The organism is Arthrobacter koreensis, from assembly GCF_009193255.1.
Taxonomy (GTDB): domain Bacteria; phylum Actinomycetota; class Actinomycetes; order Actinomycetales; family Micrococcaceae; genus Arthrobacter_B; species Arthrobacter_B koreensis.
The window spans coordinates 286,070-401,412 of sequence record NZ_WACG01000002.1 but is presented as its reverse complement, the minus strand read 5'-3'; the positions used below and the strand labels follow the sequence as shown (position 1 = coordinate 401,412).

Below are 115,343 nucleotides of genomic sequence, written 5' to 3'. Positions count from 1 at the left end.
TCTGCTAGCGGCGCGCGGTGGCGGTGTAGCGGCCTGCGTCGTCACGCTGGACGGCCAGCGGCAGGTCGAAGGCAGTGCTCAGGTGCTCCTCGGTGAACACCGTGTCGACCGGCCCGGAAGCAACAACGGTTCCGTCACGCATCAGCAGGGCGTGGGTAAAGCCCGGAGGCACTTCCTCCAGGTGATGGGTCACCAGCACGATCGCGGGGGCGTCTTCGTCTGCAGCCAGGTTGGCCAGGCGCTGGACCAGGTCCTCACGGCCGGCCAGGTCAAGACCTGCTGCCGGCTCGTCCAGGAGCAGCAGCTCGGGGTCAGTCATCAGGGCGCGGGCAATCTGGACGCGCTTGCGTTCACCCTCGCTCAGCGAGGCGAACTTGCGGTTGATGTACGTGGACATGCCCCAGTCGTGCAGGAGCCTGAAGGCACGGCGCTCATCGAGCTTGTCGTACTTCTCGCGCCAGCGGCCGGTCATGCCGTACGCGGCAGTCAGGACGACATTGAGGACAGTCTCATGTTCCGGAATCTGGTTGGCGAGGGCGGCCGAGGCCAGCCCGATGCGCGGACGCAGCTCAAAGACGTCAACGGCGCCGAGGATCTCTTCCAGGATTCCCGCCATACCGCGGGTCGGGTGCATCCTGCCCCCGGCAATCTGCAGCAGTGTGGTCTTTCCGGCACCGTTGGGTCCCATGATGACCCAGCGTTCACCTTCCCTCACCTGCCAGTTCACGCCGTCCAAGAGGGTTTTTCCGCCCCGGACGACGCTTACCCCGGCAAATTCAAGAACATCACTCATAGCAGTAGACACTAGGCTAAAGAAAGGCGCGTTGGCGAAACGCGACGCCGCCGCATATCCGCAGGCTGTGTCCAGACCGGCCGCCCACACCGCACGAAGATCGGAATCCACGCATGTCCCCTGAATCCTTCCCGGAATACAGCGTTGTCAGCTACGGACGCGAACTCGCTGACGCGTACCTCGGGAAGGTCCAGCAGGCCGTTGCCGGGACCGGTGCGCACATCGTCGAGCTGGAGAACGCCCGCGGGAACGGCTATGTGGTCTCGAAACTGTTCGTAACCTACGACGGCGGCCTTGACTCCCTGCGCTCTGCCGTCGCGGCAGCTGCCAGGGCGGCGCTGGACGGCGGTGCGGCACCGGCCCAGAGCGCCGTCGTGCCCGCGTCCCTGGTGGAGCCGGGGCGCAAGCTGCTCGTCATGGACGTGGATTCGACGCTGATCAAGCAGGAAGTCATTGAACTTCTCGCGGCGCACGCCGGCCGTGAGGCAGAGGTAGCTGCCGTGACGGAAGCGGCCATGCGCGGCGAACTTGATTTTGCGCAGAGCCTCCACGCCCGGGTGAAAACGCTGGCAGGACTCCCCGAGTCCGTCATCGCGGAGGTTGGAACCCGGATCGAACTTTCCGACGGTGCGGAGGAACTGGTGAAGGCGTTCCTCTCGGCAGGGCACGCAGTGGCGGTGGTGTCCGGCGGGTTCAACCAGGTTCTGGCTCCCCTGGCATCAGCGCTGGAACTGACGTTTGCCCGCGCCAATGAGCTGGGTGTGGAGGATGGCCTGCTCACCGGGACGGTGACGGGCGAGGTGGTGGACCGGGCGGTCAAGGCACGGTCGCTGCGCGAATGGGCAGGCGAACTGGATATCCGGCTGGACCAGACCATTGCGGTGGGCGACGGCGCGAATGACCTGGACATGCTGGCGGCGGCCGCACTGGGCGTGGCATTCAATGCCAAGCCGGCAGTGCAGGCCGCCGCGGATGCAGTGCTGAACCTGCCCAGCCTGGACGTGGTTCAGCACTTCGTGAAGCTTTAGGAATTACGCGCTGAGGTAGTCTGCTCCCCCGACGTACTCGGTGTGCCCGGTGGGCACGTCTGCGAGGGCCATGCGGGCCACCTCGGCGGCAAACTCCTCCACGGAGTAGAGCCGGCCGGCTTCTTCGCGCCGTGCCTCGATGGCGCCCGGGTTGGCCCGGTCCAGCAGGGTGGCGGTGACGGTCCCCTCAATCATGTCCCCGGAAACCACTACGAGGGTGATGCCCTTTTCCTCCAGCTCCGGGATGCGGGCACGCAGGGCGTCCTCGCCGGCGCGCTTGCTGCGGGCAACGGGCTCGTACTCCGGCATGGTGGGAACCGTATTGATGAAGTGGGCCTGGTGGCTGGTCACGAAGACCACCCGGGAGCCCGGCTTCATCCGGGCAGCTGCTGCGGTGAGCATGTTGACCTGGGCATCCCGGTTGAGCTTGAGCGCGTAATCCTCCTCCACACCGGTTTCCATTCCGCCGGATGCGTTCAGGACCAGCACGTCCAGGCTGCCGAAGGACTCCAGGGCAGCGTCAACGAGTGCTGCGGGGCCTTCGGGGGACGTGAGGTCTGCGCCTACGGCAACAGCCCGGCCCCCGTCCGCCTCGATGCCGGACACCACTTTGTTGGCGCGGGGCGCCTTCTGGCGGTAATTGACGACGACGCCGGCCCCCTCGGCGGCGAGCAGTTTTGCGACTTCTGCGCCGATGCCCCGGGATGATCCGGTGACGATTGCCGCTTTGTGCTCGAGCTGGCCCATAAGAACTCCTTTGTGGAACTTTGTGCGAAATGGCTAAAGAAATGCTCTCTGCATCCCATCCTGCCAGCCGGTATCGGCCGCAGCCTTGGTGGAAACCTCCAAGGATTACCCTTTAGCGGGCGGGTTAGTGTCCCATTCCGAGTCCGCCGTCCACGGGGATGACGGCACCGGAAATGTAGCCGGCTTCCGGACCGGCGATCCAGCGGACCACTGCCGCGACTTCTTCCGGCTCCGCGAAACGGCCGGCGGGAATCGAGGACAGGTAGTTCTTCTGGGTGTCTTCCGGCAGTGCCCGGGTCATGTCGGTGTCGATGAACCCCGGTGCAACAACGTTGGCCGTAATGTTCCGGGAGCCAAGCTCACGGGTCAGGGAGCGGGCAATGCCCACCAGGCCTGCCTTCGAGGCGGCGTAGTTGACCTGACCCGGCGAACCGTAGAGGCCCACAACCGAGGAGATCAGCACTACCCGGCCGCGGCGGAGCTTCAGCATGCCCTTGGAAGCGCGCTTGACCACCCGGAAGGCTCCGGTCAGGTTGGTGTCCACCACGTCCGTGAAGTCGTCTTCGCTCATGCGCAGCAGGAGGGTGTCCCGGGTGATTCCGGCATTGGCCACCAGCACCTCAACGGGGCCGTGCGCGGCTTCAACCTCGGTGAACGCGGCATCGACGGAGGCCATGTCCGTGACGTCGGCCTTGACGCCGAGCATCCCTTCGGGAACGTCTCCGCTGCGGTAGGTGATGGCAACCTTGTCCCCCGCTTCGAGGAACGCCTTGGCGATGGCCAGGCCAATGCCGCGGTTTCCGCCGGTGACGAGGACGCTGCGGCCGGCCTGGGACTGGGAATCGTTCTGCACAAGAAATCCTTACGTGTGGGTGCGGGGCATCAGCTCCGATCCTATCGGCGCCGAAGGCAACTACAAGTTCCCCGGCAGCAGTGAGACAATGGGGAAACCTGTTTGGAGAGTGATAACCAAGTGACGATTCTGCGATGAACCAGGGATGAGTAAGCTAACCCGCCGCGGTGCCCGCATCCCGCGGATTACGGACGCCCGTTCCGCGCATACCGATGAGATGCACGCGCGCATGGTCAAATACACGGTGTCCATGAGCATCCGCATGGTGTGTCTGTTCCTGCTGTTCTTTGTCCACGGCTGGATGCTGTGGGTGGTGGTGGTGGGAGCCGTCGTGCTGCCCTGGTTCGCCGTCGTGATTGCCAACGGCGGCAGCGACAGCAGCAACATTGGCGGAGACTCCCCTTACGAGGCCGCCGCCCCGCAGCAGCTCGAAGCCCATGTCTCTGACGCTCCGGACTCCCCGGACACCACGGTACTCAGCGGTGAAATTATTGACGACGACGGCCCATCCGGCCAAGGAACCCAGGCACCGAACGCATGAACCTGCTTGACCAGTTATCCGGCGGTGCCGGCGCAGAAGACCGTGCTCGGTGTTCCCGCAAGGGATGCCGTGTGGACGCCGAGTGGCAGCTGCTGTGGAACAACCCCAAAATCCACACACCTGAACGGCGGAAGATCTGGCTGGCCTGCGGCGACCACCGTGGCTGGCTCGAAGAGTATCTCCAGGTCCGCTCCCTGTGGAAGGAAACGCTGCCCCTTGCCGGCAGCGCCGGAACCGAAAGCGACACCCAGTAGATGTACAAGTTCCTCCTTTCCAGCCGGTGGCTGGGCTGGTTCGCCCTGGTATGTGCGCTGGCGGCTGTCTGCGCGTTCCTGGGCACGTGGCAGCTCGACCGCCGCAACGCTGTCCGGGAAGACATTGGCTGGGTTGAAACGAACTACTCGGCAGATCCCGTCCCCTTCGAGGAGGCAGCCGGCTACTTCGAGGAATTCGATCCGTCAGCGGAATGGCTGCCGGTCCAGCTGACGGGCACCTATGACACGGCCAACCAGCGGATTGTCCGCAACCGCCCGTTGAACGGACGCCCCGGCTACGAGGTGCTGGTGCCGCTGAAGCTGCAGGACGGCACCGCCGTCGTCATCAACCGCGGCTGGCTGGCTATCGGCAACAATGAGGCAGGCTGGCCGGATGAGGTGCCGGCAGCACCGGAGGGCGAGGTCAGCGTCGTCGCCCGGATCAAGCCGGCCGAGCCCACCCTGCTTCGCGGTGCACCGGAGGGCCAGCTGGCCTCAATCGACCTCGCCACCTACCAGGATCAGACCGGGTACCCGCTGGAGCAGGCTGCATACGGGCTGATGTCCTCGGAGGACCCTGCACCCGCCGACCGGCCCGAGGCATCTCCCAAACCCGCGCTGGATGAGGGGCCGCACCTCTCCTATGCCCTGCAGTGGTATGCCTTTGGCCTGCTCTTCTTTGTCGGGTTTGGGTACGCGGCACGGCAGGAAGCGTGGAACATCATCGAAGCCGGCGAGGAAGACGCGGACGACTTCGACGACGAGGATGAGGTCCACTCGGCGGCTCCGGCCCCGCGCCGCACCCGGCCCGTCCGCAGGCGCCGCGGAACCACGGGCGAGGAAGAGGAAGACGCCATCCTGGACGCCCAGGGTTACTAGGTTTCGGCATTGCCTGGAAAGCGGAAAGGCCGCCGTCCCCATGGAGGGCGGCGGCCTTTCCGCGTCCCGGTCCTGGCTAGGCCAGCGTGACGAGTTCCAGGTAACCCTCGTTCCAGTGGTCCTCGTCGCCGTCGGGCAGGAGGACAACGCGTTCCGGATTCAGGGCCGCCACGGCGCCTTCATCGTGGCTGACCATGACGACAGCACCGGAGTAGTTGCTCAGGGCACCCAGGATCTCCTCGCGGGAAGCCGGGTCAAGGTTGTTGGTGGGTTCATCCAGGAGCAGCACGTTCGCCGAGGACGCCACGATCGTGGCCAGTGCCAGGCGGGTCTTCTCACCGCCGGAGAGCACCCCGGCAGGCTTGTCCACGTCATCGCCGCTGAACATGAAGGAACCGAGCACGCTGCGCACCTCTGCGTCGTCCATGTCCGGTGCGGCAGAGCGCATGTTCTCCAGCACGGTGCGGTCGGTGTCCAGGGTTTCGTGTTCCTGGGCGTAATAGCCGATCTTCAGCCCGTGTCCCGGAATAATGCGTCCGGTGTCAGGGGTATCCACGCCGGCGAGCATGCGCAGCAGCGTTGTCTTGCCGGCACCGTTCAGGCCCAGGATAACCACCTTGGAACCGCGGTCAATGGCAAGGTCAACGTCAGTGAAGATTTCCAGCGAGCCGTAGCTCTTGCTCAGGCCTTCGGCCATCATGGGCGTTTTGCCGCAGGGTGCGGGATCCGGGAAGCGCAGCGCTGCCACACGGTCCGTGGCGCGCACCGAGTCCAGTCCGCTCATCAGCCGGTCAACACGCTTGAGCATGCTCTGGGCAGCCGAAGCGCCGGAGGCACGGGCCTTCATCTTGTTGGCCTGCGCCAGCAGTGCGCCGGCCTTCTTCTCTGTGTTGGCCCGTTCGCGCTTACGGGCGCGCTCGTCCGTCTCACGCTGGATCTTGTAGCGCTTCCAGTCCATGTTGTAGATGTCGATGGTGGCGCGGTTGGCGTCCAGGCTGAAGACCTTGTTGACGGTCGCCTCGAGCAGCCCGGTGTCGTGGCTGATCACGATCAGGCCGCCGGTGTGGTTTTTGAGGAACTCACGCAGCCAGGCGATTGAATCGGCGTCGAGGTGGTTGGTGGGCTCATCGAGCAGCATGGTCTCGGCATCCGAGTACAGGATCCTGGCCAGCTCTACACGGCGGCGCTGGCCACCGGAGAGGGTTTTCAGCGGCTGGTTCAGCAGGCGGTCCGGCAGGGCCAGGTTCGCACAGATGGTGGCAGCCTCGGACTCGGCGGCGTAACCGCCGGCGGACAGGAACTCCGCTTCGAGCCGGTCATAGCGCTTCATGGCCTTCTCGGAGACCTTCGAGTCGCCGCTGGCCATCTCATCCTGGCACTTCTTCAGTTCGGTGAGGACCTTGTCCAGGCCGCGGGCGGAGAGGATCCGGTCCCTTGCCAGCTGCTCCATGTCCGGAGTACGTGGATCCTGCGGCAGGTAGCCGATGTCTCCGGTGCGCTTGATATGTCCTGCTGCGGGAAGGGTCTCGCCGGCCAGGACCTTGGTCAGCGTGGTCTTGCCGGCGCCGTTGCGGCCCACCAGCCCGATCTTGTCTCCCTTGTCCACACGGAATGAGACCGCTTCCATGAGCAGGCGTGCGCCGGCACGCAGCTCGAGTTCAGATACGGCAATCACTAAGGAGGGACCTTTCGGAGGAAATGGATTGGGGGCGCGTTGTGCGCGTCTAGTTCGCGGAATCCGCGAAGGCAGCCTTTCAAGTCTACCGGCTCCAGCAGAATTGTAGGAATCCAACAAAGGAGATGGGGCCGGGGCCGGTCTAGTCTCGGAAATACCGGGGCAGTTCCCCGGAGTCTTAGGACGCACTCTGTAGGACCCCGACGAATCGAGCCTGAATGCCCACCGACCCCGATCCCGCTGCCACGTCTCTTTCCGGCACGTCCCTTTCCGGTACCTCGCCTTCCGGCCTGCCCGGCCACCGGGAGGCCGAACCCGGCGCAAACGATGGTGGCCGGCGGGGGTCTCCCCGTCCCCGCTGGGGCGCGGCCGACCTCTCCTACATAGCGGTCTTTGCGGCGCTCATCGCGGCGTTCTCGCTGATCCCCGGCATTCCCCTGGCCGCCGGGGTTCCCATCACGCTGCAGACACTGGCGGTCATCCTCACCGGGATGGTCCTCGGCCCGGCCCGCGGCGCAGCGGCCGCAGGACTCTACGTCGCAGCCGGCCTTGCCGGGTTGCCCGTCTTCAGCGGCTTCACCTCCGGAATCGGAGTCCTCGCCCGGCCCTCGGCCGGCTACCTGCTCTCCTTTCCGCTGGCTGCGCTGCTGGTTGGACTGCTGGTCCGTGTGCTGTTGAGCCGAATCCGGCGGGCGCGGTTTGCTGTGCTGTTCACTGCGGGGCTGGGCACCAGCTTCCTGGTGGTGCATCCGCTGGGAATCGCCGGGCTCATGCTCAACGCCAAGCTCTCCTTCCCCGCTGCGCTCACTGCTGACATTGCCTTCTGGCCCGGCGACGTGCTGAAGAACCTGGCCGCCGCGGCGGTGGCCGTCAGCGTCTTCGCCGCGTTCCCGAAGCTCGCGCCGGCGGCCAAGCCGCGGCCGAAGCAGGCACACGGCTCATGACCGTCCAGTTCCGCGCCGTCGAGGTGCGGGCCCCGGACGCAGATCCCGGAGACGCGCCCATTCTCCATCCGTTCTCCCTGGACCTGAGTGAGTCCCGGATAGCGGTCATCGGCGCCAACGGCTCTGGCAAATCCACCCTCCTGCGCCTGGTCAACGGCCTGCTGCTGCCCACAAGCGGTCGCGTCAGCGTGGACGGTGCGGACACGGCCCGCCGGGGCCCGCTGGTGCGGCGGAGGGTGGGGTTTGTGTTCACCGACCCGCTTTCCCAGCTGGTCATGGCCACGGGGCGCGATGACGTTGAACTCTCGCTGCGGCGCAGCATCCGCAGCGCCGATGAACGCAGGGCCGCGGCCGAACGTGCCCTGGAACGCTTCGGGCTGCTGGGCCTGGCCGACCGCAGCATCTATGACCTCTCCGGTGGTGAACGGCAGCTGATGGCGCTGGCCGCGGTGCTGGCAACGGACCCGGCCATCCTCGTCGCCGACGAACCAAGCACCCTGCTGGACCTGCGGAACACCGCGCGGCTGCGGACCATCCTGGCCGCTCTCCCCCAGCAGGTCATCTACACCACCCATGACCTTGAATTTGCAGCAGACGCGGACCGGGTGCTGGTGGTGGATGCCGGACGGATCGTGCAGGACGGACCGCCCGGAGAATGCATAGCGGCGTACCGGCAGCTTGCTGCCGGGAAACCAACCCGGCAGCGGGCGGAGTGAGACGGTGAGGAAGAGCATGCAGCTCGGCGCCTACCGGCCCGGAAGCAGCCTGGTCCACCGGGCGCCGCTGGGGCTGAAGTCGGCCGCCGTTGTCCTGGGCTCGGTGGCCATGCTGGCCGCCGCACATCCGCTGGCAACGGGCGCCGGCGCGCTGCTGACCGTGCTCGCCTACGCCGGAGCCGGGCTGCTGCGTGAGCTCCTGCTGCCGGTGCGGCTGATGTGGCCTGTCCTGCTGGTCCTGGGGGGATTCCAGCTCTGGCAGGCCGGGCCCTGGACGGCGGTCACGGTAATCGGCAACATTTTCGTTTGCGTGCTGGCTGCCCGGCTGCTGGTCCTGACTGTCCCGATGCCCCGGCTGCTCGACGGCGTGGTGGGGCTGGTGCGGCCGCTGCGTGTTCTTGGGGCGGATCCGGAACGGTTCGGGCTGGCGCTGGCCCTGATGCTGCGCAGCGTTCCCTACCTGCTGGGTTCGTCCGCGGATGTCCGGGATTCGGCGAAGGCGCGGGGGCTCGAACGCAATCCCCGCGCGCTGGCGGTTCCGGTGGTGATTCGTGCGGTGGCCTACGCCCAGCAGACCGGAGATGCGCTGGCGGCTCGCGGCATCGGCGAGCCGGACCGGGACTGAGCTGCCGTCTAAACCGATTAAACGCCGGAAGGGCGGACGCCACGCAAAGGTGGTGTCCGCCCTTCCGGCGTTTGCAGGCGGGTCCGGCTAGATGTTGAAGCCGAGGGCCCGCATCTGGTCGCGGCCGTCGTCGGTGATCTTTTCAGGTCCCCACGGCGGCATCCAGACCCAGTTCAGCCGGAAGTCGTCGACGATGCCGTCAAGAGCCTTGGCGGTCTGCTCTTCGAGGACATCGGTCAGCGGGCAGGCGGCCGTTGTCAGGGTCATATCGATGAGCAGGGCGCCGTCCTCGGCGTATTTCAGCCCGTAGAGCAGGCCCAAATCAACGATGTTCACCCCCAGCTCGGGGTCAATGACGTCCTTGAGTGCCTCTTCGACGTCCTCCAGGGACGTCTGGGCCAGATTGGCGTCGCTCATGTTCTGCTCCTCGTGTTCCGGCGTGCCTGGTGTGCTCAGGCGCTGACTGCGCCGGTCTTGGTGAACCGGTCGTAGCCTTCTTCTTCAAGGCGGTCGGCGAGCTCGGGGCCGCCCTGTTCGGCGATCCGGCCGTCAACGAACACGTGCACGAAGTCCGGCTTGATGTAGCGCAGGATCCGCGTGTAGTGCGTAATCAGCAGGGTACCCATGTTGCCGGCCTCGTGCTCGCGGTTGACGCCTTCGGAAACAACCTTCAGGGCGTCAACGTCCAGGCCGGAGTCGGTCTCGTCCAGGATGGCGAACTTCGGGTGGAAGAGCTCGAGCTGCAGGATCTCCACGCGCTTCTTCTCACCGCCGGAGAAGCCTTCGTTGACATTGCGCTGGGCAAAGTCCGCGTCGATGCGCAGCTGGGACATGGCGTTCTTGACGTCCTTGGTCCAGTGGCGCAGGGACGGTGCTTCGCCGTCGATCGCGGTCTTGGCGGTGCGCAGGAAGTTCGTCATGGTGACACCCGGAACCTCAACCGGGTACTGCATGGCCAGGAACAGGCCGGCACGGGCGCGTTCGTCAACGCTCATCTCCAGGACGTCTTCGCCGTCCAGGGTGATGGAACCGCTGTCAACGGTGTACCGCGGGTGGCCTGCGATGGTGGAGGCCAGGGTGGACTTGCCGGAGCCGTTGGGGCCCATGATGGCGTGGGTCTCGCCCGTGTTGATGGTCAGGCTGACACCCTTCAGGATCTGCTTCTTGACACCCTGTTCGGTCTCAATGCTGACGTGAAGGTCCTTGATTTCAAGAGTGGACATGCGTAGTTTCGCTTTCTCTTTGCACGCGTGCGGTGCGGTCTGCAGGTTGGGTGGAAGAAAGGGCCTAGGCCTCGACGACGGCGAGCTCACGCTCGACGGCGGCGGTCAGGCGCTCTTCCAGTTCCGGAACCTTGATCTGCTGGATGATTTCGTTCAGGAAGCCGCGCACCACAAGGCGGCGGGCAACGTCCTCGGGGATGCCCCGGGCCATCAGGTAGAACAGGTGCTCGTCGTCGAAACGGCCGGTGGCGCTGGCGTGGCCGGCACCTTCAATGAGGCCGGTTTCGATTTCGAGGTTCGGCACGGAGTCGGCACGGCCGCCGTCGGTCAGCAGCAGGTTCCGGTTCACCTCGTAGGTGTCGGTTCCTTCGGCTTCCTTGCGGATCAGCACGTCGCCAACCCATACGGTGTGCGCGTCCTTGCCCTGCAGCGCACCCTTGTACATCACGCGGGACTTGCAGTTGGCAACAGCGTGGTCAACGAACAGGCGCTGTTCCAGGTGCTGGCCGGCGTCGGCGTAGTACAGGCCGTACATCTCGACGTCGCCGCCGGGAGCAGTGAACTTCGAGGACGGGGTGACGCGCACCAGGTCTCCGCCGAGGCTGACGGCGACGTGCTTGAAGCGGGCGTCGCGGCCAATCCGGGCGTACTGGGCGGAGGCGTGCACGGCGTCGTCGTCCCAGTCCTGGACGGTGATGACGGTGAGTTCAGCGCCGTCGCCGACGAGGATCTCAACGTTCTGGGACAGCGTGGCGGAACCCTTGTGGTCCAGTACGACGACGGCCTTGGAGAAGGCGCCGGCCTCAATGACAATGTGCTGGGCTGCAGGCTCGGTCCCGGCACCGGTGATGGACAGCGTCACCGTGCCGTCGGCCTGGGTGTCCTTCGGGATGCTGACGAGTGTTGCTTCGGTGAAGGCTTCCCAGGCTGCCGCGGCAACCAGGTCCTCCGGGATGCCGGCGGTACCAATCCGTGCATCGTCACGGCCGATTCCCGCCACGGTGATGCCTTCGGGAGCTACGACGGCAACCTCGGGGGCCGTGCCGGTGAGGTCCTGGGTGTGCAGGCCGCGCAGGCGCTTCAGCGGCGTGAACCGCCAGTCCTCTTCACGGCCGGTGAGCTTGCCGAAGTCCGCCCGCCTGAAGGAGGTGGGGCGCCCGGCACGGGAGCTGTCCGGAATGCCCGCCCCGGCGCCGTGGCTGTGGGACTTGCTGCTGTCGCCGCCCAGGACGGGGGAAGCGTCGTTCAGCGGGGAAAGGTTTTCGCCTTCCTCGGTGAACCCGTCGATGCGGACACGGCGGTCTCCCGAGGGAGCCCCGATGCGCGCCTTGACGCCTTCCACTGCGTTGCTGACCTTTTCGGCTACGGTTTCAGCGACGTTCTCGGCTGCGTTTACTACGGTGTCGTTGAGCTTCGACATTAACCGACGGCTCCTTCCATCTGGAGTTCGATGAGGCGGTTGAGTTCAAGGGCGTATTCCATCGGCAGTTCACGTGCGATCGGCTCGATGAAGCCGCGCACGATCATCGCCATAGCCTCGTCCTCGGGAAGGCCGCGGGACATCAGGTAGAACAGCTGTTCCTCGCTGACCCGCGAGACCGTGGCTTCGTGGCCCATGGTCACGTCGTCCTCGCGGATATCCACATAGGGGTAGGTGTCCGAACGGGAAATGGTGTCCACGAGCAGCGCGTCACAGCGAACGGTGTTGGCGGAGTTCTTCGCGCCTTCACGGACCTGGACCAGGCCGCGGTAGGCAGCACGGCCGCCGCCGCGGGCTACGGACTTGGAGATGATGGAGCTCTTGGTGTTCGGAGCAATGTGGACCATCTTCGAGCCGGTGTCCTGGTGCTGGCCTTCGCCGGCGAAGGCGATGGACAGGGTCTCACCCTTGGCGTGCTCGCCAACCAGGTAGACAGCCGGGTACTTCATGGTGACCTTGGAACCGATGTTGCCGTCGATCCACTCCATGGTGGCGCCTTCATGCGCAATCGCGCGCTTGGTCACCAGGTTGTACACGTTGTTCGACCAGTTCTGGATCGTGGTGTACCGGACGCGGGCGTTCTTCTTGACGATGATTTCCACGACGGCGGAGTGCAGTGAGTCCGACGTGTAGATCGGCGCGGTGCAGCCTTCAATGTAGTGGACGTAGGAGTCCTCATCGGCGATGATCAGCGTGCGCTCGAACTGGCCCATGTTTTCCGTGTTGATACGGAAGTAGGCCTGGAGCGGAATCTCCACGTGGACGCCCTTGGGCACGTAGACGAAGGAGCCGCCGGACCAGACAGCGGTGTTCAGCGAGCCGAACTTGTTGTCGCCAACCGGGATGACGGTGCCGAAGTACTCCTGGAAGATCTCCGGGTGTTCCTTCAGAGCGGTGTCGGTGTCCAGGAAGATGACGCCCTGGGCTTCGAGGTCCTCGCGGATCTGGTGGTAGACCACCTCGGACTCGTACTGCGCGGCAACGCCGGCCACGAGGCGGTTGCGCTCAGCCTCGGGGATGCCCAGCTTCTCGTAGGTCTCCCGGATGTCCTCGGGAAGCTCCTCCCAGGAACCGGCCTGCTTCTCGGTGGAGCGCACAAAGTACTTGATGTTGTCGAAGTCGATGCCGGAGAGGTCTGCACCCCAGGTGGGCATGGGCTTGCGGTCGAAGTACTTGAGCCCCTTGAGGCGCAGGTCCAGCATCCATTCCGGCTCGTTCTTCTTCGCCGAAATATCGCGGACAACCTCTTCGGAGAGGCCGCGGCGGGCGTTTGACCCGGCAACATCCGAGTCGGCCCAGCCGTACTCGTAGGTGCCAATGCCCTCGAGTTCGGGGTTCTTTTCCAGGATGTCTGAAATCACGGAGTCGGGCACCTGGGGTGCCTCGGCGTTCCGGGTTACTTGATCCGTCATCACGGCCTTTCTTGCTGATGAGTGGATGTGGACTGGGTGGTTGCGGAGCCCACCGGCTGGTGAGGCGCAGACTGCGAACGGCCCACTGGGATGTGGGTCGTACAAACGTGCCCGCCGCGGGAGAGCGTGGACAGCCTGCGGACGTCCACCCCCAGCAGCCGGGAGAAAACTTCGGTCTCCTTGTCACAGAAGACGGGGTAGGCACTGGCAAGCGCCTGGATGGGGCAGTGCCCCTGGCACAGCTGGATGCTCAGCAGGGTGCTGGGTGTCCGGCTCGTGCCGATCATGGTGGTGGACGCTACGAAGCCGTCCTTGGTCAGTTCGGCCGAGAGTGCCTGGGCCCGGTCCTCCAGGGAGGGCCCCGCGGCGTCGAGCACCGGACGGTAGCGCTCCTCCATCTTCCTGAACCTTGCCGCCGCAAACGCCTCGATGGCTTCGGGTCCCGCTGCTGCGCCGAGTGCACGCAGTGCCTCGGTGGCGATGGTCAGGTAATCATTGCCGAGGTAGGACTGTCCCTGCTGGCTCACCACATAGCGGCGGGCCGGCCGTCCTGCTCCAGCACCGGGGCTGGAAACACGCTTGACCTCAATCAGATCCTGCCGCTCCAGTGCGTCCAGGTGCCTGCGTACGGCAGCCGGCGTGAAGCCCAGCCGCTCACCGAGTTCTGCGGCGCTTACCGGACCGTGCTCCAGCACAGCCCCCAGTACGCGGTCCCGGGTGCGCTCTTCCGATTCCCTGGCGGCAGCCGGCGGGGCGGGTTTCACCGTCCCTTGATCCACCGGAGGGTTCTCCGTCTCTGAACTCTTCACAGAATACACAACACAATCATGACCTAATGCATTCCTCGAGGCTACTAAGGCGATGCTTCCCCCGGCCCCGGGCGGGCGTTCGGTGCGGGCGGAAAGGACTACTACCTAACGTAGAATATGGGGGTGCCTAACGACGAACCCTGCCTGACTATCACCGGCCTGGTCCGGGACCTCGGTCCCGTGCCGGGACTGGACGGCAAAATGATCCGGGTGCTGGCCGGGGTTGACCTCACTGCCAGGCGGGGCCAGGTGACTGCCCTGCTGGGCGCAAACGGCGCCGGCAAGACCACCACGCTCGAGTGTGCCCAGGGACTGCAGCCCATCGACGGCGGCGACGTCCGTCTCCTTGGTGAGGCTCCTTATGGTGCCGGAGCAGAACTGCGCGCCCGGGTTGGCGTCATGCTCCAGGACGGCGGGCTGCCCCCCGCGGCCCGCCCGGTTGCCCTCCTGCGGCACATTGCCAGCATGTACCGGGAGCCCCGCGACGTCGATGAACTGGTCCACCGGCTGGGCATCAACAGTTTTGCCAGGACCGGGATCCGCCGGCTTTCCGGCGGCCAGCGCCAGCGTGTGGCCCTGGCTGCCGCGCTGGTCGGGAATCCTGAAGTGCTGTTTTTGGATGAGCCCAGCGCGGGACTCGACCCGCAGTCCCGCCAGATCGTCTTTGAACTGATCCAGGAACTGCGGGACGAAGGCCTGGGGATCATCCTCACCACCCACCTGCTCGACGACGCCCAGCGCCTGGCGGACTACGTGTACATCATTGATGACGGGCGCACGGTAGCCCGGGGCACCGTTCCGGAGCTCACGGCTCGGACGGAGGCGCACGCCGCAGGCCGCGAGCTTTCCTTCGAAGCACCACCCGGACTCAACCCGTCCGTGGCCGGCCTGGAGCACCTGTCCTTCACCGAGGACTCCCCCGGCAGGTATGTGCTCAGCGGCGAGTTCACCCCGGCTGACCTGGCCCGCCTGGCAGGGTGGTGGAATGAGGCAGGCATCCTGCCGGACAGTATCCATATGGCTTCACGCACGCTGGAGGACGTCTTCCTCGAACTCTCCGGAAAGGAGAACCGATGAGCGCTCCGGCTCCCCTGTCCGTTCGGGTCCTGAACCAGGGCCGGTACGAAGCTGAGACCATGCTGCGCAACGGCGAACAGCTGATCCTCGCCGTCGTGCTTCCCCTCCTGGGGCTTCTAGCCCTCAGCGTGACCCCGGTCCTTGATGCCTACGGCGAGTCCCGCATCGATACCGCGGCACCGGGCATCCTGGCGCTGTGCGCGCTCTCAACGGCATTCACCGGCCAGGGCATCGCCACCGGATTCGACCGGCGCTACGGCGTCCTCCGGTTCCTGTCCACCACTCCCCTGGGCCGCGCCGGGCTCATTGCCGGCAAAGTTATTGCGGTGCTGTCCGTCCTTGCCATCCAGGTGGTACTGGTCAGCTCCGTCGCCGTGTTCATTGGCTGGCGTCCTTCGCTTCCCGGCGTGCCGCTGGCGCTGGTGCTCCTGGTCCTGGGCGCGGTGGCTTTCACCGCACTGGGCCTCCTGGTTGCCGGAACCGTCCGGCCCGAGGCTACGCTGGCCATAACCAACCTGCTGTGGATCCTGCTGGCGGGTGTTGGCGGCATCATCCTTCCGGCTGCCAGCCTGCCGTCGGATATGGAGCCGTTCGTCCAGTTCCTTCCCTCGGCCGCCCTGGGCGATGTGATGAGATCAGCCCTGATCGATACGCAGTTCAACCTTTCCGCCACGCTCATCCTGCTGGCGTGGACAATCCTGGGCAGCCTCGCTGCTGTCCGCTGGTTCAAATGGAGTTAGTTCCCGTGTCCAACACCCCCGCCCCTGCACCTGCTGCCCGGACGGCTCCGCCTTCCAGCGGCCCCGCCACCGGCAAGCTGATCCGTTCACTGGCGGTGGCCACCCTGGTGGCGAACATCGCCATTGTGGTCACCGGCGGCGCCGTGCGGCTGACGGCTTCGGGCCTTGGCTGCCCGGAATGGCCGCTCTGCACAGCAGACTCACTGGTCACTACGCCGGAAATGGGCGTGCACGGCATCATCGAGTTCGGCAACCGGCTCCTGACCTTCGTGCTTGCCGCGATTGCGTTCGGCATGCTCGCCTCCGTCTGGAAGTCCCGCCGCAGCCGGCCTGACCTGCTCTGGCTGTCCGTCGCGGCGCTGGCCGGGATTCCGGCGCAGGCCTTCATTGGCGGCATCACCGTGTGGACCGGGCTCAATCCGTGGGTTGTGGGCCTGCACTTCATTGTGTCCATGATGATCATCAGCGTTGCAGTGGTGCTGGTCAACCGCGCGTGGCTGAGCACCGAAGGTGTGGCCGGGTCCCACGCTCCCCTTGCTGACCAGCCCCTGCGTCCGGTGATCTGGGCAATTGGCATCCTGTCGGCCATCACGGTGGTCCTGGGCGTGATGGTCACCGGCTCCGGCCCGCACGCCGGAGACCACGGCGCGGCCCGGAACGGCCTGAACCCGGACCTGGTGACCCGGCTCCACGTAGTGCCGGTCTACCTGCTGGTGTTCGCCACCGCTGTTGCGCTCTTCCTCGTTTACCGCCGCGCTGCCGACAGCCGCCTGCGCACGTCCCTGGTGGTCTTCACCGCCGTCGTGCTCGCCCAGGCCGTAATTGGCTACGTGCAGCACTTCATGCATCTTCCGATCGTGCTGGTGGCCATGCATATGCTTGGCGCTTCACTGCTCACTGCGGCGGCTGCGCACGTGGTCTACACCGCGCTCTCCCGGAAGGTTCCGGGTCAGGCCCTGGCAGGCGCGGGCTCACCCGCTTCGAAGTAGCTGGCCGCTTAGCGCTGCTGTTCGCCCCGCGGACGCGGCGAAAGACCCCACGGAACCTGGGTTCCCTGGGGTCTTTTGCGTTTCTGGGCGAATGCGGGGCGGGTTCTGGGGGCGTCGGCCGGGCCGGAACAGCCGTAGCGCATGGGGAGATAACGCTGTTTAGATGCCTTCTGCGCATCCTGTGGGGAGATAACGTCGCATGACCCGGTCCAAAGGGACCGTAAGTCACCGAAGGATTCGCGGCGGGCGGGCTAAACGACCGTAACTCACCGATGGATGCTGACCGACGCTCTGGGGGCACGGGAGCGGGTGCCGTTCTCTGTCATGACGGGCATCGACGTCGGGCCTTCACGCCAGCTGTCTTTCAACGCAGGAAAGGTTGACGGCCCAGGCGCCGTGGAAGTCGGAGAGCATGCGCCGCACGGAGTCCCGCGGCCATCCTGCGGGGAGATAACCACGCCAAGACAGGCGGGAACCGGACCTACCCGAAGACCGGACCGCCGACGAACGGGTCGATCGCGAGGGCGACGAAGAGGATGGTCAGGTAGCTGATCGATCCGTGGAAAACCTTCATGGCGGACTTGTCGGACACGTCTTCGCGCTGGGCCCGGGAGTGGAGGCGGTGCGTCTCGGCGAGGAACCAGACCCCGCTGAGCACAGCGCCTGCGGTGTAGACCCAGCCTGCTCCGCCAACCGGGATGAGCAGGAGCGAGCACACGACGGTCGCGTAGGCGTAGAGGACAACCTGCACGGAGACGAGTTTCGCGCCGGCAACTGCGCCGAGCATGGGCACGGACGCGTTGCGGTAGTCCTCGCCGTACTTCATGGACAGCGGCCAGTAGTGCGGCGGCGTCCATAGGAAGATCACGGTGAAGAGGATGACGGCGGGCCATTCAACCGTGTTGGTGACGGCCGCCCAGGCAATCAGTACCGGCATGCAGCCGGCGATTCCGCCCCAGACAATGTTCTGGGTGGTACGGCGCTTCAGGATCAGCGTGTAGAACACCACGTAGAGCAGGATCGCGCCAAGGCCCAGCAGGCCCGTGAGCGGGTTGGCGCCGAACCACAGGAGCGCAATCGAGACGATGCCGAGAGCCCAGCCGAAGACGAGTGCTTCGCGCGGGCTGACTTCGCCGGTGACCAGGGGGCGCTTTTCGGTCCGGCGCATCAGCCGGTCCATGTCCCGGTCGATGTAGCAGTTGAAGACCCCGGCGCTGGCCGCAGCGAGGCCGCCGCCGACCATCGTGGCGACCATCAGCCAGACAGAGGGTATGCCGCCCTGCGCGAAGAACATGGTGGGCAGGGTGGTGACCAGCAGGAGTTCAATGACGCGCGGCTTCGTGAGGGCCACGTAGGCCCGGAGCTTACGTCCCACGCTCATTTTTCCGGCGTATACCGGAACCTCGGCGGGGGCATGCTGCGTACTCACGAAACGATCACTCAGTCCTGTCTGGAATCCTGTCTGGGCCGTAAAAGTCCACGCTCATCATAACCTCTATCCCCTGTAGAAAACGAAGCACGGATCGCTGGTCCGGGGTATTCGGGCCAGGTACGGGGAACCTGCGCCGCCCGGGGCGCAGAATGCGTCCCCCGATACGCCCAATGGCACGGGCTTCGGGATAAGGTTGAAAGCGGACATTTCCTGCAGGTCCGGCAGGTCAGCTGCACGGCACTGGCAGGAAATTTGTGCATGTCGGGTAACGATTGCGCACAAAACCCGGTTGTAGTGGTGAGAACACCGCGTCCGGCGCCGGAAAGCGCCGGTAATCCGTACAGAGAGGGGCCCGGTAAACGTGCCACATTTGGAAGAGCAGAACCTTACCTGGAGCGAGACGGACAGCAAGGCAGTAGATACCGTCCGCGTCCTGGCGGCCGACGCCGTCGAGAAGGTTGGCAATGGACACCCCGGAACCGCCATGAGCCTGGCTCCCGCGGCGTATCTGCTGTTCCAGAAGGTGATGCGGCACGATCCTGCGGACCCGCACTGGATCGGCCGTGACCGCTTCATCCTCTCCCCCGGCCACACATCGCTGACGCTCTACATCCAGCTGTTCCTTTCCGGCTACGGCCTGGAACTGGATGACCTGAAGGCGCTGCGCACCTGGGGTTCCAAGACCCCCGGCCACCCTGAGTACCGACACACTGACGGCGTCGAGATCACTACCGGCCCGCTGGGCCAGGGTCTGGCCTCCGCCGTCGGCTTCGCTTACGCGCAGCGCCGCCTGCGCGGAATGTTCGACGCCGATGCCCCGGCAGGCACCAGCCCCTTCGACCACACCATCTGGGTGATCGCGTCCGACGGGGACCTGCAGGAAGGCGTGACCTCGGAGGCCTCGTCGCTGGCGGGCCACCAGGAACTGGGCAACCTCGTGGTGATCTACGACGAGAACCACATTTCCATCGAGGATGACACCGACATCGCCTTCACCGAGGATGTCCTCAAGCGCTACGAAGCCTACGGCTGGCACACCCAGCGCGTTGACTGGACCGAGAGCGGCGAATACCGCGAAGACGTTAACGGCCTCTACGACGCACTGGCCAAGGCCAAGGCGGAGACCGGCCGGCCGTCCATCATCTCGCTGCGCACCATCATCGGCTGGCCCGCACCGAACAAGCAGAACACCGGCAAGATCCACGGTTCGGCCCTGGGCCGCGACGAGGTCGCCGCACTGAAGGAAACCCTGGGCTTCGACCCGGAGAAGTCCTTCGACGTCGATCCGGAGGTCCTCGAATACACCCGCGGAGTCCGTTCCCGCGGCGCCGAGGAACGCGCCCTCTGGAACGATTCGTTCAACGCCTGGCGGGAGGCCAACCCTGAAGGCGCGCAGCTCCTCGAGCGCATCCAGGCCGGCGAGCTGCCCCAGGGCTGGGAAGATTCGCTTCCGCAGTTCGAAGCAGGCAAGGACGTTTCCACCCGCGCCGCTTCCGGCAAGGTGCTCAGCGCCATCGGTCCGGTCCTTCCGGAGCTGTGGGGCGGTTCCGCCGACCTCGCGGAATCCAACAACACCACCATCGAAGGTGCTCCGTCCTTCGTTCCGGCCGGACGCCAGACCTCGGCGTGGTCAGGCGGGCCCTACGGCCGTGTCCTGCACTTCGGCATCCGCGAACACGCAGCAGCCGCGATCGTCAACGGCATCACCATGGCCAGCAACACCCGGGCGTTCTCCGGTACCTTCCTGATCTTCAGCGACTACCAGCGTCCGGCCATCCGCCTCGGCGCACTCATGGGCGTCCCGTCGATCTACGTGTGGACGCACGACTCGATTGGCCTGGGCGAAGACGGACCCACGCACCAGCCCGTCGAGCAGCTCGCCTCGCTGCGCGCCATCCCGGGACTCGACGTCGTCCGTCCCGCAGACGCCAACGAAGTGGCTGTCGCCTGGCGCACCATCCTGGAGAACACCGAGAACCCTGCAGGAATCGTGCTGACCCGCCAGAACGTTCCCACCTGGGAGCGCGGCACCGGAGCAGCAGGTGCCAGCGAATTCGGCTCGGCCGACGGCGCGGCACGCGGCGGATATGTCCTGGCGGAAGCCGTGCGGGACGGTCAGGCCGTTACCCCGGACGTCATCCTCATCGGCACCGGCTCGGAGGTCCAGCTGGCCGTCCAGGCACGCGAAGCATTCGCCGCCGAAGGCGTTGCTGCCCGTGTGGTCTCCATGCCGAGCGTTGAGTGGTTCAACCGGCAGGACGAGGACTACCGCGAATCCGTGCTGCCGCGTTCGATCAAGGCCCGGGTGTCGGTGGAAGCCGGCATCGCCCAGGGCTGGCGCGAATTCGTCGGCGATGACGGCCGCATGGTCTCCCTCGAGCACTTCGGCGCCTCCGCCGACTACAAGACCCTGTTCAACGAATTCGGCATCACGTCCGACGCCGTAGCCCAGGCTGCGCGGGATTCCCTCGCAGCAGTGCACGGCCGGGACGCAGCCCCTGCAGGTACCCCTGCAGCACCTTCCGGCGCGGACTCCACCGAGACCGGCGACCAGAAGTAATTAGGAAAAGGAGCACGTACCCCATGACTTCAACACCCACCGCAGCGCTTTCCGAAGCCGGCGTATCCATCTGGCTTGATGACCTGTCCCGGGAACGAATCACCTCCGGTTCGCTCAAGGACCTGATCGCTGACCGCAACGTCGTCGGCGTGACCACCAACCCGAGCATCTTCGCCGCGGCCCTGGCCAACGGCGAATCCTACGCAGCCCAGGTGCAGCAGCTTGCTGACACCGGGGCCGGCGTGGACAAGGCCGTCTTCGAGATCACCACCGACGACGTCATCCAGGCGTGCGACGTTTTCGCTCCGGTCTTCGAATCAAGCGGCGGCGTTGACGGACGGGTTTCCATCGAGGTGGATCCCCGGCTCTCTCGCGACACCCAGGGCACCGTCAACGAGGCCAAGGAACTCTTTGACAAGGTTGGCCGCAGCAACGTCCTGATCAAGATTCCCGCCACCGTAGAGGGACTGCCGGCCATCACCGCCGTGCTGGCCGAGGGCATCAGCGTCAACGTGACCCTGATCTTCTCCCTGCAGCGCTACCGCGAGGTCATCAACGCCTTCATGGCCGGCATTGAGCAGGCCAGGGAGAACGGCCACGACCTCTCGAAGATCCACTCCGTGGCGTCCTTCTTCGTCTCCCGCGTGGACAGCGAGATCGACAAGCGCCTGGACGCAGCCGGTACGGACGCGGCAAAGGCGCTCAAGGGCAAGGCCGGGTTGGCCAACGCCCGCCTCGCCTACCAGGTCTACGAGGAGTCCTTCGCTTCCGAGCGCTGGCAGGTGCTGGCCGCGGCCGGTGCCAACGCGCAGCGCCCGCTGTGGGCCTCCACCGGCGTCAAGGACCCGTCCCTGCCGGACACGCTGTACGTCACCGAGCTGGTGGCGTCCGGCGTCGTGAACACCATGCCGGAGAAGACGCTCGAAGCGACCGCAGACCACGGCGTGGTTTCCGGTGACACGATCACCGGTACGTACGCCGAGTCCGCTGCCCTGCTCGATGAGCTGGACGCCGCCGGAGTCGACTACAACGACGTCGTTGAGGTCCTTGAGACGGAAGGCCTGGACAAGTTCGTTGTCTCCTGGGGCGAGCTGCTGGAGACCGTAAACGCCGCACTGGAAACCGCACGGAAGGCATAAGCACCCATGACCACTCTGTCCTTTGAAGCTGCAGGAGCCGCCCGCGACGCGGTGGAGGCGCACGTCCCCGCCCTGGTCCGGGACGAGGTAGCCACCCGGCTCCTCGCCCAGGACCCGACGCTGTGGGGGCCGGACGCCGAGGCGGAGGCCTCCATCCGGCTCGGCTGGCTGAACCCGGCACCGGCTTCCCGGCCGCTTCTGGGACAGATCCGGGCGCTGCGCGAAGAACTGGCCGCCGAGGGCGTGGACCGCGTGGTCCTGGCCGGCATGGGCGGTTCGTCGCTGGCCCCGGAAGTCATTACCCGCACTGCAGGCGTAAACCTGACGGTGCTTGATTCCACGGACCCGGACTCGGTTGCGGCCGCCCTGGCGGAAGACCTTGCGTCCACCGTCCTGGTGGTTTCCTCCAAGTCCGGGTCCACCGTGGAGACCGATTCGCAGCGCCGTGCCTTCGAGGACGCGTTCACCAAGGCCGGAATCGACGCCGCCTCGCGGATCGTCATCGTCACCGACCCCGGCTCGCCGCTGGACGCGGCGGCCCGCGAGGCCGGCTACCGCGCCGTGTTCAACGCCGATCCCCATGTGGGAGGCCGCTACTCGGCGCTGACCGCATTCGGTCTTGTCCCCTCCGGCCTGGCAGGCGCGGACATCGAGGAACTCCTTGACGCAGCCGAAGACACTGCCGAGATCCTCAGCGACAACGCTGAAGACAACATTGGCCTGGCACTGGGTGCGGCACTGGGCGGAACCAATCCGCTGCGCAACAAGATCGTGATCGTTGACGAAGGGTCCGGCCTGGCCGGCTTCCCGGACTGGGCAGAGCAGCTCATCGCCGAATCCACCGGCAAGCTGCAGACGGGGCTCCTCCCCGTCGTCGCGGAGCCCGGTGCACCCGAGGTGACCGGCGGGGCACCTGATGTCCTGGTTGTGCGCATAGCTGCTCCCGAGTCCGAGGCGGAGCCCGAAGGGGACCAGGTGGTTGTTTCCGGCAGCCTCGGTGCCCAGATGATGCTCTGGGAATACGCCACCGCCGTGGCCGGGCGCCTGCTCGGCATCAACCCCTTTGACCAGCCCGACGTCGAGGCCGCCAAGAAGGCTGCCCGCGGCCTGCTGGACGCCCAGCCCGAACCGGCTGCGCCGTCGTTCGTTGACGGCTCCGTTGAGGTGCGCGGCGACGCCGCCCTGCTGGACGGCGCGCAGACCCTCCCGGAGGCGCTCCGTGCACTGCTCGGGCAGCTCGGTGAAGACGGCTACCTCAGCATCCAGGCCTACCTTGACCGGGCCGCGCAGGCGGAACTCGAGGACCTCCGCCCGCAGCTGGCCGCCGCTACGGGCCGGCCCGTGACCTTCGGATGGGGCCCGCGGTTCCTGCACTCGACCGGCCAGTTCCACAAGGGCGGACCGGCGCAGGGCGTATACCTGCAGATCACCGGCAACTCCGGGCAGGATGTCCCGATCCCCGGGCGTCCCTTCAGCTTCGGGGAACTGATTTCGGCGCAGGCAGCCGGAGACGCCCAGGTCCTCGCGGACCACGGCCGCCCCGTGCTGCGCCTGAACCTGATTGAAAGGAAGGCCGGAGCGGCCCAGCTCGCCGCGGCCCTCACGGACCTGGGTGGTAAATAACTGATGTTCCATGAGCAAGACAACGGGTCGGCGTCCCCGCTGCGGGACCCCCGCGACCGGCGTCTCAGCCGGATCGCCGGGCCGTCCTCTCTGGTGATCTTCGGCGTGACAGGAGACCTGGCACGCAAGAAGCTCATTCCGGCCATCTATGACCTGGCCAACCGGGGCCTGCTCCCGCCCAGCTTCTCCCTGGTGGGTTTCGGCCGCCGCGAATGGAGCCACGCCGATTTTGCCGGCTACGTGAAGGACGCCGTGCAGGCAGGTTCGCGTACCAAGTTCAATGAAAGTGTCTGGGACCAGCTGGTTGAAGGAATCCGCTTTGTACAGGGCGGCTTCGACGACAACGACGCGTTCGATACCCTGCACAGCACGCTGCGGGACCTCGACGAAAAGCGCGGCACCCGCGGGAACGTCGCGTTCTACCTCTCGGTACCGCCCAAGAGCTTCGAGCAGGTCTGCCAGCAGCTTTCCAGCCACGGGCTCGCCGGTTCGGGCGACGGCCGCTGGCGCCGCGTAGTGATCGAGAAGCCATTCGGACACGACCTGCAGTCCGCGCGGGACCTGAACGCCGTCGTCGAGTCTGTCTTCCCGCCGGACGCCGTCTTCCGCATTGACCATTACCTGGGCAAGGAGACGGTCCAGAACATCCTGGCGCTGCGCTTCGCGAACCAGCTGTTCGAACCGATCTGGAACGCCAACTACGTTGACCACGTGCAGATCACCATGGCTGAGGACATTGGCATTGGCGGGCGCGCCGGCTATTACGACGGCGTGGGCGCGGCCCGCGACGTCATCCAGAACCACCTGCTGCAGCTGTTGGCACTCACGGCCATGGAGGAACCGATTTCCTTCGACGCCGCGCACCTGCGTGCCGAAAAGGAGAAGGTCCTGGCCGCCGTCCGGCTGCCGCGCGACCTCTCGCAGCACTCGGCCCGCGGCCAGTACACGGGCGGCTGGCAGGGCGGCGAGAAGGTGACGGGATTCCTGGAAGAGGAAGGCTTTAACCCGGACTCGAAGACCGAGACGTTTGCGGCCGTGCGCCTGGACATCAATACCCGGCGCTGGGCCGGGGTGCCGTTCTATCTCCGGGCGGGCAAGCGGCTCGGACGCCGCGTGACTGAAATCGCCGTCGTCTTCAAGCGGGCACCCAACCTGCTGTTCCGCGACCATGCCGAGGACGACTTCGGCCAGAACGCCGTTGTGATCCGCGTTCAGCCGGACGAAGGTGCAACCATCCGTTTCGGCTCCAAGGTCCCGGGAACACAGATGGAAGTGCGGGACGTCTCTATGGACTTCGGCTACGGCCACTCCTTTACCGAATCAAGTCCCGAGGCGTACGAACGCCTCATCCTGGACGTGCTGCTCGGTGAACCACCGCTGTTCCCGCGGCACCAGGAAGTGGAGCTCTCCTGGAAGATCGTTGACCCCTTCGAGGAATACTGGGCGTCCCTGGATGAACAGCCCGAACCCTACGCACCCGGAAGCTGGGGACCCGCCTCCGCCGACGAACTGCTAGCCCGCGACGGAAGGACCTGGAGAAGGCCGTGATAGTTGACCTGCCGGACACCACTACGTCAAAGGTGTCCAAGAAGATCGTTGCGATGCGGGACAAGGGCGGCGTGATTGCCCTGGGCCGGGTGCTGACCCTGGTAATCGTCACTGAGCCGGACTACGTGGAAGAAGCCATTGAGGCGGCCAATGACGCCAGCCGGGAACACCCCTGCCGGGTGATTGTGCTGGCAGCCGGTTCCGCCGACGAACCGTCCCGGCTCGATGCGCAGATCCGCGTGGGCGGCGACGCCGGTGCCTCCGACGTCATCCTGCTGTACGGGTACGGGGAACTGGCCGCCGAGAGCGAGTCACTGGTTTCCGCGCTGCTGCTGCCGGATGCGCCGATTGTGGTGTGGTGGCCGCACGGCCATCCCCAGTCCCCTGCCTCTACGCCGCTGGGCCGGATTGCCCACCGCCGCATCACGGATGCTGCCAACGAACCGGATCCCAAGCAGGCCCTGCTGGATCTGAGTGCCAGCTACGCCGACGGCGACACGGACCTGAGCTGGACCCGGCTCACCCTGTGGCGGATCCAGCTGGCCGCGGTCCTGGAACAGAACGGAGCGGACGGCATCAGCTCCATCACGGTGGAGGGAGCTTCCGATTCGGCCAGCACCTTCCTGCTCGCCGCGTGGCTGAAGCACGCCCTGAAGGTTCCCGTGGAGATCATCCAGGATCCGGCCGGGACCGGAATCCGGCGGGTCCGCATCGAGCGGGACGCCGGAGCGCTGGAGCTCCGCCGCCCCGAAGGCAGCACTGCCTACCTGACCCAGCCCGGACAGCCTGAACAGCGTATTGCCCTCCCCCTGAGGACACTGCATGAATGCCTCGCAGAAGAGCTGCGCAGGCTCGATCCGGACGAAGTATTCGGAGAAGTACTGACCCAGGGGCTGGCCGCGTGCCTGGCCCCGGAAGGGAACGCCGCATGAGGCACTCCCCCAAAGGCGTGACGATCCATCCTGACTTTGATGCCCTGGTGAAGGCTACGGCGGCACGGCTCGTCACGAAACTCGTAGACGTACAGAGCAGGCGCGGAGAAGCGACCGTTGTCCTGACCGGCGGCAGCGCGGGCACGGCAGTGCTGGCCGCGGTGGCGGCCGGGCCGGCACGCACCGCCGTCGACTGGAGCCGCGTGAACTTTTGGTGGGGTGACGAACGGTTCGTCGCGCCGGACTCCGCCGAGCGCAACGCCGTACCGGCGCAGGAGGCGCTCCTGAAGCCCCTGGGCGCCGATCCCGACCGCGTGCACGAGATGCCGTCCACCGCGGACTTCGACACGGTCAAGGAAGCCGCGGCCGCCTACGCCGCCGAACTTGCTGCCGCTGCGGAGGCGGAACAGCTGGCTGAGGGTTTTGCTGCGCCCGATCCGCGGCTTCCGCGGTTCGATGTCCTGCTCCTCGGCGTCGGGCCGGATGCCCACGTAGCCTCGCTGTTCCCGGAAATGGCGGGAATCCGTACCAGCGGACAGACCACTGTTGCCGTGCGAAACTCCCCCAAGCCCCCGCCGGAACGGGTGTCACTGACCCTTGAGGCGATCAACAGCGCAGAGGAAGTCTGGCTGACGGTTGCAGGCGAGGACAAGGCCGGTGCGGTGGGGCTGGCCCTGGCCGGCGCCGGGCCGGTCCAGGTGCCTGCCGCAGGTCCGCGCGGACAGCTCAAGACCCGTTGGCTGATTGACCAGGCAGCCGCCTCGCAGCTGCCCGAAAGGCTGCTTGAGACCGAGGACACCGGCAGCTAGCTTCCACGTCTCGCAGGGAAAAGAAAGGCCCCGGTCCAAGTGACCGGGGCCTTTCCTGCGTTTATCGCCTGCAGTGCCTGAGAGCTCCTACGATTCGCCGGAGAACCGCTGGATGAGGCCCAGGGCAATAATGATCAGTCCCCAGGAAATGCCGAGGACCACGGTGAAGCGGTTGAGGTTCTTCTCAGCGACGCCCGATGACCCCATGCTGGTGCTCATGCCGCCGCCGAACATATCCGACATGCCGCCGCCGCGCCCCTTGTGCAGGAGAATCAGGAGGGTCAGCAGCAGGCTGCTCAGTCCCAGCAGGACAAGCAGGATGATCTTCAGAATTTCCACTTACGGCCTTTCACGGGTGACGCATCAGAATGGAGACCTTGCTGCTGTGCAGGTCAGACGTAGGTCAGTCGGTCACCAGATGTTCTTCGAACCTGACAATATTAGCAAATTCGGCCACGTCCAAACTCGCCCCGCCCACCAGCACGCCGTCGACGTCACGCTCCTTGAGGATGCTGGCTGCGTTGGATGCCTTGACGGATCCGCCGTAGAGGAGACGCACCTTGGCGGCGACGGCGTCATCGTACAGGTCAGCCAGCTCCGTGCGGATGGTGGAACACATTTCCTGGGCGTCCTCGGGCCCGGCAACCTCGCCGGTTCCAATGGCCCAGACCGGTTCATAGGCGATCACGAGCTTGGAGACTTCCTCGGCCGAGAGCCCAGCCAGGTCGTTGCGGACCTGTTCGAGCGTGTGCAGGAGGTGCTCCCCCGCCTGGCGCTCGGCCAGGCCTTCGCCCACGCACAGGACCGGCGTGAGGTTGTTGCGGAAGGCAGCCTTGAGCTTGGCATTCAGCAGCTCGTCCGACTCGCCGTGGACACTGCGCCGTTCGCTGTGGCCCACCAGCACATAACTGCAGCCAAGCTTGGAGAGGAACTGGCCGGAGATGTCACCGGTATAGGCGCCGGAGTCTTCGGGAGACAGGTCCTGCGCACCGTAGCCCACCTTCAGCTTGTCTCCCTGGACCAGGGTCTGGGTGCTGCGCAGGTCGGTGAACGGCGGGAAGACAACCACCTCGACGCGGGCGTAGTCGTGCCGGGCATCACTGAGGGTCCACGCCAGCTTCTGCAGCAGGGTGATCCCCTGGACGTGGTCCATGTTCATTTTCCAGTTGCCCGCGATCAGCGGGGTGCGGTCGTACTTGCCGTTGGTGGAGGTTGTCATCTCTGCTCCGGTTTCTTAGTGAGTGGGTAAAGTTCCGCGGACACGCCGAACGGGCCCGCCGGATCAGCTCCGGCGGGCCCGTCCGGGGCCTACTTGTCGAGGACGGCAATCCCCGGGAGTTCCTTGCCCTCAAGGTACTCCAGGCTCGCGCCGCCGCCGGTTGAGATATGCGAGAAGTCGCTGTCGGAGAAACCGAGCTTGCGCACGGCCGCAGCGGAGTCGCCGCCGCCTACAACGGTCAGGCCTGAGCACTCCTTCAACCCCTGGGCTACGGCACGCGTACCGCCGGCGAAAGCGTCGAATTCAAAGACCCCCATGGGGCCGTTCCAGAATACGGTCTGGCCTGACCGAATGCGTTCGGCAAAGGCAGCGCCCGAAGCCGGGCCGATGTCGAGGCCGATGCCCGAGGCACCGAAGCGGCTCGCTTCCATCGAGTCGGCAGCCACCACCTCATGCTCGGCGTCCGCAGCGAACTTGTCCGCAACCACAATGTCCGTCGGGAGGACGAATTCGCAGCCGGCTTCCTTGGCGCGCGCCAGGTAGTCCTTGACCGTGTCGATCTGGTCCTCTTCCAGCAGCGAAGCACCCACCTTGTGGCCCTGCGCGGCAAGGAAGGTGAACACCATGCCGCCGCCCACCAGCAGGTAGTCCGCCCGGGTCATGAGGTTCTCGATCACTGCCAGCTTGTCCGAGACCTTTGAACCGCCGAGCACCACGACGTACGGCTTGGCCGGATCCTTGGTGAGGCGGGACAGGACCTCGAGTTCGCTGCGAACGAGGTTGCCTTCGTAGGCGGGCAGGACTTCGGCGATGTCGTAGACGCTGGCATGCCTGCGGTGGACGGCGCCAAAAGCGTCGTCCACGAACGCTCCGCTGTTCCCGGTCAGGGAAGACAGCTCACGTGCAAGCTCCTGACGCTCCGCGTCGTCCTTGGACGTCTCGCGCGGGTCGAAACGGATGTTCTGCAGGACCAGCACGCTGCCGGCAGCCAGCGATTCGGCCAGGTCCCGGGCGCTGGAACCAACGACGTCCTCGGCAAACTCAACCGGGAAGGGAGCGAGTTCGTCCAGCCGGTCCGCGGCGGGGCGGAGGTTGTACTTCTCGTCCGGTTTGCCCTTGGGCCTGCCCAGGTGGGCCATGACGATCACCTTGGCGCCGTGCTCGACCAGCAGCTGCAGTGTGGGAATTGAGGCACGGATCCGGCCATCGTCGGTGACGCGCCCGTCATCCAGCGGCACGTTGAGGTCGGAGCGGACCAGAACGTACCTGTTGTCAACGCCGTCGCTGATCAGTTCGTCAAGTGTCTTGATTGTCATGTCAACCTTTGTTTCTTAGCCGTTCGGGTGGGGACCTAGAGCTTCGAGGCTACGAGCGCGGTGAGGTCCACCAGGCGGCAGGAGTAGCCCCATTCGTTGTCATACCAGCCAACAACCTTGACCTCGTTTCCCATCACCCGGGTCAGCGGGGCATCAAAGATGCAGGACGAAGGATCAGTCACGATGTCGGAGGAGACAATTGGTTCGTCGGAGTAGCGCAGGTAGCCGTTGAGGTTTCCTTCGCTGGCAGCCTTGTAGGCGTCATTGATTTCCTCGACGCTGGCCTCGCGCGCCAGGTTGACGGTCAGGTCAGTCACGGAACCGGTGGGAACCGGTACGCGGAGGGCGAAGCCGTCCAGCTTTCCGTCGAGTTCGGGAATGACCAGGCCGATCGCCTTGGCTGCTCCGGTGGTGGTGGGAACGATGTTCAGTGCTGCGGCGCGGGCCCGGCGCAGGTCGCGGTGCGGCCCGTCCTGCAGGTTCTGGTCAGCCGTGTAGGCGTGCACGGTGGTCATCAGGCCGCGCTCAATGCCAAACGCGTCGTTGATGACCTTGGCAAGCGGTGCCAGGCAGTTGGTGGTGCAGGACGCGTTGGAGACGATGCTGTCTGTGGCCGGATCGTACTCGGAGTCGTTGACACCCATGACGATGGTGCGGTCGGCTCCCTTGCCGGGTGCGGAGATCAGGACCTTCTTGGCGCCGGCGTCCAGGTGCTTGCGGGCGTCGTCGGCCTTGGTGAAGAACCCGGTGGATTCGATGACAATGTCCACGCCCATGTCTTTCCAGGGCAGATTGGACGGGTCCCGCTCGGCGAGGACCTTAATGGTCTTGCCGCCTACCACCAGGTTCCCGTCCTGGACCTCGACGCTTTCGCCGATGCGCCCGGTAATGGAGTCGTACTTGAGCAGGTGGGCCAGGGCCTCGGGGCTGGTCAGGTCATTGACTGCGACAATGTCCAGATCCGCATTCTGTTCGAGTGCCGCCCGAAAGTAGTTGCGTCCGATACGCCCGAATCCGTTGATTCCAACACGAGTAGTCACTTTTGTTCTCTCCTTGATAGCGGTCGTTCGAGAATCAGTGACCTCAGTGGTGCAAGGCCACTTCAGTTGACTTCACAGGAGCGGCGCATTCCGGACCTGCATCGGCGCACGGATTGCCGGTCAGGCACTGCGTGAGCCGTTGCTTCATCTTACGCGCAGGTGCCGCCGGTGTGTGACCGGCGGCACCTGATAATCGGCGTCGAGGACGCGATTATTGCGTGTTACGCGGGCAGGATCAGCCCGGTTGCGCCGGAGCGTGCAGCGTCGAAGCGGGCAGCGACGTCGGCCCAGTTGACGATGTTCCAGAAGGCCTTGACGTAGTCAGCCTTGACGTTGACGTAGTCCAGGTAGAAGGCGTGCTCCCACATGTCCAGCATCAGCAGGGGGATGGTGCCAACCGGGATGTTGCCCTGCTGGTCATAGAGCTGCTCAATGACGAGGTTTCCGCCGAGCGGCTCGTAGGCCAGGATGGCCCAGCCGGAGCCCTGCAGGGAGTTGGCCGCAGCGGTGAACTGGCCGCGGAAACCATCGAAGGATCCGAAGAAGTCCTCGATGGCTGCTGCGAGCTCGCCTTCCGGCTTGTCGCCGCCTTCGGGAGACAGGTTGTTCCAGAAGATGGAGTGATTGGTGTGGCCGCCGAGGTGGAAGGCCAGATCCTTGGAGAGCTTCGGGATGTTGCCGAACTCGCCCTTTTCGCGGGCTTCAGCCATCTGGGCCAGTGCGGTGTTGGCTCCGGCGACGTAGGTGGCGTGGTGCTTGTCATGGTGGAGCTCCATGATGCGTGCCGAGATGTGGGGCTCAAGGGCTGCGTAGTCGTACGGCAGTTCCGGCAGTGTGTATTCGTTCACGAAAATCCTCCGTTGATGCTCGGATCCATAGTTCCGGATGGCGGGTCCATCCGGACGTCTGATAGTGCTGCATAAATCAGCACGCTTAGTCCATCCTATGCAAGACGTTACTGGTCTAGCATTTCAGGGGTCACATTGGCTTCAGTGCCGGGAATACCAAGTTCAGCTGCGCGCTTATCCGCCATGGCAAGAAGCCGGCGGATTCGCCCTGCAATCGCGTCCTTGGTCATGGGCGGGTCAGCCAGCCGGCCAAGCTCGTCAAGGCTCGCCTGCTTGTGCGCAACCCGCAGCTCGCCGGCGTAGCGAAGGTGCTCCGGGACGTCCTCCCCCAGGATTTCAAGGGCCCGCTCCACGCGGGCGCCGGCGGCAACGGCTGCCTGGGCCGACCGCCGGAGGTTGGCGTCGTCGAAGTTTGCCAGGCGGTTGGCCGTGGCGCGGACTTCCTTGCGCATCCGGCGTTCTTCCCAGACCATCAGCGCGTCGTGGGCGCCCATGCGGGTCAGCAGCGCAGCGATGGTGTCACCGTCACGGATCACTACCCGGTCCACGCCGCGCACTTCCCGGGCCTTGGCCTGGATGCCGATGCGGCGGGCTGCACCAACGAGGGCAAGGGCAGCCTCCGGGCCGGGGCAGGTGACTTCCAGGGACGAGGAACGGCCGGGTTCGGTCAGGGAACCATGGACCAGGAACGCGCCCCGCCAGACTGCCTCGGCATCCGCGGCTGATCCGTTGACGACGACGGACGGCAGGCCGCGTACCGGCCTGCCGCGGGCGTCAAGCAGTCCGGTCTGCCGGGCCAGGGATTCCCCGTCCTTGACGACGCGGACAACGTAGCGGTTGCCGCGGCGGAGTCCGGAACCGGAAACCACAACGATGTCGCTGGCGTGGCCGTAGACTTCCGCAATTGCGGCTCGAAGCCGGCGCGCCGTGGAGGCCAGGTCCACTTCCGCTTCAATCACGATCCGGCCCGAAATGATGTGCAGGCCTCCTGCAAAACGCAGCATCGCCGAGACTTCGGCTTTACGTACCGAGGACTTCTTCACGCTTAGGCGCGAAAGTTCCTCTTTGACTGCAGCAGTCAGCGCCACAAATACACTCCTAGCTTTCCCCAAAAATATCGTGATAGGCAGCGGCCAGCCGCAGCGGATCATGGACCGGCCCACCAGCCGCTGCCCCTACCTTACCGAAGACGGCCCGTGCGCCCATTTCCGCGGCCGCCGCCGTGAATGCGTCCCGGTCCCCGACAACCGCTGGGTCCGCCAGCACCGCGTCGATCTTGAACCCCGGCGCATAGCGCCGGATGGCGTGCAGGTGGTCCACGGCACTCATGCCCGCGGTTTCCTTCGTTTCGTTGAGCAGGTTCATGGTCAGGCAGCGGCGTGCGCTGGTTGCGCAGAGCGCGTCCCTCATCTGCGGGAGGAGCAGGTGCGGGAGTACCGAGGTGTACCAGGAGCCCGGGCCCAGGATGACCCAGTCCGCCTTCTCGATGGCCGTCAGCGCGTCCTGGCAGGCCGGCGCGTCGGACGGCAGCAGCCGCACGTTGAGCACGTTGGACCGGGTGCCGGCTACTGCCAGTTCGGCCTGGCCGGTCACGGTGTCATGGTGCAGCCCGGACTCGGTCTGGCGCAGAACATCTCCCTGGATGGTGAGCGGCTGGGTGGACATCGGCAGGACCTGGCCGCGGGCGCCAAGCAGCGCGCCGGCCCACTGCAGGCCGGCCACCGGATCACCGAGGAGCTCCCACAGGGTAACGATCAGCAGGTTGCCCAGCGCATGGTTGTCCAGCGATCCCTCAACCCCGGGGCGTGACTTGAAGCGGTGCTGCATGACGTCCCGCCAGGTGCGCCCCCAGTCCGTGTCGTCACAGAGCGCGGCCAGCGCCATGCGCAGGTCGCCGGGAGGCAGCACATCCAGTTCCTCGCGCAGCCGTCCCGAGGATCCTCCGTTGTCCGCCACGGTGACCACGGCCGTGAGGTCCGTGGTCAGCAGGCGCAGCGCCGAGAGCGTGGCGGAGAGTCCGTGCCCGCCGCCCAGCGCGACGACGGCAGGAGGTTTGGTCCCGCTGGTTGCGGGAAGCGTGGACCCCTCCGGAAGCACCGGAATGGGGCCGGTGAGGAAACCCACCTACTCCCGCCCCAGGTCACGGTGGTGGGCCGCGACAGTCACGTGCGGCAGCTTGGCCAGGCGCTTGGCAAGCTCCTCGGTGACCGCAACGGAACGGTGCTTGCCGCCGGTGCAGCCGACGGCGATGGTGGCGTAGTGCTTGTTCTCACGGCGGTAGCCGTCAATCACCGGCACCAGCGCGTCCACGTAGCGGTCCAGGAATTCTTCCGTGCCGAGGGCGGAGAGGACGAAGTCCCGGACGTCGGCATCCTGGCCGGTGTGCGGGCGAAGCTGGGGAACCCAGTGCGGATTGGGGATGAAGCGGACATCGGCGACGAAGTTCGAGTCGACCGGCAGGCCGTACTTGAAGCCGAAGCTCATGACGTTCAGCCGCAGGACTATGGGGCCCTGCTCGGAGAACAGTTCGGTCACGGCTGTGGCCAGGGCGTGCACGTTGAGCTTGGTGGTGTCGATGATGATGTCCGCGGTATCGCGGAGTTCCTTCACGACGTCGCGTTCAGCGGCGATGCCGTCGAGGATCCGGCCGTCCTCCTGTAGCGGATGCGGCCGGCGGCCGGACTCAAAGCGCTGGACCAGGGTCTGGTCCGAGGCGTCCAGGAACAGGACCCGGTAGGTGACTCCGGCGGCCCGCAGGTTGTTCAGTGCTTCCCGGATGTCCTGGAACAGCTCCTTGCTGCGCACGTCTATGACCACAGCGAGCTTGGGAATCGAGTGCGGCATCCGCGAGACGAGTTCGGTGAGGGTTCCGAGCATGAGCGGAGGCAGGTTCTCCACCACGTACCAGCCGTGGTCCTCCAGCGCGTTGGCCGCCGTGCTGCGGCCGGCACCGGACATGCCGGTGACAACAAGCAGCTCGGACTCGGCGGGTTTGACGCTTTGCAGCCCGTCCACTTCAGTCATTCGTCTTTCCCGTCCCTCACCGGGCTCCCCATGCAGGGAAGGGCCCGCTATTCACCGCCTGCCCGGGAAAGGTTCCGGGCAGCCCAGCCATCCCAGCCTAGCTAAGATTCAATGATTTCGCCGGTGGTCATGTTCACGGCCGGCGCCGCGTCGACGGCGGTGGATGCCAGGGCGGCCTGCAGCGCGGCAGCCATCGATGGACCAATGCCCGGCACCTCCTGCAGCTGCGCCGCGTCGGCCTGCTTGAGCCGGCGGACGGAACCGAAGTGCTTCAGCAGTGCCTTCTGCTTAGCCGGACCAAGGCCGGGGACTGAGTCCAGCACCGAAGCGGTCATGGACTTGCCGCGTTTCTGCCGGTGGAACGTGATGGCAAAACGGTGTGCTTCGTCTCGAATCCGCTGCAGCAGGAACAGGGCCTGGGAGGAACGCGGAAGGATCACCGGGAAGTCGCTTTCCGGAACCCACACCTCTTCCAGCCGCTTGGCCAGACCCACCACGTACACGTCGGTGATGCCCAGGTCCTCAAGGGCCTTCGACGCCGCTGAGACCTGGGGCTTGCCGCCGTCGACCACCACCAGGTTGGGCGGGTACGCGAACTTTGCCTTCGGCGTTGCCGTCAGCGTGTCAGCCACCGGGGTGCCGGGACCGGGGACAGGAGCGCCGGCGCCGGGTTCGGCATCCGGAACTTCCGCGGCGGGATCGAAGTTTTCCGCCAGGTAGTGCTTGAACCGCCGTGAGATGACGTCGTACATGGACGCAGTGTCATCGCGTGCGGCCTCGCCCGTGATGGAGAAGCGCCGGTAGTCGGACTTCTTCATCAGCCCGTCCTCGGCGACCACCATCGAGGCAACCACGTTGGTTCCCTGGACGTGGGAGATGTCGTAGCACTCGATCCGCAGCAGCGGAACCGGCAGGTCCAGCGCCTCCTGCAGTTCGGACAGCGCGGCGGACCGGGTGGTGAGGTCTCCGGCACGGCGGCTCTTGTGCAGCCGCATGGCGTCCTCGGCGTTGCGGGTGACGGTTTCCATCAGTGATTTCTTGTCCCCGCGCTGAGGGACTGAGATCTTGACCTTGGAGCCGCGCAGGCCGTGCAGCCAGACCTGTAGTTCCTCGGCGTTTTCCGGCAGCACGGGCACCAGGACGCGCCGCGGAATGCTGTCCTGTGCCGAGGCCTCACCGTAGACCTGCTGGAGCAGGTGTTCCACCATTTCGCCGGTGTCCATGTCTTCGACCTTCTCCACCACCCAGCCCCGCTGGCCGCGGATCCGGCCGCCGCGGACGTGGAAGACCTGCACCGAGGCTTCGAGCTCGTCCTGCACCATGCCGAAGATGTCCGCGTCGGTGTCCTCTGACAGGACCACGGTGTTGCGTTCGAAGACCTTCTTCAGTGCGGCGATGTCATCCCGGAGCCGTGCTGCGGACTCATAGTCCAGATCCGCAACCGCTGCCTGCATCTGCTTTTCAAGGTCATTGATGAAGCGCTTTCCCTCGCCGGACATGAAGGAACAGAGTTCAGCGGCCAGCGCCTTGTGGTCTTCCGGGCTGATCCGGCCCACGCAGGGAGCGGAGCATTTGTCGATATATCCGAGCAGGCAGGGCCGGCCGGTGCGCTCCGCCCGCTTGAAGACCCCTGCACTGCAGGTGCGGACGGGGAACACGCGCAGGAGGGTGTCGAGTGTCTCGCGGATGGCCTTCGCCGGGTAGAACGGGCCGAAGTAGCGGGTGTCCTTCCGGCGTTCCCCGCGCATCACCTGGGCGCGGGGGTACTTCTCCCCCATGGTGACGGCAAGGTACGGATAGGACTTGTCATCCCGGAACATGATGTTGAACCGGGGATTGAATTCCTTGATCCAGGTGTACTCAAGCTGCAGTGCTTCGAGTTCGGTACCAACCACCGTCCATTCGACGCTGGTGGCCGTGAAGACCATGGCCCGGGTCTTGGGCATCAGCTGCCGGGGGCTGGCGAAGTACGAGTTCAGCCGTGAACGGAGGTTCTTCGCCTTGCCAACGTAGATGACCCGCCGGTATTCATCCCGGAATCGGTATACCCCGGGTTCGGTCGGGATCTCCCCCGTCCGGGGCCGGTAAGTTGCTGGATCTGCCACTTTTCCATCCTACGGCCCAGCCCCGGCGGCCGGAGCCGGGTTCGCCGCCCGCGCAAAGCGCCGGAAGGGGCCTATGCGCCGTCGGGCTTGTTCTGGTTGTAGCTGCCGGCCCGTTCCTGCCCGGACAGTTCGGCGATCGCGTCCATGACCGCATCGGTCACCCGGCGCCGTTCCGGAAGCGCATGCTGGGGTCCTGTCTTGGAGAAGTAGAGCGGGCGGCCCACGGTCATGGTGAACGAGTGCGGCTTGACCCATTTCTTGCCGGCAGGCTGCAGCCTCTCCGTGCCCACCAGGCCTACCGGAACCACCGGCGCACCCGAGGTGAGGGCAAGCCAGCCGACGCCGGTGCGGCCCCGGTAGAGCAGCCCGTCACGGGACCGCGTGCCCTCGGGGTAGATGCCGATTCCGCCGCCCGTTTCCAGGACGTCGAGCAGGGACTTGAGGGCAGCAACGCTGGCCGCCTGCTGGCCGCGTTCCACCGGAATGGACCCCACGCTCTCGAAGAAGTTGCGCATTGCGGCGCCCTTGAGGCCGGGTGTGGTGAAGTACTCGGCCTTGGCGAAGAACCCGACCCTGCGGGGCATGAGCGCTTGGATGAGCACGCTGTCCAGGAAGGACAGGTGGTTGGCTGCCACGATGAAGGGCCCGCTGGTGGGGATATGCTCCAGTCCGGTGATGGTGGGCCGGCAGAGGGAAATGAGACCGCGCGTGCTCGAGCGGGTGAGGTTATAGAGTCCCATGTGCACCTGCCGTCCGGACACATGAATGCACGGCCGGGACCAGGTCTTCCGGGAACTGCACGACGGCGGCGGCACCGGCTGCCTCAAGCTCGCCGTCCTGCGCGAATCCCCAGCCCACTCCAATGCACGGGATGCCGTTGGCGGAAGCACCATGGACGTCGTGGGACCGGTCGCCGATCATCACGGCAGTGGAATACTCGCCGGCATGCTGCGCCAGGGCTGCCCGCACAATGGAGACCTTGCCGTCGGCAGCGGCCAGCCGTTCGTCTGCCGGTGAACCATGGATCGAATCGAACAGGAGATCAAGCCCCTGGACTGCCAGCAGTTCACAGGCAAGGGGTTCAGGCTTCTGGGTTGCGACGGCCACGAGTGCGCCTTCAGCCCGCAGGGTACGCACGGCGTCCGCTACACGGGGGTACGGCCTGCTCGAGGCCATTCCGGTTTCCCGGTAGCCCCTGCGGTACTCGGCGATCACGTGCTCCAGGCGGTCCGCGGGCACCGCAGCGATTCCGGTGAGGGAATCCTTCAGCGCTGGCCCCACCATGCGGTCCAGCTCAGCGGCTGGCGGGACGGGGAGTCCCGATGCGGCGAGAGCTGCCGCAATGCCTCCGGTAATGCTGCCGGCCGGGTCCACCAGCGTTCCATCCAGGTCGAAGAGGACCAGGAGCCTTGAATTCGTCACCGGGCAAGTTTCGCACAGAGAACCGCGGGAGGGTAAACCAGCAGCCGGAGGTATAACCGGACCGGAATATGTCAGCTGTATTTGCTGTCCGGGCAGGGCCCCTAGCCGAGGATTTCCGCCAGGAACCTGCCGGTATGGCTGTCCGGGGACTTCGCGACCTTTTCGGGCGTGCCCGAGGCGACGACCATGCCGCCGCCGGTGCCGCCGTCGGGACCCAGGTCGATGAGCCAGTCGGCACTCTTGATGACGTCCAGGTTGTGTTCGATGGTGATCACGGTGTTGCCCTTGTCCACCAGGCCCTGGAGCACGAGGAGCAGCTTGCGCACGTCTTCGAAGTGCAGGCCGGTGGTGGGTTCGTCCAGCACGTAGACACTGCGGCCGTTGGAGCGCTTCTGAAGCTCGGCCGCGAGCTTGACCCGCTGGGCCTCGCCGCCGGAGAGCGTAGTGGCCGGCTGGCCCAGGCGGACGTAGCCGAGTCCGACGTCGACCAGCGTGTTGAGGTGCCGGGCGATCGGGGCGAAGGCAGCGAAGAACTCAGCCGCTTCGGCAATCGGCATGTCCAGGATTTCGGCGATGTTCTTGCCCTTGTAGTGGACTTCCAGGGTTTCCCGGTTGAAACGGGCACCATGGCAGACCTCGCACGGAACGTAGACGTCCGGCAGGAAGTTCATCTCGATCTTCAGGGTGCCGTCGCCGTGGCAGGCTTCGCAGCGCCCTCCCTTGACGTTGAAGGAGAACCTGCCCGGCAGGTAGCCGCGGACCTTTGCTTCCGTGGTTTCGGCGAAGAGCTTGCGGATGTGGTCGAACACGCCTGTGTACGTTGCCGCATTGGAGCGCGGTGTGCGTCCGATGGGGCTCTGGTCCACGTGGATGACCTTGTCCAGGTGTTCCAGTCCGTCAACCCGGGTGTGGCGCCCCGCAACGTGCTTTGCGCCGTTGAGCTTGCTGGCCAGGACCCGGTAGAGGATGTCATTGATCAGCGTGGACTTGCCGGAACCGGAGACGCCCGTGACTGCGGTGAAGACACCCAGCGGCACACTGACGTCGATGTTGCGCAGGTTGTTCTCCCGCGCACCGACGATCTTGAGCTGGCGTGACTTGTCCACCTTGCGCCGCTTCGCGGGAATCTCGATCTTCCGCCGGCCGGCGAGGTAGTCGCCGGTGACGGAGCGGGTGTTGGTGAGCAGTTCGGACAACGGTCCGGAGTGGACGATTTCGCCGCCCTTCTCCCCTGCCCCGGGTCCAACGTCGACGATCCAGTCGGCTTCGTGGATCGTGTCTTCGTCATGCTCTACGACAATCAGGGTATTGCCGAGGTTCCGCAGCCGGGCCAGGGTTTCGATCAGCCGGCGGTTGTCCCGCTGGTGCAGTCCGATCGACGGCTCATCCAGGACATACAGCACACCAACCAGGCCGGAGCCGATCTGGGTTGCCAGGCGGATCCGCTGGGCTTCGCCGCCGGACAGGGTTGCAGCCGGACGGTCCAGGGACAGGTACTCCAGGCCGACGTCGAGCAGGAAGGTCAGGCGGGCCTTGATCTCCTTGAGGACCTGCTCACCGATCTTCGCCTCGCGGTCCGTCAGTTCGAGGTTCTCGAAGAAGGCAGCGGCGTCGCGCAGGGGCATGGCGCTGGCTTCGGCGATGTTGCGCTTGTTGATCAGCACTGACAGGGAGGCCGGGTTCAGGCGTGCGCCGCCGCACTCGGGGCATGCGATTTCCCGCATGTACTCCTCGTACCGGTCGCGGGAGCTCTCGGACTCGGTTTCCTGGTGCTTGCGCTTGATGTAGCCGATCACGCCTTCGAAGCCCGTGGTGTACTTGCGTTCCCGGCCGAAGCGGTTGCGGTACTGGACCACCACCTTGTGGTCCTTGCCGTGCAGCACGGCCTCCCGGGCCTTGGCGGGCAGCTTCTTCCACGCCACATCCATGGAGAAGCCCATGTCCTTGGCCAGGCCGGTCAGCAGGCGGTTCCAGTACTCGGTGGTGGCAGTGCCCATCGACCAGGGCGCGATTGCGCCGGCGGCGAGGCTGAGGTTCGGATTGGGAACCACCAGCTCCTCGTCCACCTCCAGCCGTGAGCCGATTCCGGTGCACACCGGGCAGGCGCCGAACGGGTTGTTGAAGGAGAAGGACCGCGGTTCAATCTCGTCAATGGCCAGCGGGTGCTCGTTAGGGCAGGCAAGATGCTCGGAGAAGCTCCGGGTCCGCTCCGGGCTGTCCTCCGGGAGGTCCACGAAGTCCGCCAGGACACGGCCGTCTGCCAGCCCCAGGGCGGTTTCAACGGAATCCGTAAGCCGCTGGCGGATGCCTTCCTTGGCAACCAGGCGGTCGATGACCACTTCGATGGTGTGCTTGTACTGCTTGCCCAGCTTGGGCGGATCAGACAGCTGGATGGTCTTGCCGTCTACCTTGGCACGCGAGTAGCCCTTGGCAGCGAGGTCCTTGAAGAGGTCCACGAACTCGCCCTTGCGTCCGCGCACCACCGGGGCCAGGATCTGGTATCGCGTGCCCTCTTCAAGCTCGAGCAGCTGGTCGGTGATCTGCTGCGGGGTCTGTCGGGTGACGGGTTCACCGCAGACCGGGCAGAACGGAGTGCCTACGCGTGCCCAGAGCAGGCGCATGTAGTCGTGGATCTCGGTAATGGTGCCCACGGTCGAGCGGGGGTTCCGGCTCGTTGACTTCTGGTCGATGGAAACTGCCGGTGAGAGCCCCTCGATAAAATCGACGTCGGGCTTGTCCACCTGGCCCAGGAACATCCGGGCATAGGAGGAAAGGGACTCGACGTAGCGCCGCTGGCCCTCGGCGAAGATCGTGTCGAACGCCAGGGAAGACTTTCCCGATCCGGAGAGGCCCGTAAAGACGATCATGGCGTCGCGCGGGAGATCAAGGTCCACGTTCTGCAGGTTGTGTTCCCTTGCACCCTTCACCACCAGGCGCGAAAGATCGCCGGATGGGTGCGGATTGTGGCCAGAAGTCAGTGAAGTCGCGGTAGACACGCTTTCCACTCTAGATCAAACGGGATTCGAAGACGTATTCGAGGGCGGGCGTGTTCACCGCTGGCGTAGGGCCGCCTGGACGATGGACAGCGCTTCCTTGTGGTCCACCCCGTTGGCGCTCACCGTCTCGGCGAAAACCCGTGCGGCTTCGGCGACGCGGCGGCGTCCGTTGTCCCCTGCGGCTGCCACGACGGTGCCGGCCCGGGACCGCGTGGTTACCACCTCGGCCTGCTCGAGTTCGCGGTAGGCGCGGGCCACCGTATTGACCGCCAGTCCCAGCTGCGCAGCGAGGGTACGCACCGGCGGAAGCCGGGTGCCCACGGGCAGGCTGCCGTCATTGGCGGCGTCGAGGATCTGCAGGCGGAGCTGTTCGTACGGGGGCACCGAGCTTGCCGCATCGATCCGCACCCAGTTGAGCACGCCGTCGTCCATGCCACCGCTCTCTTTTCACCTGCCGCCGGTCCGCGGATCCGGGCCGGTACCGGATCCATCTTGCCACGGACCTGGCCCGGGCCGGCGGAGGACGAACCTACTCCGGTGAGTCAGCGGTGGAAGCCGGTTCGCTGAACTGGGACTGGTAGAGCTGAGCGTAGAAGCCGCCGGCGTCCAGGAGGGCCTCATGGGTTCCCTGTTCGACGATTTCCCCGTTGCGTACCGCGAGGATGACGTCCGCGTCGCGGATGGTGGAAAGCCGGTGGGCAATGACGAAGCTCGTGCGGGCCTCGCGCAGCGCTCCCATGGCCAGGCGGATGGCCACCTCGGTCCGCGTGTCCACCGAGCTGGTCGCTTCGTCCAGCACGAGGATGGACGGGTTGGCCAGCCAGGCCCGGGCGATGGTGATGAGCTGGCGCTGCCCCTGGCTCAGCGACCCGCCGTCTGATTCGAGGACAGTGTCATAGCCTTCCGGCAGCGAACGGACGAAATGGTCAACGTGGGTGGCTTTCGCGGCGGCAATGATTTGCTCTTCGGTGGCGTCCGGTGCCCCGTAGGCCAGGTTCTCCCGGATGGTTCCCTCGAAGAGCCAGGCGTCCTGGAGGACCATGCCGATGCGGCGGCGCACGTCGTCGCGGGTCATTGCCATGGTGTTCACGCCGTCCAGCAGGATTTCGCCGGAGTCCACGTCGTAGAAGCGCATCAACAGGTTCACCAGCGTGGTTTTCCCGGCTCCGGTTGGTCCGACGATGGCAACCGTCTGGCCCGGTTTAGCGTCAAAGGAGAGGTCCTGGATCAGCGGAACCTGTGGTGAATAAGAGAACCTGACGTGCCTGAAGGCGACGTCGCCGCGGACCTTTCCGAGCCGCACCGGATCCCTGGGATCGGGTGCGATCTCCTCCGCATCCAGCAGGGCAAAGACCCGCTCAGCGGATGCCAGGCCGGACTGGAGCATGTTAATGAGCCCGCCCAGCTGGCCCAGCGGCTGGCTGAACTGACGGCTGTACTGCACGAACGCCTGCACGCCCCCGATGGACAGCGCGCCGCCGGCCACCTGGATGCCGCCAACGACGGCGACGGCGACGTAGTTCAGGTTGGATATGAACGTCATGGTCGGCATGATGACGCCGGAGACGAACTGGGCGCGGAACGAAGACTCGTAGAGCCGTTCATTCCCCGGATGGAAACCTTCCACGACGCGCTCCTGCTGGCCGAATGCCTTCACCACGTCCTGGCCGGTGAACATCTCCTCGATGTAGCCGTTGACTTCGCCGGTGGTTTTCCACTGGGCCTTGAACTGCACCTGCGAGCGCTTGGCGATCAGGACGGTCACCACGGCGGAGACGGGAACCGTGAGCACGGCGATCATGGCCAGCAGCGGGGAGATCCACAGCATCATGCCCAGCACCCCCAGGATGGTCAGCACTGAGGTGATGACCTGGGTGATGCTCTGCGAGAGGGTCTGGGCCAGGTTGTCAATGTCATTGGTGACCCGGCTCAGCACGTCTCCCCGGGACTGCTGCTGGAAATGGGACATGGGGAGCCGGAACAGCTTGGCGTCCACGTCCCTGCGCAGCCGGTACATGGCGTTCTGCACTATGCGCGCCGTGACCCGAGCCTGGGCCCAGCCGAAGAAGAAGGACGCAAGGTAGATGCCGAGCACGGCCATCAGCAGCATGCCCAGCGTGGTGAAGTTGATGCCCTGCCCCGGAACCGCGTCCATGGCGGCGAGCATGTCCGCCAGCTGGGTCTGACCGGATTCCCGCAGCGCCTGGACCTGGTCTGCCTTGGAAACCCCCGGTGCCAGGGAGGCGCCGATGACTCCGTCGAAGATCACGTTCGTCGCATCGCCGAGGACCTTCGGTGCGGTGACGGCGAGCGCCACGGAGACGACGCCGAAGACCAGCACGGCGGCTACACGCCACGTGTCCGGTGAGAGCAGCCTGAGCAACCGGGAGCTGGAGGCCCTGAAGCTTGCCGGCTTGGCTGTGGGACCGCCGCCGCGGCCATGCATGCTCACAGCGCTTCCTCCGGTGCGTACTGCGAGGAGACGATCTCCCGGTAGGCGGTGCTGGACTCGAGCAGTTCGGCGTGCGTGCCCATTCCGGCGATCCGCCCTTCCTCCAGGACGATGATCCGTCCCGCGTCGGTAATGGTGTTCACCCGCTGGGCCACCACGATCACCGTCGCGTGGGCTGTGCGCTGTTTCAGGGCTGCGCGCAGGCGTGCGTCGGTGGTGAAGTCGAGTGCGGAGAAGCTGTCGTCGAACAGGTAGATGTCCGGCTGGACGACCAGTGCCCGGGCGATGGCAAGCCGTTGGCGCTGTCCGCCGGAGAAGTTGCCCCCTCCCTGCTCCACTGTGTGGTCCAGCCCGCCCTCGGCCGCCCGGACGAAGTCAGCGGCCTGCGCGATTTCGAGAGCCTCCCAAAGCTCCTCGTCCGTGGCGCCGGGTTTGCCGAAGCGCAGGTTGGACGCGATGGTGCCGGAGAACAGGTGTGCGCGCTGGGGTACCAGTCCAATACCGGAGCGGAGGGAATGCAGGGTCACGCCTGCTGTGTCCTGCCCGTCGACGCTGATGCTGCCGACGGTCGGATCCAGCAGCCGGGGAACCAGGTTCAGGAGCGTGGACTTCCCGGCTCCGGTCGAACCGATGATCGCGGTGGTCTGTCCGGGTTCCGCCACGAAGCTGATGTCCTGCAGGACGGGATCCTCGGCCCCGGGATAGGTGAACCCCACCCCCGCAAAGACCAGGCGTCCGCCGTCGTACACCAGCTCCCGCGCATCCGGGGCGTCCCGGACGCTGGTCCGGGTATCCAGCACTTCGTAGATCCGCTCCGCACAGACGGCGGCCCGCGGCAGCATCATGATCATGAACATGGACATCATCACGGCCATCAGGATCTGCATGATGTAGGCGATGAACGCCGTCAGCGCACCGATCTGCATCTGTCCCGCGTCGATGCGGAAGGCACCGAGCCAGACCACTGCCACGGTGGCCAGGTTCGCCACCAGCATGGTGGCGGGGAACAGCAGTGCCAGATACTGGCTTACCCGCAGCTGCGTCCCGGTGAGGTCGCTGTTGGCGCCGTCGAACCGTTCCTTCTCCGTGCTTTCGCGCACGAAGGCCCGGATCACGGCGATCCCCATGATCTGCTCGCGCAGCACCCCGTTCACCCGGTCGATTTGCTTTTGCGCCCGGCGGAACAGCGGAACGAGCCGGCGCAGCACCAGTCCAATGATGATGACCAGGACGGGCAGGATCAGCAGGAGGACGCCGGAGAGCGGAACATCCTGGTTCAGGGCCAGCAGGACTCCGCCAATTCCCATGATGGGCGCAGACACCATCATGGTCATGGTCAGCAGCAGGGACATCTGCACCTGCTGGACGTCATTGGTTGTCCGGGTGATCAGTGACGGAGCGCCGAAGAGGCCAACCTCCCGGCCGGAGAATGTCTCCACATTGGTGAACAGCGAGCGCCGGACGTTCCGGCCCACCCGCATGGCGGTGCGCGCCGCGAAGAAGGTAGCGGCAATTGAACACACCACCTGGGCGGCCGTGACGGCCAGCATCCAGCCGCCGATGTTCAGAATGACGGAGGTGTCCCCCTTCACCACTCCCTGGTCGATGATGTCCGCATTGAGGGTGGGCAGGAACAGAGTTGCGGCGGTCTGCAGGAACTGCAGGATGACGACGGCGGCAACCGCACCTTTGTACGGAGCCAGGTTTTCGCGAACGAGCCGAAGAAGCACGTATCCTCCCGGAACTGCCGGGGCGTTCCGGCACCATCTGAACGTACGCCCGGTATGCCCAGCGGGCAAGGGAGCCACGGACACGCAGGCCGGGTGCCCCGCTGCGGAGCGCGGGCACCCTTTAGACTGGCGCCATGCTGGATACCAGGAACGTTTCGATTCGCCGTGCCTCCGTAGGCTCCATGGACAACAACGTCTACGTGCTCACCGCCAAGAATTCGGGAGTGCAGGTCCTCATTGATGCCGCAGATGATTTCCCCCGCATTCAGGAACTGCTCGACGCCGGTGCCGCGGACAGCAGCTCCGGCAAGGCCGCGGTCCGGATGATCATTACCACCCACAGCCACTGGGACCATGTACGGGCCCTGGCCGAAGCCAAAGCTGCAACGGGCGCGCGCACGGCCGCGGGCGGCCCGGATACCGCGGACATCGAAGTTCCCACCGACGTGCCGCTCTCCCACGGGGATGTGCTGGACTTCGACGGGTTTGACCTGGAGGTCATTGCGCTGCGCGGACACACCCCTGGTTCCGTTGCCCTGGTCTACCGGGATCCGGAAGGACCGGCGCATCTGTTCACCGGTGACTCGCTCTTCCCGGGCGGCGTAGGCAACACCCAGAAGGACCCGGAGCGCTTCAATTCGCTCTACCGGGACGTAGTCGAACGTATATTCGAACAGTTCCCGGACGAAACGCTCGTCCACCCCGGCCACGGCGCCGGCACCACGCTGGGAGCCGAACGTCCGCACCTCGGGGATTGGAAGGAACGCGGCTGGTAGTGCCGGTGCCCTAAGGCTTGTGCGCCACCATGAAGATCCTGCGGAACGGCATCACGGTTCCCCAGGACTTTGGCGGATACGCCTCCCGCAGCAGCGCTGCGTATTCGGCTTCGAACGCCCGGTACTCGCCCGGTTCCAGGGCCTGCATCACCGGCCGAAGGGCTGTACCCCGTACCCAGTCGAGGACAGGATCCGGGCCGTGGAGCACCTGTGAGTAGCTGGTCTCCCACACATCGGCGGCCATGCCGGCGTCCACGAACAATTCAAGGTACTCTCCCGGCTCGGCTACCGAATCAGTTCCGCGGAGCACTCCTGCGAGCGCCTGCACATAACGCGGGCTGGCTGCCAGCTCCCGCATGAGTGCATGCGACGGGGCTCCGAAATTGCCCGGGACTTGGACTGCGATCCACGATCCGGGTTCCAGTGCCTTCGCCCATGGGTCCAGCAGGTCCATGTGCCCCGGGACCCATTGCAGGGCCGCATTGGACAGCAGGACTCCCGGCCCCGGGAGCGGGTTCCAGTCCTGGATCCGGCCCTGGGCGAAGCTGAGGTTCCGCCCGGAGCGGGCGTGGGCTTCCCTGATCATGTCCTCGGAAGAATCGATGCCCATGACGGGGCTTGTGGGCCAGCGGTCCGCCAGGACCGCAGTGAGTGCACCGGTTCCACAGCCAAGGTCCGCAACCCAGGCGGGGTCACTCTCCGGCTGCCCGGCTCCGATCCTGGTGGCCAGGTCGAAGAACGGCCGGTCACGGTAGTCCGCAAACTGAAGGTAGCGCTCAGGGTCCCATTTCATGCCCGCGAGCCTAGCAGCGCCGTCGTACCCGGCTTTGGAGCCAGCGCCGGTGATTTTTGCCGCCGGGCTAGGCTGGTAGGTGAGATGAAACTACTTGACTCGCTTCCCGCGGCAGCCAGCGGAACCACGACCATTGATCCGGACGAGGTCTACACGTCCTTCCTCGAGTGGGTGGAAGGCCGCGGCATGTCCCTCTACCCTGCCCAGGACGAGGCAGTGATGGAGCTGGTAACCGGGAACAACGTCATCCTGGCCACACCCACGGGCTCAGGCAAGTCCATGGTGGCCATCGCCGCGCATTACTACGCCATGGCGCTGGACGAGCGCAGCTACTACACCGCCCCCATCAAGGCCCTCGTCTCGGAGAAGTTCTTCGCCCTCTGCGACATTTTCGGTGCGGAGAACGTCGGCATGGTCACCGGTGATTCCTCGGTCAACAAGGACGCCCCGATCATTTGCTGCACGGCGGAGATCCTCGCAAACATTGCCCTGCGTGAAGGCGCCGACGCTGACATCGGAACCGTCATTATGGACGAGTTCCACTTCTACTCCGATCCGCAGCGCGGCTGGGCGTGGCAGGTTCCCCTGATGGAGCTGCCGCAGTCCCAGTTCCTGCTGATGTCCGCCACCCTGGGTGACATGACCCGGATCAGCACGGACCTCTCCGAGTCCACCAACCGGGACACAGTGACGGTGTCCTCGGTGCAGCGGCCCATTCCCCTGCACTACTACTACGTTGAGACACCGGTGCAGGAGTCCCTCGAGGAACTCCTGGCCACGAAGCAGGTTCCGGTCTACGTGGTGCACTTTTCCCAGATTGAGGCCATTGACCGCGCACAGGCGCTGATGAGCATCAACGTCTGTACCCGCGAGGAGAAGGACCGCATCGCGGAGCTGATTGCCGGCTTCCGGTTTGCCCCCGGGTTCGGCAAGGCCCTGAACCGGCTCGTGCGCCATGGAATCGGCGTGCACCACGCCGGCATGCTGCCCAAGTACCGCCGTCTGGTGGAACAGCTGGCCCAGGCCGGGCTGCTGAAGGTCATCTGCGGTACGGACACCCTGGGCGTAGGCATCAACGTTCCGATCCGCACCGTGCTGATCACTGCGCTGAGCAAGTATGACGGCACACGCACCCGGCCCTTGAAGGTCCGTGAATTCCATCAGATCGCCGGACGTGCCGGACGTGCCGGCTACGACACGGCGGGCACCGTCGTCGTGCAGGCGCCTGACCACGTGATCGAGAACGCCAAGGCCATGGCCAAGGCACAGGCCAAGTTCGGCGATGACCAGAAGAAGCTGCGTCAGGTCGTGAAGAAGAAGCCCCAGGCCGGTTTCGTGTCCTGGGGCAGGCCGACCTTTGAAAAGCTCGTGGAGGGCACCCCGGAGCCCCTGACCTCCAGCTTCAACATCACCCACTCCATGCTGCTGAACCTGCTCGAGCGCCCCGGTGATCCTTTTGCCGCAGCGAAAAAGCTGCTCGCCAGCAACCATGAGAGCCGGTCCTCCCAGCTGGCCCTCATGAAGAAGGCGCTGAGCATTTACCGCGAGCTGAAAACCGCGGGCATCGTGGAAGTGCTCCCTGAACCCGACGCCGACGGCCGCACCGTCCGCCTGAAGGTTCACCTGCAGCCCAACTTCGCCCTGAACCAGCCGCTATCTCCGTTCGCCATGGCATCCCTGGAGATCCTGGACCCGGAGAGCCCGTCCTATGCACTGGACGTGGTTTCGGTGATCGAGGCGATCATGGAAAAGCCGCGCCAGGTGCTCTCTGCCCAGGAGAAAAAGGCCCGCGGCGAGGCCGTTGCCGCCATGAAGTCCCAGGGCATCGAATACGACGAGCGGATGGCGCTGCTCGAAGAGGTCACGTACCCGCAGCCGCTGGCCGAGCTGCTGGAACAGTCCTTCGAGGTCTACCGTTCCGGCGCGCCGTGGCTGGGCGAATTCGAACTCAGCCCGAAGTCGATTGTCAGGGACATGTACGAACGTGCCATGAGCTTCGGTGAGTATGTGGCTTTCTATTCGCTGGCCCGCTCCGAGGGCGTGCTGCTTCGCTACCTCTCCGATACCTACAAGGCCCTGCTGCACACGGTTCCCCCGGAGCGTCTGCGCGAGGACCTGGAGGACATTATCGAGTGGCTCGGCGAGCTGGTACGCCAGACGGACTCATCGCTGCTCGATGAGTGGGAAGAGCTGACATCCGGGGTCAATCCGGACGCCACCGACGAGCCGCTGCTGCCTCCGGTGCCGGACCGTCTCACAGCCAACGTCCGGGCCTTCCGGGTGATGGTGCGCAACGAGATGTTCCAGCGGGTGAAACTCTTCGCGGATGAGGACGACCGCGCCTTGGGCGAGCTCGACGGCGACGCCGGCTGGGATGCGGACCGCTGGGCGGACGTGCTGGACGCCTACTTCGAGGAACATGATGACATCGACGACGGTCCTGACGGGCGGGGTCCGGACCTGCTGATCATCAAGGAGCAGCCGGGCAAGTGGGAGGTGCGGCAGATCTTCAAGGATCCCGCCTGCCACCGTGACTGGGGCATCAGCGCCGAAGTTGACCTGGCCGCTTCGGACGAAGCCGGCTCCCCCGTCATACGCGTCATCCATGCCGGGCGCCTGGACTAGGCTGGATGCCATGCAGATTCGAGCCGCACGCAAAGACGATGTACCGGTAATCCTTGAGCTCATCCATGAGCTCGCCGTTTATGAAAAGGAACCGGACGCGGTTCGGAATACCCCCGAGGCGCTGGAACGCCACCTCTTCGGTGACCACCCCGCAGTCTTCGCGCACGTCCTGGAGGATGAGGGAAAGGTGCAGGGCTTCGCTCTCTGGTTCCTGAACTATTCCACCTGGGAAGGTGTTCACGGCATTTGGCTTGAGGACCTCTACGTCCGGCCGGAAACCCGCGGACGCGGCTACGGAAAGGCGCTCCTGCGCTGCCTGGCGCAGACCGCCGTCGAACGCGGGTACGCCCGCGTGGAATGGACCGTCCTGAACTGGAACGAACCCTCCATCAATTTCTACAAGTCACTCGGTGCCCAGCCCATGGATGAGTGGACCACCTACCGCCTGACCGGCGGCGCCTTGGAGGAGTTCGGCACCCACGGAGCAGCATGAGCGTCCCGCACACAGCTTCGGAGCCGAGGGCCGTCCGCGGCATGCGCGTAGTGGAGCACCGCTTCACTGTCCCGTTGGACCACTCCCGGCCGGGCGGGGAGCAGATCAGCGTCTTTGCGCGCGAATACTCCGACCCTGCGGTTTCAGGAGACGTGCCGTGGCTGCTCTATCTCCAGGGCGGCCCAGGCGGGAAAGGCAATCGGCTGCTGCAGTTCGGCGGCTGGACCAAGGCGGCCTCACGGCACTTCCGGATCCTGGTGCTGGATCAGCGGGGTACCGGACTCTCCACACCGGCGAACAGGCAGAGCCTGGCCCTGCGGGGAGATGCAGCCGCGCAGGCTGAGTACCTCACCCACTTCCGGGCAGATTCGATCGTCGCCGACGCGGAGCTGGTCCGGGCGGCCCTTGGCTCCGGACCGTGGAGTATTTATGGCCAGTCCTACGGCGGGTTCTGCGCACTGACGTACCTGTCCTTCGCGCCGGACGGAGTCAAGGAGGCGCTGATTACCGGCGGCCTGGCGCCCCTGACCGGCCCCGCGGACCGGGTCTACCGGGCGACGTTCGCCCGGGTAGCAGCCCGGAACGCCGAATACTTCGCCAAGTATCCGCAGGACCGCGAAACCGCAACCCGGATTGTCCGGCATCTGGAGGCCGTTCCCGAATCCCTTCCGGACGGTTCACGGCTCACCCCGGGGCGCTTCCAAATGGCCGGGTCCTTCCTGGGCGGCAACACGCGGATGGACGGGCTTCATTACCTGCTCGAGGAAGCCTTTCTCCCGACGCCGGAGGGCCCGCGGCTTTCCGACACCTTCCTGGCCGGCATGTGGCAGCTCGCCGAGCGGTCCACCAACCCGTTGTACGCCCTGATGCACGAATCGATCTACGGGCAGGGGCAGGCCACGAACTGGGCTGCGTGGCGGGTGCTGCAGTTCCGGCCCGAGTTCACGCCGGACGCCCCGGAGCCGCTGTTCACCGGTGAAATGGTCTATCCCTGGTATTTCGAGGAAGATCCTGCACTGCGCCCGCTGCGGGAGACGGCCGATCTGCTGGCCGCGAAGCCCGACTGGCCGGCTCTCTATGACTGCGGGCAGCTTGCTGCCAACACGGTGCCTGTGGCGGCTGCCGTCTACACCGACGACATCTACATGGACCGGGACTTGTCCCTGGAAACCGCCGAAGCCGTCCGCGGCTTGAAAGTTTGGGAAACCGCTGAGTTCCACCACGACGGCATTGCGGACGACGGCGAAGGCATCTTCAACCGGCTGCTCGGCATGGTGCGCGGGGGCGAATAAGGCCATAACCGAACCGAGGTTAGGGAATTTTGCGCAGGACCTGACGGCCGGACCCAAACCGGCCTAACCTGACTGGAGCAGCACACGGTTGAGGAAGGTCCTCCCATGACTCCCAGCACGCGTTACAGCCCTCCCCCGGAGCCAACCGTCAAGCCCCGCTCGGGGCAGCGTTGGAGGGGACCGGTTTCGACGGTACTCGGCATCCTCGCCGGGCTGGCCCTGGTGGCTGCGGTGATCGCCGGATACGCCGGCAGCCTGGTCAGCAGCACCGACCGCTATGTCGCCACGGTTGGGCCCGTCATCCAGGACCCCGCCGTGCAGGCGGACCTGTCCGGACAGATATCGGACCAAATCACCTCGCGGATGGACATCAGCTCCACCATCCAAGACGAGGTGGCCCAGCGAAGCGATACGCGGGCAGCGCAGGGACTGGCATCGGTCCTTGGCCCCCGGATCGCCGAGAGAACCAACAACCTGGTTGAACAGACCGTCTCGAAGGCCGTGGCGAGCCAGGCTTTCGCGGTGATGTGGACTGATGCCAACCGGGCGGCTCACCAGGTCCTCGTTCGTGCACTGGAAGACGATCCGGGCGGCGTTGCATCCATCGGGGGGAACGGCGACGTGAGTATCTCCACGACGGCGATGATCAGCGAGGCCAAGTCCCGCCTGCTGGCGCAGGGAGTAGCCGCGGCGTCGGCGATTCCCGACGACGCCGGGCAGGACTACACAGTGTTCAGTGCCCCTGGCCTCGCGGCTGCGCTTTCAGCCCTCGACACCCTGGGGCGTGTTTCCGCGGTTCTTCCGTGGGCTGCCCTCCTGCTGGCGGCCGGGGCGGTGCTGGCTGCTCCACGGGGTCGCCGGCTCCGGAGTGGGATCGTCCTCTCCCTGGCGGGAGGCGGAGCGGCGCTGGCCGCTGCCCTCGCCCTGCGGGTGGTCGAACAGGGAATCGTCAACGCCGCCGGCGGAAGTGCCGTTTCCCCGGAAGCCGCCGCCGCGGTCAGCGGTGCCTTCCTGGACCCGCTCTCAGGAGCTCTGCGCTCGGTGCTTGTCCTGGCCCTGCTGGCAGTGGGAGTGCTCTACGCGGCCGGGCACCCCTCACGCTGGTCCGGATGGGCTCTGCGCCATCTTCGGATCTACCAGGGGACGGCAGCAGCGCTCACCGTGCTCGTGCTGTTCCTGCCGGGACTCGCCCCCGGGATTGTCCTGGGAGTGGCAGCCGTAATGGTGGCGGTCATTGTTGTCCTGGAAGTCATGGCCCGCACACAGCGCACGCCGGCTCTCGCTTAGAGAACCGGCGTGCGCTGGTCCCGAATGATGACGGAACCCTTTAGGCCAGGGCTTTCTCCTTGAGCCGGCCGAACTCGTCGTTTGAAATCAGGCCTTCATCCAACAGGGATTTGGCGGAGGATATCTGCTCTGCTGCGCTCTGGCTGCCTGCAGTGCGCCGAATATACTCGGCCGCCTGCGCTTCGGACTCACTGGCACGCCGTGCGCTCCGGGCGGCCATGCCGCTGCCGCGGGCAATGACATACACCAGGGCGGTGAGGTACGGAACGAAGAGCAGGAAGAAGATCCAGACTGCCTTCGCCCAGCCGTTCAGGCTGTCATCGCGGAACAAGTCCACGAAGATCTGGAAAAGCAGGATCAGGTACGCGAAAACGAAGAACACCACAACGATTGACCACAGTACTTCGAAGAAGTTCATGGCTGTTCCTTTGGAGCCGCAACGGATACGAAATAGCCCTGTGCGGGCCGTGAATTCCCTGACGGGGACGTAAGGCTGTATCGGAAGGCTAGCACCGGCTTCGCCGGATGGATCCGGAGCGCACAAACTGGATGGCGGCAGAACGACGGCGGCGGTCCCCCGCCGCCCTGGCAGGGAACCGCAGCCGTCATACCGGCCCGGGCGGCCGGCGTGCACCGTGCCGGCTACTCGCCGGCGCCGGGCTTGCGCGGGTCTGAGGCCAGGAACCTGGCACGCGCTTCGTTTGAGATCTCGGGCAGTTCGACGTCGGACCGGCTTTCGGCAGCCTTTTCGGCTGCCCGGTAGGTCTTGGTGACATCGTCGTACGCCTGGGCGCGCTCGGCGTGCGGGGCATCCTCTCCCAGGCTGCGGTACACCTTGAGTGCGGCTTCCAGGGAAGCGACTGCCTGCACGGCTTTCGCCTTGCGGCTCAGCAGGCTGGCAACCGTGGCAATCACGATGGTGCCGAGGATGACGGCGAGCGAGACGAAGGTGGGGATCTCCGGTGCCCAGGCAACGGACTCTCCGCCGTTGATAAAGGGCAGTTCGTTCACATGCAGGGCGTGCAGGATCAGCTTCACACCGATGAAGGCAAGGATGACGGACAGCCCGTGCTTGAGGTAGATGAGCCGGTCCATCAGGCCGCCGAGCAGGAAGTAGAGCTGGCGCAGCCCCATCAGGGCGAAGATGTTGGCCGTGAAGACGATAAACGCGCTCTGCGTCAGGCCAAAGATCGCGGGAATCGAGTCGACCGCGAACATCAGGTCCGTCACGCCGATGGTGATGAACACGATGATCATCGGGGTGAAGACTTTCTTGCCGTCCACCACGGTTCGGATCTTGCCGCCGTCGAAGTTCTCGGTCATCGGCAGGAACCCGGTGAGCTTGCGGACCAGCTTGTTGTCGCTGCCGCCCTCTTCGTCTTCACCGTTGTCCGTCGCCTGCTTCCACGCCGTCCACAGCAGGAAGGCACCGAAGAGGAAGAAGACCCAGGAGAAGTTCTCGATCACGGCGGCACCGACAATAATGAAGATGCCGCGGAGGATGAGCGCAATGATGATGCCGAACATCAGCACTTCCTGCTGGTACTTCCTGGGTACCGAGAAGCGGGCCATGATGATGATGAACACGAACAGGTTGTCGATGCTGAGGCTGTACTCGGTCACCCAGCCCGCCACGAACTGGCTGCCGTATTCCGGGCCGGTAAAGATGAACATCATGACGGCGAACAGCAGCGCCAGACCAACGTAGAACCCGACCCACAGGCCGGCCTCCTTCATGGACGGTTCATGCGGCCGCTTGACGACCAAAAGCAGGTCGAAGAGCAGTACCAGCCCTAGGACAATGAACGTACCAACCTCGAACGCGAGGGGTAATGCGGGCATGGGAGCAGACCTTTCAGAGCACGGAAAAGGCGGGGTTCCCGCAGCTGCTACGGAAATGCCCCACCGCCGTCGAAAAGTTTACACCCAGCTGCTCCTAAGCGTGCCCGGCGTTCTGCATCTGCCGCAGTTCCTTCTTCAGGTCCCCCACCTCATCGCGCAGGCGGGCGGCAAGTTCAAACTGGAGTTCCGCGGCAGCCGCATGCATCTGCTCCGTCATCTGCTCGATCAGGGACGTAAGGTCCTCTGCGGGTGCCGCGGCAAGTCCGTCCTTGCGGACGGTCTTCGCGCCCTTGCCCTTGGTCTTCTTCTTCGCGGCTTCTTCCAGCAGTGCCTTGGTGTCCGCGTCTTCCCGGGCGAGGGAATCGGTGATGTCTGCGATCCGCTTGCGCAGCGGCTGTGGATCCACGCCGCGTTCCTTGTTGTAAGCGACCTGGATGGCCCGGCGCCGGTTGGTCTCGTCAATGGCATGAGCCATGGAGTCCGTAATCCGGTCCGCGTACATGTGCACCTGGCCGGAGACGTTTCGCGCGGCACGGCCGATGGTCTGAATCAGGGAGGTTGAGCTGCGCAGGAAGCCTTCCTTGTCGGCGTCGAGAATTGAGACGAGCGAGACTTCCGGAAGGTCCAGGCCTTCACGGAGCAGGTTGATGCCCACCAGGACATCGAAGGTGCCCATCCGCAGTTCACGGAGCAGTTCCACGCGCCGGAGGGTGTCGACGTCGGAGTGCAGGTACTCGACCTTCACCCCGTTTTCCAGCAGGTAGCCGGTGAGGTCTTCGGCCATGCGCTTGGTCAGTGTGGTGACCAGGACGCGTTCGTCCTTCTCGGTACGGGTCCGGATCTCTGCCAGCAGGTCGTCAATCTGGCCCTTGCTGGGCTTGACCACCACTTCCGGATCCACCAGGCCGGTGGGCCGGATGATCTGCTCCACCACGCCGTCGGCCTTGCCGAGTTCGTACTTGCCCGGTGTCGCGGAAAGGTAAACGGTCTGGCCGATCCGCTCCAGGAACTCATCCCACTTCAGCGGCCGGTTGTCCATTGCCGACGGCAGCCGGAAACCGTGCTCCACGAGGGTCCGCTTGCGGGACATGTCGCCCTCGTACATGGCGCCGATCTGCGGGATGGTCACGTGGGACTCGTCGACCACCAGGAGGAAGTCGTCCGGGAAGTAGTCCAGGAGGCAGTGCGGTGCGGTGCCGGGTCCGCGGCCGTCGATCCAGCGCGAGTAGTTCTCGATGCCGTTGCAGAAACCCATCTGCTGCATCATTTCCAGGTCATAGGTGGTGCGCATGCGCAGCCGCTGCGCTTCCAGCAGCTTGTTCTGCCCTTCGAGTTCCTCCAGGCGCCCGCGCAGTTCGTCCTCGATGCCCTTTATGGCTCGGTTCATCCGGTCCGGTCCGGCTACGTAGTGTGATGCCGGGAAGACGTACATTTCCTGCTCGTCGCGGATCAGGTCTCCGGTGAGGGGATGGAGTGTCTGGATGCTCTCCACCTCGTCGCCGAAGAACTCGATCCGGATGGCTTGTTCCTCGTACATCGGAATAATTTCCACGGTGTCCCCGCGCACCCGGAAGGTGCCGCGGTGGAAGTCCATGTCATTGCGGACGTACTGCATTGAAACGAACTTGCGCAGCAGGTCGTCACGGTTCATCTCCATGCCGCGGCGCAGCGTGACCATGCCCTGGATGTACTCTTCCGGGGTACCCAGGCCGTAGATGCAGGAGACCGTGGCGACGACGATGACGTCGCGGCGGGTTAGCAGGGCGTTAGTGGCCGAGTGGCGCAGCCGCTCCACTTCCTCGTTGATGGAGGAGTCCTTCTCGATGAATGTATCCGTCTGCGGCACGTAGGCTTCGGGCTGGTAGTAGTCGTAGTAGGAGACGAAATACTCGACGGCGTTGTTGGGCAGCAGTTCGCGGAACTCGTTCGCCAGCTGGGCCGCCAGCGTCTTGTTCTGCACCATCACCAGCGTGGGGCGCTGCACCTGCTCCACCAGCCAGGCCGTGGTGGCGCTCTTGCCGGTACCCGTGGCGCCCATCAGGACAACGTCCTTCTCGCCGGCGTTGATGCGCTCGGCGAGTTCCTTGATGGCGGTGGGCTGGTCGCCTGCCGGGGAGTATTCGCTGACTACTTCAAAAGGGGCAACAACACGATTGATGTCCTGCGCAAGACTCATGCTTCTACGCTACTCCGGGTCGCGGTCAGCTGTTGTCCGTATTGCTGACGGCATAACCCCCTGGCCCTAGCTGCCGCCGGTGCGGAGCCGTTCCTGGTTCAGCGGCACCAGCCGGGAACTCCAGAGGCCCCGGACCGCCTCGACAAGGTCCTCAGGGGTGGCGGTGTTCTCCAGCACAACGTCCGCGACTGCGGCGCGCTGCTCCGCGGTCGCCTGGGCGGCGATCCGGGCCCGTGCATCTTCGGGTGTCATCCCGCGGTCCCGGACCATGCGCGCGATCCGCTCCTCCTCGGGCGCTTCCACCACCAGGACAAAGTCGAAGTTCCCAGCCTGTCCGGTCTCCACGAGCAGCGGTATGTCCTGCACCAGGATGCCGTCCTCCGGAACCTGTGCCGCCAGTTCCGCGGCCCGGGCGCGGACCAGCGGATGGACGATTGAATTGAGCGTCGCGCGCTTCTCCTCATTCCCGAACACGATCGCGGCCAGAGCGGCGCGGTCCAGGGTTCCGTCTGCGGCAAGCACCTGCGGACCGAAAGCATCGACGACGGCGGCCAGCCCGTCGGTGCCGGGTTCCACCACCTCCCGGGCCAGGGCATCAGCGTCAACCAGCACAGCCCCGCAGTCTGCCAAGGTGCGGGCGACCAGTGATTTTCCGGCTGCGATTCCGCCGGTGAGACCTACCTTCAGCATGGCCACCAGCCTACCTTCCCCGAAGGCCCCGGGGCGGATGCGGCCACGGGGCCAACTAGACTGGCAGGGTGAGTGATATCCAGGCAGCTTCGGGACGCTACACGACCGTCGCCGCAGATCACCGCACTGAACTCGACATCAAGCGCTCGCGGTTCATCACCGTCCTCCGGCGTACCGAAACCGAGGACGAAGCGCGCGGCCTCATCGCGGAGCTGCGCCGGGAGTTCCATGACGCCCGGCACCACTGCAGTGCGTTCGTCCTGGGTCCCGGCCGCGAGGTCCAGCGCTCCAGCGACGACGGGGAGCCCTCCGGCACTGCCGGAATTCCCATGCTTGAGGCGCTGACGAAAAGGGAGACTTTCGACGGCGCCTCGGACCTCAGCGACATCACGGCCGTCACGGTCCGCTACTTCGGCGGGATCCTGCTCGGGGCAGGCGGCCTGGTCAGGGCGTACTCGGAGTCCGTGTCCTCGGCACTGTCCTCCGCTTCCCTTCTCCGCCGCCGCCGCATGCAGCTGTGCGCCGTTCCGGCAAGCCATGCCGCTGCCGGGCGGCTGGAGAATGACCTGCGCATCGGCGGCTACACCGTGCGCGGCACCGAGTACGGAGACGGCGGGGCCGTGATTACGGTTGCCCTCCCAGACATCCCGGGTGCTGCCGGCGATTTCCAGGATCACCTTGCCGCCCTCACAGCCGGAGATACCTCTGCCGAACTTATCGCCACCGAATGGATTGACCTGTGACAGCTTTCGACGCTTCGTTTGACTTCGACCTGCTGGGGCGGGCTCCGGACGTGGAGGCGGAGAACCTGCAGGCGTTCGACACCGCGGACAAACTGCTGCTGGATACCGCAGCGGGCGACCTCGAAGCCGCGGCTGCAAGCGGCAGCGGTGCGCCCATGGTTATCGGGGATTCTTATGGTGCACTCACGCTCGGCGCGGCAGCGCGCTATTCGCTCTCCGGGATCCGGGTGCATCAGGATCCCTTCTCCGGCGAGCTCGCACTGGACCGGAACGCGGCCCGGCTGGGCCTGGCCGGACGCTACACGCACTCCGGACTCACCCCTGAGCTGGTGGGCGGTGCACGCATTGTCCTGCTGCGCCTCCCCCGGTCACTGGATGCGCTGGAAGAGATTGCACAACTCCTCGCCGTCCATGCAGCACCGGACGTCCGCATTTACGCCGGCGGACGCATCAAGCACATGACCACAGCCATGAACGACGTGCTGCGGCGGTACTTTGGATCGGTCACGGCAGGACTGGCACGACAGAAATCCCGGGTACTGACCGTTAGCGGCCCGCTCCCTGCGGACACGTTGCCGGCGTCCCGATTTCCGCTGGCGGCAGCGTACGACGTCGGACTGCCGGTTCCGCTGCAGCTGCGGGCCCGCGGTGCGGCCTTTGGGGGCGCATCGCTGGACCCCGGCACCCGCTTCCTGCTGCCGTTCCTGGTCCAGGCCCGCGGCGCAGCGGAAGCCGTGGACCTTGGCTGCGGCAACGGTGCCATAGCAGCGTACCTGGCACTGCTCCGCCCGGACACCGGGATCCTGGCCTCGGACCAGTCCGAGGCAGCCGTCGCCTCTACCCGGCTGACGCTAGCCGCCAACGGCGTGGCGGGCCGCGCCGTCGTCCAGCGGGCGGATGCCCTGTCCTGGCTTCCGGACCGTTCCCAGGACCTTGTGGTGCTCAATCCGCCTTTTCATATTGGAGCCAGCGTGCATACCGGCATCGCCCACAAGCTCTTTGCCGACGCGGCCCGCGTGCTGCGTTCCGGCGGCGAACTGTGGACTGTCTGGAACTCGCATCTGGCCTACCGGTCTGCCCTTAACCGCCTGGTGGGACCCACACGCCAGGCGGGCCGCAATCCGCGTTTTACGGTCACGGTCAGCACGCGGCGCTAGGAAAACACAGCCCGCCGACAGCGGACACGAGAAATCGGAGAGAGCGCTCTCTTGACAGTGAACCGCGTCACATCTAGGCTCTCAGCAAGATCAGAGAGCGCTCTCTGGAACGGTTGGGAACATCGGAACCGTGCCGGGCCTCTTGTGGTTCACCGAGCATCAGCTCTGAATTAGTCCCGACTGGACGAGCCTGGCACCTTCGGCACGGTCCTCCCCCGGGATAAACCGGCAAGACACACACAAAGGAGTGACCGTGAAAAAGTTCCGATATTCAGCGTCTGTGGTGGCAGGAGCAGCGGCCGTGGCCCTGCTGGCCGCCGGCTGCAGCAGCGGCAGCAACAGCGGCGAGGCGGCTTCGGAAGACAACCCGGTTGAACTGACCGTCACTACCTTCGGCACCTTTGGGTATGACGATCTTTACGCGGAATACGAGGACGCCAACCCAGGCATCACCATCAAGGCAACCAACATCGATACCGGCGGCAATGCCCGGACGGATCTTTTCACCAAGCTCGCCGCCGGATCCGGCGTGAGCGACGTGGTTGCCATCGAAGAGGGCTGGCTCGGCGCCATCATGGAGGTCTCCGACAAGTTCGTTGACCTGAACGAATACGGTGCCGAGGACATCAAGGACAACTGGGTGGAGTGGAAGTACAACCAGGGCACCGACCCCAGCGGGCGCGTCATTGGCTACGGCACGGACATCGGACCCCAGGGCATCTGCTACAACGGCAAGCTTTTCGAGGCAGCAGGCCTGCCCAGCGACCGCGAAGCCGTAGCTGAGCTCCTGGGCGGAGAAGACGCCAGCTGGGAGAAGTACTTCGAGGTAGGCAACCAGTACAAGGACGCAAGCGGCAAGCCCTGGTTCGACCAGGCCGGCTTCGTGTGGAACTCAATGGTCAACCAGATGGAAGAGGGCTACTACACCAAGGACGGAGAGTTGAACGTCGATGGAAACGAAGCCATGATTTCGCGGTTCGAGCAGCTCTCCACCGCCATCGGTGATGGCCTGTCCTCCAACCAGAAGGAATGGGACTGGGCGAACGGCAAGGCCTTCCTCGACGGTTCCTTCGCCACCATGGTCTGCCCCGGCTGGATGCTGGGCACTATCCAGGGCAAGGTCGAGTCGGCGGGCGGCGGCATGGACAGCGGCTGGGACTTCGCAGATGTCTTCCCCGGCGGAGCCTCGAACTGGGGCGGAGCGTTCCTCTCCGTACCGGAAAGCTCCGAGCACAAGGAGGAAGCGGCAAAGCTCGCAGCCTGGCTGACCCACCCGGACCAGCAGATCAAGCAGAGCGAAGCAGCAAACAACTTCCCGAGCACCATCGCCGCACAGGAAACCCTCGCAGAGGAAGCAGCACCTAACGAGTGGTTCAACAACGCACCCACCGGTGCAATCCTGGCCGAACGGGCGAAGGGCGTCGAAGCGCAGTTCAAGGGACCGGATGACTCCGTGATCCAGGAGAACGTCTTCGGTCCCCCGATCGACCTGGTCGAGACCGGCCAGGCCGACGCCGACCAGGCCTGGGCCAAGGCGCTCGAGCTTCTCAACGACCTGGTTATCAACAACTAGCAGCGCCGCACGCGGGGCCTCCGGCCAGACCCGTAGGCCCCGCCCGGAGCATGAGAGTTTCCCATGACTGCCACCCTGAACCGCCCAGCCGCAGCGCCGCCCGTCACAGCGCGGCCTACCTTCCGCCAGCGTCTGTCCAAATGGGACATGAAGGCGTCACCATACCTCTACATTTCACCGTTCTTTATCCTCTTTGGCCTCACCGGGCTTTTCCCGCTCGTCTACACTTTCTGGGTCTCGCTGCATGACTGGCACCTGCTGAAGGGGCAGGGGGATTTCGTCGGACTTTCCAACTTCAGCAATGTCCTGGCCGACGGGTACTTCTGGAATTCGATGTTCAACACGTTCTCCATCTTCCTGCTCTCCGCCATTCCCCAGCTGGTAATTGCCGTTCTCCTCGCGGCCGTCCTCGACCAGAACCTGAGGGCCAAAACCTTCTGGCGCATGTCAGTCCTGGTGCCTTACGTAGTGACACCTGTTGCAGTGGCCCTCATTTTTTCCAACATGTTCAACCAGGAAAACGGCCTGATCAACAACATGCTTGAAAACGCCGGCATTGGCGGAGTCCGCTGGCAGGACGGTTCCTTCGCCAGCCACGTTGCGATCGCAACCATGGTGAACTGGCGCTGGACCGGCTACAACGCACTCATCCTTCTGGCAGCGATGCAGGCTGTCCCCCGCGACCTCTACGAGTCCGCGGCCCTGGACGGCGCGGGTGCCGTCCGGCGGTTCTTCAGCATCACCCTGCCAAGCATCCGGCCCACCATGATTTTCGTCATCATCACAGCCACCATCGGCGGTCTTCAGATCTTCGCAGAACCGCGCCTGTTTGATCCCGTCAATGCCGGTGGAACACAAAAGCAGTTCCAGACGACGGTCCTCTTCCTGTGGGAGCTGGCCTTCCAGCGGCAAAACTTCGGCAAGGCATCCGCCGTGGCCTGGCTGCTATTCCTCATCATCGTGCTGGTTGGCGTAGTCAACTTCCTGATCAGCAAAAAAATCGCCACCTCGGACACCCGCAGGCCCCGCCGGGTTAGGAGCAGAAAATGACCGTCCTTCAAAAAGCCCGGGCAGTTCCCGGGACCGGAACGGGATCCGGGTCCGGCAAACCACTGCGCGGCAGGCGCCGGTTCTTCCGGGGCGCGGGCCGGCCCGGGTTCCTGAGCTACGGAATCCTGCTGGCGTTCCTCATCGGTTCCGCCTACCCCCTGTGGTGGTCACTGATCATCGGCAGCCGCTCCAACGAGGCCCTGGGCCTGGACTGGCCTCCACTCTGGCCCGGAGGCAACTTCTGGACAAACGCCGCTGCGGTCTTCGACACCGTGCCGTTCTGGAAGGCCCTGGCCAACAGCATCATCATCTCCGGGACCATCACCGTCTCGGTGGTGATCTTCTCGACCCTGGCCGGATACGCGTTCGCAAAACTGCGCTTCCGGGGCAGGGGTCTCCTCATGGTTGCGGTCATCGCCACCATGGCAATCCCCACCCAGCTGGGAATCATTCCCCTGTTCATGGTGATGCAGAAGCTGGGCTGGACCGGGGAACTGGGAGCGGTGATTGTTCCCGGCCTGGTCACGGCCTTCGGAGTGTTCTTCATGCGCCAGTATCTTGTGGACGTCATACCGGATGAACTCATCGAATCCGCTCGCATGGACGGCGCGAGCATGCTGGGTACCTTCCGGCACGTCGCCTTGCCGGCGGCGAAGCCGGCCATGGCCATCCTGGGTCTCTTCACCTTCATGACGGCGTGGACGGACTTCATGTGGCCGCTTTTGGTGCTGCCCAACAACCCAACACTGCAGGTGGCGCTCAGCCAGCTGCAGTCGGCCCGGTACGTGGACTATTCAGTGGTCCTGGCCGGGGCAGTCTTGGCAACCATCCCCCTGCTCATCCTCTTCGTGGCGGCGGGAAAACAACTCATATCCGGAATTATGCAGGGAGCAGTGAAGGGCTAATGACGAACAACACCTCTTTGGGGAACCACGGTAACCACAACGGTTTTCCGCCCAACTTTCTCTGGGGCTCGGCAACTGCAGCGGCCCAGGTTGAGGGTGCCGCCCGGGACGACGGCAAACAGGACTCAATCTGGGATGCATTCGCGGCAGTGCCCGGCAACGTCCTGAACCAGGACACACCCGCCACCGCTGTGGACCACTACCACCGCATGCCGCAGGACGTTGCGCTGATGAAGGAGCTGGGGCTGGATTCCTACCGCTTCTCCACCAGCTGGGCTCGCGTCCGTCCGGGCGGTGGGGCGGTCAACCCCAAGGGACTGGACTTCTACTCGCGCCTCGTGGACGAACTGCTCGAGGCCGGAATCCTCCCCTGGCTGACGCTGTACCACTGGGATCTGCCGCAGGGCCTCGAAGATAAGGGCGGCTGGACCAACCGTGACACCGCCTGCCGCTACGTCGAGTACGCGCAGGACGTCTACGCGGCACTTGGTGACAGGGTGAAGCACTGGACGACCTTCAACGAGCCTTTCTGCTCGTCCCTTCTCGGGTACGGGTCCGGCGTCCATGCACCGGGACGGCAGGAACCGCGTGCCGCCATCGCGGCCGTGCACCACCAGCACCTTGCCCACGGCATGGCGGTCACCGAACTGCGGAACCTGGGTGCCGAACAGGTCGGCATCACGCTTAATCTCAGCAATTCGATTCCCAGGGACCCGGGCGATCCCGTTGACCTGGAGGCGGCACGGCTGTTCGATTCGCTGCAGAACCGGATCTTCCTGGACCCGATCCTGCGCGGAGCGTACCCGGAGGACTCACTCCGCGACCTCGAACCATACGGCCTGCACGAACTGATCCTGCCCGGCGACATGGAACTCATTGGGGCCCCGATCGACTTTCTCGGCGTCAATCATTACCACGATGACCAGATCAGCGGCCACCCGGACATGTCCGGTGAAGACGGCCACGGCGGCGGCACTGACACGCCCAAGGCCTCACCCTGGATCGGTGCCGAACACATCACCTTCCCCACCCGCGGGCTCCCGCGCACCGCAATGAACTGGGAAGTGAATCCTGACGGCCTCCGTAAGCTGCTCGTTCGGCTGGGACAGGAGTACCCAAACCTGCCGCCGCTGTACGTCACTGAAAACGGAGCCGCTTACGACGACGCCGTCAGCAGCGAGGGAACCGTACCGGACGCTGAGCGCACCAAGTACATCCTTGACCACATCCAGGCTGTCAGTGGGGCCGTTGCCGAAGGCGCGGAAGTCCGTGGCTACTTCGTGTGGTCCCTGTTGGATAACTTCGAGTGGTCCTGGGGCTACGAGAAGCGCTTTGGCATCATTCACGTGGACTACCAGACGCAGGAACGCATCATCAAGGACAGCGGACTGGCCTACAGCCGGCTTATTGCGCAGGTGCGGCAGGCGACGGAAGCAGGAAACCTGCAAAACGCGGCGGCAGCCGCGGGTGCGCGGTAGGGGAACTACGATTGAAAGCTGAGCCCGGCTTCGGAAGGCAGAGGACACCAGGAAATGGAGATCCCATTGGGTACTGAGACGGGGCAGGTGCGGCCCGCACCCACCCTGGAGATGGTGGCTGCGCTTGCCGGAGTCTCCAGGGCCACCGTGTCGCGGGTGGTAAACGGCTCAACCTCGGTTGCACCGGAACTCGTGCACAGTGTTGAGCAGGCGGTACGGACGCTGAATTATGTACCCAACCGGGCAGCGCGGACCCTGGCCAGCCGCCGGACCTACACCATTACCCTCCTGGTTCCCGAGTCAACGTCCAAGGTATTCGCGGACCCCTTCTTTGCCACGGTGGTGGAAGGGGTCGCGAAGTACCTGAACTCCACGGACTACATGCTGAACATGGTCACGTCATCCGAAGCGAACCCGGGCAAGACCCAGCGTTACCTGATGGGCGGCAACGTGGACGGTGTGCTGGTCGTTTCCCACCACAGCGGGGACCACTCCTGGGAGCACCTCAGCGATGCCCTGCCCATCGTGTTCGCCGGAAGGCCGCTGCTCAACGCAGCAGACAGCTATTACGTAGAGGTGGACAACGAGGAAGGTGCGCTGGCTGCCGTCGAGCGGCTGATCAGCACCGGACGGCAGAATATCGCCACGATCGCAGGACCCCAGGACATGCCGCCGGGCGTGGACCGCCTTGCCGGCTGGCGTGGCGGACTGCACCAGGCCGGGTTGAGCGACGCGCTGGTGGAGTACGGGGACTTCACCGTTGCCTCCGGCGCGGCGGCGATGCAGCGGCTCCTGGCGCGGGGCAAGCCCCTTGACGGCGTCTTCGCCGCAAATGACCAGATGGCAGCGGGCGCGCATTCGGTCATCCTGAAGCACGGACTCAGGATCCCCGAAGACATCGCCCTCGTGGGCTTTGACGATGACCAGTTTGCCACCGGCGTCGAACCCGCCCTCACCACTGTGCACCACCCCATTGCTGAACTTGGGGAGAAGATGGCCCGTATGCTGGTGGAACTGATTGAAGGCCGGGCAGCGGAGCGGGTTTGCCGGCTGCCTACTTCACTGGTGGTGCGGGAGTCGGCCTAGGCCGGCGTGTAGCGGATGCCGCTGTAGTCTTCCTCGGCCCAGAGGGAGCTGCGGCGGTTCCGCCTGTTCCAGCGCGACTCCAGGATCTGCAAGGCGTCCTCCCATTGGACTGCATCGGGTTCACGCTCCCGAATCAGCGCCGCGGCTGCGGCCTCGGATGCGCAGTGCCAGACCGAGAAAGCGGCAAACTTCGGATCGCTGAAGACGCCTTTCCACAGCGGGCTGCGGCGTTTCCTAAGAAGCTGCGTACCGAGGAGGATGACCCCCACGGCCAGTACCGCAGCCGTGAAGAACGCGTCACCGGAGATGAGGCCGAACGGTTTCGCCAGCACGACGGCTGCGAGGAGGATCCCGCCCGCGATCCTGACCCAGGCAGCACTTGCCGCGGCGGCGCCGTCCGTTTCCCGGGCCACCCTCAGCTGCTCCTTCCGCCAGGCACGGAAGCGTGGCAGGTCCGACTCGGCTTCGGACTTTTCCACTGCTTCCGCGGCGTCGAAATAAGCAGCGAACCTGGACTGCAGCTCCCGTTGACGGTCATCGGCTGCTTCGAGTTCCTCCCAGGAGCTGGCTTCCCGTTCCTCCTCCGCGACCCCGTTGATGAGGTTGGCTGCCTGGCTGGGAGGCAGGTGCAGGGCGGAGGCCTGTGCCCGCCGGCGAATCTGTTCCTGAAGCTCCTCGCCGCTGATTGAAAACGGCCCGCTGACCTGCATATCTGTTTTCCCCCGGTGTGATGCTTTGTGTTGGCTAGTGACGGCGCAACCAGCCTACCAACAGCCGCCTGCCCCCTCCTGACAAGACAAAAGGCGGGTTCCCACCGAAGTGGGAACCCGCCTTTCAGGCAGCTAGCACCTTAGCAACAGGAAATTAGTTGCCGGTCAGCTTCTCGCGCAGTGCGGCAAGTGCCTCGTCGGATGCCAGGGTACCGGCAGCGGACTCGGATGCAGCAGGCTCGGAGGAGTAGCTGGTGGAGCTGGACTCAGCGGAGTCGGATGCAGCAGCAACGTCCTCGGAGTTGTGCTGGGCAACCTGCTTCTTGTGAGCTTCCCAGCGGGCCTGGGCGTCAGCGTACTGCTGCTCCCAAGCGGCGCGCTGGGTCTCGTAGCCCTCGAGCCATTCGTTCGACTCGGGGTCGAAGCCTTCGGGGTACTTGTAGTTGCCGGCTTCGTCGTACTCTGCGGCCATGCCGTACAGAGCCGGATCGAACTCGGTGCCTTCGGGGTCGACGCCCTCGTTCGCCTGCTTCAGCGACAGGGAGATGCGGCGGCGCTCGAGGTCGATGTCGATGACCTTGACGAACAGCTCATCCCCAACGGAGACAACCTGCTCTGCCAGCTCTACGTGGCGGACAGCCAGCTCGGAGATGTGGACCAGGCCTTCGATGCCGTCTTCGACGCGGACGAACGCACCGAACGGAACCAGCTTGGTGACCTTGCCCGGGACAACCTGGCCCAGGGCGTGGGTGCGGGCGAAGGTCTGCCACGGATCTTCCTGCGTAGCCTTCAGCGACAGGGAGACACGCTCGCGGTCGAGGTCAACTTCCAGAACCTCAACGGTGACTTCCTGGCCAACTTCAACGACCTCGGAGGGGTGGTCGATGTGCTTCCAGGACAGCTCGGAAACGTGGACGAGACCGTCTACGCCGCCAAGGTCCACGAATGCACCGAAGTTGACGATGGAGGAAACAACGCCCGGACGAACCTGGCCCTTTTCCAGCTTGTTGAGGAAGGTGGAACGGACCTCGGACTGGGTCTGCTCGAGCCATGCACGGCGGGACAGGACCACGTTGTTGCGGTTCTTGTCCAGCTCGATGATCTTGGCTTCGATCTGCTGGCCGATGTACGGAGCCAGGTCACGGACGCGACGCATCTCCACGAGGGATGCGGGCAGGAAGCCGCGCAGCCCGATGTCGAGGATAAGACCACCCTTGACAACCTCGATGACGGTACCGGTGACGACGCCGTCTTCTTCCTTGACCTTCTCGATGTCGCCCCAGGCACGCTCGTACTGTGCGCGCTTCTTGGAGAGGATCAGACGGCCTTCTTTGTCTTCCTTGGTGAGCACCAGGGCCTCGACCTGATCGCCAACGGAGACTACGTCTCCGGGATCAACGTCGTGCTTGATGGAAAGCTCACGGGAAGGAATGACACCCTCGGTCTTGTAACCGATGTCGAGCAGAACCTCGTCGCGGTCAACCTTGACGACGGTACCTTCGACGAGATCGCCGTCGTTGAAGTACTTGATCGTTGCGTCAATGGCGGCGAGGAAGTCCTCGGCAGATCCGATGTCGTTGATGGCGACCTGCGGGGTACCGGACTTCTCGGTGGTGGTGATGGTCATGTAGTTGGGACTCCGATGTGGAAGTTGTTGTAATTCCGGATGCGCTCCCACCGGCTCGCGTGCAACCCGAGGACTCGGGCTCAAGACGGTGCTTGGTTGTCCGGAGATGGACAGAATGTAAATAATGTTGGTGCCCGCCCTGCGCTTGGAGGTGGCCTCCAGCAATGTGGAAAATGTGGAAGCCGAACCAGCACGCGTGACGCGCCTGTTCAGTCTAGCCGGAGCCTCCAAGTCAGGTCAAAGCCGTACGGGGATTCCGGTAGTCCTTTTCCCCTGTCCATGGCAACCAGGAAAGAACGCCCGTAATTCCCCGGGCGGGTATCCGCTTAGAAGTGCGTGCTGCAGTAGGGCGCACGGACCACGTCGAACAACCGTCCCAGCGCTTCGACCGCCTCGACGCTGCCGCGGATGACGCCGGAAGCCGCCAGCATCGAAGCAGGCACGCCGCCCAGGTAGAGCGTCGCAAACGCCGTCGCATCCACTTCCACCGCGGGGATCCCCTCGGGCTCCTCGCGGCCCAGCCCGGTCAGTACCGCAGCCCCTGAACTCACCTGGAGCAGCCACCGGCCGTCGGCGAGCCCCAGCGGGTCAGTGACGCCAATGACCAGGTTCCCGTCCGACTCGAAGCCGCGTGCACGAAGCATCGCGGCAGGATCCAGTGCCCGGAGCCAGAGCGCGTCCTCGACACCCGTGATGCGGTAGCGCCGCCGGTCGGCCAGCGCCCAGGGAAGCGGGTCGCTGACCGGGGCGGAAGCGGTGACCTTCTCGACCAGGTCAATAGACCCGAGGTACCGCCACAGCTCCAGCCGGGCCGTGTCGTCCACGGCCACCAGGTCCAGGACCTTCAGGGTGTGCGGCTCGGTCTCCCACGGCAGGAAGCGGTAGGTCACGTACCCGTCCGGGGTGCCGGCGGCGTCGTAATGGACCGCTGCGCGCACTTCCTTCTGCTCCTCGGGAAGGTCTCCCCAGAGTCCGGCGGCGCGCTTGGCGTAGCCGGCCTGCCGGCCGAGAGCCCCGCGTGTTGCTTCAAGATGGCGCTGGAAGATTTCGGGTGCGAGCTTCTCCATCCCGGCCAGGTCCGCCACGGCGGTGGCACCCGACGGCGCCGTCCGCAGCTCCAGCCGGCCGCGGACGTCCACTTCAATGTCCGCCTCCGACGTAGCCGCGCCAAACCCGTACCTGCCGTAGATGACGGCCTCCGAGGCGTAGAGGGAGGCAACAGCGAAACCGTCCTCCTTCGCGCGGCGCAGATCCCCGGTGATCATTCCCGTCAGGATCCCCTGCCGGCGGTGTGTGGGCCGCACCGTCACCGAGGTGACCTGGTGCGCCGGCAGGAGTCCGGCTCCGGCGTTCAGGTCGTGGGACATCGACGCATACGTGGCAACCGGTGCCTTCGGATTCCAGGCGTGCTCGGGCGCGGCGTCGTCATACACTCCGGTGAGCATCCGCCCGTCAGCCTGGTACGCCTGGACGATCGGGGCCAGGTGCTTGGGATCCCAGCGCGCATCGTGGAATCCGAGGTTGACGGCCTCGAGCCAGTTCGAGGTGGGCTCGTCCGGAGCCTTTGGGTCAGCATCCGTAAATCCGGGGCTGAAACGTTCGGTGCGCAGGGCGGTCCCGGTGTTAGTGCCGCTCATCTATTCCCCCTGGGTTGTAGGTATTAGTGGCCTGCCTCATGCCAGCTGGCACCCCAGCCCACGGATACGTCCAGGGGCACGGAGAGATCGGCAGCGCCGGCCATCTGTTCGCGGACCAGCTTCTCAGCGGCCTCCCGCTCCCCCGGCGCGACTTCCAGGACAAGTTCGTCATGGACCTGCAGAAGCATACGCGTTTTCAGGCCCTGCTTTTTGAGTTCGGCGTCCACGCCCAGCATTGCCTTCTTGATGATGTCCGCCGCAGAGCCCTGGATGGGTGCGTTCAAAGCGGCGCGCTCGGACATCTCGCGCAGCTGCCGGTTGGTGCTGGCCAGGTCCGGCAGGTAGCGGCGGCGGCCTTCGATGGTGGAGGTGTAACCGTCCTTGCGGGCCTGCTCGACGACGCCGCGCAGGTAGTCACGCACGGCACCGAAGCGGGTGAAGTAGTCGCGCATCAGGGTGCGGGCTTCGTCCACCGGAATCGAGAGCTGCTTGGACAGGCCGAAGGAGCTCAGGCCGTAGACCAGGCCGTAGGACATGGCCTTGACCTTGGACCGCATGGCGCTGGAGACCTCTTCCGGCGGGACACCGAAGATATGCGAGCCGACGAAACGGTGCAGGTCTTCCCCGTCCCGGAACGCCTGGATCAGGCTTTCGTCTCCCGACAGGTGCGCCATGATGCGCATTTCCACCTGGGAATAGTCGGCGGTCAGCAGGGTCTCGTAGCCCTCGCCCACCACAAAGACCTCACGGATCCGGCGGCCTTCCTCGGAACGGATCGGAATGTTTTGCAGGTTGGGGTTGATGGAGGACAGCCGCCCGGTTGCCGCTACGGTCTGGGCGTAGGTGGTGTGGATCCGGCCGTCGTCGGACACCGATTTCCGCAGGCCCTCCACCGTCTGGCGGAGTTTGGAAGCATCCCGGTAGGCCAGGAGGTGCGCGAGGAACGGATGTCCGTTCGTCTTCACAATCAGGTCAGACAGGGCGTCCGCATCGGTGGAGTATCCGGTCTTGATCTTCTTGGTCTTCGGCAGGCCCAGCTCCTCGAAAAGCACCACCTGCAGCTGTTTCGGGGAACCAAGGTTGATCTCCTTGCCGATGACCTCGAAGGCCTCGGTCTTGGCCTGGTCGATCGTGCGGCCGAACTCGTCCAGCAGCTGGTCCAGCTTCTCGGTGGAGACGGCTATGCCGGCCAGTTCCATCTCGGCCAGCACCTCCGCCAGCGGGAGTTCGAGTCCGCCCAGGAGCTGGTTGGCGCCGCGCTCCACCAGCTGCCCGGAGAAATGCTCGCTCAGCTTCAGTGCAGCAAAGGCCTCCATGACGGCCGGTGCAGCGGTGTCCTCACCCTCAAGGGTGAGCTCGAGCTGGTTTCCGGATCCCGCGGCCGGTTCAAGGGACAGCTTGAGGTGCTGCAGGCTCAGGTCCGGCAGGTCATAGCTGCGCCGGTCCGGCTGGATCAGGTATCCGGAAATGGCCGGGTCGTCCACTTCACCGTCGAGGTGGAGCCCGCGGCGGGACAGCAGCTTGTAAGAGTCCTTGAAGTCGTGGACCACCTTGGGTGCGTTCGTATCTGCCACCCAGTCCGCCAGGACCTTCTCCGCCCCGGCGTCCAGCTCGGTCAGGGGAATGAAAGCCGCCGAGTCGTCGGTGACCACGGCGACGCCGGTTGCCTCGCGTGCCTCGCCTGCTCCTTCGGTCACGAGCCGGAGCCCCGCCGGCTTCTGGTTCGTGGCCTTGAACCATGCCTCCAGCGCGTCCGCTGCAGTGATGGTGGTGTGCACGGGGGGCAGCATTTCCGGATGGGCTCCGGGCGCCTCCTCTTCCCCATACACGTCAAAGAGCCGCTTGCGCAGGGCATTGAACTGCAGGGCATCGAAGAGTTCCTCAATGGCTTCACGGTCCGGCCGGCGTGCAGCCATGGCGTCCAGGTCCACGGGAAGTTCGAGGTCCCGCAGGAGCCGGTTCAGCCGGCGGTTGCGCTTGACGCCCTCGATGTTCGCGCGGAGGGAATCACCTACCTTGCCCTTAATGTCATCAAGGTGCTCCAGGATGCCTTCCAGTCCGCCGTAGGCCTTGATCCACTTCGCGGCGGTCTTGGGCCCAACGCCGGGTACGCCGGGGAGATTGTCCGCGGACTCCCCCACCAGTGCCGCGAGGTCCGAGTACTTGTCCGGCGGCACGAGGTACTTTTCCACCACTGCAGCCGCGTCCATGCGGGGCAGGTCGGAGACGCCCTTCTTCGGGTAGAACACGGTGACCCGGTCATTAACAAGCTGGAAGGCGTCCCGGTCTCCGGAAACCACCATGACATCCCAGTTCCGGCCGGCTGCCTGCTCCGCCAGGGTGGCAAGGATGTCATCCGCCTCGTAGCCGTCCAGGGTGATGGTGGGGATGTTCATGGCCTCCATGACCTTGATGATCAGGTCCACCTGGCCATGGAATTCCTCGGGCGTCTTATTGCGCCCGCCCTTGTATTCGGAGTACTCCTCGGTGCGGAACGTTGGAGTGTCCAGGTCAAAGGCCACGGCAATGTGGGTGGGCTCTTCGTTCTTGATCAGGTTGATCAGCATGGACGTGAAGCCGTAAACAGCGTTGGTGTGCTGCCCGGTGTCAGTGGAGAAGTTCTCTGCCGGCAGGGCGTAGAAGGCACGGAAAGCCATAGAGTGCCCGTCGATGACCAGCAGCCGGCTGTGGCCGGAAGCGTTGGGTTTTCCGAGGGCGGCTTCAGCCGGGGCCAGCGCCGTGTCCACCGCGTGGCTGCCTGCAGGTGCCGCTCCGGCCGGCTCGGTCCGGGACTCCGCTTCCGTGGTTTCCTCCAGGGAATCAGCGGGCTCGGGAAGGGGTTCAGAGACAGGGGCAGAGGCCAGTTTGGCAGTTTCACTCACAGATGTAAGCCTAGTGGGCATGAGCGACATTTTCACGCCGGGCCAGGCCGGCCCCGCGCAGGGCGAAGTCCCCATGCTGCAGGAACTGATCGACGCCGGAGTGCCGGAGGAACTGCATCCCTGGCTGGGTAAATCCGGAGTCGGACCCCTGGTGGTGAAGCTCGGCATCCGCTTCCTGGAAATGTCACCCTCCCGGATTGTTGCCACCATGCCCGTCGAGGGCAACCAGCAGGTGGCGGGCATCCTGCACGGCGGCGCCCACGTGGTCCTCGCCGAAACCCTGGGCTCCTTTGCGGCGTCGCTGCACGCCGGACCCGGCCGCTACGCCGTCGGCATTGAAGTTGGCGCGACCCACCACCGGTCGGTTTCCTCCGGTCTGGTTACGGGTACCGCTACGGCCGTGCATCTGGGCGGCACGCTCACCACGCATGAAGTAGTCATGACCGATGATGAAGGGCGCCGGCTCTCAAGCGCCCGCATCACCAACCTCATCCGCGAGGTCCGTTAGGCAGCCTTACGGGAATAGGGAGCCGGCGGCGGGGGTTGCCGCAGGTACCCCCCAATGTGCAGGTGGATACCTATTGCCTGCCGAAAGGAAGTACGTGCAGACAGATCTGTTTTCTCCCCTGACCCTTGGCACCCTTGAGCTGCCCAACCGCCTGGTGATGGCGCCCCTGACCCGCGTCCGCAGCGGCGCGGAAGGCATTCCCGGCCCGCTCGTAGCGGAGCACTACCGCCAGCGGGCCTCACTCGGCCTGATTGTTTCAGAAGGTACGTATCCCTCCCCCGAGGGCCAGGGTTTCTCCGGGCAGCCGGGCCTGGTCACCCCCGAACAGCTCGCCGGCTGGCGCGAGGTGACTGACGCCGTGCACGCCGAAGGTGGCCGGATCTTCGCGCAGGTCATGCACGCCGGACGGGTTTCCCACCCTGAGATCAACGGCGGGCTCCAGACAGTGGCCCCCAGCGCCGTCGCAATTGACGGCGTCATCCGCACACCGGCGGGCAAGCTGCCCCACGCCCAGCCGCGGGAACTTGGCGAGCTTGAACTGGACGGGATGCGGGACATCTTCGTCCGGGCCTCGGTTGGTGCCGTCCAGGCAGGGTTCGACGGCGTTGAACTCCATGGTGCCAACGGTTACCTGCTGCACGAATTCATGAGTCCGGCTTCCAACCTGCGCACCGACGGCTACGGCGGTTCGCCCCAAGCGCGTGCTCGCTTCGTGGTGGAAGTTGTCACCGCCGTGGCTGCCGCCATTGGAGCGGACCGGGTGGGACTGCGCATTTCACCGGAGCACAACATCCAGGATGCGTGGGAGAAGGACGCTGAAGAGACGCTGGCTGCCTACGGCGCCCTCGTGGACGAGATCGCGCCGCTCGGACTCGCCTACCTGAGCATCCTGCACAATGATCCGGCAGGTGAGCTGGTGCAGGAATTGCGCCGCCGCTTTGGCTCCCCGGTCCTGCTCAACACCGGTTTCGCCGTCGTCACCACGCGCGAAGAAGCCGCCGGGCTGCTGGAACAGGACCTGTGCGACGCCGTCGCCGTCGGGCGTCCCGCGATTGCGAACCCGGACCTTGTCCTGCGCTGGAAGCACAACCTGCCCCTGAACGAGCCGGATCCCTCGACGTTCTACTCGGACGGCGCCGAAGGCTACACCGATTACCCGGAATACGCCGGTGCACCCGCCTGACTAAACCTTCAGGGCTGCCGACGGCGGCTCTCCGCACAGCTCGACGTCCACGACGGTGTCAGGGGAAGGCAGCACCACCAGGCGGGTGTGGGTTTTCCCTGACGGGTCGGTAACGCTGAGCACGTAACGGCCCGGGGCCGGCAGCGGCAGTTCGTAGCTGCCTCCCCGGGCCGAAACGGCCGAGAACGCCGGAGACTCACCCGACTCCGGAACCAGGAGGATCAGTGCCCCTGTGACCGGATGACCGTGGCGGCGTACGCGGCCGGTGAGCATCAGCCGATTGGCGAAGTGTATGTCGATCTCCTGCGGCGCCGGCGCTTCGCGCACCTGAACTACTTCCGAAACCGGCAGCCAGCGCCTGTGGGCGGCAACGAACACGAACCGTCCCGGTCCGGGCAGAGCCACGGTGTACTTGCCGTGTTCATCCGTGCGGTCCCAGTCAACGGGAGTTCCATCTACGTCGGCGACAGACACCGTGCCGCGGTCAATCGATCCCCGGTCCCCGGGCGCGCGCAGCACCCCGGTCACGCGGAGCGCCGGCTTCGGCAGCCGGTCCCCCGCCATGTCCTCTCCGGATGCTCCCGGCCGTCCGGAGTGCAGGTCCGGGTGGGTCGCCTCGTGCCGGCTGGCACGGGGCAGCAGGAAGCACAGGGCCGTCGCCGCTGCAGCAGCGAGGCCCGCGAGGATGAAGATCAGGCGGAAGGCATCCAGCCCCGGAAAGACACGGCCGCCAATGCCGAGGGTCATTGACGCCAGGATGGTCACCACGGCCGCACTGCAGGTGGAGGTGCCCACCGAGCGCAGCAGCGTGTTGAGCCCGTTGGCCGCCGCCGTGTCCCGCCGCGGAGCGTTGCTCATAATGATGGTGGGCATGGCAGCCATAGCCATGGCGGTCCCCACCGAGATGACCACGGCTCCCGTGAGGATTCCGGCTACCGTGCTGACCAGGAACGTCCGGCCAAGGTACCCCGCGGCCATCACGGCACAGCCGGTGATCATCGTGGTCTTCGCGCCGAACGTATTGGTGATCCGGGCGGACAAGGGGGCGGCCGCGACCATGGCCACCCCGGAAGGAATCATCGTGAGGCCCGCCGCGAGGACGCTGAGTCCGAACCCGAACCCGGTCACGCGGGAAAGCTGGAGCTGCTGAGTCGTGACCAGCATGTTGGCGTACATGGAGAAGCCCACCAGGACCGCCGCCGCGTTGACCACCAGGATGGGCCGGCGGGCGGAGGTACGCAGGTCCACCAGCGGCTGCCCGCTGCGCAGTTCCAGCGGGAACCAAAGCGCTATCAGGACCGTGAACGCAGCAAAGAGGCCCAGAATGACGTCACTCGTCCAGCCCCAGACGCCGCCCTTGGAAATGGCCAGCAGCAGCGCCGTCATGGCACCGGACAGCAGGAGTGCCCCCGCGTAATCGAAACGGCCTTCGGTGCGCAGGGTGGACTCGGGCACGAAGAAGTAGACGGCAGCGAGGATTGCCAGGGCGAACAGGGCGACGATCCAAAAAGTCGCCTCCCAGCCAAGCTTCTGGTAGATGAGCCCGGCCATGGGCAGTCCCAGGGCGCTGCCGATCCCGAAGCTGGCGCTCATGAGGGAAACCGCTCCGGCGATGCGCCGCTGGGGCAGCGTATCCCGCAGGATGCTGATCCCCACCGGGATCACTGCCCCCGCGGAACCCTGCAGGGCACGGCCAATCACGGCTGCGGCGAATGAACCGCCTAGCGCAGCTATGACCCCCCCCACCATCAGGGCCAGGGAGATCATCAGCATCCGTTTCTTGCCGAACATATCCGCCAGCCGGGAGACGATGGGCGTGGCAACAGCCGCGCTGAGCAGGGTTACAGTGACCAGCCAGGAAACGTCGTCGGAGCTCACCTGGAAAATCTGCGGATACTCCGGGAGCAGCGGCACCACGGCCGTCTTTTCGAGGGACACCGTGATGCCGCCCAGCCCCATGATGGCAGTGACCAGCCAGGGCGGTGACATGTCTGCCCTGGAGTGTGCCTGAATGCTCCGGTTCTGCTGGGACACGGGGCCTCCTCGGTGCCGGTGCCTGCTACCTCAGGGCGGAGCGCGCGGTGGTGATGTCAGCCGTGGCTGACGGGGACCTTCCGGCCGGTGCTGCCTGCGTCCTGGATCGGGACACGGACCTCCAGCACGCCGTCGCGGTAGGACGCCGTCACCTGGTCGGTGCCGGCACCGGCCGGCAGCTGAATATCCCGGCTGAATGAGCCGTACTTGAACTCGGACCGGTAACCGTTCCGCGCCCGGTTGGCCGCTTCTTCGTGCCGTTCGCCGCGGATTCGCAGCGTTCCGTCAGACACCGTGACATCCAGGTCCTTTTCCGGATCGATCCCCGGGATTTCTGCCCGGACTACCATGGCTCCGGTGTCCCGGAACTCCTCTACCCGGAAGGCCGGGACTTCCCAGTCGCCTTCAAAGAGCCGGCGCATGGGTTCCGGCAGTTCGAAGCGGTCACGTCGGCTTGCCATGGGCGTTCTCCTGCGGTTGGCCGCTCCCCGGCGAGGTGCTTGGCACGAACTGCGTGGCCGGGGCTGCTGCGGAATGGATGAGGTCTTCGAAGGGTACGCGCGGGCGCCGCGTGCCTCAACGGGCGGGACCGCGGAGACGGCCGCCAAAGCCCAGCTCGGGATGCCCCGGAGCAGTTCCGGGCGCCACGCGTCCTAATACCGGCCACGCCTAGAAAACGTGAAAAGCCCGCGCGTATAGTCGAACGCGCGCACCTGTGGGGCTCAAAGCGCCGCCGCTCACCACGGCCGGCAGCCACGTTGGTCACTCCTTACGAGAGGTCGAAGCCATGCCGCAGCACGATCCGCAGGATATTCTGAGCGTCAATCCGATATTCTCCCGCGAAGGCGAAGCCACCCAAATCCCGAAGTACGAGTTTCCGGAAAGCGGCATGCTGCCGAAAACGGCCTACCAGATTGTGCACGATGAAACGATGCTGGACGGAAACGCGCGGCTGAACCTGGCAACGTTCGTCGGTACCTGGATGGACGACAACGCGAACCGGCTGTACGCGGAAACCTACGACAAGAACATGATCGACAAGGATGAGTATCCCCAGACGGCGGCCATTGAGCAGTACTGCTGGAAGATGCTTGCCGGCCTGTGGCACTCGCCGGACCCGCAGGGCACCATTGGCACGTCCACCATCGGTTCGTCGGAAGCGTGCATGCTGGGCGGGCTCGCCTTCAAGCGGCTCTGGCAGCACAAGCGACGGGCCGAAGGGAAGTCCACGGACAAGCCCAACCTGATCATGAGTTCCGCCGTACAGGTCTGCTGGGAGAAATTCTGCAACTACTTCGATATTGAGGCGCGCCTGGTTCCCATCAGCGAGGAGCACAAGTGCCTCGACGGCTACGAACTCGAGAAGTACGTTGACGAGAACACCATCGGCGTCGTCGCGATCATGGGCGTCACCTACACGGGCATGTATGAGCCGGTGAAGCAGGTCGCTGCGAAGCTGGACGAAATCCAGGCCTCCACCGGGTTGGACATTCCCATCCACGTGGACGGGGCGTCCGGCGCCATGATCGCCCCCTTCATCCAGCCGGAGCTGGAATGGGACTTCCAGCTTGAACGGGTTCATTCCATCAGCACGTCCGGACACAAGTACGGCCTGGTCTACCCCGGCCTCGGCTGGGTTGTCTGGCGGGAGCGCCAGTGGCTGCCTGAGGACCTCATCTTCTACGTCAGCTACCTTGGCGGGGACATGCCCACTTTCGCGCTGAACTTCTCCCGTCCCGGGGCCCAGGTTGTGCTGCAGTTCTACATGTTCCTGCGGCTCGGCTTCGAAGGGTACAAAAAGGTCCAGCAGACCTGCCAGGACGTGGCGCTGTATCTCTCCCACGGCATCAGCGAGATAGGTCCCTTCGAGCTGTGGAATGACGGCTCGGACATCCCGGTCTTCGCTTGGCGGCTGAAGGAGGGGCACACGGATCGCTGGACGCTCTACAACCTGGCCGACAGGCTCCGGACAAAGGGCTGGCTGGTCCCTGCCTACCCGATGCCGGACAACCTGGGCAACCTGACAGTCGAGCGGATCGTGGTCCGCAACGGCCTGAGCATGGACCTGGCCGGGCGCCTGCTCAAGGACATCCAGGACGAAACCGCCTACCTGGAAAACCTGAGCGCGCCCATGCCCGTCGAGCAGGAGCATCCGGGATTCCACCACTAGGAGGTGAATTCAGTGAGCGATTCAAATGCATCAGCTGCATCAACCGGCGCCGGATCACCGGCCGGGAACGGCCGCATGAGCCGGGCAAAACAGAACGCAACCATCACCGTCGGTGCGCTCGCCGTCATGAATATCGTTGCGGTGGTGAGCCTCCGCGGCCTGCCTGCCGAGGCCGAGTACGGACTGAGCTCGATCTTCTACTACGTCTTCGCTGCGCTCGTGTTCCTCATTCCGGTTTCGATCGTCGCCGCCGAACTCGCGACAGGCTGGCCGGAGACCGGAGGCGTCTTCCGCTGGGTGGGCGAAGCTTTCGGCCCCCGCTGGGCCTTCCTGGCCATGTTCATGCTGTTCATCGAGGTGACCATCTGGTTCCCCACCGTGCTCACCTTCGGCGCGGTGTCGCTGGCATACACGGGTACGGACCAGAACATCGATGCGCAGCTGTCGGGAAACAAGGCGTTCGTCCTCGCCGTCGTGCTGGTGGTGTACTGGCTGGCGACGTTTATCGCCTTCCGGGGCGCCGCGGCGTTCTCGAAAGTGGCGCAGTGGGGCGGTATCGTCGGCACCCTGATCCCCGCCGGCATCCTCGTGGTGCTCGGTTTCTCCTACTACTTTGCGGGCAACACCCCGCAGATCAAGATGGGCTGGGGAGAGCTTGTACCGGACTTCTCCAACTTCTCCAACGTTGTGCTGGCCGCAAGCATTTTCCTTTTCTATGCCGGCATGGAGATGAACGCCATTCACGTCCGGGACGTGAAGAATCCAACCCGGAACTATCCCCTTGCCGTGCTGATTGCCGCGGCAGGTACGGTAGTCATCTTCGTCCTGGGCACACTGGCCATTGCCTTTGTTGTTCCCCAGGCGGACATCAACCTCACGCAGAGCCTGCTGACCTCCTACAACGATATGTTCGAATGGGCCGGCATCGGCTGGGCATCGCCAATAGTCGCCGCGATGCTCCTGATCGGTGTGCTGGCCGGCGTGGTCACCTGGGTGGCAGGCCCGTCCAGCGGTCTGCTCGCCGTGGGCCGGGCAGGGTATCTTCCGCGGTTCTGGCAGCACACCAACAAACACGGAATGGGAACGCACATCCTGCTCTTCCAGGCGTTTATGGTCACCGCCCTGGGTGTTGTCTACGTGGTGCTGCCCTCGGTGCAGGCGGCGTACCAGATCCTGAGCCAGCTGACCGTGATCCTGTATCTGGTGATGTACCTGCTGATGTTCGCGGCGGCAATCTACCTGCGTTACAGCCAGCCGAACCGCCCCCGCCCCTACCGGGTGCCCGGCGGCGACCTGGGCATGTGGATTTTCGGCGGCGTCGGGTTCCTGGGCTCGCTCATGGCCTTCGTCTTCAGCTTCATCCCGCCGGACCAGATTTCCGTGGGGTCCCCGGCAACCTATGTGGGCATCCTCGTGGGCAGCGCAGTGCTGCTCATTATTGCTCCGCTGGTCATCTACGCGCTCCGCAAGCCGCACTGGAAGGATCCCCAGGCCGAGTTTGTGCCGTTCACCTGGCAGCTGGAACACGTTCACCCGGGCACAGTCAACGAGTCCTCAACGACCACTGCCGAACTGTCAGAGACCTGGGAGGAGACGGCCGGAAACGCCCCGAAGTCGGCAGCGGCGGGCGGCACCCCGGCCGGCAAGCACACCGGTAAACCGTCTGCCACCGGCGCCGGTTCCCGGGGGTCTGAGCAGGGCGGGGGGACACGCGTCCACCGGCCGCACCCGGGGCCGGCCGCAGGAGGGAGTTCAGCGGTATGAAAATCGACAAGTCAGCCATCCAGGCCGCCGTTCAGACGGCCCACAGCGATTTCACCCCGGACCAGGGCGGTAAGAACGCCAGTTACATCCCCTACCTTGCCTCCGTCGATCCGGCACTGTTCGGCATTAGCGTGGTCACGGCCGACGGCGAGGTTTTCGAAGCCGGCAACTCGGATTTCGAGTTTGCGCTGGAGTCGATCTCCAAGGTCTTCTCGATGGCCCGCGCCATGGATGAAGTCGGGTTGCCCCAGTTCCACGACAAAGTCGGGGCGGACCCCACGGGTGAGCCGTTTAATTCGGTGATTGCCGTGGCCCTGCACGATGACAAGCCGCTCTCCCCGCTCGTCAATGCCGGAGCCATGGCCACGGTGTCCCTGATCCCGGCAGGCAACGCCGAGGACCGCTGGCAGAAAATCCTGGCAACCCAGTCTGCCTTCGCCGGCCGGGACATTCGGCTGAGCGATGCGGTGAACGACTCGGAACAGTCCACCAACTTCCATAACCGGGCCATCGCCTGGCTGCTGTATTCAGGCGGGACGATGTACTCGGATCCCATGGAGGCCTGCGACGTGTACACACGCCAATGCTCCACCCTGGTGACAGCGGTTGACCTGGCAACCATGGGAGCGACCATTGCCGCACGGGGAACCAACCCCGTGACGAAGCAGGCTGCCATCACGCACCCGGACATCATCCCGCCCATGCTGGCGGAAATGACCATGGAGGGGCTGTACACGGCCTCGGGTGACTGGGCGTACCGGGTAGGCCTTCCCGGCAAGTCCGGCGTGGGCGGCGGGATCCTGGCAGTCATGCCGGGCGTCCTGGCCATTGCCGCCTTCTCACCCCCGCTGGACGCTGCCGGCAACAGCGTCCGGGGACGAAAGGCGGTGGCCCAGATCGCCTCGGCGCTAAAGCTGAACCTGTACAACGCCTCGGACTACGCAGCCTAGCGGGGCATCACAAGACGAACTGCGGCGGGGCGTGCGAACGGGTCTCCGCCGCAGTTCCCTGCCCCGCGGCATCCTGCCGGCACGCGGGTGGCTACCCCGTGAGGCGGATGCCGTAGTCGGCCGAAATGTCTTCAGCGGCACGCCTCAGCCGGGGCAACAGGATTTCCTCCAGTCCTGCGGCCCTGCCGTATGACTGGTGCAGGGAAACGTTGGCCGCGGCAACCACCCGTCCTCCGCGGTGGACCGGCACGGCAACTCCGCTGAGCCCTTCCTCGTATTCCTCACGGACAACTGACCAGCCGCGTTCACGCACCGTCCTGATTTCCGCCTGCAGGGCTTCCCTGGAGGGAACGGTGCTGGGCGTGAAGCGGCGGACGTCCGACCGGGCCAGCCGGTCCTGCAGGTCTGCTTCATCGAGCGAGGCCAGCAGCACCCGTCCCATGGACGTTGCCCAGGCCGGAAAGCGCGTTCCCACCTGGACGGCCACGCTGACCAGCCGCGGGGAGGTGACCCGGGCAACATACACCACGTGCACGTCGTCGAGGATGCACACTGACGCGGTTTCCTGAAGGTCCGCGGACAGCTGCTTCAGGTGCGGCTCCGCGATGGCGGGAAGCGTCAGGCTGGAAAGGAATGCCGAGCCGACGTTGAGCACGCGGGGTGCCAGCTGGAACCGGGCGCCGTCGGTGGACAGGTAACCCAGCTCCGTGAGGGTGAGCAGGAACCGCCTTGCGGCGGCGCGGCTCAGGTCGGCCTTGGCAGCCACCTCGCTGACGCTCTGCAGCGGCTCTTCCTCGGTGAATGCGCCCAGGACGGTAAACGTCTTCTCGACGGACTTCACATACCAGTCACCCTGCGGAGCGCCCACTGTGGTTTCCCCCTGACCTGTCCTCGTGCCGGGTCCTTCCCAACCGCCGATCCACCGATCCTAGCCCACTCCGGAACGCGGTCCGGCGGCGCACTGGCCGGCAAAGCCACAGGTCAGGACCGTGTCAGCCGTTCGCGAGGTACTGGGCCGCAAGCCGCACGGGAGCGTTGGGAGCGCCGTACCCCTCATAGGAAGGCCTGCGCTCCACCACCTCGAAGAAGACGTTGCCCACCGTGGAGGTATAGAAGTGCAGGAATTCGCCGTCCGCGTCCCGGTCGTAGAGAAGGTTCAAGTCCTTCAGCACCGTCAGGAACTCCGGGTCCAGTCCGAACCGCGCATCGAGGTCCTCGTAGTAATTGCCCGGTACCGGCAGGAACTGCAGGCCCCGGGCGACGGCGGTGCGCGCCAATGCCACGAGGTCGCTGCACGCAAACGCCACGTGCTGCGGATAACCGGAGCCGTCGAACACCATGGGCGCGATGTTCAGTGCCATCCGCACGGCGCCGTCGCTGCTGCGCATCACCTGGCTGCGGACCAGGCCCATGGGGCTGGGAACCTCGACGCTGGGACGCGGGGTGAGGCCAAGGGTGGATTCATAGAAGAGCACCGCTTCGTCAAAATGCTGCCAGGGCTGGGACAGGTTGACGTGGTCTACGGCGGTAATGGGACCTGCGGCCGGAACGGGAGCCCCGCTTCCGAATTCCCGAATCCATCCCGGGCCGCCTGATTCTGCCTCACACAGGAAGATCTCCGTCCCGTCCGGGGCGGCAACAGCCTGCAGGACTTCTTCGTTTGCCTGGCTGCGCCGGGGCACGGCCGTGGCTTTTAGCTGCAGGGCTCGGGAGGCTGCGGCGAGGGCGTCCGGTACGTCCAGGCCGATCGCCGAGATACCGGGCTCCAGTCCGCGTGCGTTCTGGCTGTTGATGATCACCCGCGCCCCGTTTTGGGTCCACAGCTCAACGGCCTTGCTGCGGTGGGTTCCCTGGCAGGTGAAGCCAAGCTGGTAGAGCAGCGTGCGAATGGTTTCGGGGTCGCCGGCTTTGACCTCGGCGAAGTTGAAACCGAGCGGTTCCCCGACTCCGGGCAGGGTGGAGAGTTCCATGGCGGTTTCGCCGGCGCCGGTTTCCTGCAGGTGGATGGAGGTCTGTTCGGCCAGGCGGATCAGTGAGCGCATGGCATCGACCGCAGTGCGTTCCTCGGCGGCCTGCCGGAAGACGTCGTTGAAGATTTCCAGTGATACCGGACCGTTATAGCCGCTGCGCACCAGATGCCCCATGAAGGTGACCAGGCCGAACGCGCCTTCACCGGGAAAGACCCGGTAGTGGCGGCTCCAGGACAGAACGTCCATGGACAACTCGGGAGCGTCAGCCAGCTGGACGAAGAAAATCTTCTCGGCGGGAATGTTTTCGATCGCCTCCGGATTCCAGCGGCGGGAGAGGATGTGGAAGCTGTCCAGGCAGGTGCCCACGTTGGGGTGGTCAGCAAGCTCCACGATGCGCCACGCATGTTCAAAGTCGCTGACGTAGCGGCCCCAGGCCAGCGCCTCATAGGCGAGCCGGACGCCGTACCGTGCGGCGGTTTCGCCCATCCGGCGAAGCTGGGCTGCGGCTACAGCGTCATCGTCAATGGTGGCGGTTGCTACGTTGGAGCACACCAGCATGGTGTCGATGCCCAGGCGGTTCATAAGCCGGAACTTGGCCTCGGCGCGCCGCAGGTTATCTGCCAGCACGTCCTCCTCGACTCCCTCGAAGTCACGGAACGGCTGGTAAAGGTCCAGTGTCAGGCCCAGTTCCTGCGCCAGGTCCCCGATCTGCTCCGGTGTGGAGGGGGAAACCACCAGGTCCTGCTCAAAGATTTCAACGCCGTCGAATCCAGCGGCGGCACAGGCACGGAGCTTGTCCTCCAGGGTTCCGGAGAGGCAGACCGTGGCAATCGACGTACGCATTGGGTAATCCCTTCCGGCTCAGAGGCCGTTGCTGACCATGTCCAGGAAGTGTGCCCGCATGCGGGCCGGGTCCGGGCGGATGCCGGTAATAAGTTCAAACGCGTCCACTGCCTGGCCCACCGCCATGTGTCCGCCGTCCAGCACGCGGCAGCCCAGCGATTCGGCAGTGTCGATGAGCTTGGTCCGCACGGGACGGTAGATGACATCGGCCACCCACAGTTCGCTGCGCAGGAGTGCGGGATCGACCGGCATGCCGGGATGGGAGTGCATGCCCACCGGGGTGGCCTGCACAAAGCCGTCCGCCGCGGCGAGTGCGCCCGCCAGGTCAGCGCTGGTTCCGGCGGCTACGTGCGCCTCCGGGAAGAGCGCGGAAAGCGCCTGGACGCGTTCCTGCACCCGGTCGAGGTCAAGGTCAATCAGGGTCAGCTGTCCAACGCCGGCCTTCAGGAGGGCGTAGGCGACAGCAGCTCCCGCGCCGCCGGCCCCGAGCTGGACTACCTTCTCCAGTGCCGCACCGGGCAGGCCCGCGGCGAGGGCCCGGCCAAAGCCGGAGTGGTCCGTGTTGTGGCCCATGAAACCCTCGTCCGTGACCAGCACGGTGTTGACGGCACCTAACCGGGCGGCGTCGTCGGACACCTGGTCCAGGTGCTCCATGACGAGCTGCTTGCACGGATGGGTGATGTTGAAGGCGTTAAAGCCAAGGTCGCGGCCATAGCGCAGCAGGTCACCTACCTCGGTCCCGCTGCGCCCGTTCACCGAAAGGTCCACAGGCCGGTACAGGTAGGAAAGTCCGTTTTCCCGGGCTTCCCGCTCATGCATTGGCGGTGTCAGGGATGCGGTGATCCCTTCGCCAATCAGGCCAACGAGCCAGGATTCGGTGGTGGTGCTCAAGTGGTTCTCCCTTCGGCGCCCGGGACGGGGCTAGGCCCACGGTACCGGCCTGTTCATAAAATGCACAACTGTGCGCATTTCGCACACATGTGTTGCATCTGACTATGGCGCGGGTTACATTGTGGTGTTCGCATGAAGCACTGCTGTGCGTTTACCGCACACCATCCCTTGGAGGCCCCACATGAGCGCTGCACCGACGCAGTCCGCCCAAGCCACCGCCAAGACCCCGAAGAAGGCCGCCGCGGCGAGCTTCATGGGCAGCGCGGTCGAGTACTACGACTTCTTTATATTCGGCACGGCCGCATCGCTGATCTTCCCCTATGTCTTCTTCCCGGATGCCGATGCCCAGGCGAGCATCATGTCCCTGGCGACCTTCGGCTTCGCCTACATCGCCCGCCCGGTTGGCGCAGTGATCCTGGGACACTTTGGAGACCGCGTCGGCCGACAGAAGATCCTTATGTTTACCCTCATCCTGATGGGTGCCTCCACCTTCCTGATCGGCTGCCTGCCGGACTTCAACACCATTGGCTGGTGGGCTCCCACCCTGCTGGTCCTCTGCCGTCTGGCACAGGGCCTCTCTGCAGCCGGCGAGCAGGCAGGCGCCAGCTCCATGACGCTGGAACACGCCCCCGACGGCCGCCGCGCCTTCTTCACGTCCTGGACCCTTACCGGAACCCAGGGCGGCCAGATCCTTGCAGCCATGGTCTTCATTCCGGTCATGGCCCTGCCGGATGACATCAAGTACGGAATCGGCTGGCGCATTCCGTTCTGGCTCAGCGCCGTCGTCGTTGTGGTTACCTACTTCATCCGCCGCACCCTCCACGAGACCCCGACCTTCCAGGAAGCCAAGGCGAACAACCAGATCGCCAAGCTGCCGGTGGGCGTACTGCTCAAGCACCACTGGCGTGACGTCCTGCGCGTCATCTGCTGCGCCTTCATCGCGGCTGTCTCGACCGTGTACGGCACCCTCGCCATCAAGTACGGCACCGAAGTAGGCAATGTCGACGCCGCCATCACCCTGTGGCTGGTAGTGGCTGGCAACATCGCCGCGCTGTTCACGCAGCCGCTGTTCGGCATGGCTGCCGACCGCTTCGGCCGGAAGCCGGTATTCATCTACGGCGCGCTCTCCAGCGCCGCCGTGATGCCGTTCTACCTGCTCTCCATGGAATCCGGTAACTCGCTCCTGCAGTTCACCCTCTCCGTGGTGGTCTTCGGCTGCGGCTATGCCGCTGCGAACGCCGTGTGGCCGTCCTTCTACGCGGAGATGTTCAGCGCCAAGGTCCGCTTCTCCGGACTGGCAATCGGCACCCAGCTGGGCTTCCTGATGGCCGGCTTCGCGCCGTCCATCGTTGCTGCCCTCGGTGGCCTGGAGCCGGGCGGCTGGGTAGTGATCAGCTGGTTCACAGCTGCCATTGCCGGCATTGCCGCGATCTCCGCGCTGACCGCCAAGGAGTCCTTCCGTATTCCGACGGCCGAACTTGGGCTGAAGAAGTAACATCTTCTGCACCAAAACGGCCGGTACCGCGCCTGTGCGCGGCACCGGCCGTTGCGCGTTAATGCGTCATTGGCCTGCGTCCAGCCGGCGCTGCCGGCGGGCCGACCACGCCAGGTAGCCGCCCAATACGCCCGTAGACGCCAGCCCGGCTCCCATGAGGGGCGCCTGCCAGCCGCGCCAGCGGTCGGCGTCGCCCAGTGTCAGCTCACCGACACCCCGGATGAAGGCTGCCGCGAAGATCGCCGCGACCATCCGGTTGCCCACCCGCTCCAGCCGTTCCACCAGGGGAACCAGGTCCCCGGCGCGCAGATGCACCTCCATTCCTTCAAAGTCCAGGGTGTTGATAAGCCGCTGCAGTTGTCCGGGCAGCTCGGTGCCGAGTTCCAGCAGCTCTCCCCCGGCCTTACCGAGCCGTTTGGCGTAGGCAGCCGGGTTCAGGTGCTGCACGGTCATCCGCCGGGCGTAGGGCGCGAGCGTCTTCCCCATGCTGAAGTCCGGGTCCAGAACCTCCCCCATGCCTTCGGTCATGATCAGCATCCGCAACAGCAGGGCAACCTCCCCGGGCAGCTGCAGGTGGTGGTTCCGGATGATCCCCAGGCCGTACGTAATGATCCGGCCCACCGGGGCATCGCCCAGGGTCCGGTTTGAGTACAGCTTGATCAGGCCGGCAAGGTCCATCCGGAGCTTGATCCGGTCCGGACGGGTCCGCGAGACCGTCATCCGCATCAGTGCGGTGGCCATCCGCTCAGGGTCCTTGCGGATGACGGCGACGAACAGGGCCGAAAGCTGGCCGCGGAGCTTGTCGTCGAGTTCTCCAACCATGCCGAAGTCAATGAGCCCGATCTGCGAGTTGGGCTGCACGAAGATGTTCCCCGGATGCGGATCAGCGTGGAAGAAGCCGTCCTCGAACACCATCTTCATTTCGGCATCCGCAGCCGTGACGGCGAGGGCCTTGCGGTCCAGTCCCGCGGCTTCCAGGGCCGTGGTGTCGGTGACCTTCATGCCGTAGAGCCGCTCCATGGTCAGCACCTTGGAGGTGGTGTGCTCCCAGTAGACGCGCGGAATGACCACCGCGGAGTCGTCTTCGAAGTTCAGCGCGAAACGATCCGCGTTGTGGCCCTCCTGCACATAATCCATTTCCTTGCGGAGGGTATCGGCGAACTCATCCATGAAGCCCTTGACGTCGTAGTCCCTGGCAGCTTCCCAATGCCGGCTGGCGTAACCGGCCAGGGACTGCAGGATGGACAGGTCCGCCTCCACCTCCGGGACAATGCCGGGACGCCGCACCTTCACCACCACGTTTGTGCCGTCCGCCAGCACCGCTGCATACGCCTGGCCAATGGAAGCGCTGGCAATCGGGGTGCTGTTGAATTCGCGAAACACCTCCAGGGGGTCCGCGCCGAGTTCCCGGCTGAGCGAGCCGCGCACGTCGTCCCAGGCAGCGGGGGTTGCCGAGTCCTGCAGTTTAGCCAGCTCATCCATGTAGGCCGGAGGCAAAAGGTCAGGCCGGGTGGAGAGCAGCTGGCCCAGCTTTACATAGGTGGGGCCGAGTTCTTCCAGCGCCCGGCGCAGGTATTCCGGGCTCGCCATCCGGGTGGAGTCGGCGCCGTCGGCCTCCCTGCGGCGAAACGGCAGCCAGGACTCAAGTCCCGCAACTGACACCAGGTATCCCAGTCCATTGCGGTACAGGATCTCGGCCATTTGGCGATAGCGGTCAAAACGGGTCTTCATTGCCTTCTCTCCGTCAGCCCTGCTGCGGCAGTCCGCTGCCCCGCGGGAGGGCCGCGCGGACGCCTGTTAGGGGAACCATAGTCCTTGGGCTGGGCACGGAACAGGTACGTACAGGGCAGGTCAGTGCCGGACGCCTGCATCGGGGAGCACCGTACGTGCTGAAGGTCCTGCCTAGCCGGTCACGCTCGGTTTGGGCGCCCGCCGCTCTCTGGCACCGCCTGACGCCCGCTCAGAGGCGGCCGCTGCTATTGATCCCGCAACGAACAGGGCGGCAATGCTGATGCAGCAAACCAGCAGGGGCACGGTCCAGCCCCCGGAAACGTCATGCAGGGTTCCCAGCGCAACGGGTCCGGCGGCAGCCACCAGATAGCCACCTCCCTGGACCATGGCGGAGAGCTGCCCCGCCTGCCGGCCAGAACCGCCAAGCCGAACCAGGATCAGGAAGATCACCGTGATCCCCGCTCCCTGCGCTATGCCGCCGAGCGTCACCCACAGGACCCATCCAGCCGGGGCGAGCAGCAGCCCCAGAGGCAGTGCGGCCCAGGCAGCAACCGTCAGCCAAAGCAGTGAGCGCGTGCGCAGCCGCCTGGCCAGCAGTGGAACGGCTAGGGCGCCCACGATGGCCGGCCCCTGGAACAGGGAGGCGCCGGCGCCTGCGGCGGCCGCGTCGAGTTCCAGCAGGTCCGCAAGCAGGGTGGGCAGCCACGTGGAGATGGCATAGAAAGAGAACGCCTGACCGCTGAACGCGATAAGCAGCAGCCACGCGACCGGACGGCGCCACACCGGCTCGGCCGGCGCAGCCGGAGCGGATGCCGCAGGTCCGGCTGCGTTTTCGGGTGCAGCGCTGTCCGCGGTCCGGCGCGCGGCCGCTCCCCTGGCTCCGCCCAGCAGGAAATCCCGCCAGCCCACCAGTCCGAGCCAGGCAAGGGCCGCGGCGACTGCCAGTACACACCACACCGCCATGGCAAGGCGCCAGCCGAAGGCATCCGCAAGCGGTGCGGTCAGGATGAGGGTGGTCATCGAGCCGATGTTCATGGCCGCCGTGTAGGTGCCGGTCACCAGGGGCACGCGCGCCGGTGGGAAGTCCCGCCGGATGATAACCGGAACCAGCACGTTGCCGACGGCGATCGAGGCGCCGATCAGGACCGTACCGGCCAGGGCAAGCTCCGTCCCTCCGGCTGAGCGCAGGAGCGTCCCGGCCAGGATGCCGGCCAGGCAGAACGCGATTGCCTGGTCCGGACCCCCGCGGCGGAGCAGCGGCAGTGCCAGGAAGGAGATGACGCCGAAGCAGGCGATCGGCAGCGCGGTCAGCAGGCCGGATGTTTGGACGGACATCCCCAGTTCGGACTGGAGCAGGTCCAGGATGGGCGACGGCGCTACGATCGGACCGCGGAAATTCAGCGCGATCAGGATGATGCCGGCCAGGGCGCCCCAGAAAACCATCCGGGCAGAGCGTCTGCGCCCGTTCCTTCCAGTGCCTGCGGGACTGTCGAGATGCATGCTGCAGCGTTTCCTTTGGGACTCGGGTTGAGCGGCAGCGGGCGCGGCAGCCTGACGCGATTCTCTCACCGGGAGGGCGGTTCAGCGGTGGAGGCACGCAGTACGCCGTGCCTAGAACTGCGGCTGCGCCTGCGGAGGAAATGCCGGAATGTGATGGGTGGGCAGCCGGTCCCGGTCATAGGTGACCGTCGTGTAGCCATGCGGAGCAGGACGGCCGTTTGCGTCCAGGTTGACGAAGACGATGCGTTCGATGGTCAGGATGCTCGAACGCGTGATCATGTTCCGCACCTCGGCCCGCATCGTCAGAGACGTCTTGCCGAATTTTGTGGCGCACAGCCCCATTTCAATGAGGTCGCCCTGCTGTGCGGAGCTGACGAAGTTGATTTCGGACATCAGCTTGGTGACCACCCTGCCGTTGCCCATCTGGAGGATCGCGTAGATGGTTGCTTCCTCATCGATCCACCGCAGCAGCGACCCGCCGAACAGTGTTCCGTTTGCATTCAGGTCTTCGGGCCTGACCCATTTGCGGGTATGAAAATTGATGTCGCCGGATTCCATGATTCTCAGGTTATCCCCGCGGATACGCCCTTCGATGACGGCTGTGAGGGTGCCCACCGGCCGCTGCGGGACTCGGCACAGTCCACCGCGGGTGGCCGAACGGGCGGGCTACGCCACTGCCCAGCCCTCGTCAGCGCGTGTTTCGCAGCGGTGTAGGCGGCGCCTCCAACCGAGCCCCGCAGCCCTGCCCGTGAGGCCAAATTCACTCTGGATCCGGCACCGCGGGAAAACATGACCGGGTCGCGCTTTCACGGAACAGCCTCCGGAACGGCTCTTAGGGTTGCGCCCCCGGTTCCTGCAGCACATCAGCGAGCTCATACTTCACCGGTTCCTCAAGCTGGCCAAAACCGCAGCTTTCCGGTTCGCGGTCCGGCCGCCAGCGGAGGAAACTTGGCGGATGCCGGAACCGTGGCCCCTCCATATGGTCATAGGCCACCTCAACCACACGTTCGGGTCGCAGTGGGGTGAAGGAGAGGTCCTTGCTGCCCGTCCATCGGCTCCCCTCGGAGCTGCGCGGAGTCCGTGTGCCGGGTTCCGGGTCCGCCGAACTCCAGGGATGGGATGGATCCCAGGTGACAAGGGCCTGGAGCTCGTCGAAGAGTTCGCTTCGTCTGGCCATGGGAAAGGCACCGATGACGCCGGCGTTGACGAGGTTTCCGGCATCGTCATACAGGCCCAGCAGAAGGGAACCGATCCGGTCATCGCCGCTCTTGTGCACCCGGTAGCCTGCCACCACGCAGTCCGCCGTGCGCCGGTGCTTGACCTTGGTCATGGCCCGCTTACCCGGCTCGTACCGTCCCTCCAGCGGCTTGGCGACCACACCGTCGAGCCCGGCCCCCTCGAAACGCCTGAACCATTCCCCGGCTATCCCGGCGTCCAGGGTCTGCCGGGTCACGTGCAGGCGGCCCCCGGCTGCACGCAGAACGCCGCCGAGCTGCTCGCGGCGCCTGCGGAAGGGCTCACCCGTGAGGTCGGTACCGCCTAGGGCCAGCAGGTCGAACGCCACAAACGACGCCGGGGTCTGCTCCGCCAGCAGCGAGACCCGGCTGCCGGCCGGGTGGATCCGCTGCTGCAGGGCATCGAAGTCCAGCCGGCTGCCGTCCCCGCTGACGAGGATGATTTCACCGTCCACCACGCACTGCTCCGGCAGGCCCTCAAGGAATGCCTCCGCAAGCTCGGGAAAGTACCGGTTCAGGCTCCTGCCGTTGCGGCTGAGGATCTGCACGTCCTTCCCGTCCCGGAACACCAGCGCCCGAAAGCCGTCCCATTTGGGCTCATAGGCGTATCCACCCTCGGGGATCCCGGCCGCAGGCTTGGCCAGCATGGGACTAATGGTCTTGGGCAGCGGCAGCTCCATGAGCAGGACCTTCCTGGTTGGCGGTGGCACCGGTTGGGGACTGCCACCACCGTAGGATGCTTTTATGAGTCTGAACAGCAGCGGAGGCAGGCAGCAAGCATCATCTCCCGGCCATTACGATCCTCCGCTGCTGCACCCCGTGCACCAGTTTGGCGGCAGGGAACTGGACTTCCGGTGCCGGGTGGCGCTGATGGCGATCATCAACCGGACCCCTGACTCGTTCTACGATGCCGGCCGGACCTTTGGCCGGGACGCGGCAATCGGCGCAGCGCTGAAAGCAGTGCACGACGGCGCGGACTGGGTGGATATTGGCGGGGTTCCGTTTGCGCCGGGGCCGGCTCTGGATCCTGCGGAAGAAGCGGCACGGATTGTTCCCGTCATCCGGGCAGTCCGCAGCGAATCGGACGCAATCATCTCAGCCGACACCTTCCACCCCGCCGTCGCGGAACAGGCCATCGAAGCCGGCGCCAACGTCATCAACGACACCACCGGACTGCACGATCCGCGGCTGGGCAGGGTGGCCGCGGAAGCAGGCGTGCACCTGGTGATCACCCACAGCCTGGCGGAACCGCGGACGGTCTACCCCCGCCCGCAGTACGGCGACGTGGTGCTGGAGGTGGCGCAGTTCCTGCGCCGCCGTGCGGACTACGCTCAGGAGCTGGGGGTGCCTCCGGAAAAGATCATTCTTGATCCCGGACATGACCTGAACAAGAACACCCTGCATTCCCTGGAGCTGACACGCCGGCTCGCCGAGATCGCGGAGGCCGGTTATCCCGTCCTGGCCGCTGTGTCCAACAAGGACTTCATAGGCGAGACGCTGGATGAGCCCAAGTCCGGCAGGGTTGAGGGGTCCCTGGCTGCCGCTGTTGCCAGCATTTTCAACGGTGCGCGGATCCTGCGCATGCATAATGTTGAAGCCGCCTCCCGGGCCATCCGCATGACGGAGGCGATCCTGGGCTGGCGCGAGCCGGTGCGGCTGCGGCACAACATGGGTAACGTGAACGAGCCTGCGCTGTGAGCGCGCCGGTGATCACCGCTGCGGGCTCCGAACGGGCCCTCGGCGACGCAGACCTCCTGGCAGCCTACGGGTGGGATCATCCTGCTCATTCCGGGCGCCCAGTGTTCAGGTTCAACTTCGTGGCCTCAGCGGACGGGGCAGTGACCTGGAACGGGCGCTCCGGGGAACTGGGAGACGACGCGGACCGCCGCCTGTTTGCCCTGCTGCGCTCCACTGCGCAGGTGATCCTGGTGGGCGCCGGGACAGTACGGTCCGAGGGATATGCCGGCGACCTCGTGAGCGCACAGACCCGGTCCTGGCGCACGGAACAGGGGCTCGCCGCACATCCGGGAGTCGCCGTCGTCTCCGCCGCACTGGACCTGGACCCCGGATCCGCCTTCTTCACCGAGGCTCCGGTGAAGCCGCTGGTACTCACCGCCGCGGCTGCGCCGCGCGGGCGGCTTGCCGCCCTGGAAAAGGTGGCCGACGTCGTGGTGGCCGGAGCGGACACGGTTGAACCCGCATTGGCGGCCCGGGCCCTGGCGCAGAGGGGCTGGCTGCGGGTCCTGTGCGAGGGAGGGCCCCGGCTCTTTGGATCGTTCCAGGCAGCGGGACTGGTCGACGAGCTCTGCCTGACGCTCTCCCCGGTGCTCGCTGCCGGTTCCTCCGGTCGGATCGGTGCAGGGACGCCGGGGGTTCAGCTTGCGAGGCTGCGGCTGCAGCACGTCCTGCGTGCCGGGGACACACTGCTGCTGCGTTACCTCACCCGCTGAGCCGCCGCGCGCGGATCACTCGCACGCCTAGAAGTTGATCATGTGGCCCGTCAGCCCGTGGAAGGCTTCCTGGAGGGCCTCGCTCAGCGTCGGATGGGTGTGCACGTTGCGGGCCAGCTCGGAAGCGGTCAGGTCCCACTTCTGCGCCAGTGTCAGCTCGGGCAGCAGCTCCGAAACGTCCGGACCAATGAGGTGCCCGCCCAGCAGCTCCCCGTAGGCGGAGTCGGCAATGAGCTTCACGAATCCCACCGGCTCCCCCAGTCCGTGGGCCTTGCCGTTTGCGGTGAACGGGAAGGTGCTCACCACTACCTCGTGCCCCTCGTCCCTGGCCTGGGCTTCGGTGAGTCCGAAGCTCGCCACCTGCGGCTGGCAGAACGTAGCCCGCGGCATCATGCGGTAGTCCCCCAGCGGCATGGTTTCTGCACCTGCGATCGTCTCGGCGGCCACCACGCCCTGGGCTTCGGCAACGTGGGCGAGCTGGAGCTTGGCCGTCACGTCCCCGATGGCGAACAGGTTGGGAACGCTGGTACGCATGTAGTCGTCAATCGCGATGGCGCCGCGTTCGGTTACCTCAACCCCGGTGCTCTCCAGGCCAAAGCCGTCCAGCCGCGGGGCGAAGCCCACGGACATCATCACGCGGTCGGCGTCGACAGACTGCGCGTTGCCGTCCTTATCGGTATAGGTGACCGTGACGGAGCTGCCGTTGTCCGTGACGGTCTCCACCTTCGCCGAGGTGTGGATCGGAATGCCCAGCTTCTTGTACTGCTTGGTGATCTCCTTCGACACGTCGGGATCTTCGTTGGGCAGCGCACGGTCCATAAACTCGATGATGCTCACGTCCACCCCGTAGCTGCGAAGGACGTAGCCGAACTCCATTCCGATGGCACCGGCGCCCGCGATGACCAGTTTCGCGGGCAGGTCCCGGCTGAGGATCTGGGTCTCATAGGTGACGACGTTCTCGCTGAGCTTCACGCCGGGGAGCAGCTTGACGGCGGCTCCGGTGGCAATGATGGCGTTCTCAAACGTGAGCTCTTCGGTCTTCCCGTCAGACAGCGTGACCTCCATGGTGTGGGCATCCTTGAAGACACCCCTGCCGTCGTATTCGGTGATCTTGTTCTTCTTCATGAGGAAGTGCACGCCCTTGACCCGCCCGTCGGCCACCTGCCGGCTGCGGTCGTACGCGGCACCGTAGTCGAAGCTCACGTCTCCGTGCATTCCGAACACGTCCGCCTGGCGGGTGAAAATCTGTGCCAGCTCTGCGTTGCGAAGCAGCGCCTTGGACGGGATGCAGCCCACGTTCAGGCAGACCCCGCCCCAGTACTTCTCCTCGACGATGGCAACGCTCAGACCGAGCTGCGCGGCGCGGATGGCGGCCACGTAGCCGCCGGGCCCGGCTCCCAGGACAACGACGTCGTAATGTGAACTCATGCTGGCTCCTCGATCGTGGACATAGGGCCTTGTGGAACAGTACCGGCTCAGATGTAGCCGCGGTAGCCCTGCCAGGCGCGGCGGCGTTCGGGAAAAGGATCGGACTCAATCCGGTCCTCGATATCGAAAACCCGGGTATGGCGGTTCTGTTCCTCGTACCGGGGCCAGTCTTCGCCAGGCAGGTGGCGGTGGGCGAGGTTCAGCAGCGACCCCTGGAACCGCGCCGATAGTTCCCGGAGCTCGTCCCGCCCGCCCAGGAGGGACAGGGCACGGAGGGTCCGCTCGTTGGTCTCGCCGAACATCACAGGCACGTCGAAAGCATGGGTCGCTCCAAAGCCCAGCAGGTTCATGAGCCTGGTTGCGTAGTCATAGCGGTAGATCCAGGTAGGGGCCACGCGGGAGTGGCCTTCGGCCACCAGCTGGCTGGGGTACCAGAAAACGAGGTCGCCGCTGATCTCCACGGACCGGTCCCGAGACGGATAGCCGGGATAGGCGGCAGTCACACGGTCCAGCGCGGCCGGGTCAGTGCCGGCGAACATTCGCTCCAGGCGGGCCGGCGTGGAGGGCAGGATGTTGTCCAGCTTGGCGAACAGTGCACCCTCCTGGGCCATGGTTCCCAGCACCAGGGGTTTGGGTGCCGACTCTCCGTCCAGGAAGGTGTCAATGGGATGGCGGGGAAGGAATTCGCCGTCGATCACCGGTGAAACGCTCAGGGATCCCGGCTGCTGGACCGGCCCGATCTTCATGGTCATTTTCTGGATCGCGGCCACCAGCTTGGCAGCCGGAATACTGGACAGCACACGGGCCGCGTCGGTTTCCTCGACCCGGAGGATCTCCAGGAGGTCCAGTGCCCACCGTTCGTGCATGTCCGGGTAGTACGCACCGGACGGCGCAGGGCTCTGTGCGAATGCCTTGTGGAACAGGGGCGCCGCGGAAGGAATACACATCAGGGCGGTGACGGAAATTCCGCCTGCGGACTCACCGAAGATGGTGACGTTCTCCGGGTCGCCTCCAAAGGATGCGATGTTCTCCCGTACCCACTTCAGTGCGGCCACCTGGTCCCTCAGGCCCAGGTTGGACTCGAACTGCCGCTCGGAGGTGGAAAAGGACGTGAAGTCCATGAAGCCCAGGGCGCCGATCCGGTAGTTCAGGCACACGTAGACCACCTCGCCCGTGCGCACCAGGTTGGCGCCCCGGTACGTCCGGACGGCGGAGGAGCCCGAGCTGAAAGCACCCCCGTAGAGATAGACCAGCACCGGAAGCCCGGCCAGGTCAGAGTCCAGGGGGGCGCTGACGTTGATGGTCAGGCAGTCCTCGCTCATCAGCGGCCGCCGGCGGGAACCGGTCAGGGCCAGCCCGCGGGACTGCGGCGGAATGGGGCCGAACTCGGACGCGTCCCGCATGCCGGTCCAGGAATCAGCCGGAGCCGGTGCCCGGAGCCTCAGTTCACCCAGGGGCGGTGCCGCATAGGGGATGCCCCGCCAGGTCCGCACGCCGTCTTCGACTACACCGCGTACCCAGCCATCCGCTGTTTCAACTTCGAGTGCCGATATGTCCAGGGACATCCCTCACCTGCTTCCACCGGGCGGCGGCCCCGAGAGCCTGGCCAGGCCGGGCAGGCGGGTCCGGTTCCACGCTAATCCACGATAGACCCGGCGGCGCGCGGTAGCCATAGCGCGGCCGCGTCAGCGTCCTTGGGAAGGCAGAGCGCGGAAACGGTTCCTAGCGGAGGGCCGGCTTCCGCCGGCGCAGGATGTAGCGGTGGACGGCAACTTCCTTCAGGCACAGGAGCACGACGGCGGCAAGGTTCAGGGCGACTTTTGCGGAGGTGTCCCAGTTCGTCAGGACACAGGTCATCCAGACCACCAGCAGGACGGTCACGTCCAGCTTGCGCAGAATGCCGGGGAACGCCTGCCGCTCCCGGGCACGCGGCTGGAGCATCGGTGCGCTCATCAGAGCCATAGCAACTTCTTTCCCCCGCAATGCGGCGGCACTTCCTGTCATCCAGGCAGTCCCGCCCTTAGAAGACTTCTATCACATCTGTCACAGAACTCACATACATTTCTCTGCGGGCGGGCTGGCCGGGTAATCCTAGGCCTCGCTGACGGACCCGTCCTCAACGCGCCACATGCGGTCCAGCCGGACGTTCTGGAGCATCCGGCGGTCGTGCGTGACCAGCAGCAGAGTGCCTGTGTAGGACTCAAGCGCCTCTTCGAGCTGCTCGATCGCCGGCAGGTCCAGATGGTTTGTCGGTTCGTCCAGGATCAGCAGGTTGACGCCGCGGGCCTGGAGCAGGGCCAATGCTGCGCGGGTCCGCTCGCCCGGGGACAACTCGCCCACCCGGGTGCCGGTCTGGTCCGCCTTGAGCCCGAACTTCGCCAGCAGGGTCCGCACCTCTCCGGCGTTCATTTCCGGCACGCAGGCCTCAAAGGCGGCAGCAAGGGGCTGGTCCGCGGCGAGCTGGGTGCGCAGCTGGTCGATCTCCCCGAGGGCTACTCCTGAGCCCAGTGAGGCTGAACCCTGATCGGGCTTCAGCGTCCCGCGGAGCAGTGCGAGCAGCGTGGACTTCCCGGCACCGTTCGGCCCGGTGATGCCTATCCGTTCCCCGGCGTTGACCTGCAGGGATACGGGTCCGAACCGAAAGTCCCCGCGCCGCAGTGCGGCCTCGTTCAGGATGGCCGCAACGGTGCCCGAGCGCGGTGCTGCCGCGATGGAGAACTGCAGCTGCCACTCCTTGCGCGGTTCCTCCACTTCCTCCAGCCGGGAGATCCTGGATTCCATCTGGCGCACCTTCTGGGCCTGCTTCTCGGAAGATTCCATGCTTGCCCGGCGGCGGATCTTGTCATTGTCCGGGGACTTGCGCATGGCGTTCCGGACGCCCTGCGAGCTCCACTCCCGGGTAGTGCGCGCCTTCGCCACCAAATCCGCCTTGCGGCCGGCATATTCATCGTAGGCTTCGCGGGCATGGCGGCGGGCCACCGCCCGTTCCTCCAGGAATGAGTCGTAACCGCCGTCGTATACGGCCACCTGGTTCTGTGCCAGGTCCAGTTCCACGATCCGGGTCACGCAGCGGGCGAGGAACTCACGGTCATGCGAAACCAGCACGACGCCGCCGCGGAGCCCGCGGACGAACTCCTCCAGTTTCGCCAGCCCGTCCAGGTCCAGGTCATTGGTCGGCTCGTCAAGCAGCACAATGTCGAAACGGCTCAGGAGCAGGGCAGCAAGCGCCACCCTCGCTGCCTGGCCGCCGGAGAGACCGGTCATGAGGGCTTCCGGACCCAGGTCCAGCCCCAGTTCCGCCAGGACCGCGGGGATACGCTCGTCGAGGTCCGCGGCTCCGGAAGCAAGCCAGGTATCCAGTGCGGCGGCGTAGTCCTCCTGTGCCTGCGTTGATTCAGTTCCGAGGGCCTCAGCTGCGGCTTCCATCGCCACCGTTGCGCCGGCCGCACCGGTGCGCCGTGCAATGTACTCCGCCACGCTCTCCCCCGGGATCCGCTCATGTTCCTGCGGCATCCAGCCAACGAAAGCGTCGCCCGGGTGGCGTTCAACGGTCCCTTCAAAGGGCGGAACCGCACCGGCAAGCAGGGCAAGCAGGGTGGACTTGCCGGCACCGTTCGCGCCGACGACGCCAATGACGTCTCCCGGGGCGACAGTGAGCGACAGTCCCGAAAACAGGACGCGGTGGGCGTAACCGCCGGAGAGGCTGCGGGCAACAAGGGTGGCGGTCATGCCTCCAATCCTATGCCGGACCGGCGGGCTTCCCGGCCCCGGCCAGCTAGCGGTACCCCCGGTATCCGTCCCACGCCTGGCGGCGGACTGTCCGCGGATCCAGTTCAATCCGGTCGTACCGGTCAAAGATCTTCGTCCGCCGTGATGTCCGGTCATAGCGCGGCCACATGGGGCCCGGGGCCCCGGTCCGGGCGAACCGCAGCAGTGCGGACTGGAACCGGTGGCCCACGTTCCTGGCCGTGCGGCGGTTTCCCATGCTCAGCAGCATCCGGCCGGTCCCGGCGTCGTAATTACCGAAAACGGCGGCGAGATCGAGGCCATGAGTTGCGCCCAGTCCTACCGCCCTTGCTGCCCGCGGTGCGTAATCGAACCGGTAGGACCAGGTGGGTGCGTGGGCAGCATGTGCCTGGGCCGCCTGGACGCTCGGATACCAGAACACTGCGTCACCGCCGAGTTCCACGGCCTGTTTTTTGTGCGGGTAGCCGCGGTAGGCAGCGATGACCCGGTCCCGTCTCTCCGGTTCGGTCTGGTCGAACATCCGCTCGATCCGGTCCCGTGAGGTGGGGAGGATGTTGTGCAGCCGGTCAAACAGCACGCCCTCGTTGTCCATTGTCCCGATCACCATCGGCACGCTGGAGGCACGTCCGTCACCGAATGCCTGCAGCGGGTGAAGGGGCAGGAAGGAGCCGTCCACGACCGGCGCGAGGCTCAGTGCACCCGGCCTGGACTCCGGTGCGATCCTGCTGCTTAGCTCTTCTGCTGCCCTGGTGAGCGTTGCGGCATCCAGTCCGGCCAGCGCTTTCGCGGCGCCGTCCTGCCCGGCGCCCAGTAGGCCGAGGTATTCATTCGCCCATTGGGATGCGAGGTCCGGCCCGTAGGCTGCGGCGGCCGCAGGGCTCTGAAGGAACGTCCGGTGGAACAGGCCGTCTGCTGCCGGCACACACATCAGTGTCAGGGCAGCCGTGGCGCCGGCCGATTCACCGAAGAGGGTTACGTTCCCGGGATCTCCCCCGAAGGCTGCGATGTTCCGCTGCACCCATTCCAGCGCTGCCACCTGGTCCGCGAGGCCCACGTTGACGTCAAACGTGCGCCCGGGCGTTGAACAGGCCCGAAAATCCAGGAACCCCAGGGCACCGAGCCGGTAGTTCATTGAAACGAACAGGACGTTCCCGGCCGCGGCCAGCCGCGCTCCGTCCACGAGCTCCATCGCCGCCGAGCCGGTGCTGAAGCCGCCGCCGTGGATAAACACCAGGACCGGAAGCGGCGCGTCTCCGGCTTCCGGAGGAGCCGTCACATTGATGGTCAGGCAGTCTTCGCTCATGGGGGTCTTCGCGTCTGCGCCGGGCAGCACCCTGCGCAGGGGCTGCGGAGCCCACGGCCCGTACCGGCCGGCGTCGAGCACCTCCTGCCAGGGGTCCGGCCGCTGCGGCAGCCGCAGCCTCAGGTCCCCCACCGGCGGCTGCGCGTACGGTATACCGCGCCAAACCCTGGCCGTTCCGGTGTTTCGGCCACGAACGGGCCCCTCGGCAGTGTGGACGGTCAGATCAGCTTCCGCGGTGGCAGTAGACATTGAGGTCCTTTCACCTGTGGGTACCCTCCTGGCGCGGGGGCACCGGGCACTTTCGGATACTAGTTCCCGCCCCCTGATCCAGACCATCCCCTTCAGCCGATCCCGGGCGGCAATCCGCCGCATCGGTTCGTGGTGACCCACAGGCCCGTTCAGCCAGCGGCAGAACAGCCGCGCACGTGAACCATCAGTATGCTTATGCTTGCTCCACCGAACCCGACGAGAGGAGCAACATGTCACGCGTGGCAATTATTGGCGGACACGGCAAGGTGGCACTGCAGCTGGCGAAGGACCTCGCAGCCAACGGACACCAGGTGTCCTCGCTGTTCCGGAACCCGGACCATGTGTCCGAGGTGGCGGCAACGGGGGCTGAACCGGTAGTCGCCGACGTCGAAAAGCTGGACACTCCCCAGCTCGCTGACCTGCTCAGCGGGCACGACGCCGTCGTGTGGTCTGCCGGAGCAGGCGGCGGTTCCCCCGAACGCACCTACGCGGTGGACCGCGACGCCGCCATCCGCTCCATGGAGGCGTCCGAACAGGCAGGCGTCCGGCGGTACGTCATGGTCTCCTACATGGGTGCCGGACCGGACCACGGTGTTGATCCGGACAACAGCTTCTATGCCTATGCGGAGGCGAAGGCAGCGGCAGACGAGCACCTGCGGCGCAGCGGACTGGACTGGACCATCCTCGGACCCAGCGCTTTGACGAATGAGCCGGGAACCGGACGCATCAGCACCGGCCCCGCCCAGGACGGAAGCGTAGCCCGCTCTGACGTGGCCGCAGTGGCTGCCGAAGTGCTGGAGCAGCCCGGAACCGTAGGCAAGTTCATTGAGTTCATCAACGGAGAGACACCGATCCGCGAAGCAGTGGCATCGCAGGCTTCCGCCTAGCCGCAGCACACCGGGCGGGGGCGGTTGTCCGGCAACCGCCCCCGGGTGTCCGGGCCCGGCCCCGCTAGGACTCCCTGCGCGCTCCGGCTCCGGGCTCGACGGCGAAGATGTCCGGTTCCGGGCAGCCGGCCCGGCCGAAGGCCCGCACTATCGCAGCACCCACCTGTCCGGCCTCCCGGGCATCCACCAGCGCGATCGCTGATCCGCCGAATCCGCCCCCGGTCATCCGTGCACCCGGGGCACCGGCGGCCATTGCTGTCTCCACGGCCAGGTCCAGTTCCGGAGAAGAGACCTCGAAATCGTCCCGGAGCGACTCATGGCTTGAGGCCAGCACCTGGCCGAGGTCACGGATGGGGCGTCCGGACTCGAGATGCGCGACGGCGGTCAGCACCCGCTCGTTCTCGCTCACCACGTGCCGGGCCCTCCGGTAGGCCGTCCGGTCAAGCCGCGGCGCCGCCAGGACCAGGTCCGGCAGCGCCACTTCCCGCAGCGACTGCACTCCCAGCGCCGCGGCGGCCCGCTCGCAGTCATCACGGCGCTCGGCATAGCCGCCCGAATCATGGGCGTGGCTGACTTTCGTATCGATAACGAGCAGCGTCATGCCTTCCCCGGAGAGGTCCAGCGGGACCAGCCGGCTTTCGCGCGACCGGCAGTCAAGGAACAGTCCGTGCCCGGCTTCGGAGAGCAGCGACGCCGACTGGTCCAGGATTCCCGTGGGGGCGCCGGCGAACTCGTTTTCCGCCTGCTGGCACAGGAGCACCAGGTCCCCGGGCGGGAGGTCCGCTCCGGAGAGCTCCCTCACGGCAAGGGCTGCTGCGCATTCCACGGCCGCGGAGGATGACAGGCCTGCTCCTACCGGGACGTCGGAGTCCAGGAGCATGTCCATTCCGGGGACGGCGGCACCGCGGAGTCCGAAGGCCCAGTGCACTCCGGCGAGGTAGCGGCTCCACCCGGTGAGCCGCCCGGGCGCCAGCTCGCTGACCTTGATTTCCGCTGCTTCGCTGCCCGGCGCTGTAGTGGCCAGGCGGAGCATTCCGTCGGTCCGCGGCGACACAGCAATCCGGGCCCGGCGGTTGATTGCCAGCGGCAGGACGAAGCCCTGGTTGTAGTCGGTGTGTTCGCCTATCAGGTTGACCCGGCCCGGAGCGGACCAGACGCCCTGCGGTTCGTATCCGTAGCGCCCGGCGAACAGGGCCCGGGTATTCATGCCGTTCCTCCGGTCCGGATGCCGAAGGGAGGCAGGACCCGGCGGAGCCGGGAAGCCGTTTCCTCGGGACTGACATCGGCGATGAAGGCACCCATCGCGGCCTCGGATCCGGCGAGGTACTTCAGCTTGTTCTCGGCCCGTCTGGGGGAAGTCACCTGCAGGTGCATCCGGTAGGAGTTTCGGCCGGCATGCTGGACGGGCGCCTGGTACCAGGCGGCAATGTACGGCGTCGGCGTTGGGTACAGGCCTTCGATTCGGCGCAGGACGTCCAGGTAGAGCCCGGAGAGCTCGTCCTGTTCTTCGTCCGTAAGTGAGGCAAGGTCCGGAACGTTCCGGTGCGGCACCACATGGACCTCCAGCGGCATCCTGGCCGCGTAGGGAACGTAGGCTGTCCACAGCTTTCCACGCGCCACTATCCGGCTGCCCTCGCGCAGCTCCCTTGCCAGCAGGTCAGCGAACAGCTCTCCGCCTGTCTCCTCCTTGTAGGCCTGAACCGACTCCAGCTGCCGCAGCGTCCGCGGGGTAGCAAACGGGTAGGCGTAGATTTGGCCGTGCGGATGGTGCAGGGTCACGCCGATTTCGGCACCCCGGTTCTCGAAGATAAACACCTGTGCTACGCCCGGGATGCGGGAGAGTTCGGCGGTGCGGTGCACCCAAGCCCGCATCACGGTACGCGCTCGTTCCAGGCTCAGACCCGCGAACGAAGCGTCGTGCTCGGCAGCGAATGCCACCACTTCGCAGCGTCCGGCCGCGGGGGCAGCCGCAGCGGAGTCATCGGGGCTGCCGCCGCTGCCCGGGCCGAACGCGGGAAACCGGTTCTCGAACACAGCGACGTCGTATCCGTGTGCCGGGATCTCGGTGGCACGCTCCGGACCCGAAGGGCACAGCGGGCACTCCGAAGCCGGCGGAAGGTGGGTGCGGGACTGCCGGTGTTCGGCATAGGACACCCACTCTCCCAGGAGCGTGTCATAGCGCATCAGCGGTGTCTGCGGGCGCGGAGACAGGATGCGGCTGTCAGCCGGTGCGGCACCGGGACGCTCCGTTCCCGCACCTTCGTCGAAGAAGTACAACAGCTCCCGGCCGTCGGCGAGATGCGTACGCAGGGGCCCGGCATCCGGTTCGGAGTAGATAGCAGGGACGCTCATTCACCCTCCGTTCGGCGGACGTACAGCAGCATGGGACGCTCCGGATTCAGGACGGGAAGCGGAACACCGGCTGCGCAGAGCCACGCACCGCCGGCCTGCAGTCCGGTTCCAAGCCAGGCGGGCGGGGTGCGCTGCAGGAAGGTTCCCGGTTCGTCAAGTATCACTGGATCCAGCCTATCGCGCTGTGCCGGGTCGAGCTCCGCCAGGTGATCAACGTCGTGCAGACGGCGCCGGCAGCCTAGCCTGCCGGATCCCTAGCCGGTGATCTTGTACTTCGCGCGGTCCGCCTCGTCCAGGACCACCTGCTCCTCGGGGGTCATCGCCGACCCGCCGCGGCTGACCGGCATCCACCAGGCGCCGTCAGGTGCTTTTTCGGGATAGGTGTTGATGCACTCGTCGATGCCGGCCTGGAGGATCTCCTGCAGCCGGGCCGTCTCTTCCGCCACCGGAGCGGACGGGTCGATCTTGAGTGGTTCGCCGATATGGATGCGGACTGGAGTCTTCCACACCGCCTTGAGGCTCAGTCCGTGCCCGCGGGTGAGCATCCGGTGCCCGCCCCAGACGGACACCGGCACAATCGGCACTCCGGCTTCCGCCGCCATGCGGACGGCTCCGGTCTTCAGCTGCCGGACGGTGAAGCTGCGGCTCACGCCGGCCTCCGGGAGTACCGCCAGGTAATCTCCGCGGTGCAGCTTCTCAACGGACTCGGTATAGGCTTCTGCACCGTTGGAACGGTCCACCACTACGTGTTCGCACCAGTCACAGACCGCCGCGACGAACTTTTTGCGTGCTGCTTTTTTGGTGACCAGGAACCGCATGTGGACCTTGAGCTGCCGCCACAGCAGGTATTCGGCGAAGACGAAGTCCAGGTAGCCAAAGTGCGTGATGGCGACGACGGCACCCTTGCCGGGCTCCACCCTGCGGTTCAGCCCGCGGATGACTTCATCTTGTGGCAGGTGCTCGAGTCCGGTGGGAATGACCTTCACCCGGAACAGCTTCACTGCTGCAACTCCGGCAAAGACGATCGAACGGTAAACGTACTTATTGGGCCGGCGTTTCGGGGGCACAGTCGACTCCTTGGCTGGGAACGGGACAGCAATGGCAGTTTATCCCCTGGCGTACGCCGCCCTGAAAATGCAGCATCCCCGTCCTGGCACCGCTCTGATCCTGCCTCCGCAGGCTGTAATGGCGTTCACGGAGGTTCCCGCGGCACCCGCTCTGGCTATCGTTGAGTATGGCCCTTCCGGATGGCGAGGTTCCCAAAGCGTCCGACGGCGCCGGCTTCGGCACTGCCGCCCCACCGGCAGCCGAACTGGACGCCCGCCTGGGATCCATCGACTGGTCCGTCCCGCCCCAGGGGGCAGTCCAGCTCAGCCTCAAGGCTCCCAGCGGCATGCTGGCGGCCGCAGCGATGGGAGAACCCGGCCGCACACCGGTGTTGCTGGTGCCCGGTGTCATGGGGTCCAAGGAGGATTTTTCGCTGCTCATGCCGCTGCTGGCGGGACAGGGCTATTACGTCCAGGCCTATGACCTTGCCGGACAGTATGAGTCGGCCGCTGCCGGCCCAGAGAATCTTTCCCCTCCGCGCCGGCACTATGACTATGACCTGTATGTCGAGGACCTGCTTGCCGTCCTGGACCAGCTGGGCGAACCGGCACACGTCCTGGGCTACTCATTTGCCGGCGTCATCGCCGAGCTGGCACTGCTGCGCCGTCCGGAAAGCTTCCGGACGCTCACGCTCATGAGCGCACCCCCTGAACCGGGCCTGGCCTTCCGCTCCGTGAGCATCCTTGGGCCGCTCTCCCCCCTGGTCTCCGGTCCGGTCAGCGCGGACCTCATTGTCTGGGGAGTCAAGCGCAATTTCGTCCGTGTGCCGCCCTCCCGGATGGACTTTGTGCGCCGTCGGTTCCGGTACACGCGCCGGCAGTCGATCCGGGACATCATCACGCTGATGCGCAACGTCCCGGACGTCCGCCGGCAGCTCGCTGCCCAGCCGCTGCCGAAGCTCGTAGCCGTGGGGGAACACGACGTGTGGCCCAACCGTGTGCATGCGGCGTTTGCCCGGGCCATCAGGGGGAGGCTGGCCGTCTACCGCGGAGGTCACAGTCCCTGCGAGACAGCACCCAATCAGCTGGCCCGTGACCTGCTCGCACTCTACGGAGATGCAGGCCCTCCGGCCGGTCCGTAGGCTCCACCTGGCTGTTGTCCCAGCTGCCATTGCCGCCGGAGCCTTCGCCGCTGCAGGGGGCCCTGCTGCCGAAAATCCGCCGAGAACGTGGCCCAGGCCATGGAAAGCCTCCTTCCCAGTCCGGACCAGGTTTCGAGTGGGCGGGCAGAGACACCGACCCGGAGCGACTCAACCCACAGGACGTTCATATCCGGTGCAACCTGCCAGCTGAGGTCCAGGTCGTCATGGATGCGGGAGCTGGAGCGGTGCACGCCCTCGCGCAGGCGCTTCCAGAGCGAGGCAGGAAGCGCAAAGTTGGAACCGAAGATCGGCGGGTGTCCCATCAGCAGGTTCATCGACCAGCGGTAACCGGCTATGTACAGGTTTTCGGCGATCCAGCGGGTAAGCCGGTTCCCGCCATAGAAGCTTCCCGGTCCGGTGACCACCGTGAGCGGTCCCGCGGTTTCCGACAGTGCTTCGATCCGCTCCAGCCAGTCCGGCGGAGGCACGGAGTCTGCATCGAGCCTGGCCAGCAGCTCGCAGTTCGCGGCATCGAATCCGCGGGCCGTAGCCGCTGCGACCCCCGGCAGTGCTTCAGCGACGCGGCGGACCCCGGCCGCATCGCAGACTGCGGCGGTCTCATCGGTGGACTCGTTGTCCACCACCAGAACCTCATCAGCTCGGCGGGTCTGCTGTCCCAGGGCAGCCAGGCACCCGCGGAGGAAGGCGGCGTCGTTCCGTGCGGGTATCACTACTGAAATAGTTGCCATGTCCCCTGCTCTCCGGCCTATGCCATCCTCCCACCGGGCATCCGACGGTGAAAGGCAAAGCAGCGCCCGGCCGCAGCCCGGACAGCAGAAAGGACCGGCACGGGGCCGGCCCTTTCCGTGTTCCTCGCGCAAGAACGAACTAAAGCGTAGTGGTTACTTCGTCGTAGTCGTAGCGCGGCAGGCGGTCGAACCAGGGGTTCTCCCCCGGCTTGCCGACGTTGACCACCATGAAGGTGCGCCGGTTCGTGCCGGCATGGAACTCGGCATCGATGGCAGCGGCGTCGAACGCACCCATTGGACCGGCGGCAAGGCCCACGGAACGGACAGCCATAATGAAGTAGGCAGCCTGCATGTGGGCGTTGTTGTTGCCCATGACGCTTCGCAGCTCATCATTGCCGTCGAACATCGCCTTGCGGTCTGCAGCGTGCGGGAAGAAGGTCGGGAAGCCTTCGTGCCATTCAGTGTCGAAGCTGAGCACTGCTACGGCGGGGGCGGAGGCGGTCTTGCCCTGGTTCCCCTCAGCCATGTGCTTGACCAGCCGTTCCCGGGCTTCAGGCGAGTTGACCCAGGTGATGCGCATCGGCTGGATGTTCATCGACGTGGGGCCCATCTTGGTCAGTTCGTAGATGGCCCGCATCTGCTCCTCGGTCACCGGTTCGGAGCTGAACGTGTTGGCGGTGCGTGCTTCCAGGAAAAGGGTGTCCAGCGCCTCGCTGTCCACGACGAACTGATCCTGGCTTGCCTGGGTGGTGCTGTTGCTCATGAAAGACACTTTCTGGTTGGCGAACTTACCAGGACTTGTTAACAGCGTTATGCCTGTTTCGCTTCCCCACAGGGTTGGTGACCCTGATCGCACCTATGTCTCCGGCAGGTCCATCTTCCGCCGGCTCGGCTGGACGCGGGGCGGTTCTCCGGGCATCTTCGGGTAATCCGGAGGGAAGGGCAGCTCTCCCAGCCCGTTGTCCAGATCCCGCTGCCACCACTGAAGAAGCGTGTCGATGCTGCCCTGGGACCTTCCGAACGCGGCCCAGGGATCGCCGGTCTCCGCCAGCCGCTGCGGCACGGTTTCCACGGTGAAGTCACGGGGATCAACCGTCTCCAGCTCATCCCAGGTAATGGGAGTGGACACGGGGGCGTGCGGCAGCGCCCGCGGGCTGTAGGCCCCCGCCATCGTGCGGTCGCGGTTTGCCTGGTTGAAGTCAACGAAGACTCTCTCGCCGCGCTCTTCCTTCCACCACGACGTCGTTACCTTGGCGGGCATCCGGCGTTCAAGTTCACGGGCGGCGGCGATTACCGCATGCCTCACGTCCTGGAATTCCCGCACCGGTTCAATGGGGGCGAAGACGTGCAGCCCGCGGTTTCCCGACGTCTTCACAAAAGCCTCGAGTCCGGCTTCCGCCAGCACTTCGCGGAGCGCTGTCGCCGCGGGCACTGCGTCGTCGAAGCCGGTTCCCGGCTGCGGATCCAGGTCAATGCGCAACTGGTCCGGATTGTCCGGGTCCGATGCGAGGGATGGCCAGGGATGGAACACCACCGTATTCATCTGCACGGCCCAGACCGCCGCCGCCGGCTCGTCGATAACAAGCTGGGGATGGGAACGGGCACTGGGATAGACCACCATGACATCCCGCACGTAGTCCGGAGCACCCTTGGGCGGATTCTTGGAAAAGAACTGTTCGCCGTCGATTCCGCCCGGGAACCGCTGCAGGGACAGCGGCCGGTTTCCGTTGGCGGCAATAAAGGCCTCGCCTACGGCAACGATGTAGTTTGCCAGGTCCAGTTTCGTGAAACCGGATTCCGGCCAGAGCACACGGTCGGGGCTGGAGATGCGGACGTCACGGACGCCCTGTGGTCCGGGCACTGACAGGGAGGTTGCTTTGGCCGCCATGGAGGCAGGTTACCCGGCTCCCGGCCAGCGTGCCAGCAGTGGCTTGGCGTCCCGGCCTCAGGCGGCGGCGCGCCTGCGTGCCCGCCGGCCGTGGACAAAGTGGTACAAGACCATCGCCGCCGCAACAACGGCGGCCAGGACGGCGTACATGCCGGAGAATCCCGTCAGCGGGATCAGCAGGCCCAGCAGGAAAGGGCCCAGGCCAATTCCGGCATCCAGGAGCAGGAAGAACGTCGAGGTGGCAATCCCGATCCGGTGGTCGGGGGCCACCGTGACGGCAATCGCCTGGGCGGTTGGCATGAGGGCTCCGAAGCCCATCCCCACGAAGGCACCGGCCAGGGCCAGGACAGCGGTGTTCGGCGCCCAGGCCAGCAAGCCAAGGCCAACGGCGAATGACGCCAGGATTGGATAGACGACGGCGTTGTCTCCCTTCGAATCCTGCAGCCGGCCCACCACGAAGCGGGATATCAGGACGATCCCCGCATAGATCAGGAAGAAGGCCGAAGCCGCGGCAACCATGTCCTTCTCCTGGGCGTAGGAGTTCAGGAAGGTCAGGACTCCGGAGTAGGCCACTCCTGCCACGAGCATGACGGATGCAACGGCCGCTGCGCGCGGTTCAAAGAAGTCTGACGGCCGCATCCGCCATTTGGCTGCTGTTTCGGCTGCGGAGAGCGTCCGTTCGGGGAGCTTGAGTGCCAGTGCCACCAGCAGGGCAGAGGCAGCACTGACCGCCGTGACCAGGTAAAGAACGCTGTAGCCGGCACGGTCCACCAGGAGCACCGCCAGAAAGGGCCCGACGGCGGTGGCCAGAGTGGCGGAGATACCGAAGTACCCTGTCCCCTCACCCCGGCGCCCCACGGGAATCAGGCTCATCACGGAGGCTGAAATGGCGGTGCTGGCCAGGCCGAACGCGGCGCCGTGCAGGATCCGGATGGTGATCAGGACGCCGAGGCTGCCGGCCGGGATGTAGAACAGGGCTGCCACGGTGTACAGCAGCAGGCCAACCAGCAGCATCCGCCGCCGGCCCACGAAGTCCAGGAACTTGCCGGCGAAGATCCTGGCGGCGAGGGCCCCCAGAACAAATGAACCCGCCGTAAGCCCGGCCGCCGTGTCCGACGCTCCAAACCGTTCAACGGCGTAAAGCGCCATGGAGGTCATGAGCAGGTAGAAGACCAGTGACATGAAGAAGTTGACCGCAATGGCCAGGCTAAAGGCGCGCGTCCAAAGCCGCCGCGTCCCCGCCTGACCGCCGTCGCCGGTCGCGGAGCGCTTCACGCCCTGCATCTTCCTGTCGTCCTCTTGCGGCACTGTGCGCTCCGTGGTCCTGGTTCTTCCGTGAGGTTGCCTAACCTAACCATCCAACGCTACGCCGGCGGGCAGCCCCTTCCCCGCCGGTGTGGCCAAGCGCATACTTTTGTCCACCGGCTGATGCCGGCCCCAAACAGTTCAGAGAGGACCTGCCATGCCCATCCACATGAATCCCTACCTGAGTTTCCGGGACAATGCAGCCGAGGCAATGGCCTTCTACCAGGGGGTTTTCGGCGGCACACTCGAGAGCTCCACCTTCGGGGACATGAATGCCAGCGAGGACCCTTCGGAAGCCGGGAAGATCATGCATTCGGCGCTGACCACGAAGAAGGGGTTCATCTTAATGGCCTCGGATACCCCGAACAGCATGAACCTGGATGAAGGCAGCAGCTATTCGATCTCGCTCAGCGGCGACGACGGCGAGGAACTGCGCGGCTACTGGGACAAGCTGCTCGACGGAGGACAGATGACCCTGCCGCTGGAGCGCGCACCGTGGGGCGATGTCTTCGGCATGCTGACGGACAGGTTCGGCACAAGCTGGATGGTCAGCATCGAAGACGGCAGCTCCTAGGCCCCGCTGGACCGGCGGGTGCGCGCGCCCGCCCCGGCAGAGCGGATCGCCAGCGCCGTTACCGCTCCGCCGACTGCCGCGTAGAACACTTCGAGGGGCTGGAATTCAATAACGGCGGTTTCCCAGGCCTCCAGCCCTACGAGTGCGGCGCCGGCAGCCGCGGAGACCAGCGGTGCCGCAGGATGCCGCAGCAGCTGCAGGGATCCTGCAGCGAGGTAGCCGCCGCCGCACCCGGCAGCCAGGAGGAGGCCGGGAACGCGCCAGTCCCGGAAGGGAGTACGCTCCAGGACACGCGGACCGGCATGAAGGAACGAGCCGTCAGGGCGGGCCGCCAGCACCGCACCGGATAAAACCGCGGCAGTTCCGGTGGTGAGCTGCAGGCCGATAAGCACCTTCTCTGCGCGGGCGAGAGGCCGGGGCTCGGTGCGCTTTTTTCTCATGCCACGGGTCCGCTCCGCCATGGGGCCCTCCCTCGGATCTGACTCGTCAGCCGCCCTGGGCGGCCGGCTTGCCTTTGCCTGCCCACGGTAACGGACTCCGGGCAGTTTGCGGGAGCAGCCCGGCGCCACAGCATGTTCACCCCACCAGGACGGGCGGTGCGCGTAAGCTCAGCACATGGCCAGATACTTTGACGTCCATCCCGATAATCCCCAGCCGCGGACCATCGCACAGGTTACCGCCGTCCTGCGGGACGGAGGGCTGATCGCCTATCCCACGGACTCCTGCTACGCCCTCGGCGCGCAGCTCGGCAACCGCGAAGCCCTTGACCGGATCCGCAGCATCCGTGAGCTTGATTCGAAGCACCACTTCACCCTGATGTGCCGCGACTTCGCCCAGCTGGGCCAGTTTGTCCAGGTCAACAATGATGTATTCCGTGCCATCAAGGCCGTGACCCCGGGCAGCTACACCTTCATCCTGCCGGCCACGAAGGAGGTTCCGCGCCGCCTCCTGCATCCAAAGAAGAAGACCGTAGGCGTGCGGATCCCCGACAGCAAAGTTGTTCAGGCGCTCCTGGAGGACCTTGGCGAACCCATTCTTTCCAGCACGCTGCTGCTGCCGGGCCAGGAAGAGGCCCTGACGGAAGGATGGGAAATCCAGGAAACCCTGGGGCACCAGCTGGACGCCGTGGTGGATTCGGGGTTCTGCGGCCCGGACCCGACAACCGTCATCGACTACTCAAGCGGTGCCGCAGAAGTAGTCCGGCACGGCACGGGAGATCCATCCCGCTTCGAATAGGTCCCCCCGTAACGGTCCTCGGGTGCCCGGTTTTCCCCGGTGCGGTTGACAGTGCCGCCGTTGCGCCGGAAGGGTGAGCGCACTTGATGAGGGGGCATGCGTCATCACTCGCGCACTCTGAGACGGGAAACCACAAATGAACAAGGGAAAACTGGCACTGGCGACGGCGGTAGTGGGCAGCCTCATTCTTTCCGGCTGTTCGTCCGGGGCCGGCACGGCGCCGAATCCGCCGGAGTCGCCCCCGGGCCTGGAGCAGGCCGGCAACAAGAAGGACCACGGGCCGAAAAAGCCCCGGCCGGACAAGCCCCAGGGGGCCAGGAACATCATCCTCATGGTCGGGGACGGCATGGGCACCGCCCAGCGCAACGCCATCCGGCTCTCCCACGTGGGGCTGACCGGGGAACTGGTCATGGACTCCCTTCCCGAACTGGGACTGGTCCACACCAACTCCGCAGACCCGGAAACGTTCGTCACCGATTCGGCGGCTGCCGCTACCACCATGTCCACCGGAGTGAAAACGTATAACGGGGCAATCGGCGTCGACCTCAATGGGGTGCCCGTGCCCACCGCACTGGAGATCGCTGCCGCCCTGGGCAAGTCGACGGGCCTGGTCACGACGGCCCAGGTGACGGATGCCACCCCGGCAGCATTCGGATCGCACGTGGCGGACCGCGGCGAGCAAAGCGAGATAGCCCGGCAGTTCCTTGAATCCGGCCGGCCGGACCTCATCCTGGGCGGAGGCGAGGACCACTGGTATCCCACGGGGAACCCCGGCATGCATCCGGACAATCCGCCCGAAGATCCTTCCGAGGAGAGCACCGGTCCGGTCAACCTCGTGGAGCAGGCCCGGGCGGACGGCTACGAGTATGTCTGGGACGAGGCAGGCCTTCTGCAGGCGCAGGGGCCGAAGGTGCTTGGACTCTTCGCCAACGAGGAGATGTTCCAGTACGGCGACGACGTCGAGGAAATCTATGAACCAGCGGTCCCGCTGACCACCATGACCCAGAAGGCGCTGGAACTGCTCTCCGCTCCTGCAGCCCAGGCGCGCCACGGCGGCGGTCCGGGTCAGGGCGGCGGCAACGCAGGGACCGGCGGCGGGTTCTTCCTGCTGGTGGAAGACGAGGGAATCGATTCGATGTCCCACGTCAACGACGCCGAACTGACCATCAAATCCGGGATCGCCTTCGAGCAGTCCGTCGCGGTGGCCAGGGACTTCGCGGAAGCTGACGGGAACACCCTGCTTATTGTCGTCGGGGACCACCAGACCGGCGGCATGACCATCGAAGCGTTCAATGACACCGGGGACGAGTCCGGCGACGGAATATCAGCCGAAGACGGACCGCTGCCGGTAGCGAACTCGGACCAGGTGTTCTCCGTCGACTGGACCACCGAAGGCCACACTGCGCTGGATGTTCCGCTGACGGCAATGGGACCGGGGTCGGAAAAGCTCGGGGGCTTCTACGAGGACACCCGCATTTTCGAGGTCATGGTTGAGCAGATGCGGTCCGGGACGGCCAGCTCCGCGCTGGACCTGCAGTCCCACCGCGGCGGCCGGGGTGAGTATACGGAGGAGTCGCTGGCTGCCTTCCGGCATTCGCTCCGGCTGGGCGTCAGCACACTAGAGCTGGACACCCACCTCAGTGAGGACGGCGCCGTGGTGGTATGGCATGACGACGTCATCCTGGCTGCGAAATGCCGTGACACCGAACCGGCTTCCACCGGTGATCCGGACTTTCCGTACGTGGGAGACAGGGTTTCCGAGCTGACGTTGGCGCAGCTTAAGACCCTCGACTGCGGTTTCGCCCAGCTGCCCGGGTTCCCGGAGCAGCAGGTTGCGGAAGGGAACAGGATCGCCGAGCTCAAGGACGTGTTTGCCCTCGCCCGCGAGCTGAAGGCGCGCGGGGTTGGCTTCAACATCGAAACCAAGGTCGAGGACGGCCGGGCGGGCGGGCCCGGAATGGAGGCACTGACCCGGGCGGTAGTCCGTGAGATACGCAAGTCCGGGATGGCTGAGCGTGTGACCATCCAGTCCTTCGACTGGTCGGCGCTGAACCTGGCGGGCCGACTGGACCCGCGCCTGGTCCGGGTTGCCCTGGTGGCTGCTCCGGAGACGCTCGAGATCGGCCGGCCGGGTGCCGCGCCGATCCTGGGCGGTATCGACATTGACGACTACGACGGGTCAGCGGTGAAGGCTGCCGCGGCGCAGGGCTACGACGTCGTCTCGCCGCTCTATACTTCGGTAACGCAGCGGATGGTCGCCGAAGCCAGGGAGTCCGGGCTGAAGATTGTGCCGTGGACGGTCAACGAGCCTGCCGTGATGAACTACCTCATAGACCTCGGTGTGGACGGCATCATCACCGACTATCCCACCCGGTTGAGGCTCGTTATGGAGCAGCGCGGCATTCCCCTCCCCCGGACGTACGGCGGGTAACAGTGCTGCGGTGCAGAACGACGGCGGCGCCCTCCGGATCTTTCGGGCGGCGCCGCCGTCGTGCCCGGGACGGCCACTAGACTGGGAGCCGCCCCGTCCGCACCATCGAAGAAGTCCTGAATGTCCCGAGGGAAGCACCATCCGCCGCGTCCAAAACCTGCCAACAGCGAAGATTTCCTGATCGCGGCGGACCTGAAGAAGGACCGCGGGTGGACGGAGACCCAGATCAAGTCCTTCCTGGCGGAGCCGGACCGGACGGCCCGTAATCCATTCTCGCGCAAAGCCGCCCCCATGAAGCTCTATGCCAGGGAACGGGTGGAAGCCGTTGAATCGACGGAGGACTTTCGGAAGGCCCGCGAGGCTTCGAGGAAGCGCCAGCTTGCTGCCAGGGAGCGCTCGCTGGCGAAGAAGAAGGAAGCTGTTGCCGCGGCGCAGGCGCTCGAACTCCGTATCCTCCGCGAACCGTGGGAGGAGGTCCAGCAGCGGGCACTGGACCACTACAACTCCCGGCTACGGCGAAGCCAGTCCCCTGCCGGACCCCGTACATCGCAGGCGCGGCGGGACCGGATGACCGTGAACTACCTGAGGCACAAACAAACTTCCTATGAAGCGGAGCTGGAGGAGTTCAAGGGGGTTGTGGGGGTCGGCGAAGCGTACCTGGTTGTCCGCAACCGGATCCTGGACCTGATTGCCCAGACGTATCCGCAGCTGAAGGCCGAGTGTGAACGGCAGAAGTTTGACGCACCGGACCTGCCGGACGGCGTAGTGCTCTAGCCCGCGGACGCTCGCGAACGGCTCTCCGGAGGGTGCAGGACCGCAGGGACTGAGCTGCACCCTCCAGTGCCGCGCCCGGTTAGCGGCCAAAAATCCTTGCCAGCCAGCCCGCGTTCTCAGCCTTCGGGGCCGGTGCATTCCGGTCACAGGTACAGCGGTCCGGCTTCGGAATGTTCCGCATGACCTCCTGGACGTGGTTCCCGCAGCCTGCCCAGGTGGACTTACCGCAGCTGCGGCACTTTACGGCACGGCACATGATTCTCTCCTAGCGTGACTTTGCCCGCCGAGCCGGTGCCCGGCGGCAGCACCCACTATCCAGCATACCCCCCAGGGTATGCAAATTACCCACCGGGGTATACCATGGGAGCAGTCGTGCCCACACCGGCACACCCCGCACAGGAGAAACCATGCAGCTGGACAGCGAAGACACCACGCCGATCATCAACCGCCTCAAGCGTGCCCAGGGACAGCTGGCGGCGGTAACGCGCATGCTCGAAGAGGGCCGGGACTGCAAGGACATAGTTACGCAGCTCTCGGCAGTGTCCAAGGCAGTGGACCGGGCCGGTTTCGCCATTATCGCTTCAGGCCTTGAGCAGTGCCTGACGAGCGATGACCCCGCCCTGGACCGCAAGGAAATGGAGAAGCTCTTTATGTCCCTCGCCTAGGGACAGCGGCGGCTAGAAGATCACCACGAAGCGCATGACGGCGTCGTAAAGCTTTGAACTCATGGGTTCTCCCGGCCCCATCGAGCTCCGGTCCGCCAGTGCCATATCCGGATGGTCGGTGATGATGCCGTCGACGTTGTCCCGGAGCATGCTGCGGACGGCATCGGCACCGTTCACGGTCCACACATAGACCTCCTTCCCGTCAGCCCAGGCTGACTCACGGACCGCCGGGGTGTAGGAGGCTTCCTCCACCACAATAAAGTCGGCGGTCGTTTCCGGTGACGCGACGCCGGCCACGGCGAGGGTCAGCCCCACATAGAGCCCCGGCCGCAGGCGCTTCAGCTCTTCGGCCTTCTCCAGGCTCAGCGAGTGGTAGATGTTCTGCTCCAAGGCATTCAGCGACTCCAGCTCGGTGACCAGCCGCTCGACGTAGTCCCCGGTTTCCCCGCCGTGGAGCTTCAGCTCAATCAGCAGCGGCTGGCCTGCCTCGCGGGCGGCGAGGACATAGTCCCGGAGCGAGGGAATCGAGTCGGCATGGCCAAACTGGTCCCGCACGGTGATGGACGTCAGCTCGGAAAGGGTCATGTCCGCCACAGCTTCACTGCGGGCCGCCAGCCGCGCGAGGGAGGCATCATGCATGGCCACAAACCCGCCGTCGGCAGTCTGCATGACGTCCATCTCCACCAGGTCGGTGCCTGCGGCTGCCGCGGCGCGCAGCCCGGAGATCGTATTCTCTACCCCTCCGCCGCTGAACCCCCGGTGCCCCAGCACCAGGGTCCGGGGAACATCACGAAGACCCTCCGTGACCGGGATGTTGATGAGCCCAAGGATCAGCGCGGGCACGACGGCGGCGCCCGCCGCCAGGGCAGCGGTTACCTTTCGGCGGCTACGCGTGACGGGCGGCGCGAATGCGGCCACAGGCTCAGCTATCCGCTCCCCTGGCTGCCCATCCAGGCCCAGCAGGGGCATGCTGCGGTCCACGAGCTCCAGGAGCATTCCGGCGACGAAGAGCACCAAGCTGCCCGCGATCGCCACACCGGT

Annotated in this window: 100 protein-coding genes and 1 pseudogene (1 of these 101 cut by a window edge); 43 read left to right on the top strand and 58 right to left on the bottom strand. The window is 65.5% G+C overall.

What is annotated here, in order from left to right; all coding sequences use genetic code 11:
- Window positions 1–4 precede the first annotated feature (4 nt).
- Window positions 5–793: an ABC transporter ATP-binding protein gene (locus GD628_RS08790; RefSeq protein ID WP_091604914.1), complete on the bottom strand. Its 789-nt coding sequence runs from the start codon at window positions 791–793 to the stop codon at window positions 5–7.
- Window positions 794–906: 113 nt separating this feature from the next.
- Here GD628_RS08790 and serB point away from each other — a divergent pair, with 113 nt between their 5' ends.
- On the top strand, window positions 907–1,821 hold the full coding sequence (gene serB, locus GD628_RS08785) for a phosphoserine phosphatase SerB (RefSeq protein ID WP_152274451.1): 915 nt from the start codon (window positions 907–909) through the stop codon (window positions 1,819–1,821).
- Between the two features lie 3 nt (window positions 1,822–1,824).
- Here the strand turns inward: serB and GD628_RS08780 are convergent, their stop codons facing one another.
- Both GD628_RS08780 and fabG read right to left on the bottom strand, forming a co-directional pair.
- Window positions 1,825–2,568, bottom strand: coding sequence for an SDR family oxidoreductase (locus tag GD628_RS08780; RefSeq protein ID WP_152274450.1), 744 nt, complete (start codon window positions 2,566–2,568; stop codon window positions 1,825–1,827).
- A gap of 124 nt (window positions 2,569–2,692) precedes the next feature.
- Window positions 2,693–3,421: a beta-ketoacyl-ACP reductase gene (gene fabG / locus GD628_RS08775; RefSeq protein WP_091604922.1), complete on the bottom strand. Its 729-nt coding sequence runs from the start codon at window positions 3,419–3,421 to the stop codon at window positions 2,693–2,695.
- Window positions 3,422–3,566: 145 nt separating this feature from the next.
- Between fabG and GD628_RS08770 the strand changes: the two genes are divergently transcribed.
- Genes GD628_RS08770 through GD628_RS08760 form a run of 3 tightly spaced genes read left to right on the top strand, consistent with a single transcriptional unit; the run spans window position 3,567 to window position 5,095 of the window.
- Window positions 3,567–3,962 (top strand): DUF3099 domain-containing protein, encoded by a 396-nt coding sequence (locus GD628_RS08770; protein WP_226802446.1) that lies wholly within the window; start codon window positions 3,567–3,569, stop codon window positions 3,960–3,962.
- Window positions 3,959–4,216 carry a hypothetical protein gene (locus GD628_RS08765; RefSeq protein ID WP_091604928.1) on the top strand — a complete coding sequence of 86 codons (258 nt, stop codon included), beginning with the start codon at window positions 3,959–3,961 and terminating at the stop codon, window positions 4,214–4,216. Before GD628_RS08770 ends, GD628_RS08765 begins: the two co-directional genes overlap by 4 nt.
- Window positions 4,217–5,095 (top strand): SURF1 family cytochrome oxidase biogenesis protein, encoded by an 879-nt coding sequence (locus GD628_RS08760; RefSeq protein WP_152274449.1) that lies wholly within the window; start codon window positions 4,217–4,219, stop codon window positions 5,093–5,095.
- Window positions 5,096–5,171: 76 nt separating this feature from the next.
- Here the strand turns inward: GD628_RS08760 and GD628_RS08755 are convergent, their stop codons facing one another.
- A complete protein-coding gene (locus GD628_RS08755) occupies window positions 5,172–6,770 on the bottom strand; it encodes an ABC-F family ATP-binding cassette domain-containing protein (protein WP_091604934.1) in 1,599 nt (532 codons plus the stop codon).
- A 218-nt stretch (window positions 6,771–6,988) separates the two neighbouring features.
- Here GD628_RS08755 and GD628_RS08750 point away from each other — a divergent pair, with 218 nt between their 5' ends.
- From GD628_RS08750 to GD628_RS08740, 3 genes are read left to right on the top strand one after another with little or no spacing between them, the layout of a single operon-like run.
- Window positions 6,989–7,714: a biotin transporter BioY gene (locus GD628_RS08750; protein ID WP_091604937.1), complete on the top strand. Its 726-nt coding sequence runs from the start codon at window positions 6,989–6,991 to the stop codon at window positions 7,712–7,714.
- A complete protein-coding gene (locus GD628_RS08745) occupies window positions 7,711–8,430 on the top strand; it encodes an energy-coupling factor ABC transporter ATP-binding protein (protein WP_152274448.1) in 720 nt (239 codons plus the stop codon). Before GD628_RS08750 ends, GD628_RS08745 begins: the two co-directional genes overlap by 4 nt.
- Before the next feature lie 16 nt (window positions 8,431–8,446).
- A complete protein-coding gene (locus GD628_RS08740; RefSeq protein WP_091604943.1) occupies window positions 8,447–9,055 on the top strand; it encodes an energy-coupling factor transporter transmembrane component T family protein in 609 nt (202 codons plus the stop codon).
- 87 nt (window positions 9,056–9,142) lie between these two features.
- On the opposite strand, the gene GD628_RS08735 is transcribed toward GD628_RS08740, so the two are convergent.
- The 5 genes from GD628_RS08735 to GD628_RS08715 all read right to left on the bottom strand — a co-directional run bounded on the left by GD628_RS08735 (window position 9,143) and on the right by GD628_RS08715 (window position 13,934).
- The gene (locus tag GD628_RS08735) at window positions 9,143–9,472 is read right to left on the bottom strand and encodes a metal-sulfur cluster assembly factor (RefSeq protein ID WP_091604946.1); all 330 of its coding nucleotides are present in this window, start codon (window positions 9,470–9,472) and stop codon (window positions 9,143–9,145) included.
- A gap of 35 nt (window positions 9,473–9,507) precedes the next feature.
- A complete protein-coding gene (gene sufC, locus GD628_RS08730) occupies window positions 9,508–10,278 on the bottom strand; it encodes a Fe-S cluster assembly ATPase SufC (protein ID WP_091604949.1) in 771 nt (256 codons plus the stop codon).
- A gap of 64 nt (window positions 10,279–10,342) precedes the next feature.
- Window positions 10,343–11,698 (bottom strand): Fe-S cluster assembly protein SufD, encoded by a 1,356-nt coding sequence (gene sufD, locus GD628_RS08725; RefSeq protein ID WP_152274447.1) that lies wholly within the window; start codon window positions 11,696–11,698, stop codon window positions 10,343–10,345.
- The gene (gene sufB / locus GD628_RS08720; RefSeq protein WP_091604955.1) at window positions 11,698–13,170 is read right to left on the bottom strand and encodes a Fe-S cluster assembly protein SufB; all 1,473 of its coding nucleotides are present in this window, start codon (window positions 13,168–13,170) and stop codon (window positions 11,698–11,700) included. Before sufB ends, sufD begins: the two co-directional genes overlap by 1 nt.
- The gene (locus GD628_RS08715; protein WP_338083412.1) at window positions 13,170–13,934 is read right to left on the bottom strand and encodes a helix-turn-helix transcriptional regulator; all 765 of its coding nucleotides are present in this window, start codon (window positions 13,932–13,934) and stop codon (window positions 13,170–13,172) included. Before GD628_RS08715 ends, sufB begins: the two co-directional genes overlap by 1 nt.
- Window positions 13,935–14,102: 168 nt before the next feature.
- Between GD628_RS08715 and GD628_RS08710 the strand changes: the two genes are divergently transcribed.
- Genes GD628_RS08710 through GD628_RS08700 form a run of 3 tightly spaced genes read left to right on the top strand, consistent with a single transcriptional unit; the run spans window position 14,103 to window position 16,785 of the window.
- A complete protein-coding gene (locus tag GD628_RS08710) occupies window positions 14,103–15,056 on the top strand; it encodes an ABC transporter ATP-binding protein (RefSeq protein ID WP_378002027.1) in 954 nt (317 codons plus the stop codon).
- A complete protein-coding gene (locus tag GD628_RS08705; protein WP_152274444.1) occupies window positions 15,053–15,796 on the top strand; it encodes an ABC transporter permease in 744 nt (247 codons plus the stop codon). Before GD628_RS08710 ends, GD628_RS08705 begins: the two co-directional genes overlap by 4 nt.
- Window positions 15,797–15,801: 5 nt before the next feature.
- A complete protein-coding gene (locus tag GD628_RS08700) occupies window positions 15,802–16,785 on the top strand; it encodes a COX15/CtaA family protein (protein WP_226802444.1) in 984 nt (327 codons plus the stop codon).
- Between the two features lie 481 nt (window positions 16,786–17,266).
- On the opposite strand, the gene GD628_RS08695 is transcribed toward GD628_RS08700, so the two are convergent.
- Window positions 17,267–18,166 carry a heme o synthase gene (locus GD628_RS08695; RefSeq protein ID WP_152274605.1) on the bottom strand — a complete coding sequence of 300 codons (900 nt, stop codon included), beginning with the start codon at window positions 18,164–18,166 and terminating at the stop codon, window positions 17,267–17,269.
- 421 nt (window positions 18,167–18,587) lie between these two features.
- Between GD628_RS08695 and tkt the strand changes: the two genes are divergently transcribed.
- Genes tkt through pgl form a run of 6 tightly spaced genes read left to right on the top strand, consistent with a single transcriptional unit; the run spans window position 18,588 to window position 26,828 of the window.
- Entirely contained in the window at window positions 18,588–20,777 is a 2,190-nt protein-coding gene (tkt, locus tag GD628_RS08690) for a transketolase (protein WP_152274604.1), read from the top strand.
- A gap of 23 nt (window positions 20,778–20,800) precedes the next feature.
- Window positions 20,801–21,916: a transaldolase gene (tal, locus tag GD628_RS08685; RefSeq protein WP_091604976.1), complete on the top strand. Its 1,116-nt coding sequence runs from the start codon at window positions 20,801–20,803 to the stop codon at window positions 21,914–21,916.
- A gap of 6 nt (window positions 21,917–21,922) precedes the next feature.
- Window positions 21,923–23,539, top strand: coding sequence for a glucose-6-phosphate isomerase (locus GD628_RS08680; protein ID WP_152274443.1), 1,617 nt, complete (start codon window positions 21,923–21,925; stop codon window positions 23,537–23,539).
- Window positions 23,540–23,542: 3 nt separating this feature from the next.
- Complete coding sequence (gene zwf / locus GD628_RS08675; RefSeq protein WP_091604982.1) at window positions 23,543–25,087, top strand: glucose-6-phosphate dehydrogenase; 1,545 nt, start codon at window positions 23,543–23,545, stop codon at window positions 25,085–25,087.
- Window positions 25,084–26,019, top strand: coding sequence for a glucose-6-phosphate dehydrogenase assembly protein OpcA (locus tag GD628_RS08670; RefSeq protein WP_091604985.1), 936 nt, complete (start codon window positions 25,084–25,086; stop codon window positions 26,017–26,019). Before zwf ends, GD628_RS08670 begins: the two co-directional genes overlap by 4 nt.
- On the top strand, window positions 26,016–26,828 hold the full coding sequence (pgl, locus tag GD628_RS08665) for a 6-phosphogluconolactonase (RefSeq protein WP_152274442.1): 813 nt from the start codon (window positions 26,016–26,018) through the stop codon (window positions 26,826–26,828). The genes GD628_RS08670 and pgl overlap by 4 nt, the downstream gene beginning before the upstream one ends.
- An 87-nt stretch (window positions 26,829–26,915) precedes the next feature.
- On the opposite strand, the gene secG is transcribed toward pgl, so the two are convergent.
- The 15 genes from secG to GD628_RS08590 all read right to left on the bottom strand — a co-directional run bounded on the left by secG (window position 26,916) and on the right by GD628_RS08590 (window position 44,980).
- Window positions 26,916–27,167, bottom strand: coding sequence for a preprotein translocase subunit SecG (secG, locus tag GD628_RS08660; RefSeq protein ID WP_091604991.1), 252 nt, complete (start codon window positions 27,165–27,167; stop codon window positions 26,916–26,918).
- A 64-nt stretch (window positions 27,168–27,231) separates the two neighbouring features.
- Window positions 27,232–28,047: a triose-phosphate isomerase gene (tpiA, locus tag GD628_RS08655; protein WP_152274441.1), complete on the bottom strand. Its 816-nt coding sequence runs from the start codon at window positions 28,045–28,047 to the stop codon at window positions 27,232–27,234.
- A gap of 89 nt (window positions 28,048–28,136) precedes the next feature.
- Window positions 28,137–29,363, bottom strand: coding sequence for a phosphoglycerate kinase (locus GD628_RS08650; protein WP_152274440.1), 1,227 nt, complete (start codon window positions 29,361–29,363; stop codon window positions 28,137–28,139).
- Between the two features lie 35 nt (window positions 29,364–29,398).
- On the bottom strand, window positions 29,399–30,403 hold the full coding sequence (gene gap, locus GD628_RS08645) for a type I glyceraldehyde-3-phosphate dehydrogenase (RefSeq protein WP_152274439.1): 1,005 nt from the start codon (window positions 30,401–30,403) through the stop codon (window positions 29,399–29,401).
- A gap of 221 nt (window positions 30,404–30,624) precedes the next feature.
- Window positions 30,625–31,251, bottom strand: coding sequence for a superoxide dismutase (locus GD628_RS08640; protein WP_091605003.1), 627 nt, complete (start codon window positions 31,249–31,251; stop codon window positions 30,625–30,627).
- 107 nt (window positions 31,252–31,358) lie between these two features.
- Entirely contained in the window at window positions 31,359–32,339 is a 981-nt protein-coding gene (whiA, locus tag GD628_RS08635) for a DNA-binding protein WhiA (protein WP_091605006.1), read from the bottom strand.
- Window positions 32,340–32,349: 10 nt separating this feature from the next.
- Window positions 32,350–33,375 (bottom strand): gluconeogenesis factor YvcK family protein, encoded by a 1,026-nt coding sequence (locus GD628_RS08630; RefSeq protein WP_152274438.1) that lies wholly within the window; start codon window positions 33,373–33,375, stop codon window positions 32,350–32,352.
- Window positions 33,376–34,275, bottom strand: coding sequence for an RNase adapter RapZ (gene rapZ, locus GD628_RS08625; RefSeq protein ID WP_091605013.1), 900 nt, complete (start codon window positions 34,273–34,275; stop codon window positions 33,376–33,378).
- Window positions 34,276–34,376: 101 nt separating this feature from the next.
- Entirely contained in the window at window positions 34,377–36,380 is a 2,004-nt protein-coding gene (uvrC, locus tag GD628_RS08620; protein ID WP_091605016.1) for an excinuclease ABC subunit UvrC, read from the bottom strand.
- Between the two features lie 71 nt (window positions 36,381–36,451).
- Window positions 36,452–37,120, bottom strand: a complete 669-nt coding sequence (locus GD628_RS08615) for a lysophospholipid acyltransferase family protein (RefSeq protein ID WP_152274437.1) — start codon at window positions 37,118–37,120, stop codon at window positions 36,452–36,454.
- Complete coding sequence (locus tag GD628_RS08610; protein ID WP_193313229.1) at window positions 37,107–37,802, bottom strand: HAD hydrolase-like protein; 696 nt, start codon at window positions 37,800–37,802, stop codon at window positions 37,107–37,109. Before GD628_RS08610 ends, GD628_RS08615 begins: the two co-directional genes overlap by 14 nt.
- A 101-nt stretch (window positions 37,803–37,903) precedes the next feature.
- Window positions 37,904–40,798 (bottom strand): excinuclease ABC subunit UvrA, encoded by a 2,895-nt coding sequence (gene uvrA / locus GD628_RS08605; protein ID WP_226802443.1) that lies wholly within the window; start codon window positions 40,796–40,798, stop codon window positions 37,904–37,906.
- 54 nt (window positions 40,799–40,852) lie between these two features.
- Complete coding sequence (locus GD628_RS08600; RefSeq protein WP_226802442.1) at window positions 40,853–41,230, bottom strand: GntR family transcriptional regulator; 378 nt, start codon at window positions 41,228–41,230, stop codon at window positions 40,853–40,855.
- A gap of 97 nt (window positions 41,231–41,327) precedes the next feature.
- A complete protein-coding gene (locus GD628_RS08595; protein WP_152274602.1) occupies window positions 41,328–43,244 on the bottom strand; it encodes an ABC transporter ATP-binding protein in 1,917 nt (638 codons plus the stop codon).
- A 2-nt stretch (window positions 43,245–43,246) separates the two neighbouring features.
- A complete protein-coding gene (locus GD628_RS08590; protein WP_152274434.1) occupies window positions 43,247–44,980 on the bottom strand; it encodes an ABC transporter ATP-binding protein in 1,734 nt (577 codons plus the stop codon).
- Window positions 44,981–45,114: 134 nt separating this feature from the next.
- On the opposite strand from GD628_RS08590, the gene GD628_RS08585 reads away from it, so the two are divergent.
- Window positions 45,115–45,756 (top strand): MBL fold metallo-hydrolase, encoded by a 642-nt coding sequence (locus GD628_RS08585; protein ID WP_152274433.1) that lies wholly within the window; start codon window positions 45,115–45,117, stop codon window positions 45,754–45,756.
- A 10-nt stretch (window positions 45,757–45,766) separates the two neighbouring features.
- Here the strand turns inward: GD628_RS08585 and GD628_RS08580 are convergent, their stop codons facing one another.
- On the bottom strand, window positions 45,767–46,549 hold the full coding sequence (locus GD628_RS08580) for a trans-aconitate 2-methyltransferase (protein WP_152274432.1): 783 nt from the start codon (window positions 46,547–46,549) through the stop codon (window positions 45,767–45,769).
- Between the two features lie 84 nt (window positions 46,550–46,633).
- Between GD628_RS08580 and GD628_RS08575 the strand changes: the two genes are divergently transcribed.
- The 4 genes from GD628_RS08575 (at window position 46,634) to GD628_RS08560 (ending at window position 52,246) form a co-directional block, all read left to right on the top strand.
- A complete protein-coding gene (locus tag GD628_RS08575; RefSeq protein WP_152274431.1) occupies window positions 46,634–49,174 on the top strand; it encodes a DEAD/DEAH box helicase in 2,541 nt (846 codons plus the stop codon).
- A 10-nt stretch (window positions 49,175–49,184) separates the two neighbouring features.
- On the top strand, window positions 49,185–49,667 hold the full coding sequence (locus tag GD628_RS08570; RefSeq protein ID WP_152274430.1) for a GNAT family N-acetyltransferase: 483 nt from the start codon (window positions 49,185–49,187) through the stop codon (window positions 49,665–49,667).
- Window positions 49,664–50,959, top strand: coding sequence for an alpha/beta fold hydrolase (locus GD628_RS08565; RefSeq protein WP_226802441.1), 1,296 nt, complete (start codon window positions 49,664–49,666; stop codon window positions 50,957–50,959). Before GD628_RS08570 ends, GD628_RS08565 begins: the two co-directional genes overlap by 4 nt.
- 105 nt (window positions 50,960–51,064) lie before the next feature.
- A complete protein-coding gene (locus GD628_RS08560) occupies window positions 51,065–52,246 on the top strand; it encodes a hypothetical protein (protein ID WP_152274429.1) in 1,182 nt (393 codons plus the stop codon).
- Between the two features lie 40 nt (window positions 52,247–52,286).
- Here the strand turns inward: GD628_RS08560 and GD628_RS08555 are convergent, their stop codons facing one another.
- The 4 genes and pseudogenes from GD628_RS08555 to coaE form a co-directional block, all read right to left on the bottom strand.
- Window positions 52,287–52,664: a PLDc N-terminal domain-containing protein gene (locus GD628_RS08555; RefSeq protein WP_152274428.1), complete on the bottom strand. Its 378-nt coding sequence runs from the start codon at window positions 52,662–52,664 to the stop codon at window positions 52,287–52,289.
- Window positions 52,665–53,092: 428 nt separating this feature from the next.
- Window positions 53,093–54,088 (bottom strand): annotated as a pseudogene (locus tag GD628_RS08550) (TerC family protein); the annotation flags it as partial.
- Window positions 54,089–54,182: 94 nt separating this feature from the next.
- Window positions 54,183–56,264, bottom strand: a complete 2,082-nt coding sequence (uvrB, locus tag GD628_RS08545) for an excinuclease ABC subunit UvrB (protein WP_091605054.1) — start codon at window positions 56,262–56,264, stop codon at window positions 54,183–54,185.
- 66 nt (window positions 56,265–56,330) lie between these two features.
- Window positions 56,331–56,954: a dephospho-CoA kinase gene (coaE, locus tag GD628_RS08540; RefSeq protein ID WP_193313228.1), complete on the bottom strand. Its 624-nt coding sequence runs from the start codon at window positions 56,952–56,954 to the stop codon at window positions 56,331–56,333.
- 68 nt (window positions 56,955–57,022) lie between these two features.
- Between coaE and GD628_RS08535 the strand changes: the two genes are divergently transcribed.
- The 7 genes from GD628_RS08535 to GD628_RS08505 all read left to right on the top strand — a co-directional run bounded on the left by GD628_RS08535 (window position 57,023) and on the right by GD628_RS08505 (window position 64,946).
- Window positions 57,023–57,697 (top strand): IMPACT family protein, encoded by a 675-nt coding sequence (locus tag GD628_RS08535; protein ID WP_152274425.1) that lies wholly within the window; start codon window positions 57,023–57,025, stop codon window positions 57,695–57,697.
- Window positions 57,694–58,854 carry a class I SAM-dependent methyltransferase gene (locus tag GD628_RS08530; protein ID WP_152274424.1) on the top strand — a complete coding sequence of 387 codons (1,161 nt, stop codon included), beginning with the start codon at window positions 57,694–57,696 and terminating at the stop codon, window positions 58,852–58,854. Before GD628_RS08535 ends, GD628_RS08530 begins: the two co-directional genes overlap by 4 nt.
- Window positions 58,855–59,107: 253 nt before the next feature.
- Complete coding sequence (locus GD628_RS08525; protein WP_091605063.1) at window positions 59,108–60,427, top strand: ABC transporter substrate-binding protein; 1,320 nt, start codon at window positions 59,108–59,110, stop codon at window positions 60,425–60,427.
- A gap of 63 nt (window positions 60,428–60,490) precedes the next feature.
- Window positions 60,491–61,477, top strand: a complete 987-nt coding sequence (locus GD628_RS08520) for a carbohydrate ABC transporter permease (protein ID WP_091605066.1) — start codon at window positions 60,491–60,493, stop codon at window positions 61,475–61,477.
- A complete protein-coding gene (locus GD628_RS08515; protein ID WP_091605069.1) occupies window positions 61,474–62,382 on the top strand; it encodes a carbohydrate ABC transporter permease in 909 nt (302 codons plus the stop codon). Before GD628_RS08520 ends, GD628_RS08515 begins: the two co-directional genes overlap by 4 nt.
- Window positions 62,382–63,860, top strand: coding sequence for a GH1 family beta-glucosidase (locus GD628_RS08510; RefSeq protein WP_152274423.1), 1,479 nt, complete (start codon window positions 62,382–62,384; stop codon window positions 63,858–63,860). The genes GD628_RS08515 and GD628_RS08510 overlap by 1 nt, the downstream gene beginning before the upstream one ends.
- Window positions 63,861–63,926: 66 nt before the next feature.
- A complete protein-coding gene (locus GD628_RS08505; protein ID WP_377955530.1) occupies window positions 63,927–64,946 on the top strand; it encodes a LacI family DNA-binding transcriptional regulator in 1,020 nt (339 codons plus the stop codon).
- On the opposite strand, the gene GD628_RS08500 is transcribed toward GD628_RS08505, so the two are convergent.
- From GD628_RS08500 to polA, 4 genes are all read right to left on the bottom strand, one after another.
- A complete protein-coding gene (locus GD628_RS08500; RefSeq protein WP_091605078.1) occupies window positions 64,943–65,656 on the bottom strand; it encodes a hypothetical protein in 714 nt (237 codons plus the stop codon). The genes GD628_RS08505 and GD628_RS08500 overlap by 4 nt on opposite strands.
- A gap of 154 nt (window positions 65,657–65,810) precedes the next feature.
- Complete coding sequence (gene rpsA, locus GD628_RS08495) at window positions 65,811–67,283, bottom strand: 30S ribosomal protein S1 (RefSeq protein WP_091605081.1); 1,473 nt, start codon at window positions 67,281–67,283, stop codon at window positions 65,811–65,813.
- 326 nt (window positions 67,284–67,609) lie between these two features.
- Window positions 67,610–68,920, bottom strand: a complete 1,311-nt coding sequence (locus tag GD628_RS08490; RefSeq protein ID WP_152274422.1) for a GNAT family N-acetyltransferase — start codon at window positions 68,918–68,920, stop codon at window positions 67,610–67,612.
- 23 nt (window positions 68,921–68,943) lie between these two features.
- Window positions 68,944–71,577, bottom strand: coding sequence for a DNA polymerase I (polA, locus tag GD628_RS08485; protein WP_420837569.1), 2,634 nt, complete (start codon window positions 71,575–71,577; stop codon window positions 68,944–68,946).
- A gap of 244 nt (window positions 71,578–71,821) precedes the next feature.
- Here polA and GD628_RS08480 point away from each other — a divergent pair, with 244 nt between their 5' ends.
- A complete protein-coding gene (locus GD628_RS08480) occupies window positions 71,822–72,310 on the top strand; it encodes a PaaI family thioesterase (protein WP_091605088.1) in 489 nt (162 codons plus the stop codon).
- A gap of 94 nt (window positions 72,311–72,404) precedes the next feature.
- A complete protein-coding gene (locus tag GD628_RS08475) occupies window positions 72,405–73,493 on the top strand; it encodes an alkene reductase (protein ID WP_226802440.1) in 1,089 nt (362 codons plus the stop codon).
- Here the strand turns inward: GD628_RS08475 and GD628_RS08470 are convergent, their stop codons facing one another.
- Window positions 73,494–75,527 (bottom strand): MFS transporter, encoded by a 2,034-nt coding sequence (locus GD628_RS08470; RefSeq protein ID WP_226802439.1) that lies wholly within the window; start codon window positions 75,525–75,527, stop codon window positions 73,494–73,496.
- Window positions 75,528–75,583: 56 nt separating this feature from the next.
- Window positions 75,584–75,988 (bottom strand): Hsp20/alpha crystallin family protein, encoded by a 405-nt coding sequence (locus tag GD628_RS08465; protein ID WP_091605094.1) that lies wholly within the window; start codon window positions 75,986–75,988, stop codon window positions 75,584–75,586.
- A gap of 326 nt (window positions 75,989–76,314) precedes the next feature.
- On the opposite strand from GD628_RS08465, the gene gad reads away from it, so the two are divergent.
- The 3 genes from gad to glsA are packed head-to-tail and all read left to right on the top strand — an operon-like array spanning window position 76,315 to window position 80,411.
- Window positions 76,315–77,697: a glutamate decarboxylase gene (gene gad / locus GD628_RS08460; RefSeq protein WP_152274420.1), complete on the top strand. Its 1,383-nt coding sequence runs from the start codon at window positions 76,315–76,317 to the stop codon at window positions 77,695–77,697.
- A 12-nt stretch (window positions 77,698–77,709) separates the two neighbouring features.
- Window positions 77,710–79,461: a glutamine/gamma-aminobutyrate antiporter GadC gene (gadC, locus tag GD628_RS08455; protein ID WP_226802438.1), complete on the top strand. Its 1,752-nt coding sequence runs from the start codon at window positions 77,710–77,712 to the stop codon at window positions 79,459–79,461.
- Window positions 79,458–80,411 (top strand): glutaminase A, encoded by a 954-nt coding sequence (gene glsA / locus GD628_RS08450; RefSeq protein WP_152274419.1) that lies wholly within the window; start codon window positions 79,458–79,460, stop codon window positions 80,409–80,411. Before gadC ends, glsA begins: the two co-directional genes overlap by 4 nt.
- Window positions 80,412–80,502: 91 nt before the next feature.
- On the opposite strand, the gene GD628_RS08445 is transcribed toward glsA, so the two are convergent.
- From GD628_RS08445 to GD628_RS08435, 3 genes are all read right to left on the bottom strand, one after another.
- Complete coding sequence (locus tag GD628_RS08445) at window positions 80,503–81,279, bottom strand: IclR family transcriptional regulator domain-containing protein (protein ID WP_091605105.1); 777 nt, start codon at window positions 81,277–81,279, stop codon at window positions 80,503–80,505.
- Window positions 81,280–81,403: 124 nt separating this feature from the next.
- Window positions 81,404–83,224: a bifunctional sugar phosphate isomerase/epimerase/4-hydroxyphenylpyruvate dioxygenase family protein gene (locus tag GD628_RS08440; protein WP_152274418.1), complete on the bottom strand. Its 1,821-nt coding sequence runs from the start codon at window positions 83,222–83,224 to the stop codon at window positions 81,404–81,406.
- Between the two features lie 18 nt (window positions 83,225–83,242).
- Entirely contained in the window at window positions 83,243–84,115 is an 873-nt protein-coding gene (locus tag GD628_RS08435; protein WP_152274417.1) for a shikimate dehydrogenase, read from the bottom strand.
- Between the two features lie 181 nt (window positions 84,116–84,296).
- On the opposite strand from GD628_RS08435, the gene GD628_RS08430 reads away from it, so the two are divergent.
- The gene (locus tag GD628_RS08430) at window positions 84,297–85,610 is read left to right on the top strand and encodes an MFS transporter (protein ID WP_152274416.1); all 1,314 of its coding nucleotides are present in this window, start codon (window positions 84,297–84,299) and stop codon (window positions 85,608–85,610) included.
- Window positions 85,611–85,676: 66 nt separating this feature from the next.
- Here the strand turns inward: GD628_RS08430 and GD628_RS08425 are convergent, their stop codons facing one another.
- The 4 genes from GD628_RS08425 to GD628_RS08410 form a co-directional block, all read right to left on the bottom strand.
- Complete coding sequence (locus GD628_RS08425) at window positions 85,677–87,341, bottom strand: ABC1 kinase family protein (protein WP_091605115.1); 1,665 nt, start codon at window positions 87,339–87,341, stop codon at window positions 85,677–85,679.
- Between the two features lie 171 nt (window positions 87,342–87,512).
- Complete coding sequence (locus GD628_RS08420; protein ID WP_152274415.1) at window positions 87,513–88,841, bottom strand: MFS transporter; 1,329 nt, start codon at window positions 88,839–88,841, stop codon at window positions 87,513–87,515.
- A 111-nt stretch (window positions 88,842–88,952) separates the two neighbouring features.
- A complete protein-coding gene (locus GD628_RS08415) occupies window positions 88,953–89,399 on the bottom strand; it encodes an acyl-CoA thioesterase (protein WP_091605121.1) in 447 nt (148 codons plus the stop codon).
- Window positions 89,400–89,673: 274 nt separating this feature from the next.
- Complete coding sequence (locus tag GD628_RS08410) at window positions 89,674–90,756, bottom strand: ATP-dependent DNA ligase (RefSeq protein WP_152274414.1); 1,083 nt, start codon at window positions 90,754–90,756, stop codon at window positions 89,674–89,676.
- Window positions 90,757–90,820: 64 nt separating this feature from the next.
- Between GD628_RS08410 and folP the strand changes: the two genes are divergently transcribed.
- On the top strand, window positions 90,821–91,774 hold the full coding sequence (gene folP, locus GD628_RS08405; RefSeq protein WP_152274413.1) for a dihydropteroate synthase: 954 nt from the start codon (window positions 90,821–90,823) through the stop codon (window positions 91,772–91,774).
- Entirely contained in the window at window positions 91,771–92,526 is a 756-nt protein-coding gene (locus GD628_RS08400; protein ID WP_152274412.1) for a pyrimidine reductase family protein, read from the top strand. The genes folP and GD628_RS08400 overlap by 4 nt, the downstream gene beginning before the upstream one ends.
- Window positions 92,527–92,553: 27 nt before the next feature.
- On the opposite strand, the gene lpdA is transcribed toward GD628_RS08400, so the two are convergent.
- The 5 genes from lpdA to GD628_RS08375 all read right to left on the bottom strand — a co-directional run bounded on the left by lpdA (window position 92,554) and on the right by GD628_RS08375 (window position 99,253).
- Window positions 92,554–93,954, bottom strand: a complete 1,401-nt coding sequence (gene lpdA, locus GD628_RS08395) for a dihydrolipoyl dehydrogenase (protein WP_152274411.1) — start codon at window positions 93,952–93,954, stop codon at window positions 92,554–92,556.
- A 47-nt stretch (window positions 93,955–94,001) separates the two neighbouring features.
- Window positions 94,002–95,519, bottom strand: a complete 1,518-nt coding sequence (locus GD628_RS08390) for a carboxylesterase/lipase family protein (RefSeq protein WP_152274410.1) — start codon at window positions 95,517–95,519, stop codon at window positions 94,002–94,004.
- A 157-nt stretch (window positions 95,520–95,676) separates the two neighbouring features.
- Window positions 95,677–95,916: a hypothetical protein gene (locus tag GD628_RS08385; protein WP_152274409.1), complete on the bottom strand. Its 240-nt coding sequence runs from the start codon at window positions 95,914–95,916 to the stop codon at window positions 95,677–95,679.
- Window positions 95,917–96,045: 129 nt separating this feature from the next.
- Complete coding sequence (gene abc-f / locus GD628_RS08380) at window positions 96,046–97,683, bottom strand: ribosomal protection-like ABC-F family protein (RefSeq protein ID WP_152274408.1); 1,638 nt, start codon at window positions 97,681–97,683, stop codon at window positions 96,046–96,048.
- A gap of 46 nt (window positions 97,684–97,729) precedes the next feature.
- Window positions 97,730–99,253, bottom strand: coding sequence for a carboxylesterase/lipase family protein (locus GD628_RS08375; RefSeq protein WP_152274407.1), 1,524 nt, complete (start codon window positions 99,251–99,253; stop codon window positions 97,730–97,732).
- 230 nt (window positions 99,254–99,483) lie between these two features.
- Between GD628_RS08375 and GD628_RS08370 the strand changes: the two genes are divergently transcribed.
- Window positions 99,484–100,140, top strand: coding sequence for an SDR family oxidoreductase (locus GD628_RS08370; protein ID WP_152274406.1), 657 nt, complete (start codon window positions 99,484–99,486; stop codon window positions 100,138–100,140).
- Between the two features lie 64 nt (window positions 100,141–100,204).
- Here GD628_RS08370 and galK read toward each other — a convergent pair whose 3' ends face one another.
- The 4 genes from galK to GD628_RS08355 all read right to left on the bottom strand — a co-directional run bounded on the left by galK (window position 100,205) and on the right by GD628_RS08355 (window position 103,559).
- Window positions 100,205–101,347 (bottom strand): galactokinase, encoded by a 1,143-nt coding sequence (galK, locus tag GD628_RS08365; protein WP_152274405.1) that lies wholly within the window; start codon window positions 101,345–101,347, stop codon window positions 100,205–100,207.
- A complete protein-coding gene (gene galT, locus GD628_RS08360; RefSeq protein WP_152274404.1) occupies window positions 101,344–102,492 on the bottom strand; it encodes a galactose-1-phosphate uridylyltransferase in 1,149 nt (382 codons plus the stop codon). Before galT ends, galK begins: the two co-directional genes overlap by 4 nt.
- The gene (locus GD628_RS16475) at window positions 102,489–102,656 is read right to left on the bottom strand and encodes a hypothetical protein (protein ID WP_176697585.1); all 168 of its coding nucleotides are present in this window, start codon (window positions 102,654–102,656) and stop codon (window positions 102,489–102,491) included. Before GD628_RS16475 ends, galT begins: the two co-directional genes overlap by 4 nt.
- A gap of 90 nt (window positions 102,657–102,746) precedes the next feature.
- Window positions 102,747–103,559: a lysophospholipid acyltransferase family protein gene (locus tag GD628_RS08355; RefSeq protein WP_152274403.1), complete on the bottom strand. Its 813-nt coding sequence runs from the start codon at window positions 103,557–103,559 to the stop codon at window positions 102,747–102,749.
- 167 nt (window positions 103,560–103,726) lie between these two features.
- Here GD628_RS08355 and GD628_RS08350 point away from each other — a divergent pair, with 167 nt between their 5' ends.
- On the top strand, window positions 103,727–104,680 hold the full coding sequence (locus tag GD628_RS08350) for an alpha/beta fold hydrolase (RefSeq protein ID WP_091605155.1): 954 nt from the start codon (window positions 103,727–103,729) through the stop codon (window positions 104,678–104,680).
- On the opposite strand, the gene GD628_RS08345 is transcribed toward GD628_RS08350, so the two are convergent.
- The 4 genes from GD628_RS08345 to GD628_RS08330 all read right to left on the bottom strand — a co-directional run bounded on the left by GD628_RS08345 (window position 104,647) and on the right by GD628_RS08330 (window position 108,625).
- The gene (locus tag GD628_RS08345; protein ID WP_152274402.1) at window positions 104,647–105,429 is read right to left on the bottom strand and encodes a glycosyltransferase family 2 protein; all 783 of its coding nucleotides are present in this window, start codon (window positions 105,427–105,429) and stop codon (window positions 104,647–104,649) included. The genes GD628_RS08350 and GD628_RS08345 overlap by 34 nt on opposite strands.
- A gap of 139 nt (window positions 105,430–105,568) precedes the next feature.
- Window positions 105,569–106,192 carry a malonic semialdehyde reductase gene (locus tag GD628_RS08340; protein ID WP_091605160.1) on the bottom strand — a complete coding sequence of 208 codons (624 nt, stop codon included), beginning with the start codon at window positions 106,190–106,192 and terminating at the stop codon, window positions 105,569–105,571.
- Between the two features lie 93 nt (window positions 106,193–106,285).
- The gene (gene ligD / locus GD628_RS08335; RefSeq protein ID WP_152274401.1) at window positions 106,286–107,317 is read right to left on the bottom strand and encodes a non-homologous end-joining DNA ligase; all 1,032 of its coding nucleotides are present in this window, start codon (window positions 107,315–107,317) and stop codon (window positions 106,286–106,288) included.
- A 57-nt stretch (window positions 107,318–107,374) separates the two neighbouring features.
- Window positions 107,375–108,625 (bottom strand): MFS transporter, encoded by a 1,251-nt coding sequence (locus GD628_RS08330; protein WP_226802437.1) that lies wholly within the window; start codon window positions 108,623–108,625, stop codon window positions 107,375–107,377.
- A gap of 154 nt (window positions 108,626–108,779) precedes the next feature.
- Here GD628_RS08330 and GD628_RS08325 point away from each other — a divergent pair, with 154 nt between their 5' ends.
- A complete protein-coding gene (locus GD628_RS08325) occupies window positions 108,780–109,196 on the top strand; it encodes a VOC family protein (RefSeq protein ID WP_091605167.1) in 417 nt (138 codons plus the stop codon).
- Here the strand turns inward: GD628_RS08325 and GD628_RS08320 are convergent.
- The gene (locus GD628_RS08320; RefSeq protein WP_141653668.1) at window positions 109,193–109,636 is read right to left on the bottom strand and encodes a hypothetical protein; all 444 of its coding nucleotides are present in this window, start codon (window positions 109,634–109,636) and stop codon (window positions 109,193–109,195) included. The genes GD628_RS08325 and GD628_RS08320 overlap by 4 nt on opposite strands.
- A gap of 175 nt (window positions 109,637–109,811) precedes the next feature.
- On the opposite strand from GD628_RS08320, the gene GD628_RS08315 reads away from it, so the two are divergent.
- From GD628_RS08315 to GD628_RS08300, 4 genes are all read left to right on the top strand, one after another.
- Window positions 109,812–110,432, top strand: a complete 621-nt coding sequence (locus GD628_RS08315; RefSeq protein WP_152274400.1) for an L-threonylcarbamoyladenylate synthase — start codon at window positions 109,812–109,814, stop codon at window positions 110,430–110,432.
- A gap of 136 nt (window positions 110,433–110,568) precedes the next feature.
- Window positions 110,569–112,863 carry an alkaline phosphatase gene (locus tag GD628_RS16665; RefSeq protein ID WP_226802436.1) on the top strand — a complete coding sequence of 765 codons (2,295 nt, stop codon included), beginning with the start codon at window positions 110,569–110,571 and terminating at the stop codon, window positions 112,861–112,863.
- 120 nt (window positions 112,864–112,983) lie between these two features.
- The gene (locus tag GD628_RS08305; protein WP_091605175.1) at window positions 112,984–113,637 is read left to right on the top strand and encodes a hypothetical protein; all 654 of its coding nucleotides are present in this window, start codon (window positions 112,984–112,986) and stop codon (window positions 113,635–113,637) included.
- A gap of 407 nt (window positions 113,638–114,044) precedes the next feature.
- Window positions 114,045–114,302, top strand: a complete 258-nt coding sequence (locus GD628_RS08300; protein WP_091605178.1) for a metal-sensitive transcriptional regulator — start codon at window positions 114,045–114,047, stop codon at window positions 114,300–114,302.
- Window positions 114,303–114,314: 12 nt separating this feature from the next.
- On the opposite strand, the gene GD628_RS08295 is transcribed toward GD628_RS08300, so the two are convergent.
- Window positions 114,315–115,343 carry the 3' portion of a glycerophosphodiester phosphodiesterase family protein gene (locus tag GD628_RS08295; protein ID WP_193313227.1) on the bottom strand. The gene runs 852 nt beyond the window's last position, so the window shows 1,029 of its 1,881 coding nt (coding positions 853–1,881); the start codon falls outside the window, past its right edge; its stop codon occupies window positions 114,315–114,317.

Coding starts and splice junctions, on each gene's coding strand:
- GD628_RS08790 (WP_091604914.1), bottom strand. CDS start 793: ATGAGTGATGTTCTTGAATTTGCCGGGGTAAGCGTCGTCCGGGGCGGA.
- serB (WP_152274451.1), top strand. CDS start 907: ATGTCCCCTGAATCCTTCCCGGAATACAGCGTTGTCAGCTACGGACGC.
- GD628_RS08780 (WP_152274450.1), bottom strand. CDS start 2,568: ATGGGCCAGCTCGAGCACAAAGCGGCAATCGTCACCGGATCATCCCGG.
- GD628_RS08770 (WP_226802446.1), top strand. CDS start 3,567: ATGAGTAAGCTAACCCGCCGCGGTGCCCGCATCCCGCGGATTACGGAC.
- GD628_RS08765 (WP_091604928.1), top strand. CDS start 3,959: ATGAACCTGCTTGACCAGTTATCCGGCGGTGCCGGCGCAGAAGACCGT.
- GD628_RS08760 (WP_152274449.1), top strand. CDS start 4,217: ATGTACAAGTTCCTCCTTTCCAGCCGGTGGCTGGGCTGGTTCGCCCTG.
- GD628_RS08750 (WP_091604937.1), top strand. CDS start 6,989: ATGCCCACCGACCCCGATCCCGCTGCCACGTCTCTTTCCGGCACGTCC.
- GD628_RS08745 (WP_152274448.1), top strand. CDS start 7,711: ATGACCGTCCAGTTCCGCGCCGTCGAGGTGCGGGCCCCGGACGCAGAT.
- GD628_RS08740 (WP_091604943.1), top strand. CDS start 8,447: ATGCAGCTCGGCGCCTACCGGCCCGGAAGCAGCCTGGTCCACCGGGCG.
- GD628_RS08735 (WP_091604946.1), bottom strand. CDS start 9,472: ATGAGCGACGCCAATCTGGCCCAGACGTCCCTGGAGGACGTCGAAGAG.
- sufC (WP_091604949.1), bottom strand. CDS start 10,278: ATGTCCACTCTTGAAATCAAGGACCTTCACGTCAGCATTGAGACCGAA.
- sufD (WP_152274447.1), bottom strand. CDS start 11,698: ATGTCGAAGCTCAACGACACCGTAGTAAACGCAGCCGAGAACGTCGCT.
- sufB (WP_091604955.1), bottom strand. CDS start 13,170: ATGACGGATCAAGTAACCCGGAACGCCGAGGCACCCCAGGTGCCCGAC.
- GD628_RS08705 (WP_152274444.1), top strand. CDS start 15,053: ATGAGCGCTCCGGCTCCCCTGTCCGTTCGGGTCCTGAACCAGGGCCGG.
- GD628_RS08695 (WP_152274605.1), bottom strand. CDS start 18,166: ATGAGCGTGGGACGTAAGCTCCGGGCCTACGTGGCCCTCACGAAGCCG.
- tal (WP_091604976.1), top strand. CDS start 20,801: ATGACTTCAACACCCACCGCAGCGCTTTCCGAAGCCGGCGTATCCATC.
- GD628_RS08680 (WP_152274443.1), top strand. CDS start 21,923: ATGACCACTCTGTCCTTTGAAGCTGCAGGAGCCGCCCGCGACGCGGTG.
- zwf (WP_091604982.1), top strand. CDS start 23,543: ATGTTCCATGAGCAAGACAACGGGTCGGCGTCCCCGCTGCGGGACCCC.
- pgl (WP_152274442.1), top strand. CDS start 26,016: ATGAGGCACTCCCCCAAAGGCGTGACGATCCATCCTGACTTTGATGCC.
- tpiA (WP_152274441.1), bottom strand. CDS start 28,047: ATGACAACCTCCACCAACGGCAAGTACGACCGCACCCCGCTGATCGCG.
- GD628_RS08650 (WP_152274440.1), bottom strand. CDS start 29,363: ATGACAATCAAGACACTTGACGAACTGATCAGCGACGGCGTTGACAAC.
- rapZ (WP_091605013.1), bottom strand. CDS start 34,275: ATGACTGAAGTGGACGGGCTGCAAAGCGTCAAACCCGCCGAGTCCGAG.
- GD628_RS08615 (WP_152274437.1), bottom strand. CDS start 37,120: ATGGGACTCTATAACCTCACCCGCTCGAGCACGCGCGGTCTCATTTCC.
- GD628_RS08600 (WP_226802442.1), bottom strand. CDS start 41,230: ATGGACGACGGCGTGCTCAACTGGGTGCGGATCGATGCGGCAAGCTCG.
- GD628_RS08595 (WP_152274602.1), bottom strand. CDS start 43,244: ATGCATGGCCGCGGCGGCGGTCCCACAGCCAAGCCGGCAAGCTTCAGG.
- GD628_RS08585 (WP_152274433.1), top strand. CDS start 45,115: ATGCTGGATACCAGGAACGTTTCGATTCGCCGTGCCTCCGTAGGCTCC.
- GD628_RS08580 (WP_152274432.1), bottom strand. CDS start 46,549: ATGAAATGGGACCCTGAGCGCTACCTTCAGTTTGCGGACTACCGTGAC.
- GD628_RS08575 (WP_152274431.1), top strand. CDS start 46,634: ATGAAACTACTTGACTCGCTTCCCGCGGCAGCCAGCGGAACCACGACC.
- GD628_RS08570 (WP_152274430.1), top strand. CDS start 49,185: ATGCAGATTCGAGCCGCACGCAAAGACGATGTACCGGTAATCCTTGAG.
- GD628_RS08565 (WP_226802441.1), top strand. CDS start 49,664: ATGAGCGTCCCGCACACAGCTTCGGAGCCGAGGGCCGTCCGCGGCATG.
- GD628_RS08560 (WP_152274429.1), top strand. CDS start 51,065: ATGACTCCCAGCACGCGTTACAGCCCTCCCCCGGAGCCAACCGTCAAG.
- GD628_RS08555 (WP_152274428.1), bottom strand. CDS start 52,664: ATGAACTTCTTCGAAGTACTGTGGTCAATCGTTGTGGTGTTCTTCGTT.
- uvrB (WP_091605054.1), bottom strand. CDS start 56,264: ATGAGTCTTGCGCAGGACATCAATCGTGTTGTTGCCCCTTTTGAAGTA.
- coaE (WP_193313228.1), bottom strand. CDS start 56,954: ATGCTGAAGGTAGGTCTCACCGGCGGAATCGCAGCCGGAAAATCACTG.
- GD628_RS08520 (WP_091605066.1), top strand. CDS start 60,491: ATGACTGCCACCCTGAACCGCCCAGCCGCAGCGCCGCCCGTCACAGCG.
- GD628_RS08515 (WP_091605069.1), top strand. CDS start 61,474: ATGACCGTCCTTCAAAAAGCCCGGGCAGTTCCCGGGACCGGAACGGGA.
- GD628_RS08510 (WP_152274423.1), top strand. CDS start 62,382: ATGACGAACAACACCTCTTTGGGGAACCACGGTAACCACAACGGTTTT.
- GD628_RS08500 (WP_091605078.1), bottom strand. CDS start 65,656: ATGCAGGTCAGCGGGCCGTTTTCAATCAGCGGCGAGGAGCTTCAGGAA.
- rpsA (WP_091605081.1), bottom strand. CDS start 67,283: ATGACCATCACCACCACCGAGAAGTCCGGTACCCCGCAGGTCGCCATC.
- GD628_RS08490 (WP_152274422.1), bottom strand. CDS start 68,920: ATGAGCGGCACTAACACCGGGACCGCCCTGCGCACCGAACGTTTCAGC.
- polA (WP_420837569.1), bottom strand. CDS start 71,577: ATGGCTTTCCGTGCCTTCTACGCCCTGCCGGCAGAGAACTTCTCCACT.
- GD628_RS08480 (WP_091605088.1), top strand. CDS start 71,822: ATGAGCGACATTTTCACGCCGGGCCAGGCCGGCCCCGCGCAGGGCGAA.
- GD628_RS08465 (WP_091605094.1), bottom strand. CDS start 75,988: ATGGCAAGCCGACGTGACCGCTTCGAACTGCCGGAACCCATGCGCCGG.
- gad (WP_152274420.1), top strand. CDS start 76,315: ATGCCGCAGCACGATCCGCAGGATATTCTGAGCGTCAATCCGATATTC.
- glsA (WP_152274419.1), top strand. CDS start 79,458: ATGAAAATCGACAAGTCAGCCATCCAGGCCGCCGTTCAGACGGCCCAC.
- GD628_RS08440 (WP_152274418.1), bottom strand. CDS start 83,224: ATGCGTACGTCGATTGCCACGGTCTGCCTCTCCGGAACCCTGGAGGAC.
- GD628_RS08430 (WP_152274416.1), top strand. CDS start 84,297: ATGAGCGCTGCACCGACGCAGTCCGCCCAAGCCACCGCCAAGACCCCG.
- GD628_RS08425 (WP_091605115.1), bottom strand. CDS start 87,341: ATGAAGACCCGTTTTGACCGCTATCGCCAAATGGCCGAGATCCTGTAC.
- GD628_RS08420 (WP_152274415.1), bottom strand. CDS start 88,841: ATGCATCTCGACAGTCCCGCAGGCACTGGAAGGAACGGGCGCAGACGC.
- GD628_RS08415 (WP_091605121.1), bottom strand. CDS start 89,399: ATGGAATCCGGCGACATCAATTTTCATACCCGCAAATGGGTCAGGCCC.
- GD628_RS08410 (WP_152274414.1), bottom strand. CDS start 90,756: ATGGAGCTGCCGCTGCCCAAGACCATTAGTCCCATGCTGGCCAAGCCT.
- folP (WP_152274413.1), top strand. CDS start 90,821: ATGAGTCTGAACAGCAGCGGAGGCAGGCAGCAAGCATCATCTCCCGGC.
- lpdA (WP_152274411.1), bottom strand. CDS start 93,954: ATGAGTTCACATTACGACGTCGTTGTCCTGGGAGCCGGGCCCGGCGGC.
- GD628_RS08390 (WP_152274410.1), bottom strand. CDS start 95,519: ATGTCCCTGGACATATCGGCACTCGAAGTTGAAACAGCGGATGGCTGG.
- GD628_RS08385 (WP_152274409.1), bottom strand. CDS start 95,916: ATGGCTCTGATGAGCGCACCGATGCTCCAGCCGCGTGCCCGGGAGCGG.
- abc-f (WP_152274408.1), bottom strand. CDS start 97,683: ATGACCGCCACCCTTGTTGCCCGCAGCCTCTCCGGCGGTTACGCCCAC.
- GD628_RS08375 (WP_152274407.1), bottom strand. CDS start 99,253: ATGTCTACTGCCACCGCGGAAGCTGATCTGACCGTCCACACTGCCGAG.
- GD628_RS08370 (WP_152274406.1), top strand. CDS start 99,484: ATGTCACGCGTGGCAATTATTGGCGGACACGGCAAGGTGGCACTGCAG.
- galK (WP_152274405.1), bottom strand. CDS start 101,347: ATGAATACCCGGGCCCTGTTCGCCGGGCGCTACGGATACGAACCGCAG.
- galT (WP_152274404.1), bottom strand. CDS start 102,492: ATGAGCGTCCCTGCTATCTACTCCGAACCGGATGCCGGGCCCCTGCGT.
- GD628_RS08350 (WP_091605155.1), top strand. CDS start 103,727: ATGGCCCTTCCGGATGGCGAGGTTCCCAAAGCGTCCGACGGCGCCGGC.
- GD628_RS08345 (WP_152274402.1), bottom strand. CDS start 105,429: ATGGCAACTATTTCAGTAGTGATACCCGCACGGAACGACGCCGCCTTC.
- GD628_RS08340 (WP_091605160.1), bottom strand. CDS start 106,192: ATGAGCAACAGCACCACCCAGGCAAGCCAGGATCAGTTCGTCGTGGAC.
- ligD (WP_152274401.1), bottom strand. CDS start 107,317: ATGGCGGCCAAAGCAACCTCCCTGTCAGTGCCCGGACCACAGGGCGTC.
- GD628_RS08325 (WP_091605167.1), top strand. CDS start 108,780: ATGCCCATCCACATGAATCCCTACCTGAGTTTCCGGGACAATGCAGCC.
- GD628_RS08320 (WP_141653668.1), bottom strand. CDS start 109,636: ATGAGAAAAAAGCGCACCGAGCCCCGGCCTCTCGCCCGCGCAGAGAAG.
- GD628_RS08315 (WP_152274400.1), top strand. CDS start 109,812: ATGGCCAGATACTTTGACGTCCATCCCGATAATCCCCAGCCGCGGACC.
- GD628_RS16665 (WP_226802436.1), top strand. CDS start 110,569: ATGAACAAGGGAAAACTGGCACTGGCGACGGCGGTAGTGGGCAGCCTC.
- GD628_RS08305 (WP_091605175.1), top strand. CDS start 112,984: ATGTCCCGAGGGAAGCACCATCCGCCGCGTCCAAAACCTGCCAACAGC.
- GD628_RS08300 (WP_091605178.1), top strand. CDS start 114,045: ATGCAGCTGGACAGCGAAGACACCACGCCGATCATCAACCGCCTCAAG.